The sequence below is a fragment of the Micromonospora sp. NPDC047548 genome (genome assembly GCF_040642975.1).
Classification (GTDB): Bacteria; Actinomycetota; Actinomycetes; order Mycobacteriales; family Micromonosporaceae; genus Micromonospora.
This window is the reverse complement of sequence record NZ_JBEYTI010000002.1, coordinates 1-114074: the sequence shown is the minus strand read 5'-3', so window position 1 is coordinate 114074 and position 114074 is coordinate 1. Positions and strand designations below refer to the sequence as shown.

Annotated in this window: 107 protein-coding genes and 4 pseudogenes (1 of these 111 running past the window's edge); 93 read left to right on the top strand and 18 right to left on the bottom strand. The window is 73.3% G+C overall.

Annotated elements, in window-relative coordinates; translation table 11 throughout:
* The 8 genes and pseudogenes from ruvA to ABZ807_RS02325 form a co-directional block, all read left to right on the top strand.
* On the top strand, window positions 1-575 hold the 3' portion of the coding sequence (gene ruvA / locus ABZ807_RS02360; protein ID WP_357151685.1) for a Holliday junction branch migration protein RuvA. The gene continues 28 nt to the left of window position 1, outside the view; only the last 575 of its 603 coding nucleotides appear in the window; its start codon lies off the left edge, out of view; its stop codon occupies window positions 573-575.
* A 49-nt stretch (window positions 576-624) separates the two neighbouring features.
* Window positions 625-927, top strand: a pseudogene (locus ABZ807_RS02355) (Holliday junction branch migration DNA helicase RuvB); the annotation flags it as partial.
* Window positions 904-2697, top strand: coding sequence for a Holliday junction branch migration DNA helicase RuvB (gene ruvB / locus ABZ807_RS02350; protein ID WP_357152215.1), 1794 nt, complete (start codon window positions 904-906; stop codon window positions 2695-2697). The pseudogene ABZ807_RS02355 and the gene ruvB, both read left to right, overlap by 24 nt.
* 121 nt (window positions 2698-2818) lie before the next feature.
* A complete protein-coding gene (gene yajC / locus ABZ807_RS02345) occupies window positions 2819-3187 on the top strand; it encodes a preprotein translocase subunit YajC (protein ID WP_357151683.1) in 369 nt (122 codons plus the stop codon).
* A gap of 226 nt (window positions 3188-3413) precedes the next feature.
* Window positions 3414-5321, top strand: coding sequence for a protein translocase subunit SecD (secD, locus tag ABZ807_RS02340; RefSeq protein ID WP_357151681.1), 1908 nt, complete (start codon window positions 3414-3416; stop codon window positions 5319-5321).
* A 1-nt stretch (window position 5322) separates the two neighbouring features.
* Window positions 5323-6513 carry a protein translocase subunit SecF gene (secF, locus tag ABZ807_RS02335; RefSeq protein ID WP_357151678.1) on the top strand — a complete coding sequence of 397 codons (1191 nt, stop codon included), beginning with the start codon at window positions 5323-5325 and terminating at the stop codon, window positions 6511-6513.
* A gap of 109 nt (window positions 6514-6622) precedes the next feature.
* Window positions 6623-7189, top strand: a complete 567-nt coding sequence (locus ABZ807_RS02330) for an adenine phosphoribosyltransferase (protein ID WP_357151676.1) — start codon at window positions 6623-6625, stop codon at window positions 7187-7189.
* Between the two features lie 194 nt (window positions 7190-7383).
* Window positions 7384-9825 (top strand): bifunctional (p)ppGpp synthetase/guanosine-3',5'-bis(diphosphate) 3'-pyrophosphohydrolase, encoded by a 2442-nt coding sequence (locus tag ABZ807_RS02325; RefSeq protein ID WP_357152212.1) that lies wholly within the window; start codon window positions 7384-7386, stop codon window positions 9823-9825.
* Window positions 9826-9883: 58 nt separating this feature from the next.
* Here the strand turns inward: ABZ807_RS02325 and ABZ807_RS02320 are convergent, their stop codons facing one another.
* On the bottom strand, window positions 9884-10723 hold the full coding sequence (locus ABZ807_RS02320; RefSeq protein ID WP_357151674.1) for a peptidylprolyl isomerase: 840 nt from the start codon (window positions 10721-10723) through the stop codon (window positions 9884-9886).
* Between the two features lie 59 nt (window positions 10724-10782).
* Window positions 10783-11667, bottom strand: coding sequence for a peptidylprolyl isomerase (locus ABZ807_RS02315; protein WP_357151672.1), 885 nt, complete (start codon window positions 11665-11667; stop codon window positions 10783-10785).
* A gap of 260 nt (window positions 11668-11927) precedes the next feature.
* On the opposite strand from ABZ807_RS02315, the gene ABZ807_RS02310 reads away from it, so the two are divergent.
* The 5 genes and pseudogenes from ABZ807_RS02310 to ABZ807_RS02290 all read left to right on the top strand — a co-directional run bounded on the left by ABZ807_RS02310 (window position 11928) and on the right by ABZ807_RS02290 (window position 17064).
* Window positions 11928-12647 (top strand): MBL fold metallo-hydrolase, encoded by a 720-nt coding sequence (locus ABZ807_RS02310; RefSeq protein ID WP_357151670.1) that lies wholly within the window; start codon window positions 11928-11930, stop codon window positions 12645-12647.
* 50 nt (window positions 12648-12697) lie between these two features.
* Entirely contained in the window at window positions 12698-14026 is a 1329-nt protein-coding gene (hisS, locus tag ABZ807_RS02305; RefSeq protein ID WP_357151668.1) for a histidine--tRNA ligase, read from the top strand.
* A gap of 63 nt (window positions 14027-14089) precedes the next feature.
* Window positions 14090-15037, top strand: a complete 948-nt coding sequence (locus tag ABZ807_RS02300) for an acyl-ACP desaturase (protein WP_357151666.1) — start codon at window positions 14090-14092, stop codon at window positions 15035-15037.
* 220 nt (window positions 15038-15257) lie between these two features.
* Window positions 15258-15578, top strand: a pseudogene (locus tag ABZ807_RS02295) (helix-turn-helix domain-containing protein); the annotation flags it as partial.
* 427 nt (window positions 15579-16005) lie between these two features.
* A complete protein-coding gene (locus ABZ807_RS02290) occupies window positions 16006-17064 on the top strand; it encodes a S1 family peptidase (RefSeq protein WP_357151664.1) in 1059 nt (352 codons plus the stop codon).
* A gap of 142 nt (window positions 17065-17206) precedes the next feature.
* Here the strand turns inward: ABZ807_RS02290 and ABZ807_RS02285 are convergent, their stop codons facing one another.
* Window positions 17207-17812 carry a DUF998 domain-containing protein gene (locus ABZ807_RS02285; protein WP_357151662.1) on the bottom strand — a complete coding sequence of 202 codons (606 nt, stop codon included), beginning with the start codon at window positions 17810-17812 and terminating at the stop codon, window positions 17207-17209.
* 138 nt (window positions 17813-17950) lie between these two features.
* On the opposite strand from ABZ807_RS02285, the gene aspS reads away from it, so the two are divergent.
* The 6 genes from aspS to ABZ807_RS02255 all read left to right on the top strand — a co-directional run bounded on the left by aspS (window position 17951) and on the right by ABZ807_RS02255 (window position 24741).
* Window positions 17951-19756: an aspartate--tRNA ligase gene (gene aspS, locus ABZ807_RS02280; RefSeq protein ID WP_357151660.1), complete on the top strand. Its 1806-nt coding sequence runs from the start codon at window positions 17951-17953 to the stop codon at window positions 19754-19756.
* 131 nt (window positions 19757-19887) lie between these two features.
* Window positions 19888-20466 carry an IS607 family transposase gene (locus ABZ807_RS02275; protein WP_357151658.1) on the top strand — a complete coding sequence of 193 codons (579 nt, stop codon included), beginning with the start codon at window positions 19888-19890 and terminating at the stop codon, window positions 20464-20466.
* On the top strand, window positions 20463-21842 hold the full coding sequence (tnpB, locus tag ABZ807_RS02270) for an IS607 family element RNA-guided endonuclease TnpB (RefSeq protein ID WP_357151656.1): 1380 nt from the start codon (window positions 20463-20465) through the stop codon (window positions 21840-21842). The genes ABZ807_RS02275 and tnpB (ABZ807_RS02270) overlap by 4 nt, the downstream gene beginning before the upstream one ends.
* Window positions 21843-21858: 16 nt before the next feature.
* Window positions 21859-22671: a sugar nucleotide-binding protein gene (locus ABZ807_RS02265; RefSeq protein ID WP_357152209.1), complete on the top strand. Its 813-nt coding sequence runs from the start codon at window positions 21859-21861 to the stop codon at window positions 22669-22671.
* An 88-nt stretch (window positions 22672-22759) separates the two neighbouring features.
* Complete coding sequence (locus ABZ807_RS02260) at window positions 22760-23359, top strand: helix-turn-helix domain-containing protein (RefSeq protein ID WP_357151654.1); 600 nt, start codon at window positions 22760-22762, stop codon at window positions 23357-23359.
* A complete protein-coding gene (locus ABZ807_RS02255) occupies window positions 23356-24741 on the top strand; it encodes an MFS transporter (RefSeq protein WP_357151652.1) in 1386 nt (461 codons plus the stop codon). Before ABZ807_RS02260 ends, ABZ807_RS02255 begins: the two co-directional genes overlap by 4 nt.
* Before the next feature lie 17 nt (window positions 24742-24758).
* On the opposite strand, the gene ABZ807_RS02250 is transcribed toward ABZ807_RS02255, so the two are convergent.
* Window positions 24759-25499 carry a GNAT family N-acetyltransferase gene (locus ABZ807_RS02250; RefSeq protein WP_357151650.1) on the bottom strand — a complete coding sequence of 247 codons (741 nt, stop codon included), beginning with the start codon at window positions 25497-25499 and terminating at the stop codon, window positions 24759-24761.
* 26 nt (window positions 25500-25525) lie between these two features.
* Here ABZ807_RS02250 and ABZ807_RS02245 point away from each other — a divergent pair, with 26 nt between their 5' ends.
* The 11 genes from ABZ807_RS02245 to ABZ807_RS02195 all read left to right on the top strand — a co-directional run bounded on the left by ABZ807_RS02245 (window position 25526) and on the right by ABZ807_RS02195 (window position 37093).
* Window positions 25526-26113, top strand: coding sequence for a GNAT family protein (locus ABZ807_RS02245; RefSeq protein WP_357151648.1), 588 nt, complete (start codon window positions 25526-25528; stop codon window positions 26111-26113).
* A 62-nt stretch (window positions 26114-26175) separates the two neighbouring features.
* Entirely contained in the window at window positions 26176-26379 is a 204-nt protein-coding gene (locus ABZ807_RS02240) for a hypothetical protein (RefSeq protein WP_357151646.1), read from the top strand.
* Between the two features lie 75 nt (window positions 26380-26454).
* On the top strand, window positions 26455-27957 hold the full coding sequence (locus tag ABZ807_RS02235; protein WP_357151644.1) for a replication-associated recombination protein A: 1503 nt from the start codon (window positions 26455-26457) through the stop codon (window positions 27955-27957).
* Between the two features lie 2024 nt (window positions 27958-29981).
* Window positions 29982-30605: a hypothetical protein gene (locus tag ABZ807_RS02230; protein WP_357152207.1), complete on the top strand. Its 624-nt coding sequence runs from the start codon at window positions 29982-29984 to the stop codon at window positions 30603-30605.
* Between the two features lie 148 nt (window positions 30606-30753).
* Window positions 30754-31215: a DUF948 domain-containing protein gene (locus tag ABZ807_RS02225; protein ID WP_357151642.1), complete on the top strand. Its 462-nt coding sequence runs from the start codon at window positions 30754-30756 to the stop codon at window positions 31213-31215.
* 32 nt (window positions 31216-31247) lie between these two features.
* On the top strand, window positions 31248-31553 hold the full coding sequence (locus ABZ807_RS02220; RefSeq protein ID WP_357151641.1) for a hypothetical protein: 306 nt from the start codon (window positions 31248-31250) through the stop codon (window positions 31551-31553).
* Window positions 31550-34228, top strand: coding sequence for an alanine--tRNA ligase (alaS, locus tag ABZ807_RS02215; RefSeq protein ID WP_357151639.1), 2679 nt, complete (start codon window positions 31550-31552; stop codon window positions 34226-34228). Before ABZ807_RS02220 ends, alaS begins: the two co-directional genes overlap by 4 nt.
* Before the next feature lie 72 nt (window positions 34229-34300).
* Window positions 34301-34762 carry a Holliday junction resolvase RuvX gene (gene ruvX, locus ABZ807_RS02210; RefSeq protein ID WP_357151637.1) on the top strand — a complete coding sequence of 154 codons (462 nt, stop codon included), beginning with the start codon at window positions 34301-34303 and terminating at the stop codon, window positions 34760-34762.
* Entirely contained in the window at window positions 34759-35949 is a 1191-nt protein-coding gene (gene mltG / locus ABZ807_RS02205) for an endolytic transglycosylase MltG (protein WP_357151635.1), read from the top strand. The genes ruvX and mltG overlap by 4 nt, the downstream gene beginning before the upstream one ends.
* Before the next feature lie 50 nt (window positions 35950-35999).
* Window positions 36000-36836: a shikimate dehydrogenase gene (locus tag ABZ807_RS02200; protein WP_357151634.1), complete on the top strand. Its 837-nt coding sequence runs from the start codon at window positions 36000-36002 to the stop codon at window positions 36834-36836.
* Window positions 36837-36838: 2 nt separating this feature from the next.
* A complete protein-coding gene (locus ABZ807_RS02195; protein ID WP_357151632.1) occupies window positions 36839-37093 on the top strand; it encodes a hypothetical protein in 255 nt (84 codons plus the stop codon).
* 17 nt (window positions 37094-37110) lie between these two features.
* Here the strand turns inward: ABZ807_RS02195 and ABZ807_RS02190 are convergent, their stop codons facing one another.
* Window positions 37111-38451, bottom strand: coding sequence for an MFS transporter (locus ABZ807_RS02190; protein ID WP_357151630.1), 1341 nt, complete (start codon window positions 38449-38451; stop codon window positions 37111-37113).
* Complete coding sequence (locus ABZ807_RS02185) at window positions 38448-39056, bottom strand: helix-turn-helix domain-containing protein (RefSeq protein ID WP_357151628.1); 609 nt, start codon at window positions 39054-39056, stop codon at window positions 38448-38450. Before ABZ807_RS02185 ends, ABZ807_RS02190 begins: the two co-directional genes overlap by 4 nt.
* Before the next feature lie 204 nt (window positions 39057-39260).
* Here ABZ807_RS02185 and aroC point away from each other — a divergent pair, with 204 nt between their 5' ends.
* Together aroC and ABZ807_RS02175 are read left to right on the top strand one after the other, a co-directional pair.
* Window positions 39261-40439 carry a chorismate synthase gene (gene aroC / locus ABZ807_RS02180; protein ID WP_357151626.1) on the top strand — a complete coding sequence of 393 codons (1179 nt, stop codon included), beginning with the start codon at window positions 39261-39263 and terminating at the stop codon, window positions 40437-40439.
* A complete protein-coding gene (locus ABZ807_RS02175) occupies window positions 40436-40942 on the top strand; it encodes a shikimate kinase (RefSeq protein ID WP_357151624.1) in 507 nt (168 codons plus the stop codon). The genes aroC and ABZ807_RS02175 overlap by 4 nt, the downstream gene beginning before the upstream one ends.
* 12 nt (window positions 40943-40954) lie before the next feature.
* Here ABZ807_RS02175 and ABZ807_RS02170 read toward each other — a convergent pair whose 3' ends face one another.
* Entirely contained in the window at window positions 40955-41683 is a 729-nt protein-coding gene (locus ABZ807_RS02170) for an alpha/beta hydrolase (protein ID WP_357151622.1), read from the bottom strand.
* A gap of 82 nt (window positions 41684-41765) precedes the next feature.
* Between ABZ807_RS02170 and ABZ807_RS02165 the strand changes: the two genes are divergently transcribed.
* Window positions 41766-42746, top strand: coding sequence for a YafY family protein (locus ABZ807_RS02165; protein ID WP_357151620.1), 981 nt, complete (start codon window positions 41766-41768; stop codon window positions 42744-42746).
* A gap of 149 nt (window positions 42747-42895) precedes the next feature.
* On the opposite strand, the pseudogene ABZ807_RS02160 reads toward ABZ807_RS02165, so the two are convergent.
* Window positions 42896-42988 (bottom strand): annotated as a pseudogene (locus tag ABZ807_RS02160) (cytochrome c oxidase assembly protein); the annotation flags it as partial.
* Between ABZ807_RS02160 and ABZ807_RS02155 the strand changes: the two are divergent.
* From ABZ807_RS02155 to nusB, 5 genes are all read left to right on the top strand, one after another.
* Window positions 42957-43091, top strand: coding sequence for a hypothetical protein (locus tag ABZ807_RS02155; RefSeq protein ID WP_357151618.1), 135 nt, complete (start codon window positions 42957-42959; stop codon window positions 43089-43091). The pseudogene ABZ807_RS02160 and the gene ABZ807_RS02155 sit on opposite strands and share 32 nt — an antisense overlap.
* 73 nt (window positions 43092-43164) lie before the next feature.
* Window positions 43165-44241 carry a 3-dehydroquinate synthase gene (gene aroB, locus ABZ807_RS02150; protein WP_357151616.1) on the top strand — a complete coding sequence of 359 codons (1077 nt, stop codon included), beginning with the start codon at window positions 43165-43167 and terminating at the stop codon, window positions 44239-44241.
* Window positions 44242-44296: 55 nt separating this feature from the next.
* Window positions 44297-44737, top strand: a complete 441-nt coding sequence (aroQ, locus tag ABZ807_RS02145) for a type II 3-dehydroquinate dehydratase (RefSeq protein ID WP_357151615.1) — start codon at window positions 44297-44299, stop codon at window positions 44735-44737.
* Between the two features lie 507 nt (window positions 44738-45244).
* Entirely contained in the window at window positions 45245-45802 is a 558-nt protein-coding gene (gene efp / locus ABZ807_RS02140; protein ID WP_357151613.1) for an elongation factor P, read from the top strand.
* A 23-nt stretch (window positions 45803-45825) separates the two neighbouring features.
* On the top strand, window positions 45826-46236 hold the full coding sequence (gene nusB / locus ABZ807_RS02135) for a transcription antitermination factor NusB (RefSeq protein WP_357109116.1): 411 nt from the start codon (window positions 45826-45828) through the stop codon (window positions 46234-46236).
* 81 nt (window positions 46237-46317) lie between these two features.
* On the opposite strand, the gene ABZ807_RS02130 is transcribed toward nusB, so the two are convergent.
* The gene (locus tag ABZ807_RS02130; RefSeq protein WP_013285505.1) at window positions 46318-46806 is read right to left on the bottom strand and encodes a helix-turn-helix domain-containing protein; all 489 of its coding nucleotides are present in this window, start codon (window positions 46804-46806) and stop codon (window positions 46318-46320) included.
* 286 nt (window positions 46807-47092) lie between these two features.
* Between ABZ807_RS02130 and pyrR the strand changes: the two genes are divergently transcribed.
* The 20 genes and pseudogenes from pyrR (at window position 47093) to ABZ807_RS02030 (ending at window position 70239) form a co-directional block, all read left to right on the top strand.
* Window positions 47093-47677 carry a bifunctional pyr operon transcriptional regulator/uracil phosphoribosyltransferase PyrR gene (gene pyrR, locus ABZ807_RS02125; RefSeq protein WP_357151611.1) on the top strand — a complete coding sequence of 195 codons (585 nt, stop codon included), beginning with the start codon at window positions 47093-47095 and terminating at the stop codon, window positions 47675-47677.
* A complete protein-coding gene (locus ABZ807_RS02120) occupies window positions 47674-48663 on the top strand; it encodes an aspartate carbamoyltransferase catalytic subunit (protein ID WP_357151609.1) in 990 nt (329 codons plus the stop codon). Before pyrR ends, ABZ807_RS02120 begins: the two co-directional genes overlap by 4 nt.
* On the top strand, window positions 48660-49937 hold the full coding sequence (locus ABZ807_RS02115; RefSeq protein ID WP_357151607.1) for a dihydroorotase: 1278 nt from the start codon (window positions 48660-48662) through the stop codon (window positions 49935-49937). The genes ABZ807_RS02120 and ABZ807_RS02115 overlap by 4 nt, the downstream gene beginning before the upstream one ends.
* Before the next feature lie 61 nt (window positions 49938-49998).
* Window positions 49999-51141, top strand: coding sequence for a glutamine-hydrolyzing carbamoyl-phosphate synthase small subunit (gene carA / locus ABZ807_RS02110; protein WP_357152204.1), 1143 nt, complete (start codon window positions 49999-50001; stop codon window positions 51139-51141).
* Window positions 51134-54481 (top strand): carbamoyl-phosphate synthase large subunit, encoded by a 3348-nt coding sequence (carB, locus tag ABZ807_RS02105; RefSeq protein ID WP_357151605.1) that lies wholly within the window; start codon window positions 51134-51136, stop codon window positions 54479-54481. Before carA ends, carB begins: the two co-directional genes overlap by 8 nt.
* 100 nt (window positions 54482-54581) lie before the next feature.
* On the top strand, window positions 54582-55619 hold the full coding sequence (locus ABZ807_RS02100; protein ID WP_357151603.1) for a quinone-dependent dihydroorotate dehydrogenase: 1038 nt from the start codon (window positions 54582-54584) through the stop codon (window positions 55617-55619).
* A gap of 69 nt (window positions 55620-55688) precedes the next feature.
* A pseudogene (locus tag ABZ807_RS02095) lies at window positions 55689-56266 on the top strand (IS607 family transposase).
* The gene (gene tnpB / locus ABZ807_RS02090; protein ID WP_357151601.1) at window positions 56263-57642 is read left to right on the top strand and encodes an IS607 family element RNA-guided endonuclease TnpB; all 1380 of its coding nucleotides are present in this window, start codon (window positions 56263-56265) and stop codon (window positions 57640-57642) included. Before ABZ807_RS02095 ends, tnpB (ABZ807_RS02090) begins: the two are co-directional and overlap by 4 nt.
* A 25-nt stretch (window positions 57643-57667) precedes the next feature.
* Window positions 57668-58942 (top strand): adenosylmethionine--8-amino-7-oxononanoate transaminase, encoded by a 1275-nt coding sequence (locus ABZ807_RS02085; protein WP_357151599.1) that lies wholly within the window; start codon window positions 57668-57670, stop codon window positions 58940-58942.
* A 68-nt stretch (window positions 58943-59010) separates the two neighbouring features.
* The gene (pyrF, locus tag ABZ807_RS02080; RefSeq protein ID WP_357151597.1) at window positions 59011-59844 is read left to right on the top strand and encodes an orotidine-5'-phosphate decarboxylase; all 834 of its coding nucleotides are present in this window, start codon (window positions 59011-59013) and stop codon (window positions 59842-59844) included.
* A gap of 170 nt (window positions 59845-60014) precedes the next feature.
* Window positions 60015-60332: an integration host factor, actinobacterial type gene (mihF, locus tag ABZ807_RS02075; RefSeq protein WP_357151595.1), complete on the top strand. Its 318-nt coding sequence runs from the start codon at window positions 60015-60017 to the stop codon at window positions 60330-60332.
* Between the two features lie 25 nt (window positions 60333-60357).
* Entirely contained in the window at window positions 60358-60891 is a 534-nt protein-coding gene (locus tag ABZ807_RS02070) for a guanylate kinase (protein WP_357151593.1), read from the top strand.
* A gap of 47 nt (window positions 60892-60938) precedes the next feature.
* Window positions 60939-61202, top strand: coding sequence for a DNA-directed RNA polymerase subunit omega (rpoZ, locus tag ABZ807_RS02065; RefSeq protein WP_007075826.1), 264 nt, complete (start codon window positions 60939-60941; stop codon window positions 61200-61202).
* A 15-nt stretch (window positions 61203-61217) separates the two neighbouring features.
* On the top strand, window positions 61218-62426 hold the full coding sequence (gene coaBC, locus ABZ807_RS02060; protein WP_357151591.1) for a bifunctional phosphopantothenoylcysteine decarboxylase/phosphopantothenate--cysteine ligase CoaBC: 1209 nt from the start codon (window positions 61218-61220) through the stop codon (window positions 62424-62426).
* 98 nt (window positions 62427-62524) lie between these two features.
* On the top strand, window positions 62525-63715 hold the full coding sequence (gene metK, locus ABZ807_RS02055) for a methionine adenosyltransferase (protein WP_357151589.1): 1191 nt from the start codon (window positions 62525-62527) through the stop codon (window positions 63713-63715).
* Between the two features lie 65 nt (window positions 63716-63780).
* Window positions 63781-65841, top strand: coding sequence for a primosomal protein N' (locus ABZ807_RS02050; RefSeq protein WP_357151587.1), 2061 nt, complete (start codon window positions 63781-63783; stop codon window positions 65839-65841).
* Window positions 65842-66055: 214 nt separating this feature from the next.
* The gene (locus tag ABZ807_RS02045) at window positions 66056-67039 is read left to right on the top strand and encodes an AAA family ATPase (RefSeq protein ID WP_357151585.1); all 984 of its coding nucleotides are present in this window, start codon (window positions 66056-66058) and stop codon (window positions 67037-67039) included.
* A gap of 164 nt (window positions 67040-67203) precedes the next feature.
* Entirely contained in the window at window positions 67204-67764 is a 561-nt protein-coding gene (def, locus tag ABZ807_RS02040) for a peptide deformylase (RefSeq protein WP_357151583.1), read from the top strand.
* Window positions 67765-67768: 4 nt separating this feature from the next.
* Window positions 67769-68695, top strand: a complete 927-nt coding sequence (gene fmt, locus ABZ807_RS02035) for a methionyl-tRNA formyltransferase (RefSeq protein ID WP_357151581.1) — start codon at window positions 67769-67771, stop codon at window positions 68693-68695.
* Window positions 68692-70239 (top strand): transcription antitermination factor NusB, encoded by a 1548-nt coding sequence (locus ABZ807_RS02030; protein WP_357151579.1) that lies wholly within the window; start codon window positions 68692-68694, stop codon window positions 70237-70239. The genes fmt and ABZ807_RS02030 overlap by 4 nt, the downstream gene beginning before the upstream one ends.
* A gap of 28 nt (window positions 70240-70267) precedes the next feature.
* Here the strand turns inward: ABZ807_RS02030 and ABZ807_RS02025 are convergent, their stop codons facing one another.
* Complete coding sequence (locus tag ABZ807_RS02025) at window positions 70268-71158, bottom strand: septum formation family protein (RefSeq protein ID WP_357152201.1); 891 nt, start codon at window positions 71156-71158, stop codon at window positions 70268-70270.
* Between the two features lie 376 nt (window positions 71159-71534).
* Here ABZ807_RS02025 and rpe point away from each other — a divergent pair, with 376 nt between their 5' ends.
* The 7 genes from rpe (at window position 71535) to ribH (ending at window position 77732) form a co-directional block, all read left to right on the top strand.
* On the top strand, window positions 71535-72215 hold the full coding sequence (gene rpe / locus ABZ807_RS02020) for a ribulose-phosphate 3-epimerase (protein ID WP_357151577.1): 681 nt from the start codon (window positions 71535-71537) through the stop codon (window positions 72213-72215).
* A 1-nt stretch (window position 72216) separates the two neighbouring features.
* Window positions 72217-73176, top strand: a complete 960-nt coding sequence (locus ABZ807_RS02015) for a response regulator (protein WP_357151575.1) — start codon at window positions 72217-72219, stop codon at window positions 73174-73176.
* Window positions 73177-73559: 383 nt separating this feature from the next.
* Complete coding sequence (ribD, locus tag ABZ807_RS02010; protein ID WP_357151573.1) at window positions 73560-74621, top strand: bifunctional diaminohydroxyphosphoribosylaminopyrimidine deaminase/5-amino-6-(5-phosphoribosylamino)uracil reductase RibD; 1062 nt, start codon at window positions 73560-73562, stop codon at window positions 74619-74621.
* Window position 74622: 1 nt separating this feature from the next.
* The gene (locus ABZ807_RS02005) at window positions 74623-75234 is read left to right on the top strand and encodes a riboflavin synthase (RefSeq protein WP_357151572.1); all 612 of its coding nucleotides are present in this window, start codon (window positions 74623-74625) and stop codon (window positions 75232-75234) included.
* On the top strand, window positions 75234-75926 hold the full coding sequence (gene pnuC, locus ABZ807_RS02000; protein WP_357151570.1) for a nicotinamide riboside transporter PnuC: 693 nt from the start codon (window positions 75234-75236) through the stop codon (window positions 75924-75926). The genes ABZ807_RS02005 and pnuC overlap by 1 nt, the downstream gene beginning before the upstream one ends.
* A gap of 37 nt (window positions 75927-75963) precedes the next feature.
* Complete coding sequence (locus tag ABZ807_RS01995) at window positions 75964-77229, top strand: bifunctional 3,4-dihydroxy-2-butanone-4-phosphate synthase/GTP cyclohydrolase II (RefSeq protein ID WP_357151568.1); 1266 nt, start codon at window positions 75964-75966, stop codon at window positions 77227-77229.
* 2 nt (window positions 77230-77231) lie between these two features.
* On the top strand, window positions 77232-77732 hold the full coding sequence (gene ribH, locus ABZ807_RS01990; RefSeq protein ID WP_357151566.1) for a 6,7-dimethyl-8-ribityllumazine synthase: 501 nt from the start codon (window positions 77232-77234) through the stop codon (window positions 77730-77732).
* Window positions 77733-77920: 188 nt separating this feature from the next.
* Here ribH and ABZ807_RS01985 read toward each other — a convergent pair whose 3' ends face one another.
* Entirely contained in the window at window positions 77921-79450 is a 1530-nt protein-coding gene (locus tag ABZ807_RS01985; RefSeq protein ID WP_357151564.1) for an MFS transporter, read from the bottom strand.
* Between the two features lie 181 nt (window positions 79451-79631).
* On the opposite strand from ABZ807_RS01985, the gene ABZ807_RS01980 reads away from it, so the two are divergent.
* The 10 genes from ABZ807_RS01980 (at window position 79632) to pheT (ending at window position 88786) form a co-directional block, all read left to right on the top strand.
* Window positions 79632-79895: a phosphoribosyl-ATP diphosphatase gene (locus tag ABZ807_RS01980; RefSeq protein WP_088973679.1), complete on the top strand. Its 264-nt coding sequence runs from the start codon at window positions 79632-79634 to the stop codon at window positions 79893-79895.
* 44 nt (window positions 79896-79939) lie between these two features.
* Window positions 79940-80785, top strand: coding sequence for an ATP phosphoribosyltransferase (gene hisG / locus ABZ807_RS01975; RefSeq protein WP_357151562.1), 846 nt, complete (start codon window positions 79940-79942; stop codon window positions 80783-80785).
* Window positions 80782-81843, top strand: a complete 1062-nt coding sequence (locus ABZ807_RS01970) for a DMT family transporter (protein ID WP_357151560.1) — start codon at window positions 80782-80784, stop codon at window positions 81841-81843. Before hisG ends, ABZ807_RS01970 begins: the two co-directional genes overlap by 4 nt.
* A 95-nt stretch (window positions 81844-81938) precedes the next feature.
* Window positions 81939-82412 carry a PH domain-containing protein gene (locus tag ABZ807_RS01965; protein ID WP_357151558.1) on the top strand — a complete coding sequence of 158 codons (474 nt, stop codon included), beginning with the start codon at window positions 81939-81941 and terminating at the stop codon, window positions 82410-82412.
* A gap of 346 nt (window positions 82413-82758) precedes the next feature.
* A complete protein-coding gene (gene infC, locus ABZ807_RS01960) occupies window positions 82759-83409 on the top strand; it encodes a translation initiation factor IF-3 (protein ID WP_357151556.1) in 651 nt (216 codons plus the stop codon).
* 19 nt (window positions 83410-83428) lie between these two features.
* Window positions 83429-83623 (top strand): 50S ribosomal protein L35, encoded by a 195-nt coding sequence (gene rpmI / locus ABZ807_RS01955; protein ID WP_026267805.1) that lies wholly within the window; start codon window positions 83429-83431, stop codon window positions 83621-83623.
* Between the two features lie 32 nt (window positions 83624-83655).
* On the top strand, window positions 83656-84048 hold the full coding sequence (gene rplT, locus ABZ807_RS01950) for a 50S ribosomal protein L20 (RefSeq protein WP_030335718.1): 393 nt from the start codon (window positions 83656-83658) through the stop codon (window positions 84046-84048).
* 29 nt (window positions 84049-84077) lie between these two features.
* Window positions 84078-84917, top strand: coding sequence for an RNA methyltransferase (locus tag ABZ807_RS01945; RefSeq protein ID WP_357151554.1), 840 nt, complete (start codon window positions 84078-84080; stop codon window positions 84915-84917).
* A gap of 213 nt (window positions 84918-85130) precedes the next feature.
* Window positions 85131-86198 carry a phenylalanine--tRNA ligase subunit alpha gene (gene pheS / locus ABZ807_RS01940; RefSeq protein ID WP_357151552.1) on the top strand — a complete coding sequence of 356 codons (1068 nt, stop codon included), beginning with the start codon at window positions 85131-85133 and terminating at the stop codon, window positions 86196-86198.
* Between the two features lie 41 nt (window positions 86199-86239).
* A complete protein-coding gene (gene pheT, locus ABZ807_RS01935; protein WP_357151550.1) occupies window positions 86240-88786 on the top strand; it encodes a phenylalanine--tRNA ligase subunit beta in 2547 nt (848 codons plus the stop codon).
* Window positions 88787-88884: 98 nt separating this feature from the next.
* On the opposite strand, the gene ABZ807_RS01930 is transcribed toward pheT, so the two are convergent.
* A complete protein-coding gene (locus ABZ807_RS01930) occupies window positions 88885-89760 on the bottom strand; it encodes an NAD(P)-binding domain-containing protein (RefSeq protein WP_357151548.1) in 876 nt (291 codons plus the stop codon).
* Window positions 89761-89875: 115 nt separating this feature from the next.
* Between ABZ807_RS01930 and ABZ807_RS01925 the strand changes: the two genes are divergently transcribed.
* From ABZ807_RS01925 to ABZ807_RS01910, 4 genes are all read left to right on the top strand, one after another.
* Entirely contained in the window at window positions 89876-90316 is a 441-nt protein-coding gene (locus tag ABZ807_RS01925) for a helix-turn-helix domain-containing protein (protein WP_357151546.1), read from the top strand.
* A 170-nt stretch (window positions 90317-90486) separates the two neighbouring features.
* Complete coding sequence (locus ABZ807_RS01920; protein WP_357151544.1) at window positions 90487-91698, top strand: nucleotide sugar dehydrogenase; 1212 nt, start codon at window positions 90487-90489, stop codon at window positions 91696-91698.
* Window positions 91695-92483: a glycosyltransferase family 2 protein gene (locus tag ABZ807_RS01915; protein ID WP_357151542.1), complete on the top strand. Its 789-nt coding sequence runs from the start codon at window positions 91695-91697 to the stop codon at window positions 92481-92483. The genes ABZ807_RS01920 and ABZ807_RS01915 overlap by 4 nt, the downstream gene beginning before the upstream one ends.
* An 8-nt stretch (window positions 92484-92491) precedes the next feature.
* Window positions 92492-93517 (top strand): NAD-dependent epimerase/dehydratase family protein, encoded by a 1026-nt coding sequence (locus tag ABZ807_RS01910; protein ID WP_357151540.1) that lies wholly within the window; start codon window positions 92492-92494, stop codon window positions 93515-93517.
* A 32-nt stretch (window positions 93518-93549) separates the two neighbouring features.
* Here ABZ807_RS01910 and tnpB (ABZ807_RS01905) read toward each other — a convergent pair whose 3' ends face one another.
* Together tnpB (ABZ807_RS01905) and ABZ807_RS01900 are read right to left on the bottom strand one after the other, a co-directional pair.
* Window positions 93550-94959, bottom strand: coding sequence for an IS607 family element RNA-guided endonuclease TnpB (gene tnpB, locus ABZ807_RS01905; protein WP_357151538.1), 1410 nt, complete (start codon window positions 94957-94959; stop codon window positions 93550-93552).
* Window positions 94956-95531, bottom strand: coding sequence for an IS607 family transposase (locus ABZ807_RS01900; RefSeq protein ID WP_357151536.1), 576 nt, complete (start codon window positions 95529-95531; stop codon window positions 94956-94958). Before ABZ807_RS01900 ends, tnpB (ABZ807_RS01905) begins: the two co-directional genes overlap by 4 nt.
* A gap of 196 nt (window positions 95532-95727) precedes the next feature.
* Between ABZ807_RS01900 and argC the strand changes: the two genes are divergently transcribed.
* Genes argC through argH form a run of 8 tightly spaced genes read left to right on the top strand, consistent with a single transcriptional unit; the run spans window position 95728 to window position 104114 of the window.
* Window positions 95728-96729 (top strand): N-acetyl-gamma-glutamyl-phosphate reductase, encoded by a 1002-nt coding sequence (argC, locus tag ABZ807_RS01895; RefSeq protein ID WP_357151534.1) that lies wholly within the window; start codon window positions 95728-95730, stop codon window positions 96727-96729.
* Complete coding sequence (argJ, locus tag ABZ807_RS01890; RefSeq protein WP_357151532.1) at window positions 96726-97898, top strand: bifunctional glutamate N-acetyltransferase/amino-acid acetyltransferase ArgJ; 1173 nt, start codon at window positions 96726-96728, stop codon at window positions 97896-97898. Before argC ends, argJ begins: the two co-directional genes overlap by 4 nt.
* Window positions 97895-98782: an acetylglutamate kinase gene (argB, locus tag ABZ807_RS01885; RefSeq protein ID WP_357151530.1), complete on the top strand. Its 888-nt coding sequence runs from the start codon at window positions 97895-97897 to the stop codon at window positions 98780-98782. Before argJ ends, argB begins: the two co-directional genes overlap by 4 nt.
* Window positions 98779-99999 (top strand): acetylornithine transaminase, encoded by a 1221-nt coding sequence (locus ABZ807_RS01880; protein ID WP_357151528.1) that lies wholly within the window; start codon window positions 98779-98781, stop codon window positions 99997-99999. Before argB ends, ABZ807_RS01880 begins: the two co-directional genes overlap by 4 nt.
* The gene (argF, locus tag ABZ807_RS01875) at window positions 99996-100922 is read left to right on the top strand and encodes an ornithine carbamoyltransferase (RefSeq protein WP_357151526.1); all 927 of its coding nucleotides are present in this window, start codon (window positions 99996-99998) and stop codon (window positions 100920-100922) included. Before ABZ807_RS01880 ends, argF begins: the two co-directional genes overlap by 4 nt.
* The gene (locus ABZ807_RS01870; RefSeq protein ID WP_357151524.1) at window positions 100919-101434 is read left to right on the top strand and encodes an arginine repressor; all 516 of its coding nucleotides are present in this window, start codon (window positions 100919-100921) and stop codon (window positions 101432-101434) included. Before argF ends, ABZ807_RS01870 begins: the two co-directional genes overlap by 4 nt.
* Window positions 101431-102636: an argininosuccinate synthase gene (locus ABZ807_RS01865; RefSeq protein WP_357151522.1), complete on the top strand. Its 1206-nt coding sequence runs from the start codon at window positions 101431-101433 to the stop codon at window positions 102634-102636. The genes ABZ807_RS01870 and ABZ807_RS01865 overlap by 4 nt, the downstream gene beginning before the upstream one ends.
* A 14-nt stretch (window positions 102637-102650) precedes the next feature.
* Window positions 102651-104114, top strand: coding sequence for an argininosuccinate lyase (gene argH / locus ABZ807_RS01860; protein WP_357152198.1), 1464 nt, complete (start codon window positions 102651-102653; stop codon window positions 104112-104114).
* A gap of 38 nt (window positions 104115-104152) precedes the next feature.
* Here argH and ABZ807_RS01855 read toward each other — a convergent pair whose 3' ends face one another.
* From ABZ807_RS01855 to ABZ807_RS01845, 3 genes are all read right to left on the bottom strand, one after another.
* On the bottom strand, window positions 104153-104506 hold the full coding sequence (locus ABZ807_RS01855) for an MmcQ/YjbR family DNA-binding protein (RefSeq protein ID WP_357151520.1): 354 nt from the start codon (window positions 104504-104506) through the stop codon (window positions 104153-104155).
* A gap of 111 nt (window positions 104507-104617) precedes the next feature.
* Complete coding sequence (locus ABZ807_RS01850; RefSeq protein WP_357151518.1) at window positions 104618-105034, bottom strand: DNA-binding protein; 417 nt, start codon at window positions 105032-105034, stop codon at window positions 104618-104620.
* 31 nt (window positions 105035-105065) lie between these two features.
* Window positions 105066-107585 carry an AMP-binding protein gene (locus tag ABZ807_RS01845; protein WP_357151516.1) on the bottom strand — a complete coding sequence of 840 codons (2520 nt, stop codon included), beginning with the start codon at window positions 107583-107585 and terminating at the stop codon, window positions 105066-105068.
* A 74-nt stretch (window positions 107586-107659) separates the two neighbouring features.
* Between ABZ807_RS01845 and ABZ807_RS01840 the strand changes: the two genes are divergently transcribed.
* From ABZ807_RS01840 to ABZ807_RS01820, 5 genes are all read left to right on the top strand, one after another.
* Window positions 107660-108283, top strand: coding sequence for a DNA-3-methyladenine glycosylase (locus ABZ807_RS01840; protein WP_357151514.1), 624 nt, complete (start codon window positions 107660-107662; stop codon window positions 108281-108283).
* A gap of 83 nt (window positions 108284-108366) precedes the next feature.
* Complete coding sequence (locus tag ABZ807_RS01835) at window positions 108367-109443, top strand: exo-alpha-sialidase (RefSeq protein WP_357151512.1); 1077 nt, start codon at window positions 108367-108369, stop codon at window positions 109441-109443.
* Between the two features lie 2 nt (window positions 109444-109445).
* Window positions 109446-109721: a ubiquitin-like small modifier protein 1 gene (locus tag ABZ807_RS01830; RefSeq protein ID WP_357151510.1), complete on the top strand. Its 276-nt coding sequence runs from the start codon at window positions 109446-109448 to the stop codon at window positions 109719-109721.
* 184 nt (window positions 109722-109905) lie between these two features.
* A complete protein-coding gene (locus ABZ807_RS01825; RefSeq protein WP_357152195.1) occupies window positions 109906-111012 on the top strand; it encodes an LLM class flavin-dependent oxidoreductase in 1107 nt (368 codons plus the stop codon).
* On the top strand, window positions 111009-111632 hold the full coding sequence (locus tag ABZ807_RS01820) for an FMN reductase (protein ID WP_357151508.1): 624 nt from the start codon (window positions 111009-111011) through the stop codon (window positions 111630-111632). Before ABZ807_RS01825 ends, ABZ807_RS01820 begins: the two co-directional genes overlap by 4 nt.
* A 3-nt stretch (window positions 111633-111635) precedes the next feature.
* On the opposite strand, the gene ABZ807_RS01815 is transcribed toward ABZ807_RS01820, so the two are convergent.
* Window positions 111636-112517, bottom strand: coding sequence for a universal stress protein (locus ABZ807_RS01815; protein WP_357151506.1), 882 nt, complete (start codon window positions 112515-112517; stop codon window positions 111636-111638).
* A 97-nt stretch (window positions 112518-112614) separates the two neighbouring features.
* Here ABZ807_RS01815 and ABZ807_RS01810 point away from each other — a divergent pair, with 97 nt between their 5' ends.
* The gene (locus tag ABZ807_RS01810) at window positions 112615-113727 is read left to right on the top strand and encodes an RNA-guided endonuclease TnpB family protein (RefSeq protein ID WP_357151504.1); all 1113 of its coding nucleotides are present in this window, start codon (window positions 112615-112617) and stop codon (window positions 113725-113727) included.
* The last annotated feature ends 347 nt before the right edge of the window (window positions 113728-114074 follow it).

Below are 114074 nucleotides of genomic sequence, written 5' to 3'. Positions count from 1 at the left end.
CCGCGACCGGTCCGGACCACGCGGTGGTGGAGGTGGGCGGCGTCGGCCTCGCGGTGCAGTGCGCCCCGGCCACCCTCGCCGACCTGCGGGTCGGCCAGCCGGCCCGGCTCGCCACCAGCCTGATCGTCCGGGAGGACTCGCTCACCCTCTACGGCTTCGCCGACGACGACGCCAAGCAGCTGTTCGAACTGCTCCAGACAGCCAGCGGGGTGGGCCCCCGGCTGGCCCAGGCGGTGCTCGCCGTGCACAGCCCGGACGCGGTCCGCAAGGCCATCGCCAACGCCGACACCGCCGCCCTGACCCGGGTGCCGGGCATCGGCAAGAAGGGCGCGGAACGCCTGGTCCTGGAGCTGCGCGACCGGGTCGGCCCGGTACCGGTCGGCGCCGATGGCGCGGCCGGGGTCACCGGCGGGGCGTGGCCCGAGCAGGTCCGCCAGGCGCTGGTCGGGCTGGGCTGGACGGCCGGCCAGGCCGACCAGGCGGTGGCTGCGGTCGCGGAGACCGTCGACGGCGAGACGCCGCCCGTACCGGTGCTGCTGAAGCAGGCGATCCGACTGCTGGGCCGGACCCGGTGACCGCGCGGAGCGGGTCGGTCCGGCCGGCCCCGCGGGCGGCGGTGGCGCGGTGACCGGCGACGGACTGGTCTCGGCGTACGTCAACGATGCCGAGCTGGACGCGGAGGCCAGTGTCCGGCCGAAGCGGCTCGCGGAGTTCATCGCCCAGCACCGGGTCCGCGACCAGCTCGACCTGCTGCTGCAGGGCGCGATGCGGCGCGGCTCCCCGCCGGACCACATCCTCCTGTCCGGGCCGCCTGGCCTCGGGAAGCCGGTCTCGGTCGACGCCCTGGTGCTGCTTGAGGACGGCTCGCGGCGGCGGCTGGGCGACATAGCCGTGAGGGACCGCGTGATCACCCGCACGGGTGACGGCGCGACGGTGACCGCGGTCCACGAGCAGGGCGAACTGGATTCGGTCCGGATCCGGACGGCCAGCGGGCGGGAAGTCGTCGCCGCGCCGGACCACCCGTTCTGGACCCCGGAGGGGTGGGTCAAGGCCGGGGACCTGACGGAGCGGGACTACGTCGCAAACGTGCTGTGTCCAGATCTCGTCGCCGACGGCACGGAGGACGTCGACGAGTTCAAGCTCGCCGGGTATCTCGTCGGGGACGGATGCACGACCAACCAGGTGACCTTCACGGGTGGCGACGAGGACGTGCTCGCCGACTTCCGGTCGACGTGTGACCGGCTTGGTTACACCCACACCACGAGGCCGAACAGCGCCCGCAGTTCGCTCATCAGGATCTCCGGACTCCGACCGTGGCTGTCCGAGCACGGGCTCCTCGACAAGAACGCCTGGCAGAAGCGCGTGCCGGAGTTCGTCTACCGCGGTGACGGTTGGCAGGTGGCGGCGTTCCTGGGCGCCTACTTCGCCTGCGACGGCACGGTCAGCAGGCGCGGACGTGACCGCTACGACCTGGTTGTCGAGTACTACAGCGTCTCGCGGGGCCTCCTCGCGGACGTGCAACACCTTCTGCTGCGGCTGGGCATCCAGTCGAGGCTGAAGCTGAAGCGGGGCCGCTATCAGGGCAGGCCGCACGAGTCGTGGCGACTCAGCATCACCAGCCAGGACGACGTGGCCAGGTTCGTGCAGCGGGTGACGGTGATCGGTGAGCGGGGGATGCGGCTCGCCGGGTGGGCGCCACGCCGCGACCGGTTCGAGGAGCGGCTCGCGGCCGACCGGGTGGTTTCGGTCGAGGCGGCCGGCCTGCGAGAGTGCCGGTGTCTGACCGTCGACGGCGATCACACATTCACGGTGAACGACCTCGTCGTGCACAACACGACGCTCGCCAATATCGTGGCCGCCGAGCTGGGTGCCGGCCTCCGGGTGACCAGCGGTCCGGTGATCGAGCGCTCCGGCGACCTGGCGGCCATCCTGACCAGCCTCGCCGAGGGCGACGTGCTCTTCATCGACGAGATCCACCGGATCGCCAAGCCGGCCGAGGAGTTGCTCTACAGCGCGATGGAGGACTTCCGGGTCGACGTGGTGGTCGGCAAGGGGCCCGGGGCGACCGCGATCCCGCTGGACGTCGAGCCGTTCACCCTGGTCGGCGCGACCACCCGGTCCGGTCTGCTGACCGGGCCGATGCGGGACCGGTTCGGCTTCGTCGCGCACCTGGACTTCTACGCCCCGGCCGACCTGGAGGCGCTGCTGCACCGCTCGGCGCGGATCCTGGGCGTGCCGATCACCGACGACGGGGCCATCGAGATCGCCGGTCGTTCCCGGGGCACCCCCCGGATCGCCAACCGGTTGCTGCGCCGGGTCCGGGACTTCGCCGAGGTCCGGGCCGACGGCGTGGTCACCCTGGAGACGGCCCGGGCCGCCCTGACCGTGTACGACGTGGACGCGCTCGGCCTGGACCGGCTGGACCGGGCGGTGCTGACCGCGCTGGTGGACTCGTTCCGGGGCGGCCCGGTCGGGCTCTCCACCCTCGCGGTGGCAGTGGGGGAGCAGCCCGACACCGTCGAGGAGGTCTGCGAGCCGTTCCTGGTCCGGGCCGGTCTGCTCGCCCGCACGCCCCGGGGGCGGGTGGCCACGGAGGCCGCCTGGCGTCATCTGGGCCGTACGCCACCAAATGGTACATTTGGCGCTGACGCCCCTTCCGTGCCCGATCTGTTCTCCGCTGCACCGGATCAGCCGTGATGTGAACGTGATCTGTACCGCATTCGGCGTTCCCAGCTGTAGCGACTAGACTCGCCGCGGTCTGTACAGGACGTGAGAATCCGCCTCCACTCCGGCGCCCCTCGTGCCGAGCCGGGGGCCAATGGGAAGGTCACACACCGTGTATTACGCAGCAGCGGGCGGCGGGGGAGTCGGCGGTCTCACGCCGATCCTCATGATCGCCCTGCTCTTCGGCGTCATGTACTTCATGATGATCCGCCCGCAGCAGAAGCGGCGGCGCGAGGCCGAGTCCATGCAGTCCGCGCTGGCCCCGGGTGACGAGGTCGTCACCATCGGTGGGCTCTACGGCACCGTCACCGGTGTGGACGACGACACCGTGCTGCTGGAGGTCGCCCCCGGCGTCCAGACCCGCTACGCCCGGCCGGCGATCGCCCGGGTGGTCAACCAGGCTGAGCGCGCCGAGTCGACCGAGCCGGCCACCGAGGACGTGGCGGACGCCGTCAAGGAGTGAACCCCCGCCCGCCCTCCTCCCAGGGCGGCGGGCGGAACGCGACAACTGAACAGGTGGGCCGACGTCCGACGCCGGCACGCGCCCCGACCGACGCCCCGAGTGGGCGGCGGTACGCCGTGCCGACCGGCGGGCGCCGGTCCCGGAGAGCATGTCGGCCCGGATCCCCGGCCCGACATTCGCCGCCGCCGCGTCGGTGGCGCGACCGTTACAGGGAGACAGGACAGCCGTGGCACCACCTCAGGGACAGATGCGCCCCGGGCGGCAGCTCGCCGTACTCGGGCTCATCTTCGTCGTCCTCTATTCTTTGGTGTTCTTCTCGGGCGGTGCCAGCGGCGGCTGGAAGGACCGGCTGGAGCCCCGGCTCGGCCTGGACCTGATCGGCGGCACCCGGCTGACGCTGGAGGCCACCAACAGCGTCGACGGCAAGCCCCCGACCTCGGCGAACCTGGAAGAGGCGCGCCAGATCATCGAGAGCCGGGTCAACGCCTACGGCGTGGCCGAGGCCGAGGTGGTCACCGAGGGCAACCGGAACATCGTCGTCTCCCTGCCCGGTGAGAACCGCGACCTGACCGACGTCGGCAGCGCCGCCGAGCTGCGCTTCCGCAAGGTACTCAAGGGCGCGGACGGCAGCGGCGCGGTCACCGCCCCGGCGGCCACCCCGACCCCCGCTCCCTCTGGCAGCGCGTCGCCGGCGCCCTCCGGCAGCGCTTCGCCGGCGCCGTCGGGCAGCGCCGCGCCCAAGGCGACCTCCTCGCCGAGCGCCGGCGGTCAGGGCGGCGGCGCCCCCGCGCCGAGCGCCAGCGCCACTCCCTCCGCCCCGGCCTCGCCGAGCGCCTCGCCGAGCGCCAGCGCCGCCCCGGTGTCGCAGAGCATCCAGGAGCAGCGCGCGGCCGTCGAGAAGAAGGTGGGACCGGACTCCTGGGCCGCCGCGAGCGGCCTGCAGGCCCCGGCCGACCTCACCGCCGACCCCTCCCTGGCGGAGAAGCTCAAGCCGTTCGGCGCGCTCTCCCCGCAGGAGATCGCGGTGCTCACGCCGCAGATGCAGTTCAACGTCCCGACCATCACCTGCGCCCAGCTGGACAAGCGTCCGGCCGCGTCGATCAAGGACGAGAAGCAGCAGGCGGTCGCCTGTGAGGACGGCGCGGCGAAGTACCTGCTCGACATGGCGAAGGTGGTCGGCACCGACGTCGACGACGCCAAAGCCGAGCTCGACCAAACCAGCGCGTGGGTGGTCAGCCTGAACTTCACCGGCAAGGGCCAGGAGAAGTGGACGAACCTGACCCGCGAGGCGTTCACCAACGAGGGCGGCGCCTGCGACCAGACCGCGCTCGGCCAGGACGGCAAGTGCCGGGTGGCGGTCGTGCTGGACAACAAGATCGTCTCCTCGCCGCAGATCCAGGCCGTGCTGACCGGCGACTCCCAGATCACCGGCAACTTCACCAGCACGGACGCGAACGCGCTGGCCGGTCAGCTGCGCTACGGCGCGCTGCCGGTGACCTTTGTGCCGCAGGAGTCGCAGAACGTCACCGCAACCCTGGGCGACAGCCACCTGCGGGCCGGCCTGCTCGCCGCCGGCATCGGCCTGCTGCTGGTCATCGTCTACTCGTTCTTCTACTACCGCCTGCTCGGCTCGGTCATCTTCCTGAGCCTGGTGCTGTCGGCGCTGCTGGTCTTCGGCGCGCTGGTGGTGCTCGGCCGGTCGATCGGCTTCACCCTCACCCTCGCCGGCATCGCCGGCATGATCGTCTCGCTCGGTGTGGCGGCGGACTCCTTCGTCATCTACTTCGAGCGGCTCAAGGACGAGATCCGGGAGGGGCGCAGCCCGCGCAGCGCGGTGCCGCGCGCCTGGATCCGGGCCCGCCGGACGATCATCTCGGCGAACGCGATCACGCTGATGTCCGCCGTGGTGCTCTACGTCGTCTCGGTCGGCACGGTGAAGGGCTTCGCCTTCGCCCTCGGCCTGGCGACCGTGCTCGACCTGATCGTGGTCTTCCTCTTCCGGCACCCGATCATGACGATGTTCGCCCGTACCCAGGCGTTCCTGTCCCCGCGGGTCAGCGGTCTCGGCCGGGCCCTACCGGCCCGGTCGGCCGAGCAGGACACGCCCCGCAACCCGCGCGTCAAGGAGGCCTGAGATGGCTAAGAGTGGTCTCGCGAGCCGGCTCTACCGCGGTGAGGCCGGGCTCGACATCGTCGGCCGGCGCAAGCTGTGGTTCGGCGTGGCCGGCGCGCTGGTGCTGATCGCGGTGCTCAGCTTCGCGGTGCGCGGCTTCAGCCTCGGCATCGAGTTCGCCGGTGGCAACTCGTTCCAGGTCCCGGCAAGCGTCGGCACGCTGGATCGGGCCGAGGAGCAGGTCAACACGGCGCTGGCCGCGGAGGGCGGCGGCGCCAAGGTGGCGACCGCGCAGAAGGTCGGCGGCCCCGGCGGCGAGTACTACGAGATGCGGACGTCGCAGCTCAGCGTTGAGCAGGTCGCCGCGGTGAAGACCGAGATGGCACGTGGGTTCGGCATCAACGTCGACCAGATCAGCGGCAGCCAGGTCAGCGAGGCGTGGGGCAGCCAGGTGACCTCCCGGGCGCTGCTCGGCCTGATCATCTTCGTCGCGGTGGTGGCGATCTACCTGATCCTGCGCTTCGAGTGGCGGATGGCCGCCGCGGCGATCAGCTCGCTGTTCATGAACCTGATCCTCACCGCCGGCATCTACTCGATGGTCGGCTTCGAGGTCACCCCGTCGACCATCATCGGCTTCCTCACGATCCTGGGCTTCGCGCTCTACGACGTGGTGGTGGTCTTCGACAAGGTGCAGGAGAACACCCGCGGGATCACCGCAAACAGCAACCAGACGTACGGCGAGGCGGCCAACCTGGCGCTCAACCAGAGCCTGATGCGGTCGCTGAACACCTCGGTGGTCGCCCTGCTCCCGGTCGGCGGCCTGCTCTTCATCGGTGCCGGCCTGCTCGGCGCGGGCACCCTGAAGGACCTCGGCCTGGTGCTCTTCGTCGGCATGGCGATGGCGTTCCTGACCTCGATCCTGTTGGCCACCCCGCTGCTGGTGCTGCTGAAGAACTACGACCCGCGGATCCAGGCGCACACCAAGCGGGTGCTGGCCCGGCGGGGTGCGATCGCCCGGGGCGAACTCGCCCCGAAGGGCGCGTCCCGCGCGGCCGAGGGTGGCGACGAGCCGATCGATGCCGAGGCGACGGCCCTGGCGGGCGCGGCGCCGAAGGTGGGCGCCCGCCCGGCCGGCAAGCGCGCGACCGGTGCCCGGGGCGGCCGCCCCAGCGGTAGCGGGGGCAACCGGCCCGGTGGCGCCAAGCGGCGCTGACCACTGCGGGGACACCCACTGCGGGGATACCCGGTAGGAATCATCCCGACGGCGTCCTTCATGCTGTGCGAGCGGCATGGAGGACGCCGTCGTCGTTGGAGGGAGCACCGTGACGGAAACCCACAGCACCGGGGTACGGGGGGACAGCGGCCCGGAGGTCGCCCGGCTGGTGGCCAGTCGGGTGCTGGACGTACCGGACTTCCCCAAGCCCGGCGTCATGTTCAAGGACCTGATGCCGCTCTTCGCCGACGGTGACGTGTTCCGCGAGGTGATCGACGGGATCGTCGAGTACCACGGGCGTGACTCGTTCGACATCGTGGTCGGCGTCGAGGCCCGCGGCTTCGTGATCGCCGCCGCCATCGCGTACGCCACGGGGATCGGCGTGGTGCCGGTGCGCAAGGCCGGCAAGCTGCCCCGCGCTGCGTACTCGGCCTCCTACGCGCTGGAGTACGGCGAGGCGACGCTGGAGGTGCACCAGGACGCCTTCACCGCCGGCCACCGGGTGCTGGTGGTCGACGACGTGCTGGCCACCGGCGGCACCGCCGAGGCCACCCTCGACCTGGTCGAGCGAGCCGGCGGCACGGTTGCCGGGTTCACCGTCCTGCTGGAGCTGGGCTTCCTGGAGGGCCGCAAGAAGCTCGCCGGGCGCCCGGTCCATGCCCTGCTGACCGTTTGACCCTGGACGCCGTCGGACGGACCCGGTGCGGACCGTCCGGCGGAGCGGCACTGCACCCACCGTGCGGGTAGCATTGCCCTTTGCTGACCGGGCGGGTCCTCCGTCCGGCGGTGAAGGACCAGGCCGGCCGGCGCACGGTCGGTGTTTTCCGGCGAGCGGTGAGGAGGCCGGTGTCCCACGATGTCGCCCCTCCGGTGGAGGGCACGGTGCACCCGACAGGCGACGCTGACGGCTCGGTGACCGACCGGAAGGGCAACCCGCCGACCCGGGTGGCGGGCGTCGCCGACGGCGCCGTTACCGCGGCCGTCGACGCCGGCGCGACCGTGGCGCCGTTGCCGACCGACGGCGATTCCCCGCCGAGCGGAGGTTTCGCCCTCTCCAACGCGCCGACCGGCCGCCGGGTGCGGGCCCGGCTGGCCCGGTTCAACGCGCCCTGGCAGAGTTCGCAGGTCAGCGAGGTGCTGGAACCGCTGATCGCCACCCACCGGGAGAACCACCCCAAGGCCGACGCGCGGCTGCTCCAGCGCGCGTTCGACACCGCCGCCCGCTGGCACTCGGGTCAGTACCGCAAGTCCGGCGACCCGTACATCACCCACCCGCTGGCCGTGGCCACCATCCTGGCCAACCTCGGGATGGACACCACCACCCTGGTCGCGGCGCTGCTGCACGACACGATCGAGGACACGGAATACACCCTCGACCAGATGCGCGCGGACTTCGGCCCGGAGGTGACCCTCCTGGTCGACGGGGTGACCAAGCTCGATAAGGTCAAGCTCGGCGACGCGGCCAAGGCGGAGACCATCCGCAAGATGGTCGTGGCGATGGCCAAGGACCCGCGCGTCCTGGTGATCAAGCTGGCCGACCGGCTGCACAACATGCGCACCCTGACCTTCCTGCCCCGCCCCAAGCAGGAGCAGAAGGCCAAGGAGACGCTGGAGATCCTGGCCCCCCTCGCGCACCGCCTCGGTATGAACACGATCAAGTGGGAGCTGGAGGATCTCGCCTTCGGCACCCTGTTCCCGAAGCGGTACGAGGAGATCAACCGGCTGATCGGGGAGCACCAGCCGCAGCGGGAGGCGCTGCTGCGCCAGGTGACCCAGAAGGTGCAGACCGACCTCAAGGCCGCCAAGATCAAGGCGGAGACCACCGGCCGGCCGAAGCACCTCTACTCGATCTACCAGAAGATGATCGTGCGGGGTCGCGACTTCAACGACATCTACGACCTGGTGGGTGTGCGGATCCTGGTCGACACGGTGCGGGACTGCTACGCGGCGCTGGGGGTCATCCACGCCAACTGGCAGCCGGTGCCGGGCCGGTTCAAGGACTACATCGCGATGCCCAAGTTCAACATGTACCAGTCGTTGCATACGACGGTCATCGGGCCCACCGGCAAGCCGGTGGAGATGCAGATCCGCACGTACGCGATGCACCGCACCGCCGAGTTCGGCATCGCCGCGCACTGGAAGTACAAGGAGCACAAGGGCACCCAGATCGTCGGCCCGCCGGCGCACATCGACGAGATGACCTGGCTGCGCCAGCTGCTGGACTGGCAGCGGGAGGCGGCCGACCCGAGCGAGTTCCTCGACGCGCTGCGCTTCGACCTGTCCAGCCAGGAGGTGTACGTCTTCACCCCGAAGGGTGACGTCATCCCGCTGCCGACCGGCTCGACGCCGGTGGACTTCGCGTACGCGGTGCACACCGAGGTCGGGCACAAGTGCATCGGGGCGCGGGTCAACGGCAAGCTGGTGCCGCTGGAGTCGACGCTGTCCAACGGCGACGTGATCGAGATCTTCACCTCGAAGTCGGACACGGCCGGCCCCACCCAGGACTGGCTGGGCTTCGTCAAGAGCCCGCGCGCCCGCACCAAGATCCGCCAGTACTTCAACAAGGAGCGGCGCGAGGAGGCGATCGAGGCCGGCAAGGACGCGATCGTCAAGGCGATGCGCAAGCAGGGCATGCCGTTGCAGCGGATGCTCACCTCGGACGCGCTGATGGCGATCGCCCGGGACCTGCACCTGGCCGACGTGGCCTCGCTCTACGCGGCGGTGGGCGACAGTCAGGTCTCCGCCCAGTCGGTGGTGCAGAAGCTGATGGCCACCTACGGTGGCGAGGAGGGCGCGGCGGAGGACATCGCCGAGACCGCCGTCGCCACCCGGCCGCCGCGCAGCCGGCAGAGCAGCGCCGACCCCGGCGTCGTGGTCCGGGGCGTCAGCGACGTCTGGATCAAGCTGGCCCGCTGTTGTACCCCGGTGCCGCCGGACGCGGTCTTCGGCTTCGTCACCCGCTCCGGCGGGGTGAGCGTGCACCGCGACGACTGCGCCAACGCCGAGGACCTGCGGGCGCAGACCGAGCGGGTGGTCGAGGTCAGCTGGAAGCTCACCTCCGCCTCGACGTTCCTGGTGGCCATCCAGGTCGAGGCGCTGGATCGGCACAAGCTGCTCACCGACGTCACCCGGGTGCTCTCCGACGAGCGGGTCAACATCCTCTCCGCCACCGTCACCACCACCCGCGACCGGGTGGCGGTGAGCCGGTTCAGCTTCGAGATGGCCGACCCGAAGCACCTGGGCCACCTGCTGGCCGCGGTCCGCAAGGTCGACGGCGTCTTCGACGCGTACCGGGTCACCTCGGGGGCCTGAGGCACCACGGGAAGCGCCCGCCGGCTGCGGCCGGCGGGCGCTTCGTCGTACGGGTGGGTCAGCCCTGGATATCGCTCATCGCCAGCTTGGTGATGACGACCTCCTTCTTGGGGTGGCCACCCCCGGCCTGCTGGGCGAAGGCCTTGTCGTCGCCGGCCGCCGCGACCTGCTTGACCAGGTCCATGCCGCCGGTGACCGTGCCCAGCACGGTGTAGTTCGGGTCGAGCTGCGAGTCGCCGTAGACGATGAAGAACTGGCTGCCGGTGCTGCCCGGCTGGCCGGAGTTGGCCATCGCGATGACGCCGTCCGGGTACGGGGGGCGCTTGTCGGTCGGCAGGTTCTCCTCGGCCAGGTTGTAGGCCGGGCCGCCGGTGCCGTCGGTCTCCCGCCAGCCCTTGCCGGTGGCGCTCGGGTCGCCGCACTGGAGCACCTTGATGCCCTCGGTGACCAGGCGGTGGCACTTGCTGTTGTCGAAGAAGCCCTTGCTGGCCAGGTGGGTGAAGCTGCCCGCGGTGCAGGGCACCGCCGCGCGGTCGATCTTGGCGGTGATCGGGCCCAGGTTGGTGTCGATCGTCATCGTCTGGGTGCCGGTGTCCTTCTGCTGGGCCGGCGGCAGCCCGACGTCCTTGAGCTGCGGGGTCCGGCCCTCCTTCGGCGCCTCGGTGTACGCGCACTGCACGTAGCCCGGGGTGCCGCCCGCGGTGTTCTGCGTGGTGTCGTCGCCGCCGAGGGTCGTCGCCAGCCAGACGCTGCCGGCGACCACGAGCAGCAGGACCGCACCGGCCCCGACGATCGCCTGCGTCTGCCGGCGCTTGCGGGCCTTGGCCCCACGCTCGGCCATCTCCCGCTCGAGTCGGGCCCGCGCCGCCGCGCGCTGCCGCTCTCTCGTGGACGTCACGGTCGCTCCTTCTGGACTGTCTGGCGCGGTCGCTGCCGCATACGGGTGGTCTGTCCGGCTCAGCCGGCGCTGGGGCTGGCCGACGGGGCGCCGGAGGCCGGGCTCGTCGGGGCCGGGCCGGCCGTGGTCGGCTCGCCGACGGTGAGCTTCTGGAGCAGCACGTCCGTCTTCGGCTTGACCTTCGCCCCGGTCCCATTGTCCACGGTCGGCAGGGCACCGACCTTCTCGATCACATCGAGCCCGCCGGTGACCCGGCCGATCACCGGGTACGCCGGCTTGGCCGGGTTGAAGTCCTTGAAGAAGACGAGGAACTGGCTGCCGTTGGTGCCCGGCGGGTTGGCGATCATGGCGATCGTGCCCTTCGGGTACGCCGGCGGCTCGTCCGGGGCCGGGCTGGCCGACGGGTTCGCCTCGGGCACGGTGGGGACGTTCTCGTCGTAGAAGGAGTACGTCGGGCCGCCCAGGCCGGTGCCGCTGGGGTCGCCGCAGCGCAACGCCCCCTCGGTGGTGATCTCGTGGCACGTGGTGTTGTCGTAGAACGAGCGGGTCGCCAGGTGGGCGATGCTCGCCGCGGCGCACGGGGCGCCGGCGAGGTCCAGTTCGGCCGTGATCGGGCCGCCCTGGTTGGTGTTGATCGTCATCGGCCGGATGCCCGAGGTGGGCAGGCCGGTGGTGGCCGGGGTGCCGACGTCCTTGAGGTTGGTGTTGGCGCCGGCGTCCTGCGGCGTCCAGAGGCAGACGTCCTGGGCGGCCTTTCGCGCCGGGTCGCGGTCGAAGGCGCCCAGCCCCCACGCTGACCCGACCACGATGAGCACCAGCACGACCGCGGCGCCCACGCCGGCCTGGATCTGCCGGCGCCGCCGGGTGGCGGCGGCCCGCCGGGCCAACTGCCGGTCGAGCTTCTCCCGTGCCAGCTTGCGCTGCCGGTCCCTGCTGGAAGCCACCCGTGCTCCCCTTCCTCTGCCCTGGTTTCAACCGGCGGTCGGGCCGCTCGCGTCCTCGCAAGGAGCAGTGCGCCACGCCACACGCCCGCCAGAGTGTACGGGTAGCCGCTGTGAAAGTGGTGTACGAGGTCCGGGCTGGGTCTATCGGGGTGCGTCACTGTGCCGGGCGGGGTGGGCGGGACGGGTGGGTCAGGGATATCCGCTCGCCGCTGCGGCTAGGCTGCGGGAGGGATGACGAACCGACGGAAAGGGGAGCGGACGTGCTCGTGGCCGGCTTTCCCGCGGACGCCTTCGGCACCAACTGCTATGTGGTGGCGACCGCGCCGGGGGAGCAGTGCGTGGTGGTCGACCCCGGCATCGGGGTGCTCGACCGGCTCGACGCCGTGCTCGCCGAACACCGTCTGCACCCGGTCGCCGTGCTGCTCACCCATGGCCACCTCGACCACACCTTCTCGGTGGCGCCGGTCTGCGGCGCGCGCGGCATCCCGGCGTACGTCCACCCGGACGACCGGGAGCTGCTCGCCGACCCGTCCAAGGCGCTGTCGATGGACCTCACCCAGCTCTTCGGCGGCCGGCTGCCGTACGCCGAGCCGGACGACGTGGCCGAGCTGACCGACGGAGCGACGCTGGCCCTGGCCGGGTTGGAGATCACCGTCGACCACGCCCCCGGCCATACCGGCGGGTCGGTGCTGTTCCGGATGCCCGGCGCCGGCTCGCCCTGGGAGGCCGAGCAGATCTGCCTCTCCGGTGACGTGCTCTTCGCCGGCTCGATCGGCCGCACCGACCTGCCGGGCGGCAGCATGCCCCGGATGCTGACCAGCCTGCGGGAGAAGGTCCTTCCGCTGGCCGACGACACGGTCGTCCTGCCCGGCCACGGCCCCGCGACCACCGTCGGCCGCGAGCGCGCGACCAACCCGTACCTCCTCGAGGTGGCGGGTCCCGGCGGCGCGCGCCCGGCCGCGCCCACCCGCGGCCTGTAGCCGCATCCACGACCTCCCCGCGCGGTCGCGCGGGACGCAAGGAGCACGCCATGAGCAAGCCCACGCCCATCTCCGGCTTCCCGGAGTGGAACCCGTCGCAGCGGATGATCGAGCAGTTCGTCCTCGATCGAATTCGCAATACCTTCGAGCTGTACGGCTTCGCGCCGCTGGAGACCCGTTCGGTGGAGCCGCTGGATCAGCTGCTGCGCAAGGGGGAGACCTCGAAGGAGGTCTACGTGCTGCGTCGGTTGCAGGCCGACACCGACGGTCCCGCCGGCGACGACGCGCTCGGCCTGCACTTCGACCTGACCGTGCCGTTCGCCCGGTACGTGCTGGAAAACGCGGGCAAGCTGCAGTTCCCGTTCCGCCGCTACCAGATCCAGAAGGTGTGGCGGGGTGAGCGGCCGCAGGAGGGGCGCTACCGCGAGTTCCTCCAGGCCGACATCGACATCGTCGACCGGGACACCCTGCCCGCGCACTACGAGGCGGAGATGCCGCTGGTGATCGGCGACGCGTTGCGCTCGCTGCCGATTCCGCCGGTGCGCATCCAGGTCAACAACCGCAAGATCTGCGAGGGCTTCTACCGGGGGATCGGGCTGTCCGACCCGGAGGCGGCGCTGCGCGCGGTCGACAAGCTCGACAAGATCGGCCCGGCCGGGGTCGCCGAGCTGCTGGCCGAGACGGCCGGGGCGAGCGAGGCGCAGGCCAAGGCGTGCCTGGCGCTGGCCGAGATCTGCGCGCCGGACGCCTCCTTCGCCGACGCGGTGCGCGCCCTCGGGGTGAGCGACCCGCTGCTCGACGAGGGGATCGAGGAACTGGTCGCGGTGGTGGAGACCGCCGCGGCGCACTCGCCGGGGCTGTGCGTGGCCGACCTGCGCATCGCCCGCGGCCTGGACTACTACACCGGCACGGTGTACGAGACGCAGCTGGTGGGCTACGAGCGGTTCGGCTCGATCTGCTCCGGCGGCCGCTACGACAACCTGGCCAGCTCGGGGAACGTCAGCTTCCCCGGGGTGGGCATCTCGATCGGGGTGACCCGGCTGCTCGGGCTGCTCTTCGGCGCCGACGCGCTCTCGGTCTCCCGCAGCGTGCCGACCTGCGTGCTGGTCGCGGTGACCAGCGAGGACGCGCGTCCGGCGAGCAACCGGGTCGCCGAGGCGCTGCGCTCCCGGGGCGTGCCGACCGAGGTGTCGCCGAGCGCCGCGAAATTCGGCAAGCAGATCCGGTACGCCGAGCGGCGCGGCATCCCGTACGTCTGGTTCCCGGGCGCCGGCGGCGCGGCGGACGAGGTGAAGGACATCCGCTCCGGCGAGCAGGTGGTGGCGTCGGCGGGCGAGTGGACCCCGCCGCGGGAGGACCTGAAGCCGCTGGTCAGCTGACGCATTACTCGCGCGTACGGCCGCGGGGCCCTACGGTAGCGTAAGTTACGCCACCGTAGGGAGATGCGCATGACCACCACCCCGCTGAGCCAGACCGCCCTGCTCCTCGAACTCGAAGCCGTGGTGGAGAAGAACCTCGACCGGCACCTGTCGATCGCCAAGGAGTGGTTCCCGCACGAGTACGTCCCGTGGAGCGAGGGGCGCACCTTCGACGGGCCGCTCGGCGGAGAGGCCTGGACGGAGTCGGACTCGACCATCCCCGAGGTGGCCCGCACCGCGCTGATCGTCAACCTGCTGACCGAGGACAACCTGCCCTCGTACCACCACGAGATCGCGACGCTCTTCGGCCGGGACGGGGCGTGGGGCACCTGGGTGCACCGGTGGACGGCCGAGGAGGGGCGGCACGGCACCGCCATCCGCGACTACCTGACGGTGACCCGGGCGGTGGACCCGGTGGCGCTGGAGCGGGCCCGGATGACCCATATGTCGGCCGGTTACGAGAACGTGCACGGCGACGAGGTGCTGCACTCGCTGGCGTACGTGTCGTTCCAGGAGTTGGCGACCCGGATCTCGCACCGCAACACCGGTCGGGTGACCGGCGACCCGGCCTGCGAGGCGCTGCTGGCCCGGGTGGCCGCCGACGAGAACCTGCACATGGTCTTCTATCGCAACCTGCTCGGCGCGGCCTTCGAGCTGGCTCCCAGCCAGGCGATGCGGGCGGTCGCCGACGTGGTGGCCGACTTCCAGATGCCCGGCGTCGGCATCGAGGGCTTCGCCCGCAAGTCGGTGGCGATCGCCCTGGCCGGCATCTACGACCTGCGTCTGCACCGCGATGAGGTGGTGGTGCCGGTGCTGCGCCAGTGGGACGTCTTCGACGTCACCGGCCTGGACGCCGACGGCGAGGCCGCCCGCGACCAGATCGCCGCCCACCTCGACGACCTGGAGCGGGCGGCCTCCCGCTTCGAGGAGAAGCGCGCCGCCCGCGAGGCCCGCCTGACCGCCCGTTCCTGACCCCCACCCCACCCCCACCCCCCCCCGGGCTCCACCCGCCCCGCCGGCGTCGCCCGGCCCCGGGATGCCCGCTCTTTCCGCGAAAGAGTGGCCATGGCGCGTCGGATGGCAACGCTTTTTTTGAAAGTGCGCGCTGCTCGCGGGCGTGCCCCGAGGGCGGGGTGGGTCAGGCGGGGGTGTCGAGGGGGAAGAGCAGGCAGGTGGAGGTGGCGTGGGCGACGAGGCGGTCACCAACCGGCTCGCCACGCTGGTCGAGCAGGGCGTGCTGCGCCGGGTGCCGTACCAGGAGCCGGGCAGCCGGATGCGGCACGAGTACCGGCTGACGGAGAAGGGCCTCGACCTCTGGCCGGTGCTGGTGGCGGTGCTCGGCTGGGGGGACCGCTACCTGGCCGACCCGGACGGCTCCCCGCTCAGCGTCGGGCACCGCGACTGCGGGGCGCAGGTGCGGGTCGAGCTGCGCTGCGCCGAGGGGCACGAGGTGGCGGACCCGCGCGACGTGCTGCCCCGGCCGGGTCCGGGCGCCCGCCGCCGGGCCGACTGACCGTCGCCGCCGGACGCGCGGCCCGGGCAGTCCGGCCCGTCGCCCCGGGCGCGGTCCAGCCGGCGCGCGGACGGCCGTGCCGCCCGCGTACCGGGACCGGGGGTGCTACCAGTCGAAGCCGCGAGCAGGCCGAGGGCGGTGGCGCTGGCGAGGGCGGCCAGCGCGGGTCGGCGAGGGCCCTGGTGGCCTCCGGATCACGGGGGCCGGGCGTGCCGCGGTGGCCAGATCGCACAAGCCACTTTCTGTGTCCACAATGTTGCCTCTCGGTTACCTGCGGCGACGGGTGAATTCGGGCAAAGTCATGCCTTGCTTAGGATCTTAAATATGTGAATACTTCAGTCACTTGGCCGGTTCCCCCAGGTCGGCCGGGTTGCCCTCGGGTGCGTCGACGTGACGCGACCCGTCACCCCCTTCCGGAGGTTGTTACATGCGACCCACGAGGTCATCGCTCCGCCGCGTCGCCGCCGTCGCCATGGCTGGCACCCTGGTCACCGGCGCGCTGCTGGGCGCCCCCGCCCAGGCGGCACCCGCCTCGCCCGCTTCCCCCGACGCCGCGGCCAGCCTGGCCGAGCGCCTCGGCGACCGCGCCGCCGGCGCGTACGCCGACGCCAGCGGCACGATGGTCGTCGCCGTCACCGACGCCGCCGCCGCCCGTCAGGTCCGCGCCGCCGGCGCCACCCCGAAGCTCGTCACCCGGGGCGCCGCGACACTGAAGTCCGCCACCGCCGAGCTGGAGCGGTCCGCGAAGATCCCGGGCACCGCCTGGTGGACCGACCCCGCCACCAACCAGGTCGTGGTCTCCGTCGACAGCACCGTCACCGGCGCCAAGCTGGACAAGGTCAAGGCGGCCGCCGCCCGCACCGGCGGCGCGGTCCGGATCGAGGCCGAGGCCGGTGTGCTCAGCACCCGCATCTCCGGCGGCAACGCGATCTACGCCGGCGGCGGCGGGCGCTGCTCGCTCGGCTTCAACGTGCGCAGCAGCTCCGGCGTCTACTACTTCCTGACCGCCGGGCACTGCACCAACATTTCGTCGAGTTGGTACTCCAACTCCGCGCAGACCGCCTACCTCGGTGCGCGGGCCGGCACCAGCTTCCCGGGCAACGACTACGGCATCGTGAAGTACAGCAACCAGACCACGGCCCAGCCGGGCAACGTCTACCTCTACAACGGCAGCTACCAGGACATCACCGCCGCCGGCAACGCGTACGTCGGCCAGGCCGTCAAGCGCAGCGGCAGCACCACCGGCCTGCGCAGCGGCTCGGTGACCGCCCTCAACGCCACGGTCAACTACGCCGAGGGCAGCGTCTCCGGCCTGATCCGCACCACCGTCTGCGCCGAGCCGGGCGACAGCGGCGGCTCGCTCTTCGCCGGCAGCACCGCGCTGGGCCTCACCTCCGGCGGCAGCGGCAACTGCACCTCCGGCGGCACCACCTACTTCCAGCCGGTGACCGAGGCGCTCAGCGTCTACGGCGTCAGCGTCTACTGATCGACCCCTCGTGAGCGGGCCGCCGGGCGACCGGCGGCCCGCTCCGCGCGTACCGGGCTGGTGCTGGTGACTGTCTCCTACACCGTGCCGCCGGCACTGCAGGCCGCGTTCGTCGAGGCGATGCGGGCGGGGCGGGTGCGGGTCAACCACCTGCTTTCGGTCGACCCCGAGTGAGGGCCAGCACCACCAGCAGCGGGCAGAGCGCCTCCGCGCCGGCGGCCGCCCGCTCGGCCAGCCCGATCCGGGCACCGCCGGTGGTCAGCTCCACCGCGAACCAGCCGACCAGGGCCAGCAGCAGCGCCGCGGCGGCCGCACCCCGGCGGGCCGACAGGCCGGCGGCGCCGGCGGGCGCCCGGCGCCGGTGCGCGGCGAGGGCCGGCCAGAGCGCCAGCGCGCCGAACGCGACCGCGGCGCTGAGGCCGTGCGGGGTGGAGGATCCCCGCTGCGCCGGCAGCGGGAAGGCCGCCACGGCGAGGGTGGCGATCCCGCCGAGGGCGAGCAGGAGCCGGCCGGCGGGACGCAGCGGGCGCAGCCCGGCCGCGGTCAGGCAGTGGCACAGTCCCAGGCCGAGCAGGCCGACGGTCATGATCCACCGGTCCGCGGCGCCGCGCGCCGCGAGCGCGCTGATCGTGCCGCCGACCTGGTCGAAGCCGCCCGGCTGGCGGGCCGCCGCGAGGGTCCAGCCGCCGACCAGGAAGACCGGGGCGGCGGCCGAGGAGAGCAGGGCCCAGCCGGGTACGACGCGCACCCACCACACCGTACGCGGGCCGGACCGCGACCGCCGGTGCCGCCGGTGGTGGCAACCGCGCCCGGTGGCATCGGGTGACCGGGTCGCCTGACAGAATGCTGAGGGCAGAGGTGTACCGCAGATGAGGAGACGCAAGTCGTGATCCGTACCCATGACGCCGGCAGCCTGCGCGCGACGGACGCCGGCACCACGGTGACGCTCGCCGGGTGGGTGGCCCGCCGGCGCGACCACGGCGGTGTCATCTTCGTCGACCTGCGCGACGGCTCCGGCGTGGTCCAGGTGGTCTTCCGCGAGGAGGACGCGCACGCGCTGCGCAACGAGTTCTGCGTCCGGGTCACCGGCGAGGTGACCCGCCGCCCGGAGGGCAACGAGAACCCGGAGCTGCCCACCGGCGAGATCGAGGTGACCGCCGCCGAGCTGGAGGTGCTCTCCGAGGCGGCCCCGCTGCCGCTGCCGGTGGACGACCAGGTCGAGGCCGGCGACGACATCCGGCTCAAGTACCGCTACCTGGACCTGCGCCGCAGCGGCCCGGCGAACGCGATGCGGCTGCGCTCGCGCGCCAACCAGCTCGCCCGGGGCGTGCTGCACGAGCGGGACTTCCTGGAGATCGAGACCCCGACACTGACCCGGTCCACCCCCGAGGGCGCCCGCGACTTCCTGGTGCCGGTCCGGCTCCAGCCGGGCAGCTGGTACGCGCTGCCGCAGTCGCCGCAGCTGTTCAAGCAGCTGCTGATGGTCGGCGGCATGGAGCGGTATTACCAGATCGCCCGCTGCTACCGCGACGAGGACTTCCGCGCCGACCGGCAGCCGGAGTTCACCCAGCTCGACATCGAGATGTCCTTCGTCACCGAGGACGACGTGATCGACCTCGGCGAGGCGATCGTCTCGGCGCTCTGGTCCGACCTCGCCGGGCACGAGATCTCCCGGCCGATCCCGCGGATCACCTGGCACGACGCGATGGCCCGGTACGGCTCCGACAAGCCGGACCTGCGCTACGGCGTCGAGCTGACCGAGCTGACCGACTACCTGCGCGGCACCGAGTTCCGGGTCTTCGCCGGCGCGATCGACGCGGGCGGGTACGTCGGCGCGGTGGTCATGCCCGGCGGCGCGGCGCAGAGCCGCAAGGAGCTGGACGGCTGGCAGGACTGGGCCAAGGCGCGCGGCGCGCGTGGCCTGGCGTACGTGGTGCTCGACGCCGAGACCGGCGAGGCGCGCGGCCCGGTGGCGAAGAACCTCTCCGCCGCGCACCTGGGCGGGCTGGCCGACGCGGTCGGCGCCAAGCCCGGTGACGCCGTCTTCTTCGCCGCCAGCGCCAACACCCGCGAGGCGCAGGAGTTGCTCGGCGCGGCCCGGGTCGAGATCGCCAAGCGGGCCGGGCTGATCGACGAGAGCGCCTGGGCGTTCTGCTGGGTGGTCGACGCGCCCATGTTCGAGCAGACGGACGAGGGCGGCTGGACGGCCGTGCACCACCCGTTCACCTCGCCGAACGCCGAGTGGGTGGACCGCTTCGAGGAGGCGCCGGACCGGGCGCTGGCCTACGCCTACGACATCGTCTGCAACGGCAACGAGATCGGTGGCGGCTCGATCCGTATCCACCGGGGCGACGTGCAGAAGCGGGTCTTCGACCTGCTCGGCATCACCCCGGAGGAGGCGCAGGACAAGTTCGGCTTCCTGCTGGAGGCGTTCAAGTACGGCGCCCCGCCGCACGGCGGCATCGCCTTCGGCTGGGACCGGGTCTGCATGCTGCTCGCCGGCGCGGACTCCATCCGTGAGGTCATCGCCTTCCCGAAGACCCGGGGCGGCTTCGATCCGCTGACCGGCGCGCCGACGCCGATCACCGCCCAGCAGCGCGCCGAGGCCGGCATCGACGCCAAGCCCAAGGCCCCGACGGCCGCGCACGCCGGCACCGCCGGCCCGGCCGCCCCGGTGGCCGACCCGGTCTGAGGCGGGCACCCGTCACCGAGAGGTCTGCGCCATGATGGCGCAGACCTCTCGGTCGTTTTCGGAGAGACGGGGGTGACAGCTGTTTGCGCGTCGATCGCCAATAGTGCTCATAAGTCGGCTAGAGTGGCGGCGTGAACTTGAAGGAGTGGGCGGCGGCGACGGGCGTCTCGTATGCGACCGCGCGTCGGCGTTACGAGGCTGGGACGTTGCCCGTTCCTTCGTACCGGCTTGGTCGGCTCATCATGGTCGGTGAGCCGGTGACAGGCGTGATGGCAGGTTCCGGGCAGGTCGTGGTCTACGCCTGTGTCTTTTCGGCCGATCAGAGACCGGACCTGGATCGGCAGGTCGCCCGCGTCACCATGTGGGCTACCGGTCAGCGTCTGGCCGTGTCCCGGGTGGTGACCGAGGTCGGGTCGGTGTTCAACGGGCACCGTGAGAAGTTTCTTGCCCTGCTGCGCGATCCTGCCGTGTCGACGATCGTGGTTGAGCGCCGCGGCCGGTTCGAGCGTTTCGGCGCGGAGTGCGTCGAGGCCGTTCTCTCCGCGCAGGGCCGCCGGCTGCTGGTGGTCGACCCGGCCGAGGTGGACGACGACCTGGTGCGCGATGTCACCGAGGTCCTGACGTCGTTGTGTGCCCGCCTGTACGGCCGCCGCGCCGCTGCGAACCGCGTCCGCCGCGCTGTCGAGGCCGCCCTGGAGGGTCCGGCGTGAAGACGATCCAGGCGTACCGGTTCGCCTTGGACCTCACCCCGGGGCAGGAGCGTGACGTGCTCGGGCACGCCGGGGCGGCCCGGGTGGCGCACAACTGGGCCCTGGCGCGGGTCAAGGCGGTCATGGATCAGCGGGCCGCCGAGCGCACCTACGGCGTGCCGGGCGACGAGCTCACCGAGTCGATGTCGTGGACCCTGGCGTCGCTGCGCAAGGCGTGGAACGTTGCGAAAGTTGACGTGGCGCCGTGGTGGCGGGAGTGCTCGAAGGAGGCGTTCAACACCGGCCTTGACGCCCTCGCCCGCGCCCTGAAGAACTGGTCCGACTCCCGTTCGGGCAAGCGCGCCGGGCGGTTGGTCGGTTTCCCCCGGTTCAAGTCCCGCCGCCGCACCACCGCATCGGTGCGGTTCACCACCGGCACGATCCGGGTCGAGCCCGACCGCATGCACGTGGTGCTGCCCCGGCTGGGCCGGTTGAAGCTGCACGAGTCGGCCCGCAAGCTCGCCCGCCGCCTGGACAACGGCACTGCCCGGATCATGTCAGCGACCGTGCGCCGTGACGGTGGTCGCTGGCACGTCGCGTTCTGCGTCGAGGTCGAGCGGGCCGAACGCGCCCCGGCCCGGCCCGGCAGTGTGGTCGGCGTGGACGTCGGTATCAAGCACCTCGCGGTGCTGTCGACCGGTGAACTGGTGCCCAACCCGCGTCACCTTGCCGCCGCCCAGCAACGTATGCGGCACCTTGGCCGGGCGCTGACCCGCAAGCAGGGCCCGGACTGGCGCACCGGCTGCCGCGCGTCGAACCGGTGGCAGCGCGCCGCGAACCGGCTCGGCCGGGCACATGCCCGGGTGGCGAACCTGCGCCGCGATGGCCTGCACAAACTCACCACGCGGCTGACTCGCGAGCACGGCACGATCGTGGTCGAAGACCTCAACGTCACCGGGATGCTCGCCAACCGGCGTGTCGCGAAGCACATCGCTGACGCCGGATTCGCGGAGATCCGCCGCCATCTGACGTACAAGACCGGATGGAACGGCGGCCGTCTGCTGGTAGCCGACCGCTGGTATCCGTCCTCGAAGACCTGCTCGGGTTGTGGCGCGGCGAAAGCCAAGCTGTCCCTGTCCGAGCGTGAGTACCACTGCGAGGCGTGCGGTCTGGTCATGGACCGCGACCGCAACGCCGCCGCGAACCTGGCCGCCCTGGCGGCGCAGTTCGACACCGCCGGGAGTGGCCCGGTGGCAGCACGTGGAGCCGACCAGAAGACCCGCGTACGCGGGCAGGTGGCTGTGAAACGTGAACCCGGCACGGCACCCGCCGGTCAGACCGGGACCGTCCCACCGCAAGGCGGGACTGCTGATCATGTGCTCACTAGAGCGCACTGAAAGGTAACGGGACGTGATGACGCTGCTCGTGGTGGGGGCCGGCGGCTTCCTGGGCGGGGAGATCTGCCGGCGCGCGGTCGCGGCGGGCCGGCCGGTGGTGGGGACGTGGCACGCCAACCCGGTCACGCTGCCCGGCGTGGCGCTGCGGCGGCTCGACGTGACCGACCGGGAGGCGGTGCGCCGGCTGGTCGCGTCGGTGCGGCCGGACGCCGTGGTCGGCACCCCCTACCGGTACGACGACTGGGCGGTCACCGCCGACGGGGCGGCGCACGTGGCGTACGCGGCGGCCGAGGCGGGGGCGCGGCTGGTGCACCTGTCCAGCGACGCGCTGCACGCCGGGCGGGCGACGCCCTACCTCGACGACGACGCGCCCACCCCGATCCACCCGTACGGGGCGGCGAAGGCGGCGGCCGAGACCGCCGTACGGGTGATCGACCCGGCCGCCGTGCTGGTGCGGACCTCGCTGATCGTGGGGGAGGGGAGCAAGCAGATCCAGCTCTGCCGGGACGCGCTCGCCGGCCGGGCCACCCTGTTCACCGACGAGCTCCGCTGCCCGGTCGACGTCACCGACCTGGCCGACGCCGTCCTCGAACTGGTCGACGGCGATCACGCCGGCCCGCTCAACGTGGCCGGCCCGGACCCGGTCAGCCGGGCCGGGCTCGGGCTGCTGGTGGCCCGCCGGTTCGGGCTGGACCCGGCCGGCATGAAGACCACCACGAGTACGGCGGCCGGGCTGGTCCACCCCACCGACGTCCGGCTGGACTCCGCCCGCGCCGCTGGGCTGCTGCGTACCCGGCTGCGCGGCGTCACCGAACTTCTGGCCGCCTGACCCCGGCTCGACCGGGCTTTCCGCGCCGATGCACACTTTCCATGCACAACTCTTGTGCATGGAAAGTGTGCAGAGATATTGTGCATGCATGGAGACCGACGACAACGAGGCCCGGTCCGCGCCCCGCGCGGTGCGGATCGACCACCGGCAGGTCCGGGTGCTCGCCCACCCGCTGCGGATGCGCCTGCTCGGCGCGCTGCGCGTGCGGGGCCCGGCCACCGCCACCGCCCTCGCCGAGCTGCTCGGCACCAACACCGGTGCCACCAGTTATCACCTGCGGCAGCTCGCCGAGGTGGGGCTGGTGGTCGAGGACCCGGACCGGGGCAGCGGACGGCAGCGCTGGTGGCAGGCGGCGCACGACGTCACCAACTGGGAGCCCACCGACTTCGACGACGACCCCGACGCCCGGGCGGCGATCCAGTGGATCCAGGGCGACCAGGTGCGACTCCTCGTCGAGCATGCCGAGCGGTGGTTCGCCGTGGAGCACGAGTGGTCGCCGGCCTGGCGGGACGCCCTCGGCATGGGCGACATCTTCATGAGCATCCCGCCGGCCCGGCTCGAGGCCCTCAAGGCGGACGTGTGGCAGGTCCTGGAGCGGTACCGCGCCGAGTCGGACCCGCCCGAGCCCGGCGCCGAGCAGGTGCAGGTCTTCCTCGCCGCCTACCCCCTGCTGGAGGAGTACCGATGAGCGTGCTGTCCGTACGCCAAATCCGGTTTCGCTACCTCACCCTCTACGGCCTGCGCTGGCTGCCCAGCGGCCTGATGATCCCGGTCATGATTCTGCTGATGCAGGAGCGCGGCCTCTCGCTGCCGCAGATCGGCCTCGTGGCCACCGCGCAGGGGCTGGTCGTGCTGGTGCTGGAGCTGCCCACCGGCGGGCTCGCCGACGCGCTCGGCCGCCGGCCGCTGCTCGCCGTCGCCTGGACGGTCAACCTCGGCTCGCTGGCCCTCTTCGCGGTGGCCGACTCGTTCGCCCTGTTCTTCCTGGCCGGCGCGTTGCAGGGGGTCTACCGGGCGCTGGACAGCGGCCCGCTTGAGTCCTGGTACGTCGACGCGACCCTGGCCGCCGACCCGGCCGCCGAGTACGAGCGCGGCCTGGGGTATGCCGGCACCGTCATCGGTGTCTCCATCGCGGCCGGCGCGCTACTCAGCGGTGGCCTGATCGCGCTCGGACCGGTCGGCCCGGTCAGCGCGCTCACCGGGCCGGTGCTGGTCGCGCTCGTCCTCCAGGTGGTCGCCCTGGCCGCCCTGCTGGCGTTGCTGGCGGAGGTCCGGCCGGCCCGGGGCGCCGCCGCGCTGCGTACCTCGGTCGCCGAGGTGCCCCGGATGGTCGGCCAGGCGATCGGGCTGCTGCGCCGCTCCCGGGTGCTGCTCGCCCTGGTCGCGGTGGAGCTGTTCTGGGGCTTCGGGATGTTCACCTTCGAGTCGCTGCTGCCGGTCCGCCTCGCCGAGGTGGTCGGCGACGCCGACCGGGCCGCCGCGCTGCTCGGCCCGGCCAGCTCGGTGGCCTGGCTGGCGAACGCGGCCGGCGCGGCGGCCACCCCGTTGCTGCTGCGGTGGCTGGGGGCCGCGCCCAGCGCCGCGCTGCTGCGGATTCTCCAGGGCGTCACCGTGGTCGGGATGGGGGTGTTCGCCGGCCCGGTCGGGGTGCTCGTCGCCTACCTGGCCTGCTACACCGTGCACGGTGCCTCCAACCCGCTGCACATGGGCCTGCTGCACCGCCAGGTCGATGGGCCGTACCGGACCAGCGTCATCTCGCTGAACTCGATGATGGCCCAGCCCGCCGGGGCGCTCGGCGCGGTGGTGCTCGGGACGGTTGCCGGCGCGGCCGGCGTCAGCACCGCGATGCTGGTCGGTGCGGTGGTGCTGGCCATGGCCGCCCCGCTCTACCTGCCAGCCTGGCGTGCCGGCCGAGCCGCGACCGGGGCCGGGGGCGGGGCCGCGACCGGCGAGCGCGTCCCGTCGGTCGGTCCGGCCGCGCCGGTGGCCGCGCCGGCCACCTCGACCGCCGATCCGGTCGCGCCGCCGACCGGCCCGACCGCCGACCTGCCCGTCAGCGGGACGCGGTGACCGCCCCGGAGCGCGGCTCAGCCGAGGTGGACGGAGCTGCGGGCCGCGCTGCCGGTGTAGCCGAGCCGGCGGTACAACCGGAGCGCCCCGACGTTGTCGGTGTAGACGCCGAGCGCGACGTGGTCGTACCGGGCGGACAGGGCGCGGGTCATCCCGGCGGTCAGCGCCGCCCCGAGCCCCCGTCCGCGCCGGTCGGCCGCCACCGTGAGGCCGGCCAGGAAGCCGACGTCTCCCCGGGTGCGGTCCGCCCCGCACGCCACCAGGCGGTCGCCGTCGCGGATGCCGTACCAGTCGACGATCCGGGGGTCGCCGGGGCGGGAGGTGGTGGCCGGGAAGGACTCCTCGATCAGCTCCGCCAGCGCCGGGTGGTCGGCCTCGGTGAGGCGTACCACCCGCTCCTCCTCGGGCTGCGGGGGTGGGGGCTCGGTGGTCCAGAGGAAGTCCCAGTCGTCGAGCCGCGCCGCGGTCAGTCGGCCGGCCAGCTCCTCCCGCGTCGTCCGGGGCAGGTGCAGCCACTGGCCGGCGCGCAGTTCCCCGGCTGTCACCAGGCCGGCGAAGACGTCCACCGCCGGCCCGGGCGGGCCGAGCGCGCCGCCAGCCGGCCCCTGCTCCGGGGGGAGCAGCCAGCCCACGGTCCCGTCCCGCCGCCAGCCGCGCGGCTCGTGGCCGCGCCAGAGCGCGTGCCGGGCGTACGGGTGGTGTCCGGCAGCGGCCAGCAGAGCGTCCCGACCCGCCAGGACCTGGTCGGCAGTGATCATGTCGCCAGCCTACGAGAGGAACGGCCGTGACCGACCTCCGCTCCGTACGTCCGGTCCGCCTGGCCGGCCCCCGGTGCACCCTGCGCGAGTGGGCCGACGGCGACCTGGCCGCCCTGCACGCGCTGCTCACCGACGCCCGGGTCGCCGAGCGGACGCTGGACGAGACCCCGCCGTCGTTGGACGACCTCCGGGCGGCCGCGCCCGCCTGGCGTCGGGAGGCGGAGGAGGAACCGCGACGGCACTACCGGCTGGCCGTCGTCGTGGCCGACCGGCTGGTGGGGCTCGGCACGCTGGTCGTGGACAACCCTGTCCACCGCCGGGGCGAGATCGGCTACGTGATCCACCCCGACCACTGGGGTCAGGGCCTCGGGACCGAGGCCGCCGGCCTGCTGCTGCGCCTCGGGTTCGGGCGGGTGGGGCTGCACCGGGTCGAGGCCACGACCCGGCCCGACCACCCCGCTTCCTGGCGGGTGCTGGAGAAGGTCGGGATGCGGCGGGAGGGGATCAGCCGCGACCACCTCCTGGTCCGCGGTCGCTGGTGGGACTCCGTGCGGTACGCGATCCTGGCCACCGACCCGCCCGCCCGACCCGGCTCGCTCCATGCTGGAGATTGACGAACAGGCCGATTGGGTACATCCCGCGTCGACCTACTGGGACCCCCACCGGAGGAACGACGATGCTCGCCATTCTCGCCGCCATCGTGTTCGGCTTCGCGCTGCTGCTCGACTTCCTGAACACGAACCTCGGCGCCCCCGACCTCTTCAACGTGCACACCCTCATGCTGATCGGCTTGCTGTTGCTCTCCCTCTACCTGGCCGGGGTGGGCTCCGGCGCGCGCGGCGGTCGCTGGTACCGGGGCCGGCGTCCGGGGCGCGGCTGACCGGAACCGATCATCCCGGGCCGGGTCAGCCGCGCGATTCCAGCGTCGTCAGCCCGGCCCGGTACTGTTCTCGTGATGGAGTCCGACGCCCTCTTCACCCTCGGCGAGCCCGCCGGAGCGCCCAGCGCCCCCGCGGGTTCCGGCGGCGTCGACGGGTTCACCGCCGTCGGGGCGGACTCACCCCTGCCCGTACGGATGCGGCCGGCCAGCATCGACGAGCTCGTCGGGCAGGACCACCTGCTCGCGCCCGGTGCGCCGCTGCGCCAGCTGGTCGGCGGCGGGGCCCCGATGTCGGTCATCCTCTGGGGGCCGCCGGGCAGCGGCAAGACCACCATCGCCCACCTGGTGGCCCGGGCCACCGACCGCCGGTTCGTCGCCATGTCGGCGCTCTCCGCCGGGGTCAAGGACGTCCGGGCGGTCATTGACACCGCCCGCCGGCAGCGCCGCGCCGGCGGTCCGCAGACCGTGCTCTTCATCGACGAGGTGCACCGGTTCAGCAAGACCCAGCAGGACTCGCTGCTCGCCGCGGTGGAGGACCGCACGGTCACCCTGCTGGCGGCGACCACGGAGAACCCGTACTTCTCGGTCATCTCTCCGCTGCTGTCGCGCTGCGTGCTGCTCACGCTCCAGCCGCTGGACGACGCGGCCGTGCGCGGCCTGCTGCGCCGCGCGGTCACCGACCAGCGCGGCCTGGGTGGCGCGTTCACCCTTGACACCGAGGCCGAGGACCACCTGGTACGCCTCGCCGGCGGCGACGTGCGCAAGGCGCTGACCGCGCTGGAGGCCGCAGCGGCCTCGGCGGTGGCCACCGGCGCCGGCCGGATCGACCTCGCCACCACCGAGCAGGCGGTGGACGTGGCGGCCGTGCGCTACGACCGCGACGGTGACGCCCACTACGACGTGACCAGCGCCCTCATCAAGAGCATGCGCGGCTCGGACGTGGACGCGGCGCTGCACTGGCTGGCCCGGATGCTGGTCGCCGGCGAGGACGCCCGGTTCATCGCCCGCCGGTTGGTGATCTTCGCCAGCGAGGACGTCGGGATGGCCGACCCGGCCGCGCTGGGCGTGGCCACCGCCGCCGCCCACGCCGTCGAGTACGTCGGTCTGCCCGAGGCCCAGCTCAACCTGGCTCAGGCGGTGATCCACCTGGCCACGGCCCCGAAGTCGAACTCGGCCACCACCGCGATCGGCGCGGCGATCGCCGACGTGCGTGCCGGCCGGGGCGGCCCGGTGCCGCGCGGGCTGCGCGACGCCCACTACGCCGGCGCCCGGGGGCTCGGGCACGGCACGGGATACCGCTACCCGCACGACGACCAGCGCGGGGTGGTCACCCAGCAGTACGCTCCCGACGATCTCGTCGGGACCGACTACTACCGGCCCAGCGGGCACGGCGCGGAGCGGTCGGTGGCCGCCCGGCTGCCACTGCTGCGCCGGATCGTCCGCGGGCTGTCCGCCCCGGCGTCGCGCTCCGACGAACCGATGCCGGTGGCGGTGAACGGCCGCCACCCGTCGGGCACAGGGCGCGCCGGTGGGGCGGATGAAGACGGCGGGGCCGTCGTCGGGGAGGGTCAGCAGTGACATCGCGTGGTGGGGAGCGACCGCAGGACGGTCCCGACGAGCGGGGCGACTCCCGCGCCAAGGGACGCCGCTGGGGCCGGGGGCGGGCCGAGGAGCCGTCACCGGAGCCGGCCGGCGAGGAGTTCGGCTGGATCGACGACCTGCGTACCGCCAAGCAGCAGCGGGCCGAGCTCGGCCCGGACGGTGAGCCGGCCCGCCCGACGCCCCCCGATGGCCGCGGTCCGGCCGCGCCGCCCGCGGGTTCCCGTCCCGGGCCGGGCGCACCCCGCCCGGACGGCCCGCCGCCCGCCGCCGGGCCGCGCGCCGACGCGCCGCCACCCGGCCGTGCGGTCGGCCCGCCTGCCGACGCGCCCACCGCACCCGGCGGCGCCCGCCCCGGCCCCGGTGGGCCGCGTCCGGACGGCGGCCCGTCGCGTCCCGGCCCGGTCGTCGGTCCGGGCCCGGAGGGCCCGCGTCCGCCCCGCGCGGACGGGCCCCCGCCCGGACGCGCCGACGGTCCGCAGGCCACTCCACCGGTACGCGGCGGCTGGCCCGCCGCCCCCGAACAGCGTCCCCGCCCGGGCGAGGGAGCCTGGCCCGGCTCGGCGGCCGCGGTGCGGCCGGGCCAGCGGGGGCCCGACCGCACGCCGGAGCGAGCCCGCCCGGACGCCACCGACCCGGGCCGCCAGGGTGGGCCGGCTTTCGCGCCGGACCGGGCCTCCCCGAACCCGGTCAGCGGCGGCCCGCGCCCGGACCAGACGCCGGTGAGCGGTGGTGTCGGCCCCCACCAGACGCCGGTGAGCGGCGGACCCCGTCCGGACCCGGCGGCCCCCGAGGCGCGTGCCGCGCGGGGTCGCCGCGCGGCGGCGGACCCGACCGGCGGCGAGGACCCGGGTTCCGCCAAGCGGCGGGGCGGCCGGGGCGCGGCCACGGACCGGCCCACCGGCCGGCGCCGTGCCGCCGAGCCGGACCAGCCCGTGGTGCCGACGACCGGCAACGTCCCGCCCGCCGGCCCGACCGCCCCCGTCTCCGGCGCCGGAACGACCCCGCCCCTGCCGGGGGCGGGGCCCGCCGGGCGGGACGGGGACGGGCGACGCGGGCCGCGCGCCGGGTCCGGCGCCGACGAGCCCGGCACCGGACGCCGGGCGGCCCCGCCCGGCGGCACGCCGCGCGGCGACCGTCCGGAACGGCCGGCGGACTGGCTGCGCCAGGCGGGCCGCACCTCGCACACCGATGCGTTGCCGATCGTCGACCGCTCCACCTCGTCCGGCCGGCCCGCGGCCGTGCCCCCGGGTCCGCAGGCCACCGGCCGTCGTGGCGGCCCGGCCCCGGCCCGGGGCACGCAGCCCGACGGCCCGCACCCGACAGCGGGTGCCGCCCCCGTCCGGGGCCCGCGTGTCGACGGCCCGCAGCCGACCCGGGAGGCGCGCCCCGCCGGCCCGGAAGCCGGTCCCCGGGCGGCTGGCGCCGCCCCCACGCAGGGCGGACGCTCGGGCGCTCCCGGTGCGCCCTCCGGTGGTGCCGCCGCGGTGCCCGGCCCCCGTCCCGCCGTTCCCGAGCAGCAGCCCGAGTCGCGCCCCGGCGGTCCGGCCCCGGGCGGGCGTCCCGGTGACCCCGGTGTCCGCCCCGGTGGACCGGCCCGCGCGGCGGTGCGCCCGGACGGCCCCGCCCCGGGTGCCGCCCGACCGGCGGACGACGATCCGCGCCGGGGCGGTCCCGCGCCCGAGTCCGGGCCGCGTGCCGGCGCGCCGGGCCGACCGGCGGTCGCCCGCGCGGCCGCCCCGGCGGTCCGCCCCGACGAGCACCCCGATCGGGCCACCGGGCCGCAGCGGCAGCCCGGTCGGCCGGAGCCGGGCGCCACCGGGCCCGTCCCGCCGCGCCCGGACCAGCCGGTGGGCGTCGCCCGCGCGGCGGCGGTCGTACCGCCGGCCGGGCCGCGACCGGCGACGGAATCGGCCGACGGCCCGCGCCGGCCCGCCGGGGAGGAGCCCGCCGGGCCGACCGCCGGTGGGCTGGGTGGCGCCCGCTCCGAGCTGCGCCGGCAGATGCGTGAGCGGCGCCGGCTCCGGCTGGGCATCCTGGTGCTGGTCAGCGTGGTGCTGCTCGGCGCGATCCCGCTCTACTTCGGTATCCGTACGCTCAGCCACGACCCGGTCTTCAACACCCTCGACGCGCTCGACGTGCCCAGCTGGGCGGCGGCGCGGACGGTCGACAACGTCAGTGGCAGCCGCTGGTGCCTGCAGGACTGCCGGCTGCGGGAACGCACCGTGTCCTCGGAGCGCGCGCCGGAGGAGACCGCCAGGGCGTACGAGGCGGCGCTGCGCAAGGACGGCTGGGAGCCGTGGCAGGTCAGCCACTGCCCGGAGCAGAAGGAGAAGGGCCAGTACACCTGCTGGCGCCGCGACGAGCTCACCCTCGACCTGTGGGTGCGCGAACCGACCTGCGCGTCGCCGCAGGTCAGCGGGAAGCCGGCGGTCCCGCCGTCCACCGAGGCGTCGCCCGCAGCGGGGAGGTGTGCCGGATCGTTGGTGTCGGTGAAGGTCCGCAACGCGATCGACGACGAGCGGACCCGGCCACAGCCGAGCACTGATCCGTCGCTCACCGGTGAGGATCCCTTCCCGACGTTCACCGAGGATCCGCTCGGGGAACCGACACGCTCACCGTCCTGAGCCGGTTTCCCTCACGGACGGTAGGGTCTGGGGCTGGCGCGCCCGCCCGCTCCCGCTGACCCTTCATGGGGCGCGGAGTGACGGTGTGCCCCTGACGGTCGCGCGTTCCGGACGTCCCGTTCCGGAACTCTGCTCGAGGAGGACAGGCGTGGAGTATGGAGAGGTCGCGGCGCTGATCGCGGCGATCGCGTTCGCGATGCTGGTACTGATCCTGACGCTGCCCATCCTGCGGCTGCGGCACACCGTGGATGCCACGACCCGGATGATCAACGACCTCAACGACCGCACCGCGCCGCTGCTGGGCGACGTGAACACCACCGTGAAGAACGTCAACACCGCACTGGAGCAGGTGCAGACCTCGCTCGACGGGGTGAACCTCCAGCTCGCCAAGGTCGACACCATGACCACCCACGCGCAGAACGTCACCGCCAACGTGGCGAACCTGGCGACTGTCGTCTCCGCCGCCGCGGCCAACCCGCTGGTCAAGGTGGCCGCCTTCGGGTACGGCGTCCGCCGGGCCGCGTCCGCCCGCCGGCACGCCGAGACCGAGCGTGAGGTGCGCGACACCATCAAGCAGCAGCGCCGCGCCGCGCGGCGCGGCAACCGCTGAGCCGATCGGCGACGAGCGGGAGGGATGAGAGCATGAGGCGACTGTTCTGGCTGGGCATCGGCCTGGCCGTGGGCGTGGTGGTGGTCCACAAGGCGACCCGCACCGCGCAGGCGTACACCCCGGCCGGCATCGCGAGCGGGCTGTCCGAATCCGCTGGCGGCCTGGTCGAGTCGCTGCGTAGCTTCGTCGAGGACGTACGGGTCGGGATGGCCGAGCGCGAGCAGGAGATCCACGAGGCGTTCGCCCGGGGCGAGACGTTCGACGACCAGTTCGCCGAGCTGCGGGAGGACCCGCGCATCGGCGACCGAGAGATCTTTCCGGAGGAACACCAGCGATGAAGACGGCGGAGATCAAGCGGCGGTACCTCGCCCACTTCGAGGCGAACGGGCACACCGTGGTGCCGTCCGCTCCGCTGCCCGCCATCAGCGACCCGAACCTGCTGTTCGTCAACGCCGGCATGGTGCAGTTCGTCCCCTACTTCCTCGGGCAGCAGACCCCGCCGTACCAGCGGGCGGTCAGCGTGCAGAAGTGCATCCGCACCCCGGACATCGACGAGGTCGGCAAGACCAGCCGGCACGGCACGTTCTTCCAGATGAACGGCAACTTCTCCTTCGGTGACTACTTCAAGGACGGAGCGATCCCGCTCGCCTGGGAGCTGGTCACCAAACCGGTCGCCGAGGGCGGCTACGGGCTCGACCCGGAGCGGGTCTGGCCGACGGTCTACCTCGACGACGACGAGGCGTTCGAGATCTGGCGCTCGGTGGGCGTGCCGGCCGAGCGGATCGTCCGGCGCGGCAAGGCGGACAACTTCTGGTCGATGGGCATCCCCGGCCCGTGCGGCCCCTGCTCCGAGCTGTTCTACGACCGCGGCCCCTCCTACGGCCGCGAGGGCGGCCCGGAGGTCGACGAGGACCGCTACATGGAGTTCTGGAACCTGGTCTTCATGCAGTTCGAGCGGGGCCCGGGCACCGGCAAGGAGAACTTCCCGATCCTCGGCGACCTGCCGGCGAAGAACATCGACACCGGCATGGGCCTGGAGCGGATGGCCTCCATCCTGCAGGGCGTCGACAACCTCTACGAGATCGACGAGGTCCGGCCGATCCTGGACCGGGCGGCCGAGCTGACCGGCAAGCGGTACGGCGCGCACTCCGGGCACGTGGCCAGCGAGTCGCACCCGGACGACGTGCGCCTGCGGGTGGTCGCCGACCACGTGCGTACCGCGCTGATGCTGATCGGCGACGGGGTGACCCCGAGCAACGAGGGGCGCGGCTACGTGCTGCGCCGGATCATGCGCCGGGCGATCCGGTCGGTGCGGCTGCTGGGTTACCAGGACCGGGCGCTGCCCGAGCTGCTGCCGGTGGCCCGGGACTGCATGGCCCCGTCGTACCCGGAGTTGGCCGAGGAGTTCGACCGGATCTCCCAGTACGCGTACGCCGAGGAGGACGCCTTCCTCTCCACGCTGCGCGCCGGCACCACCATCCTGGACACCGCGATCGCCGAGACCAAGTCGGCCGGTAAGCCGGCGCTCTCCGGCGACAAGGCGTTCCAGCTGCACGACACCTACGGCTTCCCGATCGACCTCACCCTGGAGATCGCTGCCGAGCAGGGCCTGCAGGTGGACGCCGAGGGCTTCCGCCGGCTGATGGCCGACCAGCGCAACCGGGCCAAGGCCGACGCGCAGGCCCGCAAGACCGGGCACACCGACGTGTCGGCGTACCGGTCGGTGCTGGACGCGGGCGGGGCGGTCGAGTTCACCGGCTACACCGAGCTGAACCGGGAGTCCCGGGTCCGCGCGCTGCTCTCCGGCGGCGCCGAGGTGGGCGCGGCGGTCGAGGGCGACACCATCGAGCTGGTGCTCGACACCACCCCGTTCTACGCCGAGGGCGGTGGCCAGCAGCCCGACCAGGGCCTGATCACCGTCGGTGGCGGCCAGGTCGAGGTCTTCGACGTGCAGCAGCCGGTGCCGGGGTTGATCGTGCACCGGGCCAAGGTGCTGCGCGGCGAGGTGCGCGCCGGTGAGACCGGGTACGCGGAGATCGACGTGACCCGGCGGCGGGCGATCTCCCGCTCGCACACCGCGACCCACCTGGTGCACCAGACCATGCGCAACTTCCTCGGCGAGTCGGCGACCCAGGCGGGTTCGCTGAACGCGCCGGGCCGGCTGCGGTTCGACTTCAACACCCCGACCGGGGTGGCGCCGAGCGTGCTGCACGACGTGGAGCAGCAGGTCAACGAGGTGCTCCTGGCGGACCTGGAGGTGCACGCCTTCATCACCAGCCAGGAGCAGGCGCGCCGGATCGGCGCGATGGCGCTCTTCGGCGAGAAGTACGGCGAGCGGGTCCGGGTCGTCGAGGTCGGCGACTACGCCCGGGAGCTGTGCGGTGGCACCCACGTGGCCCGCTCGGCCCAGCTCGGCCTGGTCAAGATCCTCTCCGAGGCGTCGGTGGGGTCCGGCGTGCGCCGGATCGAGGCGCTGGTCGGCATGGACGCGTTCGGCTTCCTGGCCCGGGAGCACCTGCTGGTCTCCCGGCTGGCGGAGCTGTTCCGGGTGCCCGGCGACCAGGTCGCCGACCGGGTCGAGCAGACCGTGACGCAGCTGCGCGACGCCGAGAAGGAGTTGGAGAAGCTCCGGGCCCAGCTGGTGCTGGGCGGCGCGGCGGCGCTCGCCGGGCAGGCGAAGGACGTCCGCGGGGTGGCGTACGTCGGCACCGAGGCGCCGGAGGGCGCGGCCGGCAACGACGTGCGGACCCTCGCCCAGGAGATCCGCGGCAAGATCGACCCGACCCGGCCGGCGGTGGTCGCCGTGGCCGCCCGGTCGAACGGCAAGGCGTCCCTGGTGGTGGCCGTGAACGCGGCGGCCCGGGGTCGCGGGTTGGCCGCCAACGACCTGGTCAAGGCGGCCTTCTCCGGCCGGGGTGGGGGCAGCCCCGACGTCGCCCAGGGCGGCGGACTGCCGGCGGCGGAAGCGCCGAACCTGCTGCTCACTGTCGAGAAGGCGATCGCCGAGGCGTGATCGCGCACGATGGAGGCCAGGGCGGACCGACGCGGTCCGCCCTGGCCCGTCCCGTCCGGGGAGTGACCTGCCGTGGGTGAATTGACCCGAGGTGTCCGGCTCGGGGTGGACGTCGGACAGGTCCGGGTCGGGGTGGCCCGGTCGGACCCGCACGGCGTGCTGGCCACCCCGCTGGTCACCCTCGCCCGGGACCTGACGGCGGCGCCCGACGCGGTGCCGACGGACATGGCGCAGCTCGCGCAGTTGGTCGCCGAGCACGAAGCCGTGGAGGTCGTTCTGGGCCTTCCGGTCAATCTCGCCGGTAAGATCGGCCCGGCGGCGCGTCACGTGACGGCGTACGCGGACCGTCTGGCTGATGTGATAGCGCCGGTTCCGGTGACGCTCACCGACGAGAGGATGTCGACCGTCGTCGCGTCTCGTAGGCTGGCGGAGCGTGGCGTCCGGGGAAAGCGCCAACGCGCGGTGGTGGACCAGGCCGCCGCGGTCGAGATCCTGCAGAGCTGGCTGGAAGCGCAGCGGAGGCGGACGGAATGATCGACGATCTGGACCTCGGGTTCGACGAGCCGGAGAGGGGTGAGAAGGGCCGGCACCGACGCGGCCGACGCGACGGCAGGTCGGGCGGCCGGGGCAAGACCATCTTCGCCCTGTTGATGGCGCTGGTCCTGTTGGGTGGCATCGGTGGCGGCGCCTTCTACGGCTTCGACCGGATCCAGAACTACTTCGTCACCCCCGACTACGACGGCGCCGGCAGCGGCGAGGCGATGGTCGAGGTGAAGCAGGGCGCCCTGATCGCCGACATCGGCGACACCCTGGTGACCGCGGATGTGGTGAAGAGCACCAAGGCCTTCATCGAGGCGGCCGAGGCGAACGCGCTCAGCAAGAACATCCAGCCCGGCCTGTACAAGGTGCGCAAGCAGATGAGCGCGGAGAAGGCGCTCGCGATGCTGCTCGACCGGAAGAACAAGGTCACCAACCAGGTGACGATCCCGGAGGGGCGCACCTCCAAGAACATCTACAAGCTGCTCTCCGAGAAGACCAAGATCCCCGTCAAGGAGTTCGAGGCCGCCGCCAAGGACCCGGAGGCGCTCGGCGTGCCGGACTTCTGGTTCACCCGCAAGGACGACAAGAAGGTCGTCAAGTCGATCGAGGGCTTCCTCTACCCGGACACCTACGAGATCGCGCCGAACGCCACCGCCGAGAGCATCCTCAAAGACATGGTCGGCAACTTCCTCGCCGTCACCGGGGAGATGAAGTTCACCGACCGGGTCGAGGCCGAACGTAAGATCAGCCCGTACGAGGCGCTGATCGTGGGCTCGATGGCCCAGGCCGAGGCGGGCAACGCCGACGACCTCGGCAAGATCGCCCGGGTCGCCTACAACCGTGCCTACACCGGCAAGTTCCCGTGCAGCTGTCTCGAGTTCGACGTCTCGGTCAACTACTACTGGGAGTTGACCGGTAAGAAGACCAAGGCGTCGAAGGACATGACCACGGCGGAGATCCGCGACCCGAAGAATCCGTACAGCACCCACGCCCACCCGGGCCTCACGCCCACCCCGATCAACAACCCGGGCAAGCAGGCGTTGCAGGGGGCGATGGACCCGCCGGGGGGTGGCTGGCTCTTCTTCGTCGCCATCGACAAGCAGGGGCACTCGGCGTTCGCCACGACCAACGCCGAGCACGAGCGCAACATCGAGAAGGCGAAGCAGAACGGCGTGCTCTGAGTCGCTACGCTGCCCTGATCCGATCGTGATTCGGGGAGCGGGGGAGTGACGTGACGGTGCACAGGGCCGCGGTGCTCGGCAAACCGATCGCGCACTCCCTCTCCCCGGTGATCCACAACGCCGGCTACGCCGCCGCCGGGCTCGCCGGGTGGTCGTACACCCGGATCGAGTGTGCGGCCGCGGAGCTGCCGGCCCTGGTCGCGGGTCTCGGCCCGGAGTGGGCCGGGTTGTCGGTGACCATGCCGGGCAAGGAGACGGCGCTCGCGGTGGCCGACGAGGTGTCGCCGGTCGCGGCCGCCGTTGGCGCCGCCAACACGTTGGTTCGCCGTCCCGACGGCTCCTGGTACGCCGACAACACTGACATCACCGGCATGGTCGAGGTGCTGACCTCGGCCGGGGTGGCCCCCGGCGGCACGGTGACCGTGCTCGGCGCCGGCGGCACCGCGCGCGCGGCGCTGGCCGCGGCGGCCCGGCTCGGCGCGGCCTCGGTGACCGTGGTGGCCCGCCGGGCGGCGGCGGTCGACGAGCTGCGGCCGGTCGCCCGGGCGGTCGGGGTGGCCCTGGCCGGCGCCGGCTGGGCGGACGCCACCGCGCACGCCGGGGCCGACGTCGTCGTCTCGACCGTGCCGAAGGGCGTCGCCGACCCGCTGGCCGGCGAGCTCCGCTGGCGGCCGTCGACGGTCCTCTTCGACGCCCTCTACGACCCGTGGCCGACCCCGCTGGCCGCGTCGGCCCGGGCCGCCGGCTGCCGAGTGGTCTCCGGGCTGGACCTGCTGCTGGCCCAGGCGGTCGGCCAGTTCGAGCAGTTCACCGGCGTGCCCGCGCCGCGCGCCGCGATGGCCCGGGCGGTGGCCGCACACCGCGCCGGGCTTCCCTGGCTAGCCTGAGCGTGACCGGTGTCACTTGGCGGGACCAGTCGTTCTCGCTGGTGCCGTACGTGTTCATCATCGGCGCTGGTACGTGTTCATCATCGGCGCTGGCCCTCCAGCTGCTGGCGTCTCAGCTCGACGCGCGCGTCATCCCTCCGCAGTATCCGCGAGAGCGCAAGGACGGCACCCTGTCGATCCGGGACGTGCCGGAGAGCGTCGCCGAACAATGGGTGACGATGAATCCCGGAGTCCGGAGCGTCCCGCCGGTCTCGTAAGTGCCTCTACGTGGAACTCAGCAGGACGGGATGCCGCTGGCAACTGCCGATCCAGCGGGGTTGTCGTCGACCGCGTCACCAGCCGTATCCGCAGTGTCGTTCGGAGCCAGGGAGCGGATGCGGGGTATCGGTGAGGGCAGTAGCCAGAGCAGCGACAGGGCTCCGCCGACGGCGGCGATGAGGAGGGTCGCTCGCAGGCCGATGAGGGTAGCGAGTAGCCCGCCGACGACGGCGCCGACGGGGCGTACGCCGTAATTGATCGTGCTGAACGCGCCGGCCACGCGACTGCGCATGCCGTCGGGGATCACCGTGGCCTGGAGGGAGTTGAGGTTGACGTCGAACAGCATGACGCCAAAGCCTGAGAGGAACTCGACCGCAGCCAAGGCTCCGGCGCGGAGCCAGAGCGGGCCGTCCGCAATGGCGGCGATGGCGATCGGCGCCGGGAACAGCACCGCGCCCACGACGATACTGCGCCCCACACCGAACAGTCGCGAGACCTTCGGGGCGAACACCGCGCCAAGGAGGGCACCGGTGGCGCCGATCCCGAACGCGATGCCGATCACTCCTGCGGACAGTCCGAGGCTCCGGGTGGCGAACAGCACGATCAGCCCACTGCCTGCCACAAAGGTGAAGAAGTTGACGGTTGTCGCGCAGCCGAGGCTGGCCCGCAGTACTGGGTGACGGACGATGAATGTCAAGCCCTCCTTGGCACGCCGCAACAGCGAGGGCGCCGCTGCGGTGCCGGAGGCGGCCGGCGGTTCGTCGACCGAGACCCGGCTGATCAGGACCGCTGACGCCAGGAAGGTCAGGGCATCCACGACGATGACCACGGGTGCGGTCAGCGCCTGGACCAGTGCGCCACCGATGGCCGGGCCGGCGACATACGATGCGGACCGGCTGGCACTGAGCTTGCTGTTGGCGTCGACGTAGGACGCGCGCGGCACGAGGCGCACGAAGAATGGCGGATAGGCGGTATTGAACAGCACCCCGGCGGCGCCGGTCAGCAACGCCACGGCATACAACTGCCCCAGTGTCACCGCCCCTAGCAGGTAGGCCGCCGGGAGGCTGAGCAGCACTGCCGCCCGCACAAGGTCGGCGAGGATCATCAGACGGCGTTTGTGGGCTCGGTGGTCGACCCAGGCACCCAGGAAGATTGCGAGCAGGTTCGGGGTCCAGATGAGTGCGGTCAGCCACGCCACCTGGTTGGCGGTAGCGTTCAGGGCGCTGACGGCGATCAGGGGCAGGGCCAGTTCGGTGATCCGGTCGCCGAACTGCGAGACCGACTGACCGGCCCAGAAGCGGCGGAACCGTCGATCCCACCACAGCGATGTCGTAGCGGTCTGCTCCAGGCTGTTCACGGTGTCTGCCCGGTCTGCTCCCCGGCACTTTCCGGCAGGACGTAGCGCATCAGCCGGACGCCGCGGCCGTCGGTGGGCCGCTCAGCCGGGTCGCGAGTGACGTACGGCGCAAGAATGCGCTCGATCCCGTCCTCGATGGCGGCGAGTTCCTCAGCGGAAACGACGACGCGGGTGTTGGCCAGCCCGGCCAGCCTGCGCCACGCTGGATCGAGTTCGGATTCGACTTCGGCAGCCCATCGGCTCGGGAGGTCGGCATAGCGCCGGAACATCTGCTGCGACAGCACCCGCGCGGCTGACTGGCCCTCCTCATCAGCCGGGTCTTGCGGCGTCTCGAATCGGAAGCCGCGTGCTACTGCCTCCCACCGCCGTTGGCGGCGGTCCGGGCCGGGCTCACTGTCGCGGACCAGCCCAAAGCTGGCCAAGTGACGCAGATGCCAACTGGTCACCGACGGCGTCGCTCCCACGTCGGGCGCGAGTTGCGTGGCGGTCGCAGGCCCGTGCCGCTGAAGGTGGTCAAGGATCGCCAGCCGCACCGGATGCGCCAACGCCCGCATGGCTTGCGGATCAGTGATCTCGATATCGCCCAGGCGATTATTGGAGTCCATGACGTGAGAGTCTCCTCTCACGATTCGTGAGAGTCAACTCTCACACCTGTGGCGGCCTGTTGCCTGTTGCCAAGCCGCGCTCAGCGACAATGCCCGGGTGCGGCAAGGTGGTCTTGCGGGCTCCGGTCAACCGGTCGTGTCCGCAGGACGGGACGCGGCGGGCGGAGCGTCGGGTCCGCCACCGGGCGTGACAGACTGACCGCTGTGTTGCGCTGGTTGACTGCAGGTGAATCGCACGGTCCCGCCCTCGTCGCGTTGCTGGAGGGGGTGCCCGCCGGGGTGGCGGTGACCACCGGCGACATCGCCGACGAGCTGGCCCGGCGCCGGCTGGGCTACGGCCGGGGCGCCCGGATGTCGTTCGAGCGGGACGAGGTCGAGGTCATCGGCGGCCTGCGGCACGGCGTCACCCTGGGCAGCCCGGTGGCGATCCGGGTCGGCAACTCCGAGTGGCCCAAGTGGCAGACCGTGATGGCCGCCGACCCGGTCGACGCCGACGAGCTGGCCCGGCAGGCCCGCAACGCCCCGCTGACCCGCCCCCGGCCGGGCCACGCCGACCTGGCCGGCATGCAGAAGTACGGCCACACCGACGCCCGGCCGATCCTGGAGCGGGCCAGCGCGCGGGAGACCGCTGCCCGGGTCGCCGTCGGCACGGTGGCGAAGGCGCTGGTGAAGCAGGCCCTCGGCATCGAGATCGTCTCGCACGTGGTGGAGCTCGGCCCGGTCGCCGCCAAGCCGGGACTGCGGCCGCGGCCGGAGGACGCCGAGCGGATCGACGCCGACCCGCTGCGCTGCCTGGACCCCGAGGCCAGCGCCCGGATGGTCGCCGAGGTCGACGCCGCGAAGAAGGCCGCCGACACGCTGGGCGGCGTGGTCGAGGTGCTGGCGTACGGGGTGCCGCCGGGCCTGGGCAGCCACGTGCAGTGGGACCGTAAGCTCGATGCCCGGCTGGCCACCGCGCTGATGTCCATTCAGGCGATCAAGGGCGTGGAGATCGGCGACGGCTGGCAGCAGGCCCGCTCGCGTGGCTCCGAGGCGCACGACGAGATCATGCCGACCGCCACCGGCGTCCGTCGGGTCACCGACCGGGCCGGCGGCCTGGAGGGCGGCATCACCACCGGCGAGCCGCTGCGGGTGAAGGCCGCGATGAAGCCGATCTCCTCGCTGAACCGGGCCCTCGCGACGGTCGACGTGACCACCGGCGAGCCGGCCACCGCCATCAACCAGCGCTCCGACGTCTGCGCGGTGCCGGCCGCGGCGGTGGTCGCCGAGGCGATGGTGGCGCTGGTGCTGGCCGAGGCGGCCACCGAGAAGTTCGGCGGCGACTCGGTGGCGGAGATCCGCCGCAACGTCGCCGGCTACCTCGACGCGCTGGTGATCCGGTGACGAAGCCGGTCTGCGTGCTGGTCGGGGCGCCCGGCTCCGGCAAGACCACCCTCGGCAGGGAGTTGGCGGCGCTGCTCGGGGTCGAGTTCCGGGACACCGACGCCGACATCGAGCGGCTGGCCGGCAAGCCGATCCCGGAGATCTTCATCGACGAGGGGGAGGCGCGTTTCCGTACCCTCGAACGGGCGGCGGTGGCGGCGGCGCTGGCCTCGCACGGCGGGGTGCTCGCCCTCGGCGGCGGCGCGATCCTCGCCGAGGAGAACCGCGCCGCGCTGGTCGGGCACACCGTGGTGCACCTGTCGGTGGAGCTGCCCGACGCGGTGCGGCGGGTCGGGCTCGGCGCCGGCCGGCCGCTGCTCGCGATCAACCCCCGGGCCACCCTCAAACACCTGCTGGACCAGCGCCGCCCGCTCTACGCCGAGGTGGCGACCGCGACCGTGGTCACCGACGGGCGTACCCCGCCGGAGCTGGCCGCCGAGATCGTCGCCCTGCTCAAGCCCTGACCCGGCCGGCGGTCAGCCCCGGGCGATGGTGTCGAGCAGGTCGGCGAGGGCCTTCGGCTCGCTCAGCATCGGCCAGTGGCCGGTCGGCAGCCCGTGCAGCTCGGCGCCGGCGAGACCGGCGAAGAACGGGTGGCCCTCGGCGATCATCGCGGCGGCCACCTCCACCGGAAACGTGCACGCCACCAGCGCGGTCGGCACCGGCCGCCCACCGGTACGCCGTACCGGGTCGGTCGCCGCGCCCAGCGGGTGCCCGGTGGACCGGCGCCGCAGCAGCGCCAGCGCGGCGTCGTTGAGACCGGCCAGGTTCTGCGGGTCCTCGGCCGGCTCCCAGGCCGGTGGCGGCAGCAGGTGCCCGTCGCCGATCCGCGCGCGCAGCCGCTCCTGCTCCTCCGGCGGGTTGGTGTCGAACTGGGACACGCCGTCGGGCAGCGGCCCGCTCTCCACGTAGACCACCCGGGCGATCCGGTCCGGCATCCGGTCGGCCGCCTGGGTCACCGGCATCCCGCCGCCGGAGTGCCCGACCAGCACCACGTCGCGCAGTTCCTCCGCCTCGATGAGCGCGGTGAGGTCGGTGGTGTGCGTCTCCAGGCCCGCCTCCGGGCCGGCCAGGTGGGCCCGGTCGGCCACCCCGGTCAGCGTCACCGCGTACACGTCGTGGCCGCGCCCGCGCAGGTCGCGGGTCACCTCCTGCCACGCCCAGCCGCCCAGCCAGAACCCCGGCACCAGCACGAACGTCGCCATCTCGGATCTCCCTCATCTCGATGTCCATGGACACCGTAGGCTGGAATCCGGACAGTTCCCGCCCGGTATTGCGAGGTGGCCCGTGTCACATCCGGCCGGTCGGGTGCTCGCGATGCTCGAACTGCTCCAGAGCCACCACCGGCTCACCGGCGTCGAGCTGGCCGACCGGCTGCGCGTCGACGAGCGCACCGTGCGCCGGTACGCCGCCACCCTGGTCGACCTCGGCATCCCGGTCACCGCCGAGCGGGGCCGGTACGGCGGCTACCGGATGCGCCCCGGCTACAAGCTGCCGCCGCTGATGCTCACCGACGACGAGGCGGTGGCGGTGCTGCTCGGCCTGGTCGCGGCGGAACGGCTGGGGCTGGGCACCGAGGAGCCGGCCACCACCACCGCCCTGGCCAAGATCCGGCGGGTGCTGCCGGCTCCCCTCGCGGAGCGGCTCACCGCCGTCCAGGACCATCTCGGCTTCACGCTGCGCCGGGCCGACCCGACGCTGCGCCCGGCCACCGGCACGCTGCTCACCCTTGGCGCGGCGACTCGGCAGCGGCGGCGGGTGACGTTGGACTACCGCTCCTGGCGGGGTGACCCGTCGCGGCGGCAGCTCGACCCGTACGGGCTGGTCTTCCACGCCGGCCGCTGGTACGTCACCGGTTACGACCACCTCCGGGACGAGGTACGCACCTTCCGGCTGGACCGGATCGGCGCGGTCAGCACCGGCCCGGAGACGTTCGCCGTGCCGGACGACTTCGACCCGGTGGCCCAGGTGACCCGCTCGCTGGCCGGCGTGCCGTACGCGCACTCCGTCGAGGTGCTGCTGGAGACCGATCTGGTCGCCGCCCGCCGCCGCGTCCCGCCCAGCGTCGGCGACCTCACCGAGGTCGCCGACGGGGTGCTGCTCCGGACCCGTGCCGAGCACCTCGACGGGATGGCGCAGCTGCTCGCCGGGCTCGGCTGGCCGTTCACCGTGCTCCGCCCGGACGCGCTGCGCGACGCCGTCCGCGCCCACGCGACCCGGCTGGCCGGCTGGGCCGACCGGCCCGGCCCCGCCCCACCGTCCGGCTGACGAACCAGGCCGTCCACCGGTCCCGGCCGCCACCGGTCCTGCCGGCACCACCGGTCCCGGCCGGCGCGGGCCTCGCCGCGCCCCAGGTGGCGCAGCACCCGCAGCGCCGCCCGCCCGACGACGCGGCGCACCGTGCGCAGCGCGAGGGTGCCGGGCGCGCCGAGCACCAGCCCGAGCGGCGCCAGCATCCCGACCAGCAGGTGCCGCCACATGTGCCCGACCAGGTCGTGGCCGGGCAGCACCGCGGCCACCGCGAGCAGCGCCGCGCCCGCACCGAAGCTCGCGGTACGCCAGTGGCTTCAGCCGCCGGCCGCCGAGCCCGACGCCGAGGATGGTGGCGGGTAGCCGGATGTCGGCGCCGTCGATGGTCGTGGTGGCCATGGTCGCGGCGCTGCCGGCTGCACTAGGCTCCCCTGCGATGGACGAGGTGACCCGGATTCCGGTCGGCGGCGAGCGGCCGTACGACGTGTTCGTGGGACGAGACCTGCTCGATCCGCCGCCGCGGCTGCTGCCGGGCGCCGAGCGGGTCGCGCTGCTGTTCGCGCCGCCGCTCAAGGACCTGGCCGACACGCTGGCCGAACGGCTCCGCGCGGTCGGCGTGACCCCGCTGCCGATCGAGGTGCCCGACGCCGAGGCGGGCAAGCGGATCGAGGTGGCCGCCGACTGCTGGGAGCGGCTCGGCGCGGCCGGGTTCACCCGTACCGACGCGGTCGTCGGGGTGGGCGGGGGCGCGGTGACCGACCTGGCCGGCTTCGTCGCCGCCTGCTGGCTGCGCGGGGTGCGCTGGGTGCCGGTGGCGACCTCCCTGCTGGGCATGGTCGACGCGGCGGTCGGTGGCAAGACCGGCGTGAACACCGCCGCCGGCAAGAACCTGGTCGGCGCGTTCCACCCGCCGGCCGGCGTGCTCTGCGACCTGGCGACGCTGGACAGCCTGCCCCCGGCGGACCTGGCCGCCGGGATGGCCGAGGTGGTCAAGTGCGGCTTCATCGCCGACCCGGTGATCCTCGACCTGGTCGAGCGGGACCCGGCCGCCGCCGTCGACCCGACCGGCCCGGTGGCCCGCGAGCTGATCGAGCGGGCGATCCGGGTGAAGGCCGACGTGGTCTCCGGCGACCTGCGCGAGTCCGGGGTGCGCGAGGTGCTCAACTACGGCCACACCCTGGCGCACGCGATCGAGAAGGTGGAGGGCTACCGCTGGCGGCACGGGCACGCCGTCGCGGTGGGCACTGTCTACGCCGGCGCCCTGGCCCGGCTGGCCGGCCGGCTCGACGCCGCCACCGCCGAGCGGCACCGCACGGTCATGGCCGCGCTCGGCCTGCCCACCAGCTACCCGGCCGACGCCTGGCCCGACCTGCTGGCCGCGATGCGGGTGGACAAGAAGGCCCGGGGCAGCACCCTGCGCTTCGTGGTGCTCGACGCCCTGGCCCGGCCGGCGATCCTGGAGGGGCCGGACGACGAGCTGCTGCACGCCGCCTACCGGGAGATCAGCGGGTGAGCGTGCGACGTGACCGGGGTCCGCGAGCCCGGCAACCGCGAACGAGGGTGGCACCGTGAGGGTGTACGTGCTGAACGGGCCGAATCTGGGCCGGCTCGGCACCCGGCAGGTCGACGTGTACGGCGTGACCAGCTACGCCGACCTGGTGACGCTCTGTGTCGACACCGGCCGCGAGTTGGGGCTGGACGTGCTCGTCCGGCAGACCGACGCCGAGCACGAGCTGCTGGGCTGGCTGCACGAGGCGGCCGACGAGCAGGCGGCGGTGGTGCTCAACCCGGCTGCCTGGTCGCACTACTCGATCGCGGTCCGGGACGCCTGCGCGATGCTGCGCGGGCCGTTGGTGGAGGTGCACATCTCCAACATCCACGCCCGGGAGGAGTTCCGGCACCACTCCGTGGTCTCCGCCGTGGCGACCGGGGTGATCTGCGGCCTGGGCGTCGACGGCTACCGCCTCGCCCTGCGCCACCTGGCCACCCGCCTCGGCGCGACCGGCTGAGCGGTCCGGGCCGCAGGGCGCCCGAGCGGCCGTCCCCTGCAACCGGAGCCGTACGCCACCGTCGCGGTGCCGGGTCACCGCGTGACCGGCGGCACGATCGCCGTCGACGGCCGGGCACGCCGCGCCCGGCCTGCCGTCGTTGACGATCACCGTGAGTGGTCGGCGAGTCATTTCACGCTCGGTGAGGTGCGGCTCCCCGCCGCCGACCTCCCCTGACGCCTTTGCTCTGCTGCCCTCCCGGCAACACGGGACGTGAGCTGCTCTGATGGATCGTCGTGCGATCGACCGCTCCTTCGGGCGCGGACACGTTCGGTGACGGTTGCGTCCGGGGCAGCAGAGCAAAGGAGGGGGTGGGGGTGCCCGAGGGTGGCCCTGCCGGTGACGCACCGTGAGCAGAAGGGCGGGGTTGGTCGGGCCGAGAGGGGGCCGACCGGAGGCGGAGTCGCCGGTTGGACACAACTAGTAGACTTGCCAGGTCTGTCCGCCAATTGATGATCAAGGCAGGAAATGGCATCCACCAACGACCTCAAGAACGGCCTGGTACTCAACCTCGACGGGGAGCTGTGGGCCGTCGTCGAGTTCCAGCACGTCAAGCCCGGTAAGGGTGGGGCGTTCGTCCGCACGACGCTGAAGAACGTGCTGTCCGGCAAGGTCGTCGACAAGACCTTCAACGCGGGCACCAAGGTCGAGACCGCGACCGTCGACAAGCGCACCATGCAGTACCTGTACGCCGACGGCGAGGACTACGTCTTCATGGACCTGGAGACGTTCGACCAGATCACCGTCCCCGGCGGCACCGTCGGTGAGGCGGCGAACTACCTCCTCCCCGAGGCCGAGGCCACCGTCGCCACCCACGAGGGTCTTCCGCTCTACATCGAGCTGCCGACCTCGGTCGTGCTCGAGGTCACCTACACCGAGCCGGGTCTGCAGGGCGACCGGTCGACCGGCGGCAACAAGCCGGCCACCGTCGAGACCGGCGCGACCGTGCAGGTGCCGCTCTTCATCACCACCGGCGAGAAGATCAAGGTCGACACCCGCGACGGCCGTTACCTCGGCCGATCCTGATGGCCGAGGGCCCCAAACAGCAGATGCCGTCGCGCCGCAAGGCGCGGAAGCGGGCGCTGGACGTGCTCTACGAGGCCGACCTGCGTGACCGGCCCCCGGTCGAGGTGCTCGCCGGCTACGTCGAGCGGATCGAGAAGCCGCGGCCGGAGCACCTGGGCTATGCGGTCGGCCTGGTCGAGGGGGTCGCCTCCCACCTCGACCGGATCGACGAGGTGATCGCCAGCTACGCCGAGGGATGGACGCTGGACCGGATGCCGGTGGTCGACCGCAACCTCGCCCGGATCGCCGTCTACGAGCTGCTCTACGTCGACGAGATCGACGACGCGGTGGCGATCAGCGAGGCGGTGGAGCTGGCCCGGCAGATGTCGACCGACGACTCGCCGCGCTTCCTCAACGGCATCCTCGGCCGGATCGCCGAGTACGCCACCCGCTGACCCGACGGGGGTGTCAGCCGCACCCCGTAGGCAGCGAAGGGCCCGTGCCGGACGGCACGGGCCCTTCGCTGTGACGGCACCTCAGGACGCGAAGAACGCCCGCGGGTCGGCGACCAGCACCCCGTGCTCGGTGAGCCGCTCGATCAGACCCGACGGCGAGGCGTCATAGACGATCGCCAGGGCGCGCAGGTCGTCGGCGCGGATGGAGAGCACCCGGCCGTTGTAGTCGCCGCGCTGCTGCTGGATGGCGCGGGCGTACCGGGCGACGTAGGCGAGGTCCTCGGAGGCCTCGTCGTAGAGCCGCTCCAGGTCCAGGACGATCTTGCTGGTGGGCTCGTGGCGCACCCCGCTGCCGTCGGGCAGCAGCTCCGAGACGGGAACGCGGTAGAAGTCGGCCAGCTCCGCCAGGCGGGAGACGGTGACGGCCCGGTCGCCGCGCTCGTACGAGCCGACCACCACGGCCTTCCACCGCCCGTTCGACTTCTCCTCCACCCCCTGCAGGGACAAGCCCTGCTGCTGGCGGATGGAGCGCAGGCGGGCGCCCAGCGACTTGGCGTATTCAGAGGGCATTCGGACACTCCCAGTGCTGCTTTGGGGTTCTCCCAGCGATCGCTACGGAGCGTGACGGTACGGGGATTGCGACACATGGTCAAGTGGTCGTGACCTTACCGTTGGGGTGCGCGGGGGACTTGTCCCCATTTCGCCGCGCTGATCCGGGGATCAGTGGGTGCCGGCGGTCGGCCCGGTGACCGCTGGTAACGTGGCGTGAAGTCCCGGTCCGGGCCGCCCGCGATCCGACCGGAAATCCAGACGTCCTTTAACGACCCGTCCCGTGAGGCGGGGAAGGAGGTCCGCCGTGGCCTGCCCACCGGCTGCCCTGTCAGCGCAGGAGCGACAACCCTCGGTGAAGGTGATCCTCGCCAGCGCTGACGTCCAGCGCGTCGTCGACCGGATCGCCCACCAGATCCTGGAGAAGACCCAGGGCGCCGCCGACACCGTCCTGCTCGGCATTCCCACCCGGGGCGCCCCGCTCGCGCGCCGGCTCGCCGCCCGGATCAGCACCTTCGAGGACGTCGACGTCCCGGTCGGGGTGCTCGACATCACTCTCTACCGCGATGACCTGCGCCGGCACGCCACCCGCGCGATCGGCCCGACCCAGCTCCCGCCGAGCGGCATCGACGGGAAGCGGGTCATCCTCGTCGACGACGTGCTCTTCTCCGGCCGCACCGTCCGGGCCGCGCTCGACGCGCTCAACGACGTCGGCCGGCCGGCCTGCGTGCAGCTTGCCGTCCTGGTCGACCGCGGCCACCGCGAGCTGCCGATCCGCGCCGACTACGTGGGCAAGAACATCCCGACCGCGCTCACCGAGAGCGTCAAGGTCACCCTCGCCGAGACCGACGGCATCGACGAGGTCAGGCTCTTCGGGGGTACCACTTCATGATCCGGCACCTGCTCTCCGGGGCCGACCTGGACGCGGCCACCGCCACCCAGATCCTCGACACCGCCGCCGAGATGGCCACCGTCGCCGGCCGGGAGGTCAAGAAGCTGCCCGCGCTGCGCGGCCGGACCGTGGTGAACCTCTTCTACGAGGACTCCACCCGGACCCGGATCTCCTTCGAGGCGGCCGCCAAGCGGCTCAGCGCCGACGTGATCAACTTCTCCGCCAAGGGCTCCAGCGTGACCAAGGGCGAGAGCCTGAAGGACACCGCACTCACCCTCCAGGCGATGGGGGCCGACGCGGTGGTCGTCCGGCACCCCGCCTCCGGCGCGCCGCACCGGCTGGCGAACTGGGTGGACGGGTCGGTGGTCAACGCCGGCGACGGCACCCATGAGCACCCCACCCAGGCGCTGCTCGACGCGTACACGATGCGCTCCCGGCTGGGCCGGCTCGCCGGCCTGCACGTCGCGGTGGTCGGGGACGTGCTGCACTCCCGGGTGGCCCGCTCCAACGTGCTGCTGCTGTCCACCCTCGGTGCCAAGGTCACCCTGGTCGGCCCGCCCACGCTCATCCCGGTGGACTGGGCCGCCAGGGCGGGCGCCGCGACGCCGAACCTCTCGCTGGGCGACGCCCGCGTGGGCGGCCCGTCGGCCGCGCTCGCCCCGGGCACCGACGTCTCCTACGACCTCGACGCGGTGCTGCCGAACGTCGACGTGGTGATGATGCTGCGGGTGCAGCGGGAGCGGATGGGCGACTCCTACTTCCCCTCCGCCCGCGAGTACGCCCGCCGCTACGGCCTCGACGGCCCGCGTATGCGTCGCCTGCCCGAGCACGCGATCGTCATGCACCCCGGCCCGATGAACCGCGGCATGGAGATCACGCCCGAGGTCGCCGACTCGCCCCGCTCCACCATCGTCGAACAGGTCACCAACGGGGTCTCCGTGCGGATGGCCGTCCTCTACCTGCTGCTCGGAGGGAACAACCTGTGACCTCGTACCTCATCCGGAGCGTGAGCGTCGTCGGCGCCGCGCCGACCGACCTGCTGATCCGCGACGGCGTCGTCGCGGAGACCGGCGCCGGGCTGACCGCGCCGGACGCCACCGTCGTCGACGGCGCCGGGCTGGTCGCCCTGCCCGGCCTGGTCGACCTGCACACCCACCTGCGCGAGCCCGGCCGGGAGGACGCCGAGACCGTCGAGTCCGGCTCCCGCTCGGCGGCGCTCGGCGGCTACACCGCCGTCTGCGCGATGGCCAACACCTCCCCGGTCGCCGACACCGCGGGGGTGGTCGAGCAGGTCTGGCGGCTGGGCCGGGAGGCCGGGCTCGTCGACGTGCAGCCGATCGGCGCGGTCACCGTCGGGCTGGCCGGCGAGCGCCTGGCCGAGCTGGGCGCGATGGCCGACTCCGCCGCCCGGGTGCGGATCTTCTCCGACGACGGGTACTGCGTCGCCGACCCCAGGCTGATGCGCCGGGCCCTGGAGTACGTCAAGGCGTTCGACGGGGTCATCGCCCAGCACGCCGAGGAGCCCCGGCTCACCGAGGGCGCGCAGATGCACGAGGGTGAGGTCTCCACCCGGCTCGGGCTGACCGGCTGGCCGGCCGTCGCCGAGGAGGCGATCATCGCCCGGGACGTGCTGCTGGCCGAGCACGTCGGCAGCCGGCTGCACGTCTGCCACGTCTCCACCGCCGGCAGCGTCGAGGTGCTGCGCCAGGCCAGGGCGCGCGGGGTGCGGGTGACCGCCGAGGTGACCCCGCACCACCTGCTGCTCACCGACGAGCGGGCGGCCACCTACGACCCGGTCTACAAGGTCAACCCGCCGCTGCGTACCGCCACCGACGTCGCGGCGCTGCGCGCCGCGCTGGCCGAGGGCGTCATCGACGTCATCGCCACCGACCACGCCCCGCACGCCGTGGAGGACAAGGAGTGCGAGTGGGCGTACGCCCGGCCGGGCATGCTCGGCCTGGAGACGGCGCTGTCGATCGCCCTCGACGTGTTCGGGCCGGAGTGGGACCTGATCGCCGAGCGGATGTCGCGCACCCCGGCCCGGATCGCCGGGCTCGACTCCCACGGCCTCGACCCGGCGCCCGGCGTGCCGGCCAACCTCACCCTGGTCGACCCGGCCGCTCGCCGGGTGATCGAGCCCGCGGAGCTGGCCAGCCGCAGTCGCAACACCCCGTACGCCCGCATGACGCTGCCGGGTCGCATCGTGGCGACCTTCCTGCGTGGCGAGCCGACGGTCCTGGACGGAAAGGCTGTCAAGTGATCCGAGCGAGGAATGCAGCGGAGCGGAGTCCCGCAGTCCGGATCGGAGGGAACGCAGCATGGTGAAGCGCAGAAGCGCGATCCTCGTCCTGGAGGACGGGCGCACGTTCCACGGCGAGGCGTACGGCAGCGTCGGCGAGACCTTCGGCGAGGCGGTCTTCAACACCGGCATGACCGGCTACCAGGAGACCCTGACCGACCCGTCGTACCACCGGCAGGTGGTGGTGCAGACCGCGCCGCACATCGGCAACACCGGGGTGAACACCGAGGACGACGAGTCCGGCCGGATCTGGGTCGCCGGGTACGTCGTGCGTGACCCGGCCCGGATCGGCTCCAACTGGCGGGCCACCGGCGGGCTGGAGGACCGGCTCGCCGCCGAGGGCGTGGTCGGCATCGCCGGGGTGGACACCCGGGCGCTGACCCGGCACCTGCGCGAGCGCGGCGCGATGCGGGTCGGCATCTCCAGCGTCGAAGACGACCCGCGGGCCCTGCTGGCCCGGGTCCGCCAGTCGCCGCAGATGGTCGGCGCGGACCTCTCCGCCGAAGTGACCACCGCCGAGCCGTACGTCGTCGAGGCGGTCGGCCCGCACCGGTTCACCGTCGCCGCGCTGGACCTGGGCATCAAGCGCAACGTGCCCCGCCGGCTCGCCGCGCGCGGTGTCACCACCCATGTGCTGCCGGCCAACTCGACCATCGACGACCTGCTCGCCACCGGCGCGGACGCGGTCTTCCTCTCGCCCGGCCCGGGCGACCCGGCCACCGCCGACGGGCCGGTCGCGCTCGCCCGGGAGGTGCTGCGCCGCGAGGTGCCGCTGTTCGGCATCTGCTTCGGCAGCCAGATCCTCGGCCGGGCGCTGGGCTTCGGCACCTACAAGCTCGGCTACGGCCACCGGGGCATCAACCAGCCGGTGCTCGACCGGGCCACCGGCAAGGTCGAGGTGACCAGCCACAACCACGGCTTCGCGGTGCAGGTGCCGGGCGCGGGCCAGGGTGCGGTCGTCCCCGACCAGGTGATCGAGACCGAGTTCGGGGGCGTCCAGGTGTCGCACGTCTGCCTCAATGACAACGTGGTCGAGGGGCTGCGGGCCAGGGACGTGCCCGCCTTCACCGTCCAGTACCACCCGGAGGCGGCGGCCGGCCCGCACGACGCGGACTACCTCTTCGACCGCTTCGCCGAGCTCATCGAAGGCGGAAAGAATGCCTAAGCGGACCGATCTCAAGCACATCCTGGTGATCGGCTCCGGGCCGATCGTCATCGGGCAGGCCTGCGAGTTCGACTACTCCGGCACCCAGGCGTGCCGGGTGCTGCGCAGCGAGGGGATCCGGGTCAGCCTGGTCAACTCCAACCCGGCGACCATCATGACCGACCCGGAGTTCGCCGACGCCACGTACGTCGAGCCGATCACCCCGGAGTTCGTCGAGCTGGTCATCGCCAGGGAGCGCCCCGACGCCCTGCTGCCCACCCTCGGCGGGCAGACCGCGCTGAACACCGCGGTCGCCCTGCACTCCGCCGGCGTGCTGGACAAGTACGGCGTGGAGCTGATCGGCGCCAACATCGACGCGATCAACCGCGGCGAGGACCGGCAGCTGTTCAAGGACGTCGTCGCCAAGGCCGGCGCCCGGATCGGCGTCGAGGATCCGACCGGCCTGGTGCCGCGCTCCCGGGTCTGCCACTCGATGGCCGAGGTCGAGGCCACGGTCGCCGAGCTGGGCCTGCCGGTGGTGATCCGGCCGTCGTTCACCATGGGCGGGCTGGGCTCGGGCATGGCGCACACGAACGAGGACCTGCACCGCATCGCCGGGGCAGGCCTGGCCGCCAGCCCAACGCACGAGGTGCTCATTGAGGAGAGCGTGCTCGGCTGGAAGGAGTACGAGCTCGAACTGATGCGCGACCGCCACGACAACGTGGTGGTGGTCTGCTCGATCGAGAACGTCGACCCGATGGGCGTGCACACCGGCGACAGCGTCACCGTCGCCCCGGCCATGACGCTGACCGACCGGGAGTACCAGCGCCTGCGCGACCTGGGCATCGCGGTGCTGCGCGAGGTCGGGGTGGACACCGGCGGTTGCAACATCCAGTTCGCGGTCAACCCGGCCGACGGCCGGATCGTCGTGATCGAGATGAATCCGCGGGTGTCCCGCTCCTCGGCGCTGGCGTCGAAGGCGACCGGCTTCCCGATCGCGAAGATCGCCGCGAAGCTGGCCATCGGCTACACCCTGGACGAGATCCCCAACGACATCACCCTGAAGACGCCGGCGGCGTTCGAGCCGACGCTGGACTACGTGGTGGTGAAGATTCCCCGGTTCGCGTTCGAGAAGTTCCCCGGCGCCGACCCGGAGCTGACCACCACGATGAAGTCGGTCGGCGAGGCGATGAGCCTTGGGCGCAACTTCACCGAGGCGCTCAACAAGGCGATGCGCTCGTTGGAGACCAAGGGCGGCGGGTTCTGGACCCAACCGGACCCGGACGGGGCGACGCGGGAGAACACCCTCGCCGCGCTGCGGATGCCGCACGACGGCCGGCTCTACACCGTCGAGCGGGCACTGCGGCTGGGCGCCTCCATCGCCGAGGTCGCCGCCGCGTCCGGCGGGATGGACCCCTGGTTCCTGGACCAGGTCGCCGCCCTGGTCGAGCTGCGGGCGGAGATCGTGGCCGCCCCGGTGCTCGACGCGGACCTGCTGCGCCAGGCCAAGCGGGCCGGCCTGTCCGACCGGCAGCTGGCCGCACTGCGCCCGGAGTTGGCCGCCGAGGACGGCGTCCGTACCCTGCGGCACCGGCTCGGCGTCCGGCCGGTCTACAAGACGGTGGACACCTGCGCCGCCGAGTTCGAGGCGACCACCCCGTACCACTACTCCACCTATGACCAGGAGACCGAGGTCGCGCCCTCGGACCGGCCCAAGGTGCTCATCCTGGGCTCCGGGCCAAACCGGATCGGGCAGGGGATCGAGTTCGACTACTCCTGCGTGCACGCCGTCATGGCGCTGCGGGAGGTCGGCTACGAGACCGTGATGGTCAACTGCAACCCGGAGACGGTCTCCACCGACTACGACACCGCCGACCGGCTCTACTTCGAGCCGCTGACCTTCGAGGACGTGCTGGAGGTCTGGCACGCGGAGGACTCCTCCGGCCGGGCGGCCGGCGGGCCGGGCGTGGTCGGGGTGATCGTGCAGCTGGGCGGGCAGACCCCGTTGGGCCTGGCCCAGCGGCTCAAGGACGCCGGCGTGCCGGTGGTCGGCACCTCGCCCGAGTCGATCCACCTCGCCGAGGAGCGGGGCGCGTTCGGCGCGGTGCTGGCCCAGGCCGGGCTGCGCGCCCCGGCGCACGGCATGGCCACCTCGTACGACGAGGCGAAGGCGATCGCCGACGAGATCGGCTACCCGGTGCTGGTCCGGCCGTCGTACGTGCTCGGCGGGCGGGGCATGGAGATCGTCTACGACGACGCCACCCTGCGCGGCTACATCGGCCGGGCCACCGACATCTCCCCGGACCACCCGGTGCTGGTGGACCGCTTCCTCGACGACGCCATCGAGATCGACGTGGACGCGCTGGTCGACGCCGACGGCGAGGTCTACCTCGGTGGGGTGATGGAGCACATCGAGGAGGCCGGCATCCACTCCGGCGACTCGTCCTGCGCGTTGCCGCCGATCACCCTGGCCGGGTCGCACCTGGCCCAGGTGCGCCGCTACACCGAGGCGATCGCGCGCGGGGTGGGGGTCAAGGGCCTGCTCAACGTCCAGTACGCGCTCAAGGACGACATGCTCTACGTGCTGGAGGCCAACCCCCGGGCGTCCCGGACGGTCCCGTTCGTCTCCAAGGCCACGGCGGTGCCGCTGGCCAAGGCGGCGGCCCGGATCGCGCTCGGCGCCACCATCGCCGAGCTGCGCGCGGAGGGGCTGCTCCCGCCGACCGGGGACGGCGGCGCGATGCCGGCGGACGCCCCGATCGCGGTCAAGGAGGCGGTGCTGCCGTTCAAGCGGTTCCGCACCCCGTCGGGCAAGGGCATCGACTCGCTGCTCGGCCCGGAGATGAAGTCCACCGGCGAGGTGATGGGCATCGACACCAACTTCGGGCACGCCTTCGCCAAGAGCCAGTCGGCCGCGTACGGGTCGCTGCCGACCGGCGGAAGGATCTTCGTCTCGGTCGCCAACCGGGACAAGCGCGGCATGATCTTCCCGATCAAGCGCCTCGCCGACCTGGGCTTCGAGATCGTCGCCACCACCGGCACCGCCGAGGTGCTGCGCCGGCACGGCATCGCCTGCGAGCAGATCCGCAAGCACTACGAGTCCGGCGAGGGCGAGGACGCGGTGTCGATGATCCTCGGCGGCGACGTGGCGCTGGTGGTCAACACCCCGCAGGGCTCCGGTGCGAGCGCCCGCTCCGACGGCTACGAGATCCGCAGCGCGGCCGTCACGGCGGACATCCCCTGCATCACCACCGTCCCCGGCGCGGCGGCGGCGGTGATGGGCATCGAGGCGAGGATCCGCGGCGACATGCAGGTCCGCCCCCTCCAGGAACTCCACCGCGCCCTGCGAGCAGGCGAGTGACCCCCGACGCGGTTCCCGCGTCGATCATGAGGTTGTGGTCCGACGCCTCGGCGGGTCGTGGCAGCAACTCCGTGATCAACGAGCCGGGGGGAGCTGGGGCGTGATCTTCGAGCGGGTGGTGCGGCCTCAGCTGTTCCGGGTGGGGGGTGGGGACGCCGAGGCGGCGCACGAGTGGACGTTGCGGCGGTTGGCCGCCGTGTCGCGGCGGCCGGTGGCGCTGGCGGCGTTGCGGGCGCGGTACTTCCAACACGCGCCGCGCACGGTGTTCGGGGTCGAGTTTCCCAACCCGGTCGGGTTGGCGGCGGGGATGGACAAGAACGGCGTCGCGCTGCCGGCCTGGCCGGCGCTGGGCTTCGGCTTCGTCGAGGTCGGCACGGTCACCGCGCACGCCCAGCCCGGCAACCCCCGGCCCCGGCTGTTCCGGCTGCGCGACAGCGAGGCTGTGGTCAACCGGATGGGCTTCAACAATGCCGGCGCCGAGGCACTGGCGGCCCGGCTGGCGGCGCTGCCCCGCCCGATCGGGGCGCCGCTGGGCATCTCGCTCGGCAAGTCCAAGGTCACCCCGCTGGCCGACGCGGTCGAGGACTACCTCGCCGCGTACCGGGCGCTGCGGACGCACGGCGACTACTTCGCGGTCAACGTCTCCTCGCCGAACACCCCGGGCCTGCGCGCGTTGCAGGACCGGTCCCACCTCGACGCCCTGCTGGCGGCCCTGATGGGGGAGAAGCCGGTGCTGGTGAAGATCGCCCCGGACCTGACCGAGCCGGCCATCGCCGAGCTGCTGGAGGTGTGCCTGGCCCGCGGCGCGGCCGGCGTGATCGCCACCAACACCACCCTGGCCCGCGACGGCCTCGCCCTGACCGACCGGGGCCGCGGCGCGGAGATCGGCGGGCTCTCCGGCCGTCCGCTGGCCGCCCGGGCCCGGGAGGTGGTCGCCTTCGTGCACCGGGAGACCGGGGGCCGGCTGCCGGTGGTCGGCGTGGGCGGCATCCTCGACCCGGACGACGCCGCCCGGATGTTCGACGCCGGGGCCAGCCTGGTCCAGCTCTACACCGGCTTCATCTACCGGGGGCCCGCCCTGGTCCGGGCCGCGGCCCGCGCGTCGGCGGGCACCACCGCGCCGGTGCCGACCGGGTGACCCCTCCCGGCCGGGCAACCCTCGAGGGCAGTGAGCAAGTGGCGCCTGAGTATGCGGTAGGATGCATGGGTGAACTTAAAGGAGTGGGCGGCACGCGAGGGTGTGCACCACGTGACGGCGTACCGGTGGTTCCGGGAGGGTAAATTGCCCGTCCCGGCCCGCCGCGTCGGCAGGCTGATCCTGGTCGACCCGGCCGCGACCGTGCCCGCTCCGGAAGGCGTAGCCGTCGTCTACGCCCGCGTGTCGTCGGCCGATCAGCGCGCCGACCTGGATCGTCAGGTCGCCCGGGTTACCGCCTGGGCCACCGGGCAGAACCTGGTCGTGTCCCGCGTGGTGACCGAGGTCGGATCCGCGCTCAACGGCCGCCGTGAGAAGTTCCTCGGGCTGCTGCGCGACCCGGCCGTATCGACCATCGTGGTCGAGCACCGGGACCGGTTCGCCCGGTTCGGGGCTGAGTACGTCGAAGCGGCGCTGGCCGCGCAGGGCCGCCGGCTGCTCGTGGCCGACCCCGCCGAGGTCGACGACGACCTGTCGGCGACGTGACGGAGATCCTGACCAGTCTCTGCGTCCGGCTGTATGGCCGCAGTGCCGCAGCGAACCGGGCCAGCCGCGCGGTCGCTGCGGCCACCACCGTGGATGAGCCGTGATCGTCAATCAGGCGTACCGGTTCGCCCTCGATCCCAACGCCACTCAGGTGGCCGCGCTGGCGTCGCATGCCGGGGCCAGCCGCAAGGCGTTCAACTGGGCGCTCGGCCTGGTCAAGGCGCAGATGGACCAGCGGGCGGCGGAGAGGACGTACGGCCTGACTGGTGACCAGCTCACCCGGTCCGTGTCGTGGACGCTGCCGTCGCTGCGTAAGGCGTGGAACGAGTCCAAGGGTGATGTCGCGCCGTGGTGGGCGGAGAACTCGAAGGAGGCGTACGCCTCCGGCATCCGCAATCTGGTGCGCGGATTGGACGCCTGGCGGGACTCGAAGTCTGGCAGACGCAAAGGCCCGAAGGTCACGTTCCCCAGGTTCAAGAGCAAGCGGACCCAGGCGAAGTCGTGCACGTTCACGACCGGCGTCATCCGGATCGAGGCGGACCGCAAACATGTGACCCTGCCGCGCTTGGGCACGATCAAGCTGCACGAGTCGGCCCGCAAGTTGGCCCGGCGCCTGGACGCGGGATGTGCCCGGATTCTGTCCGCGACGGTGAAGCTGGACGGTGGCCGGTGGTTCGTGTCGTTCTCCTGCGAGGTCGACCGTCGGATCGGCACCCACGCCAAGCCGGGTGCCGTGGTCGGTGTCGACGTCGGTATCACACACCTCGCCGTGCTGTCCGTCGGCGAGATGATCGACAACCCGCGTCACCTCGCCGGGTCGGCGAAGCATCTGCGCAGGTTGTCGCGCCGGGTGTCCCGGCGGGTCGGGCCGGACCGGCGCACCAGGCAGGACGCGTCGAAACGCTGGCTGCGGGCGAACGCCGACCGGTCCCGGGCGTACGCGCGGGTGGCGAACCTGCGCCGTGACGCCCTGCACAAGCTCACCACTGGCCTGGCGGCCGAGTACGGCACGGTTGTGGTCGAAGACCTCAATGTGGCCGGGATGGTCCGCAACCGCAAGCTGGCCGAAGCCATCAGTGACTGCGGGTTCGCCACCATCCGCACCATGCTGGGCTACAAGACGACGTGGAACGGCGGCCGGCTCGTCATAGCCGACCGGTGGTTCCCGTCGAGCAAGACGTGTTCGGACTGCGGTGTAGTGAAAGCCAAACTGCCGCTGCGGGTCCGAACGTTCAAGTGTGATGCCTGCGCAGTGGTTCTGGACCGGGACCTGAACGCAGCCCGTAACCTCGCGCTGCTGGTTGAACGCGCGGCGGGTACCGGAGTGGCCGGAGACCCGGAGCCGCAAGGCTCGAACGGACGTGGAGCCGACTGTAAGACCCCGCTCGCGGGGCCGGTGGCTGTGAAACGTCCACCCCGACCGGGGACCGTCGGCCGGCAACGGCCAACTGCCGATCTGCTGCTGACTACAGCATCATGAACGGCAACGGTACGAAGGAGAGCGCGTGACGCCCGAGGAGATCCTGGCCGTCGACCGCAGCCATGTCTGGCACCCGTACGCGGCGCTGCCCCCGGCCCACCCGCCGTACGTGGTGCACAGCGCCGAGGGCGTCCGGCTGCGGCTGGCCGACGGCCGGGAGCTGGTCGACGGGATGTCGTCCTGGTGGGCGGCGATCCACGGCTACCGGCACCCGGTGCTCGACGCGGCGGTCACCGACCAGCTCGGCCGGATGAGCCACGTGATGTTCGGCGGGCTCACCCACGAGCCCGCCGTGCGGCTGGCGCGGACGCTGGTGGAGCTGGCCCCGGAGGGGCTGGAGCACGTCTTCCTGGCCGACTCCGGCTCGGTCAGCGTCGAGGTCGCCGTCAAGATGTGCCTGCAGTACCAGCGGGCCACCGGCCGCCCTGAGCGCCGCCGGCTGGGCACCTGGCGGGGCGGCTATCACGGCGACACGTTCCACCCGATGAGCGTCTGCGACCCGGAGGGTGGCATGCACCACCTCTGGGGTGACGTGCTGCCCCGGCAGGTCTTCGCCCCGGTCCCGCCCGGCGGTTTCGACGACCCGCCCGACCCGGCGTACGTGGCGGCGCTGACCGACGCGGTGGAGCGGCACGCCGACGAACTGGCCGCGGTGATCGTGGAGCCGGTGGTGCAGGGCGCGGGCGGGATGCGCTTCCACCACCCGGGGTACCTGCGCGTGCTGCGTGAGGTCACCCGGGCGCACGGGGTGCTGCTGGTCTTCGACGAGATCGCCACCGGCTTCGGCCGGACCGGCGCCATGTTCGCCGCCGAGCACGCCGGAGTGAGCCCCGACGTGCTCTGCGTCGGCAAGGCGCTCACCGGCGGGTACCTCACCCTGGCCGCCGCGCTCTGCACCCCGGAGGTCGCCCGGGGCATCTCCGCCGACGGGGTGCTGGCGCACGGCCCCACCTTCATGGGCAACCCGCTGGCCTGCGCGGTCGCGAACGCCTCCCTGGGGCTGCTGCGGGCCGGCGACTGGGCCGCCGAGGTCGCCAGGGTGGGCGCGGGGCTGCGGGCCGGTCTGGAGCCGTTGCGCGGCGCGCCCAGGGTGGCCGACGTGCGGGTGCTGGGTGCGATCGGCGTGGTGCAACTGGACCACGAGGTGGACATCGCCGCGGCGACCGCCGCCGCCGTGGCGCAGGGCGTCTGGCTGCGCCCGTTCCGCGACCTGGTCTACACCATGCCGCCGTACGTGACCGACGACGCCGACCTGGCCCGGATCGCGGCCGGGATCGCCGCGGCGGTGAAGGCCGGCTGAGCCCGGCGGGCAGGACGGACCCGGCGCGCGCCGGGTCCCGGAGCGCGAGCGTGAGGAGAGCAACGCCGATGGAGAGTTTCGGGACCCGGCTGCATCGGGCCGTGGCCGAGCGGGGGCCGCTCTGCGTGGGTATTGACCCGCACCCCGGGCTGCTGGCCCGCTGGGGGCTGCCGGACGACGTCGACGGGTTGGACCGGTTCTCGCGGACCGTCGTGGCGGCGATCGGTGATCAGGTCGCGGTGGTCAAGCCCCAGTCGGCCTTTTTCGAGCGGTTCGGTGCCCGAGGTGTCGGGATTCTTGAGTCAATTATCCGACAGTTACGAGAATGTGGCGCGCTCGTTCTGCTGGACGTCAAGCGTGGCGACATCGGCTCGACCGTCGCCGCGTACGCCTCGGCCTACCTCGATCCGTCCAGCCCGCTGCAGGTCGACGCGGTGACCGCGAGCCCCTACCTGGGGGTCGGATCGTTGGCCCCGATGTTCGAGCTGGCGGCGGCGCACGGTGGCGGGGTCTTCGTGCTGGCGCTCACCTCCAACCCCGAGGGGGCCGCGGTGCAGCGGGCCCGCACGGCCGACGGGCGCACCGTCGCGCAGACCGTCATCGACGAGATTTCCCAGCTCAACAGGGGTGCGGAGCCGCTGGGCAGCTTCGGGCTGGTGGTCGGCGCGACGATCGGCGACACCGGCCACGACCTGTCGACGGTGAACGGGCCGCTGCTCGCCCCGGGGCTCGGCGCGCAGGGCGCCACGGCGGCGGACCTGCGGACCGTGTTCGGGTCCAGCCTGCCGTCGGTGCTGCCGTCGTACTCCCGGGAGGTGCTGGGCGCCGGCCCGGACCCGGCCGCCCTGCGGGCCGCCGTGGACCGCGTGCTGGCCGACTGTCGGGGTGTTCTGGCTGACTGACGGCTCCGTCACTTTTCTTGATCTTCGCGCGCCCACGTTGCCGAAAGCGCCCGCGACGGCTAGTTTTCCCCGCGCTGGGAACCACGGACCCCTTTGGTTGCCAGCGACACCACGTTTCACTACAGCGGCGGTGCGTCCCGCCCGTCGCGATAGGGACCTGAGGAGAACTGGTGCCGCTCCCGTCACTGACCCCCGAGCAGCGCGCTGCCGCGCTGGAGAAGGCTGCGGAGATCCGCAAGGCCCGTGCTGAGCTGAAGGAGCAGCTCAAGCAGGGCAAGACAACCCTCACCTCCGTCCTCGAGCGGGCCGAGTCCGACGACGTCGTCGGCAAGCTGAAGGTTTCGGCCGTCCTGCAGGCGATGCCGGGCATCGGCAAGATCCGGGCCACCCAGATCATGGAGAAGCTCAAGATCGCCGACAGCCGTCGTCTGCGCGGGCTGGGCGAGCAGCAGCGCAAGGCGCTGCTTGGAGAGTTCGCCGCCAACTGAACGCCGCACCGTGTAGAAACAAGCGGTGAGCACGGATGACGAGGCGCGCCCGGCGGCTCGGCTCATTGTCCTGGCGGGGCCCTCGGGCGCCGCGCGGGAGAGTGTCGTCGAGCTGGTCCGGGCGCGTTCTCCGTCCGTGTGGGTGCCGGTGCCGGTGACCACCCGGCCCCGGCGCCCGGACGAGGTCGACGGCGTCGACCGGCATTTCGTCAACCCGACCGGCTTCGACCGGATGGTCGCCGCGGGCGAGCTGCTGGAGTGGTCGCGGACCGGCGGGCACCGGCGCGGCACGCCCCGCGAGCCGCTGCGGGCCCGGCTGGCGCAGGGGCGGCCGGTGCTGCTTCCGCTCGACCTGCCCGGCGCGCTCGCCGTCCGGGAGGCCCTGCCGGACGTCCGACTGGTCCTGCTGGCGCCCCCGGGGTACCGTCCGGACCCGACGGTCGTCGCGGCCGTCGGACACACCGTGGTCCACGACCTCACCGAGCGGGTCGTGGCCGAACTGGTAGGCTGGCTCGATTCTTCCTATCTGGCTCCCGCCCAGCCGCGACTGCGCGGTTGAGCGACCAGCCGCGCTCGCGCGGACACTTCAGACGCAGAGGGTATTTCGTGGGATCCATCGCCAACCCCGAGGGCATCACCAACCCGCCGATCGACGAGCTCCTCGAGAAGACCACCTCGAAGTACGCGCTGGTGATCTTCGCCGCCAAGCGTGCCCGCCAGGTCAACGCCTACTACAGCCAGCTCGGCGAGGGTCTGCTGGAGTACGTCGGCCCGCTCGTGGAGACCACCCCGCAGGAGAAGCCGCTCTCGATCGCGATGCGTGAGATCAACGCGGGCCTGCTCACCGCCGAGCCGACCGACCAGCCGTAACACCCGCGCCCGCCGATGCCCGCCGAGATCGTCCTCGGGGTCGGCGGCGGCATCGCCGCCTACAAGGCGTGTGAGCTGCTGCGGCTCCTCACCGAGTCGGGCCACCGGGTCCGGGTCGTGCCGACCGCGTCGGCGCTCCGTTTCGTCGGGGCGCCGACCTGGGCGGCCCTGTCCGGCCAGCCGGTCGCCGACGACGTCTGGTCCGACGTGCACGAGGTGCCGCACGTCCGGCTCGGCCAGCGGGCCGACCTGGTGGTGGTCGCGCCGGCCACGGCGGACCTGCTCGCCAAGGCGGCCCACGGCCTCGCCGACGACCTGCTCACCAACACCCTGCTCACCGCCCGCTGTCCGGTGGTGCTCGCCCCGGCGATGCACACCGAGATGTGGGAGCACCCGGCCACCGTCGCCAACGTCGCGACGCTGCGCTCGCGCGGCGTACGGGTGATCGAACCGGCCGTCGGCCGGCTCACCGGCGCCGACACCGGCAAGGGGCGGCTGCCCGACCCGGCGGAGATCTTCGCCGTCGCCCGCCGGGCCCTGGCCCGGGGCCTCGACGCCCCCGCCGACCTCGCCGGCCGGCACGTCGTGGTGACCGCCGGCGGCACCCGCGAGCCGCTGGACCCGGTCCGCTTCCTCGGCAACCGTTCCTCCGGCAAGCAGGGGTACGCCTTCGCCTGCGCGGCCGTCGCCCGGGGCGCCCGGGTCACCCTGATCGCGGCGAACGTCGCCCTGCCCGACCCGGCCGGGGTCGACCTGGTCCGGGTGGGTACCACCGAGGAGCTGCGCACGGCCACCCTGGCGGCCGCCGAGGACGCCGACGTGGTGGTGATGGCGGCCGCGCCCGCCGACTTCCGTCCGGCGACCTACGCCTCCGGGAAGATCAAGAAGTCGGAGGACGGCAGCGCGCCGACCATCGCGCTGGTCACCAACCCCGACATCGCCGCCGAGCTGGGGCGGCGCCGCCGGCCGGAGCAGCTGCTCGTGGTCTTCGCCGCGGAGACCGGCGACGCCGAGGCGAATGGCCGGGCGAAGCTCGCCCGCAAGCGGGCCGACCTCATCGTGATCAACGAGGTGGGCGTGGACAAGGTCTTCGGGGCCGAGACCAACGCGGCGACAGTGATCGGCGCGGACGGTACGGTGGCCACCCTCCCCGAGCAGTCCAAGGACGACCTGGCCGATCGCGTCTGGGACCTCGTGGTGACCCGACTGGCCGCGGTGGCCTGAACGCTGGTCACTTTCGCGTTGGCTGCGGCACCCTGGTAACGGGTGACTAAACTGCCGCGGAGTGACCTTTCAGAGAGACTCAAGTGCTTAGGAGTGCCGTGACACGTCTTTTCACGTCCGAATCGGTCACGGAGGGCCACCCGGACAAGATCGCCGACCAGATCAGCGACGGCATCCTGGACGCCCTGCTGGACAAGGACCCGCACAGCCGTGTCGCGGTGGAGACCCTGATCACCACCGGGCAGGTGCACGTCGCGGGCGAGGTGACGACCAAGGCGTACGCCGACATCCCGACCATCGTCCGGGAGACCATCCTCGGGATCGGGTACGACTCGTCGAAGAAGGGCTTCGACGGTGCCTCCTGCGGGGTCAACGTCTCGATCGGCGGGCAGTCCGCCGACATCGCCCAGGGCGTGGACAACGCCTTCGAGCTGCGTACCGGTGAGTCGGAGAGCGCGCTGGACGCGCAGGGCGCCGGCGACCAGGGCATGATGTTCGGCTTCGCCTGCTCGGAGACCCCGGAGCTGATGCCGCTGCCGATCGCCCTGGCGCACCGGCTGGCCCGCCGGCTGGCCGCCGTGCGCAAGGACGGCACCATCCCCTACCTGCGGCCCGACGGCAAGACCCAGGTCACCATCGAGTACGAGGGCCTGCGCCCGGTCCGGCTCAACACCGTGGTCGTCTCCAGCCAGCACGCCGCGGACATCTCGCTGGACTCGCTGCTCACCCCGGACGTGCGCGAGCATGTCATCGCCCCCGAGCTGGAGAGCCTCGGCCTGGACACCGAGGGCTACCGGCTGCTGGTCAACCCGACGGGCCGGTTCGAGATCGGTGGCCCGATGGGTGACGCCGGCCTGACCGGCCGCAAGATCATCGTCGACACCTACGGCGGGTACGCCCGCCACGGCGGCGGCGCCTTCTCCGGCAAGGACCCGTCGAAGGTGGACCGGTCGGCCGCGTACGCGATGCGCTGGGTGGCCAAGAACGTCGTGGCCGCCGGGCTGGCCGAGCGCTGCGAGGCGCAGGTCGCCTACGCGATCGGCAAGGCCCACCCGGTCAGCCTGTTCATCGAGACCTTCGGCACCGAGACCGTGCCGGTCGCCTCGATCGAGAAGGCCGTCACCGAGGTCTTCGACCTCCGCCCGGCCGCCATCATCCGGGACCTCAACCTGCTCCGCCCGATCTACCAGCAGACCGCCGCGTACGGCCACTTCGGCCGCGAGCTGCCGGACCTGACCTGGGAGAGCACCGACCGGGCCGCCGACCTCAAGTCGGTAGCGGGAGCCTGACCGGCACCAGGCGCAGCGACCGGCGACCCGCGCAGCGGTCGCCGGTCGCTCGTGTCTGCGTCGATGTGCCGCTGCCGCACCTCGACCGCCCCTTCGACTACCTGGTCCCCGCCGAGCTGGCCGCCGACGCCGTGCCCGGAGTGCGGGTGAAGGTGCGCTTCGCCGGGCAGCTGGTCGACGGCTGGCTGCTGGAGCGGGCCGACGACTCCGGGCACACCGGCCGGCTGGCGTACCTGGAGAAGGTGGTCTCCCCGGAACCGGTGCTGGCACCGGAGATCGCCCGGCTGGCCCGGGCCGTCGCCGACCGGTACGCCGGCAGCCTGGCCGACGTGCTCCGGCTCGCCGTCCCGCCCCGCCACGCCCGGGTCGAGAAGGACCTGTGCGCAGAGCCCGCGGCCGACACCCCCGCCGACACCGCCACGACACCGGATGCGGTCACCGCCGCCGCCTCGTCCGCCGGCACCCCCGCGCCGCCGACGGTGGACGTCGCCCCGGCACCGTCCGCCGGCGCGGCTGCTGACGCGCCCGGGCCGACCGGGGCCGCGCCCCGACGTGCGGCGCCCCGGCCGACCGTCGACCCGCGGGGCTGGCGGGACTACCCGGCCGGCCCGGCGTACCTGCGGGCGCTTGCCGACGGCCGCGCCCCCCGCGCCGTCTGGTCGGCGCTGGCCGGCGAGGACTGGGCCGCCCGGTACGCCGACGCCGTCGCCGCCACCGTCGCCGGCGGCCGGGGCGCCGTCATCGTGGTCGCCGACGCCGGGGACCTGGACCGGCTGGACGCCGCGCTGACCGACACGATGGGCCCGGGCCGGCACGTGTGCCTCTCCGCCGCGCTCGGCCCGGCCCGCCGCTACCGGGCCTTCCTCACCGCCCGGCGGGGCGGGGCGCCCGTGGTGATCGGCACCCGGGCGGCGATGTTCGCCCCGGTCGACCGGCTCGGTCTGGTCGCGGTCTGGGACGACGGCGACGACCTGCACGCCGAGCCCCGCGCCCCGTACCCGCACGCCCGGGACGTGCTGCTCACCCGAGCCCAGCTCGCCGGGGCCGCCGCGCTGGTCGGCGGGTACACCCGGACCGCGGAGGCGCAGCTGCTGGTGGAGACCGGCTGGGCGCGCGAGGTGGTCGCCGACCGGGTGACCCTGCGGGCGCGTACCCCGGCCATCGCGCCGACCGGCGACGACCCGCAGCTGGCCCGCGACCCCGGCGCGGCCACCGCCCGGCTGCCCAGCCTGGCCTGGACCACCGCCCGGGACACCCTGCGCGCGGACGCCCCGGTGCTGGTGCAGGTGCCGCGCCGGGGCTACCTGCCCTCGATCTCCTGCGCGGACTGCCGCACCCCGGCCCGCTGCCCGCACTGCGCCGGACCTCTGGCGCTGCCCTCCGCCGACGGGGCGCCCGCCTGCCGCTGGTGTGGCCGGGTCGCCGCCGCGTACGCCTGCCCCGAGTGCGGCGGGCGGCGGCTGCGCGCGGCGGTCACCGGCGCCCGGCGCACCGCCGAGGAGCTGGGCCGAGCCTTCCCCGGCGTGCCGGTACGCACCTCCGGGCGGGAGGACGTGCTGACCATCGTCCCCGGTGGTGCCGGCCTGGTGATCGCCACCCCCGGCGCGGAGCCGGTGGCCGAGGGCGGGTACGGCGCGGTGCTGCTGCTGGACTCCTGGGCCCTGCTCACCCGGGCCGACCTGCGCGCCGGCGAGGAGACGCTGCGCCGCTGGCTGACCGCCGCCGCGCTGGCCCGGCCGGCGTCGGCCGGCGGGCGGGTGGTGGTGGTCGCCGACGGCGCGCTGGCGCCGGTGCAGGCGCTGCTGCGCTGGGATCCGGCCTGGTTCGCCGCCCGGGAGCTGGCCGAGCGGCGGGAGCTGGGCTTCCCGCCGGCGATGAAGATGGCCAGCGTCACCGGTCCGGCGGCGGCGGTGGCCGACCTGCTCGCCGAGGCCCGGTTGCCCGACGGCGCGGAGGTGCTCGGCCCGGTCCCGGCCGACGACGAGCGGGAGCGGATGCTCGTGCGGGTGCCGCGCGCCCGGGCCGTCGCTCTCGCCGAGGCGCTGCACACGGCCGCCGGCGTGCGCAGCGCCCGCAAGGCCGCCGACCCGGTGCGCCTCCAGGTCGATCCGCTCAGCCTCTTCTGACCGCTGACCAGCGGTGATCCGCGGCACCGGCGCGGGCCGGCGGCCGGCCCGGCGCGGGTACGGTCGTACACCGCGTCCGGCAAACCGCTGGCGGAGAAGTGATAACATCGCCCGTCATGCCCGGGCGCACGGATGGCGCGACGATGACGGGAACGCGTCGATTCGACGCCATATCGATGATGTCAATCAGCCGGTGATCAGGGGTGGGCCAGTCGTGACCGTTCGTCAATCGATCGTCTTCAACGGGGACCTCGGCAGCGGCAAGAGCACCGTCTCCGTCGAGATCGCCAAGCGGCTCGGGCTGCGCCGGGTCAGCGTCGGCGACCTCTACCGCCAGATGGCGCAGGAGCGGCAGATGACCGCCCTCCAGCTCAACCTGCACGCCGAGCTGGACCAGGCCGTCGACGGCTACGTCGACCAGCTCCAGCGCGACATCGCCGCCTCCGGCGAGTCGCTGGTGATGGACTCCCGGCTGGCCTGGCACTTCTTCACCGACGCGCTCAAGGTGCACATGATCACCGAGCCGGGCGAGGCGGCCCGCCGGGTGCTGCTGCGCCCCTCCGGCCCGGCCGAGAGCTACACCTCGCTGGAGGAGGCCAAGGCCAGGCTGCTCGAACGCAGCGAGAGCGAGCGGAACCGGTTCATCGTCCGCTACGGCGTGGACAAGGCCCGGCTGCGCAACTACGACATGGTCTGCGACACCACCCGGGCCTCGGCGGCCGAGGTGATCGAGCACATCGTCGACGCGTACGAGGGCCGGCTCGGCGTCGAGGTGCTGCGCGACGCCCCGCCGCTGCTGCTGCTCGACCCGGCCCGGGTCTATCCGACCGAGGACATCACCACCCTGCGCGGGCTCTGGGACTCGGAGTTCGTCGGGGACGTGGCCGGGGCCGGCGACGAGGCCCTGGAGCCGCTGCGGATCGGCTACACCGGCGAGTACTTCTTCGTCGTCGACGGGCACCGCCGGCTCAGCGCCGCCCTGCAGAACGGGTTCAACCTGGTCCCGGCGCAGTTGGTCGCCGAGGCGGACGAGCCGGTGGTCGGCGGGATGAGCGCGGTCGACTTCTTCGCCGCCCAGGTCCGGCCGAGCATCGTCTACGACTGGGAGGCCGCCCACGGCATCCGGCTGCCGCTGCCCGAGCATGCCCTGCTCGGCGGCGACGCGGTGCTGGCGGGGGAGCCCGGCGCCAGCGCCTGACCCGCCCACCGGCGCTCTAGGGCGGAGAGAACGTCAAGAGACCCTGCCGGTGATCAGCGACACGGAGTCCGCTGCGCCGCATCACGGTACGCCGGCCGGGGCCGCCCCCGGCAGTCCGTAGACTGGTACGGCAGCCGTCCGTTCAGCCGAAGGAGCCACACCGCGTGACCGTCCAGCCCATCCGTCTGTTCGGTGACCCGGTGCTGCGCACGCCGGCCGATCCGGTCGTCGACTTCGACGCCGAGCTGCGTAGGCTCATCGCCGACCTCACCGACACGATGCGTGAGCAGAGCGGTGCCGGCCTGGCCGCGCCCCAGCTCGGGGTGGGCCTGCGGGTGTTCACCTTCGACGTGGACGACGTGCTCGGGCACCTGGTCAACCCGGTGCTGGAGTTCCCCGACTCCGAGGAACAGGACGGCCCGGAGGGCTGCCTGTCCATCCCCGGGCTCTACTTCGACACCCGGCGCCGCCAGAACGTCATCGCCAAGGGCTTCAACGGCTACGGCGACCCGATGCAGATCGTCGGCACCGGGCTGATGGCGCGCTGCGTGCAGCACGAGACCGACCACCTCGACGGGGTGCTCTTCGTCGACCGGCTGGACCCGGACGGGCGCAAGGAGGCCATGAAGGCCATCCGCCAGGCGGAGTGGTACGACCCGGCCACGCCGCCCACGGTCAAGCTCAATCCGCACGTCTCCGGCAGCCCCTTCGGCCTGGGGCGGTGACCCGGTGCGTCTGATCTTCGCCGGCACGCCGGCCGTCGCCGTTCCCGCCCTGGCCGCCGTCGCCGCCTCCGGGCACGAGCTGCTGGCCGTGGTCACCCGCCCCGACGCCCCGGCCGGTCGCGGTCGCGGGCTGGTCCGCTCCCCGGTCGGCGCCTGGGCCGACGAGCACGGGATCGAGGTGCTGACCCCGGCGAAGCCCCGCGAGCCCGAGTTCCTCGACCGGCTGCGCGAGCTGGCGCCGGACTGCGTGCCCGTGGTCGCGTACGGCGCGCTGGTGCCGCCGGTCGCCCTGGAGATCCCCCGGCACGGCTGGGTCAACCTGCACTTCTCGCTGCTGCCCGCCTGGCGCGGGGCGGCCCCCGTGCAGCACGCCGTGCTGCACGGCGACGAGCTGACCGGCGCGAGCGTCTTCCAGCTCGAACAGGGGCTGGACACCGGCCCGGTCTACGGCACCCTCACCGATGAGATCCGGCCGACCGACACCTCCGGCGACCTGCTGGAGCGCCTCGCGCACTCCGGCGCGGGCCTGCTGGTGGCTGTCCTCGACGCGATCGAGGCCGGGACGGCCCGGGCCGAGCCGCAGCCCGCCGACGGGGTCTCCCTGGCCCCGAAGCTGACCATGGAGGACGCCCGGGTGCGCTGGATCGATCCCGCTTTCGCCGTCGACCGGCGGATCCGGGCCTGCACGCCGGCCCCCGGGCCGTGGACGACCTTCCGCGGTGACCGGGTCAAGCTCGGCCCGGTGACCCCGGTCGGCGACGGCCCCGAGTTGAAGCCGGGAGAGCTGCTGGTGGAGAAGTCCCGGGTGCTGGCCGGCACCGCGACCGCGCCGGTGCAGCTCGGTGAGGTGCGCGCGGCGGGCAAGAAGGCCATGCCGGCGACCGACTGGGCGCGCGGCGTCCGGGTCGGCGCCGGGGAGGAGCTCGCATGACCGGCCCTTCGGACCGCGCCGACAGCCGCCCCCGACGCACCGACGCCCCGCGCGCCGACCGGTCCAACGCCCCGCGCGCCGACCGTTCCGGCGGCCGGGCCGCCGACCGGCCGGACCGCGGCGGCCAGTGGACCGCCCGCGCCGGCGCCGACCGGCGCGGTGGCCGCGGCGGTCGGCCTGCGGGCCCGGCCGTGGACCTGCCCCGGTACGCCGCCTACCAGGCCGTCGCGGCGGTGCACCGGGACGACGCGTACGCAAACCTGGTGCTCCCGTCGATCCTGCGCGAGGAGGGACTGGTCGGCCGGGACGCGGCCTTCGCCACCGAGCTGACCTACGGCACGCTGCGCCACACCGGCACCCTGGACGCGATCATCACCGACGCCGCCGGGCGGGACGTCGAGCGGATCGACCCGCCGGCCCGCGACGCCCTGCGGCTCGGGGCGTACCAGCTGCTGCACACCCGGGTGCCGGCGCACGCGGCGGTCTCCTCGACCGTCGACCTGGTCCGCTCGGTGGCGCCGGGTGCCACCGGCTTCGCCAACGCCGTGCTGCGGGAGATCGCCGGCCGGGACGCCGACGAGTGGGTGGCGAAGCTCGCGCCGCCGATGGAGACCGACCCGGTCGGCCACCTGGCGCTGGCGTACAGCCACCCGCAGTGGATCGTGCGGGCCTTCGCCGAGGCGCTCGGCGGCGACCTGGGGGAGACCGCCCGGCTGCTGATCGAGGACAACGAGCGGCCCCCGGTGCACCTGTGCGCCCGGCCCGGCCTGGCCGACCCGGTCGAGCTGGCCGACGAGGTGGGCGGCGCCCCTGGCGCCTTCTCCCCGTACGCGGTGTACCTCGCCGGCGGCGCGCCGGGTGACCTGCCGGCGCTGGCCGCCGGGCGGGCGCACGTGCAGGACGAGGGCTCGCAACTGGTGGCGAACGCGCTGGCCGTGGCGCCGCTGGACGGCCCGGACGGGCGCTGGCTGGACCTGTGCGCCGGTCCCGGCGGCAAGTCGGGCCTGCTCGGCGCGCTCGCCGCGCAGCGCGGCGCCCGGCTGACCGCCGTGGAGGTCTCCGAGCACCGGGCCCGGCTGGTCGAGCAGGCCACCCGGGGCCTGCCGGTGAACGTGCTGCACACCGACGGCCGCACGGTCGGCGCGGACCCGAAGCTGCCGGAGGGGCACTTCGACCGGGTGCTGGTGGACGCCCCCTGCACCGGCCTGGGCTCGCTGCGCCGCCGGCCGGAGTCCCGGTGGCGGCGCCAGCCCTCGGACCTCCCGCCGCTGACCCGGTTGCAGCGCGAACTGCTCACCGCGGCGCTGCGCGCGGCCCGTCCCGGCGGCCTGGTCGCCTACGTCACCTGCTCTCCGCACGTGGTGGAGACGCACGTGACGGTGACCGAGGCGGCCCGGCGCGCCGGGGTGCCGGCGGACTTCGTCGACGCCCGTACGCTGCTGCCGGCCGGCATGCCCGGGCTGGGCGACGGCCCGACGGTGCAGCTCTGGCCGCACCGGCACGGCACGGACGCGATGTTCCTGGCGGTGCTGCGCCGCGGCTGAGCGAGGCCGCGCGAACGGTGGGGCCGGCTCAGCGGACGGGCAGGCCCCTGGTGCCGACGCCCTTGAGCGAGCGGGTCAGGTCGCGGTCGCTGAGCCACAGGAAGCACTGCACCCCGCGGTTGCCGTCGCGCCACTCCCGCGCCAGCGGGTGGTAGAAGATCGAGCCGGCGCGGAATCGCAGGTTGCCGTCGTTCGGCACCCCGGTGTACTTCGCCAGCAGGCCCATGCATCCCTTGTGGACCCGCTCGGCGCTGCGGTTGAGCTGGGCGTAGCTGAGGTCGTTGGCCTGCCAGACGCCGACGAACTCGGCGTGGTGCCGGGCGGTGCAGGAGACCGGTGTCATCGCCTCGACGTCGCCGCCCTTCACCTTCGGGTTGAAGCAGCGCAGCCGCAGGTCGGTGTCCCGGCTCAGCGCGCCCTTCAGGCTGCCGGTGCGGGGGGTGGCCCGGGACTCGTCGACGCTCTCGACCTCCGTCAGGTCGCAGCGGAACCAGCGCGCCCCGCCCGTCCAGGCCGCCGGCGAGGGGAAGACGACGGCGAGGCCGAGCCGGCCGGAGCGCCAGTCGGCGCCCACCGCCCGCCGGATTTCCCGGTCACACTCGGCGTGGGCGGCGAGCAGCGCCCCGGCACCGCCGGCCGGGGGAGTGGAGCGTCCGGCGTGGGTGCCGGTGAGGGTACCCACGTGCATCGTCTCGGCCCGGTGCGACTGCGCGCAGTCGACCGGGTGGTAACCGCCGAGGTAGCCGACGTCCTGCACCGCGACGTGGCAGACGCCGGCGGCGGGGACGAAGCCCAGCGGGGCGGCCAGGGCCGGCCAGTCGTCGGCGATGTCCGCGTCCACCCCGGCGGGGGCGTCGCACCCGGCCAGCGCCAGGAGTGCCAGGCCGCCGACCGCGACCGCCGTCCACCACCGCCGCATCGCACCCGACCTCCCGCCGACCGTGACCGCGACGCCCGGGGCGCCACGGTGCGGCAGCATACGGCACCCGAATCAGCTGGCGGGGAGTCCCTTCGGGCCGGCGCCGCGCATCGAGCCGGTCAGCTTGGGGGTCGTCGCTCCACAGGAAACAGCGGATGCCCCGATCGCCCTCGTTCCGCGGGGCGTGCAGCACGTGTGACCATCTCTGATGGAGTGTTGCCGCGTTTCCGTCAGTCGGCCAGTCGTGGATGGCCGTCCGTCCGGTTTCGCGTTGCGTGGGGGGCCAGTCCTGCACCAGCGGTCACTCCTGGGTCACAGGGCGTTCCCGGTGGGCCGCGATGCCCGCGGCGGATGGGCGCATTCGTACACTGACCCGGTGACCGTACCGCCGCCGATCGTCGCGCCCAGCATCCTCGCCGCCGATTTCGCCCACCTCGCCGACGAGGTCCGTGCCGTGGAGAACGCCGCGGACTGGCTGCACGTCGACGTGATGGACAACCACTTCGTGCCCAACCTGACCATCGGCCTGCCCGTGGTGCAGAGCCTGCGCGCCGTGACCCAGATCCCGTTCGACGTGCACCTCATGATCACCGATCCGCGGCGCTGGGCCCCGGGCTACGCCGACGCCGGCGCCTACAACGTCACCTTCCACGCCGAGGCCTGCGACGATCCGGTGGCGCTGGCCAAGGACCTCCGCTCGGCGGGCGCGAAGGCCGGGCTGGCCATCGACCGCGACACCCCGATCGAGCCGTACCTTGAGCTGCTGCCCAGCTTCGACACCCTGCTGATCATGACGATCAAGGCCGGCTTCGGCGGGCAGCGGTTCATCCCGCAGCTGCTGGACAAGGTCCGCGCCGCCCGCCGGCACGTCGACACCGGCCACCTGGAGCTGCGCATCGAGGTCGACGGCGGGATCGCCGCCGACACCATCGAGCAGGCCGCGGCGGCCGGCGCGGACGCGTTCGTCGCCGGCACCGCCGTCTACGGGGCGGCCGACCCGGCCGAGGCGGTCCGCCACCTGCGGGGGCTCGCGGAGCGCGCGGTCCCCGGAGCCTGACGTGGACCCGGCCGGCGACCGACCCGACGTCATCCTGGTCGTCGACGACGACGAGGACATCGCCCGCTTCGTCGAGTTCAACCTGCGGTTGCACGGCTTCGAGGTGCTCCACGCCGGCGACGGTCAGGAGGCGCTCGAGATGGTCGAGCGGCACCGGCCCGACCTGGCCGTGGTCGACCTGATGATGCCCCGGATCGACGGCCTGGAGCTGACCCGCCGGCTGCGCGCCGACCCGATGACCTCGGCCCTGCCGGTGATCATGCTGACCGCCAAGGGGATGACCGTGGACAAGGTGCACGGCCTCAGCGCCGGCGCCGACGACTACCTGGTCAAGCCCTTCGACACCGCCGAGCTGGTGGCCCGGGTCAGCTCGACCCTGCGCCGCAACAAGGAGTTCCGGGAGGTCTCCCCGCTGACCGGGCTGCCGGGCAACAGCCGGATCCGCCGGGAGATCAGCGACCGGGTGCGCAGCGGCGTCGACTACGCCGTCGGCTACGTCGACATCGACCGGTTCAAGAGCGTCAACGACCGGTACGGCTTCGTCCGCGGCGACGAGTTCATCTCCGCGCTGGCCCGCAGCCTGCACCGGGCGGTGGTCTCGATCGGGCTGCCGCCGGCCTTCCTCGGTCACGTCGGCGGGGACGACTTCGTCATCGTCTGCACCCCGGAACAGGTCCGGCCGTTGACCTTCCGCGCGGTGGAGGACTTCGAGAAGGCCGCCGACAAGCTCTACGACCCGGCCGACGCCGAGCGCGGCTACGTCGAGCTGAAGGACCGCCGGGGCACCATCCGCAAGGCGCACCTGGTCACCCTCTCCATCGGGGTCTCGCTCTCCGACGCCAGGAAGCGCTTCACCGACCCGTTCGCCGCGATCGCGGTCGCCTCGGATATGAAAACGGTCGCCAAGAGCCAGCCCGGTTCGTACGTGGCGGTGGACCGGCGACGCGCCGACGGGGTGTGAGGTAGCACGCGAGGGGTGGCGTACGCCCCGGCGGAACGTGTAAGACTTCCCCTGTACCCACCACGCGCTGGCGGGGCTCGGTGAAATTCCGAACCGGCGGTGATCCACGGTCCGACCGTGGTAAGCCCGCGACCCGGACGGCTCAGGCCGCCCGGTGGACCTGGTGAGAATCCGGGGCCGACGGTTGGGAGCGGGGATCCTCCCGCACCCAGACAGTCCGGATGGGAGACAGCGCGCGGGACGGGGCGGGCCTGCGTGGGCTGCACTCCAGCCATCGCGTGGGCTCCCCGGGGGCGGCCATGCCGTTCCCGGATCCGCCGCCGCCTGCCCGCGGCTCCTCCCGTACCGCCCGCGCGCGGACCGGCGAGTGAGAGGGCAGAGGCATGGCCGGCGTCTCCGTCGACGAGGCGATGCGTCGCGCCGTCACCCTCGCGGCCCGTGGCCTCGGCACCACCAGCCCCAACCCGGTCGTCGGCTGCGTGCTGCTCGATCCGGACGGCGCGGTCGTCGGGGAGGGCTTCCACGCGTACGCGGGCGGACCGCACGCCGAGATCGTCGCGCTCGCCCAGGCCGGTGAGCGCGCCCGGGGCGGGACCGCGGTGGTGACCCTCGAACCCTGCGACCACACCGGCCGCACCGGTCCCTGCAGCCTGGCGCTGGTCCGGGCCGGCGTCGCCCAGGTGGTGATCGCCGTGCCCGACCCCAACCCGGTGGCCTCCGGTGGCGCCGCCACCCTGCGGGCCGCCGGCATCCAGGTCGAGGTCGGGGTACGCGCCGACGAGGCCGAGGCCGGCAACGTCGCCTGGCTGACCTCGATGCGCCGTGGCTGGCCGTACCTGATCTGGAAGTACGCCGCGACGCTCGACGGCCGGTCGGCGGCGGCCGACGGCACCAGCATGTGGATCACCTCCGAGGCGGCCCGGATCGACGTGCACGCGCTACGCGGCACGGTCGACGCGGTGCTCGCCGGGGTGGGCACCGTGCTCGCCGACGACCCCCGGCTGACCGCCCGGAACCTGCGCGACGGCACCCTGGCCATCCGGCAGCCGCTGCGCGTGGTGGTGGACAGTTCCGGGCGTACCCCGCAAGGGGCCCGGGTCCGCGACGGCGCCGCCCGGACGTGGATCGCCACCGCGGCGGAGGTCGGCGCCGGCCCGGACGGCCGGGTCGACCTGCCGGCGCTGCTGGCGGAGCTGCACCACCGCGGCGTGCGGGCCGCGCTGCTGGAGGGCGGCCCCCGGCTGGCCGGCGCGTTCCTCGCCGCCGGCCTGGTCGACAAGGTCGTCGGGTACGTCGCGCCGAAGCTGCTCGGCGCCGGCCCGACCGCGCTGCTCGACGCCGGCGTGACCACCATCGCCGACGCCATCGACCTGGAGATCACCGACGTTGCGCAGGTCGGTCCCGACCTGCGGATCACCGCGCTGCCCCGGAAGAGGGAGGCCTGACATGTTCACCGGCATCGTCGAGGAGCTGGGCGAGGTCGTCCGCGTCACCGACACCGGGGGTGACTCCGCGCTGGTCGCCGTCCGCGGCCCGCTGGTCACCTCCGACGCCCGGCACGGCGACTCCATCGCGGTCAACGGCGTCTGTCTGACCGTGGTGGACGTCTCAGACGGCGTCTTCACCGCGGACGTGATGGGGGAGACGCTGCGCCGCTCCGCGCTCGGCGCGCTGCGCGTGGGCGACCCGGTCAACCTGGAGCGGGCCGCCCTGCTGAACAGCCGGCTCGGCGGGCACATAGTGCAGGGCCACGTCGACGGGGTGGGCGAGATCCTCGCCCGGGAACCCGCCGAGCAGTGGGAGACGGTCCGCTTCCGGCTCCCCGCCGACCTGGCCCGGTACGTGGTGGAGAAGGGCTCGATCACCATCGACGGCGTCTCGCTGACCGTCGCCGCGGTCGGCGGCGACTGGTTCGCCGTCGGGCTGATCCCCACCACGCTCAAGCTGACCACGCTCGGCGCCAAGGGCGTCGGCGAGCCGGTCAACCTGGAGGTCGACGTGCTGGCCAAGTACGTCGAGCGCCTGCTCGGCGCGCGCGCCGGAGCAGGTGAGCACTGATGGGTCCACTCGGCTGGCTGCTCGACGCCCAGCTCCAGGTCGCCGGCTCGCCGGTGCTGGTCCGGGAGGTCGTCGGCAACGTCTTCGGCCTGGCCTCCGCGCTGCTCGGGCTGCGCCGGGTGGTCTGGGCCTGGCCGGTCGGCATGATCGGCAACGCGCTGCTGCTCACCGTCTTCCTCGGTGGCGTGTTCGCCACCCCGCAGGCGCACGACCTCTACGGCCAGGCCGGCCGGCAGGTCTTCTTCTTCGCGGTGAGCGTCTACGGCTGGTGGCGCTGGTCGCGCAACCGCCGCCAGGGCGACGAGCAGCCGGCGGTCAGCCCACGCTGGGCCACCGGCCGGGAGCGGCTCGGCCTGCTGCTGGCCGCCGCCGTCGGCACCGCCGCCGCGTACCCGGTGCTCGCCGCGCTCGGCTCCTGGGGCCCGCTGCCGGACGCCTGGATCCTGACCGGCAGCCTGCTCGCCACGTACGGCATGGCCCGCGGCTGGGTCGACTTCTGGCTGATCTGGATCGCCGTCGACCTGGTGGGGGTGCCGCTGCTGCTGCGCGGCGGCTTCTACCCGTCGGCGGCCATGTACCTGGCCTACGGCGCTTTCTGCGCCTGGGGTCTCGCCGCCTGGTGGCGTACCTCGCGGGCCGCCCGGTCGGCTGTCCAGCCGATCCCGTCCACCTACTCGGAGGCCGTGGCATGAGCGAGCGAATCATCAGGTTCAGTCCGGTGGTGCCGGCATGAGCGCCTTCGCCAGCATCGAGCAGGCGGTGGCCGACATCGCCGCCGGCCGGCCCGTCGTCGTGGTCGACGACGAGAACCGGGAGAACGAGGGCGATCTGATTTTCGCCGCCGAACTGGCCACGCCGGAGCTGGTGGCGTTCATGGTCCGCTGGACCTCCGGCTACATCTGCGTGCCGCTGACCGAGTCGGAGTGCGACCGGCTGGACCTGCCGCCGATGCACCACACCAACCAGGACCGGCGCGGCACCGCGTACACGGTGACGGTGGACGCTCGGGAGGGCGTCAGCACCGGCATCTCGGCCGCCGACCGCTCGCACACCATCCGGCTGCTCGCCGACCCGGGCACCGACCCGACCGACCTGTCCCGCCCCGGGCACGTGGTGCCGCTGCGGGCCCGCGAGGGCGGGGTGCTGCGCCGCCCCGGGCACACCGAGGCGGGCGTCGACCTGACCCGGCTGGCCGGGCTGCGCCCCGCCGGCGTGCTCTGCGAGCTGGTCAACGACGACGGCACCATGATGCGGGTGCCCGACCTGGAGAAGTTCTGCGCCGAGCACGCGCTCACCCTGATCACCATCGCCGACCTGGTGGCGTACCGGCGGCGGCACGAGAAGCAGGTGGAGCAGGTGGCCGACGCCCGGATGCCCACCCCGTACGGGGTGTTCCGGGCGCTGGGCTACCGCGCCGAGCACGATCCGGCCGAGCACGTCGCCATGGTCTACGGGGAAATCGGCGACGGGCAGGACGTGCTGGTGCGGGTGCACTCGGAGTGCCTGACCGGAGACGTCTTCGGCTCGCTGCGCTGCGACTGCGGCCCACAGTTGCAGGCGGCCCTGGCCCGGGTCGCCCGGGAGGGGCGGGGGGTGGTGCTCTACGTGCGCGGGCACGAGGGGCGCGGCATCGGGCTGCTGCACAAGCTCCAGGCGTACCAGCTGCAGGACCTGGGCCGGGACACCGTGGACGCCAACCTCGACCTGGGGCTGCCCGCCGACGCCCGCGACTACGGCACCGGCGCGCAGATCCTCTACGACCTCGGCGTGCGGTCCATGCGGCTGCTGACCAACAACCCGGCCAAGCGGGCCGGGCTGGAGGGGTACGGCCTGACCATCACCGGCCGTGAGGGGCTGCCGATCCGGCCGCACCCGGAGAACGTGCGGTACCTGCGGACCAAGCGGGACCGGATGGGGCACCTGCTGGACGAGCTGGACGAGGTGACCGAGGCCCCGATGGGCCGCCCGGTCCCCGGCGACGAGATCGGAGCGTAGACATGGCGGGATTCGGCGAGCCCGGGGTGACCACCGTGGACGCGGCGGGGCTGACCGTCGGCGTGGTGGCCGCGCGCTGGCACGGCGACCTCACCGATCACATGCTCGACCGGGCGGTGGCGGCGGCCGAGGCGTGCGGCGCCCGGTCGGTCGTCGCCCGGGTGGCCGGCTCCGTGGAGCTGCCGGTGGTGGCCCAGGCCCTGGCCCGCCGCTGCGACGTGGTGGTCGCCCTCGGCGTGGTGGTGCGGGGCGCGACCGCGCACTTCGACTACGTCTGCCGGTCGGTGACCGACGGGCTGACCCGGGTGGCCCTGGACGAAGGGAAGCCGGTGGCGCACGGGGTGCTCACCGTGGAGACCATCGAGCAGGCCCGGGACCGGGCCGGGCTGCCCGGCTCGGCCGAGGACAAGGGCTGGGCGGCGACCGTCGCCGCCCTCGACGCCGCGCTGGCCATCCGGGACGTGGCCGCGGCGAACGGCCACCGGGTCGGCTTCGGCGGCTGATCGCCCGACGGCGGCCGGCGGCCCGGTCCGTGCGCCGCGCCGGCCCGGTCCCGGCTTGATCGACTCGGTCCCGGTCCCCGGGGATTGATCGACTCGGTCCCGGTCCCCGGGATTGATCGACTCCGTTCCGCCGAGGTGGCGGTGTCCGTGGCATCGGGACACCGCCACCTCGGCGTTCTGAAGTGGATCTAGGGGGCGGTCGCCCCGGTGACGAGCGGCGCGGCGGGCCCGGCCGCCGCCGGTTCGCCGGCCGCGACCGGCTCGGGCGCGACCGGCTCGGGCGCGGCCGGCTCGGGCGCGGCCGGCTGCGGGCCGAGCGGGTCGGCGGAGGCGTCCGGGTGGGCGGCCGGGTCCGGTTCGGGCGCGGTGAGGTGGCGGCCGGTGACGAGGTAGCCGGCGGCGCCGGCCAGCACCGCAGCCGTCACCCCGTAGAGCACCCGGTAGTCGACCAGGCCGACCAGCAGCGCGCCCGCGCCGATGGCCACCGCCTGCGGGCCGCTGATCAGCGCGTCCAGCGCGGCCGACACCCGGCCGACCAGGTGCGCCGGGGTACGTCGCTGCACCAGCGTCATGGTGCCCACCAAGGCGACCGGCAGCCCCAGCCCGATCAGCACGCTGGCCAGCAGCGCCAGCGCCAGCGCCGGTCGGACCAGCGCGAGGGTGCCGGCGGCGATCGCGGTCACCCCGACTCCCACCGTGCCGAGTTCCCCGAGCCGCCGGACCAGCGCCGCCGAGGCCACCCCGCCGAGCAGCCCGCCGACGCCCTGCACGGAGACCAGCACGCCGAGGAAGGCGGTCGGGCGGCCGAGCCCGGCGTCAACGTACGCGAACCAGAGCGTCTCGCCGAAGCCGATCGCGACGGTGGCGACCGTGGCGGCGACCAGCACCCGGCGCAGCGCGGGCTCGCCGACCAGATGCCGGACACCCGCGCCGAGCCCACCCCGGCCGGCCGGCTCCGGGGCGTCGACGCCCGGCGCGGCGGTGGGTGCGGGGCCGGGCAGGCCGTCGGTGGGCGCGGGGGCCACCCGCAGCAGCAGCCCGGCGCCCGCCGCGGCCACGAACCCGAGCGCGCAGGCGGCGGAGAGCCGGGGCCCGCCGAGGACGACGTAGAGCCCGGCGCCGAGCAGCGGCCCGGCCAGCCGCAGCCCCTGCTTGACCGTCTGCAACGCCCCGTTGGCGTCCGGCAGCAGCGCCGCCGGCACCAGCTCCTGCACCAGCGCGGTGACCGTCGCCCCGAGCGCGATGTATGACAGGCCGTAGGCGGCGGCCACCGCGCACACGAGCCAGAGCCGGCGGGCGGCCGGGTCGTCGAGCCGGTCGAGGTGGCGGGCGAGGATGGCGCGCAGCTCCTCCTGGAGCTCGCCGAGCTCCTCGGCCGTGTACCAGCCGATGAACTGGTTGAAGAAGGCGGCGTCCCGCCAGGCCGGCGTCTCCTGGCGGCGGACGTTCATCCAGTCCCAGAGCGCCTGGTATTCCAGGTCGAGCAGGATCTGGGCGGCCGCGTCGCCGGCGCGGGCCAGCTCCGGGGTCTCCTCGCCGTTGCCCCAGCGGTGCCCGTCGGTGACCAGCCGCCAGGGGCGCCGTCGGCCGGTGCCGCCGCCGGCCTCGGCGACGAACCCGTACTTCGCGAGCTGACGCAGGTGCCAGGAGCAGTTCGCCGGGCTCTCGCCGACGTGCTCCGCGACCTCGGTGGCGGTCAGCGGGCCGTACAGGCCCACCGCCGATCGACTTCGTGGCACTGCCGGGCCTGCGGATGGCGTACCGGAGCTGTGGGCGGCCCGCCGGGCGGCCGGTGGTGGCGCGGCGTCCCGGCTCGGTGGACGGTGCCACCTGGGCGCTGTGACGGGACGGCGGGACCCGGCACGCCCCGCGAGGATCCGGGGCTGGAACAATCGCGGCGTGAAGACGTTCGAGGAGTTGTTCGCCGAGCTGCAGGCCAAGGCCGCCGCCGGCACTCCGGGCTCGGGCACGGTCGCCGCCCTGGAGAAGGGGGTGCACTTCGTCGGCAAGAAGGTCGTCGAGGAGGCGGCCGAGTCGTGGATGGCCGCCGAGCACGAGGGCCCGGAGCGTACCGCCGAGGAGATCTCCCAGCTGCTCTACCAGGTCCAGGTGCTGATGCTCGCCAGCGGTCTCGAGCTCAAGGACGTCTACCGACATCTGTGAGTGCGCCCCGTCGTTGATCTGATTCGATCGAAGGAGCACTCGTCATGCTGCGTGTCGCCGTACCGAACAAGGGCGCCCTGGCCGAGAAGGCCGCCCAGATGCTGCGTGAGGCGGGCTACCGCCAGCGCGCCGACCCGAAGGACCTGGTCTGCCGGGACGAGCCCAACGACATCGAGTTCCTCTACCTGCGTCCGAAGGACATCGCCACCTACGTCGGCTCGGGTGACCTCGACGTCGGGATCACCGGCCGCGATCTGCTGATCGACTCCGGCGCGCCGGCCGAGGAGGTGGTGGACCTGGCCTTCGGTCGGGCCACCTTCCGCTTCGCCGCCCGCCCCGAGGACGTCCACTCGGTGCAGGAGCTGGGCGGGCACCGGATCGCCACCGCGTACCCGGGGCTGGTCGAGCGGTACCTCGGCGACCTCGGGGTCAAGGCCGACGTGATCCGGCTGGACGGGGCGGTGGAGAACGCCATCCGGCTCGGTGTCGCCGACGTCGTCGCCGACGTGGTGGAGACCGGCGCCACGCTGCGCCAGGCCGGCCTGGTCGTCTTCGGCGACCCGTTGCTGCGGTCGTCGGCGGTGCTGGTCCGCCGCACCGGGGCCTCGACCCACCCGCAGGCCGAGCAGCTGCTGCGCCGCCTGCACGGGGTGCTGGTGGCCCGCCGTTACGTCATGCTCGCCTACGACGTGCCGGCCGGCCTGCTGGACCGGGCCAGCTCGCTGACCCCGGGCATCGAGTCGCCGACCGTGTCGCCGCTGCACCGGGAGGGCTGGGTCGCCGTGCAGGCGATGGTGCTCCGCGACGACGTGCACCGGATCATGGACGAGCTGTACGAGCTGGGCGCCCGCGCCATCCTGGTCACCAACATCCACGCCTGCCGGCTGTGAGGCCACTACCGCCGACGGCCGCGCTGCCGCTGGTCATGCTCGGCGGATTGGCGTCGGCCGCGCAGGGGGTGGCGAATGCCGAGCTGGGCGAGCGGGTGGGCAACCCGGTGCTCGGGGCGGTGGTCAACAATGCCGGTGGCACGCTGCTGGTCCTGGTCGGCCTGCTGGTGCTGCCCTCGATGCGGGCCGGGCTCGCCGCGCTGCGCCGGTCCCGGTTGCCCTGGTGGTGCTACCTGGGTGGGCTCGGCGGGGCGGCGATCATCGTGATCGGCACGTATGTCGTGCCGGTGCTCGGGGTGGCCGTCTTCACCATCGCCCAGGTCGCCGGGGGCAGTCTCGGCGGCCTGGCGGTGGACCGGGCCGGGCTCGCCCCGGTGGGCCGGCTCGCGCTCTCCCCGCCCCGGGTGGCCGGGGCCCTGCTCGGTACGGCGGCGGTGGGGCTCGCCCAGCTGGGTCAGCCCCTGGGCGAGCTGGCCGTCGGCCTGGTCCTGCTCGCCGTGGTGGGCGGGCTGGCGGTCGCCGCGCAGTCCGCGCTGAACGGCCGGGTGGCCGTGGCCGGCACCGCCGCGGCCAGCACCGCGGTCAACTTCGCCGTCAGCACGCCAGCCGTGCTCGCCGTCGCGGCGCTCGCCGGCGCGTTCACCGTGGTCCGTCCCGCCTGGCCGCACGCCTGGTACCTGTACACCGGCGGACTGCTCGGTGTGGGCATCGTGGCCAGCCTGCTGGTCGGCGTGCGGGCGCTGGGGGTGCTGCGGACCGGTCTGGCGTTGGTCGCCGGGCAGCTCGGCGGGGGACTGCTGCTGGACCTGCTGCTGCCCGGGGGGCCGGGGCTGCGCTGGCCGGTCCTCGCCGGCGCGGTGCTCACCCTGGTCGCGGCGGTGGTCGCCGGCCGGCAGGCGCGTCCGCCCGCCCGGACCGTCCCGGCGCCGCCGGCGTCCGCCGTCACCCGATCGGCCCCGAGGGCCCGGTCCGCCCCGGACGATCCCGCACCCCACCCGGCGGGACGGGAGCGGCGGGGCTCCGCGCCTGCCGACCGGCCGGGTCCGCTGGCCGGCTGACACCGCCACGCCGTCGACCGGGCGTGGATGCCGGCCGTCGACCGGGCCCGTGTGGCGGCGTAACGCCGGGCGGGGGCGGGTGGCAGACTGGTGGCGTGAGTGACAGTCAGCTGGTCCGCCTGAAGCCCCGCCGGGTCCGGGTCGTCTGCTGGGCCTCGGCGGCCACCCTCCTGGTGGTCTTCAGTCTGGTGGCGACCTCGCTCTCCGGTTCCACCGGCAACGGGTACGGCACCTTCCAGCGCGGCGACCAGCTCGCCATGGTCGGCCTGGGCGTCTTCGGCGCGCTGGCCCTCCTGCTCTTCACTCGTCCCCGGGTCGAGGCGGACGCCCGGGGCGTGCGGGTGCGCAACGTGATCGGCTCGTACGAGCTGCCCTGGGAGGTCGTCCGCGGGGTGCGCTTCGACCGGGGCGCCCCCTGGGCCAGCCTGGAGCTGCACGACGACGACCTGCTTCCGATGGTCGCCCTCCAGGCCGCCGACAAGGAGATCGCGGTGGAGGGCGTCCGCGCGTTGCGCCGGCTGCACCAGGCCCATCTGGCCGCGCTCTCCGCCGGCCCGACCAGTCGCTGAGCGTCCGTCACACCCGCGCTGACCTGCGAGCCCGGTTTGGGGATGCCTGGGGCGAGGGTGTAGTGTTGCCGAGTCGACCAGACTGCCCCCGCTTCGGCGTGCGGGCGGTCCCGAAGCGGAGCGCCTGCTCCCACCCGAGTCGCCCCTGACGGTGGCCGGGTCCGGTCACCGGTTCCGGGTACACCCCGGTCCCGGATGCGCGATCATGTGATCGTGCCGACCGGTCGAGCGGGCCCTGGCATGCGCCGGGGCCTTCTGCTTTCCGGGCGGCCCCCACCCGGGGGCCCGCGGGGTCGGACACGCAGGAGACTCGACTCGAGGAGGCCCCATCAGCGTCGAACCACGCGTGAACGAACAGATCCGGGCACGTGAGGTCCGACTGGTCGGCCCTGAGGGTGAGCAGGTGGGCATCGTCCCGCTGGAGCGCGCCCTGCAGCTGGCCGCGGACGTCGACCTGGACCTGGTCGAGGTTGCGCCGATGGCGCGCCCGCCGGTGTGCAAGCTCATGGACTTCGGCAAGTTCAAGTACGAGAGCGCACTGAAGGCGCGCGAAGCGCGGCGTAACCAGCAGCAGACCGTCATCAAGGAGATGAAGCTCCGGCCGAAGATCGACCCGCACGACTACGAGACCAAGAAGGGTCACGTGGTGCGGTTCCTCAAGGCGGGCGACAAGGTCAAGGTGACGATCATGTTCCGCGGTCGCGAGCAGAGCCGCCCGGAGCTGGGTTACCGGCTCCTGCGCCGGCTCGAGTCCGAGATCACGGACCTGGGATACGTCGAGGCCGCTCCGAAGCAGGACGGCCGAAACATGATCATGGTTCTCGCTCCGCACCGGGCCGTGAAGGCCTCCGCGGTCGCCGCCACGGCGTCCCGCGGCGGGCCCCGGGAACGGGCCGCGGAGGAGTCCGCCGCTCCGGCAGCCGGTGAGACCGCGGCGACCGGCGAGACCGCAGCAGCCGGCGAGACCGGCGCAGTCGCCGAGACCACCGGCGAGTAACAGGGGAGAAGACGTTCCAATGCCGAAGATGAAGAGCCACACGGGTATGGGCAAGCGGGTCAAGGTCACCGGCAAGGGCAAGATCGTTGCCCAGCAGGCCGGCCTCCGCCACAACCTGGAGAAGAAGCCCTCCACCCAGACCCGGCGGCTGACCGGCACGGTCGAGCTGGCCAAGGCCGACGTCAAGCGAATCAAGAAGCTGCTCGGCCGCTGACGCGCGCCAACTGAACCGAAGAAGGAGTTGAGATGGCACGCGTCAAGCGGGCTGTTAACGCCCAGAAGAAGCGTCGTACCCTGCTGGAGACCGCGAGCGGCTACCGCGGTCAGCGCTCCCGGCTGTACCGCAAGGCCAAGGAGCAGGTGCTGCACTCGATGCAGTACGCCTACCGGGACCGTCGTGACCGCAAGGGCGACTTCCGGCAGCTCTGGATCCAGCGGATCAACGCTGGCGCCCGGGCCAACGGCATGACCTACAACCGGCTGATCCAGGGCCTGCGCCTGGCCGGCATCGAGGTCGACCGCAAGATCCTGGCCGACCTGGCCGTCAACGACGCCGCGGCGTTCGCCGCGATCGTCGAGCTGGCCCGCGCCGCCGTGGCGGCCGAGGGCACCGGTGGCGCCGCGGCCCAGGCCGCCTGATCCACCCGCAGCAGATCGAGGCGTCTCCCATGCAGTCACCATCGCGCGGGAGGCGCCTCGACGCTGTCTCCGGCCCGTTCACCCCGCGTACCCCCAGGGTCGTCGCCGCCCGCCGGCTCCAGCGCCGCCGGGACCGCGAGGCCACCGGCCGGTTCCTGGCCGAGGGACCGCAGGCCGTCCGCGAGGCCCTGGCCCGCGCCGGGACGGTCACCGAACTCTTCGGTACGCCGCCCGCCCTCGACCGGTACGCCGACCTCGCCGCGACCGCCGCCCGCGCCGACGTCCCGGTCTCCGAGGTGACCGACGAGGCCCTGGCGGCGCTCGCCGAGACCGTCGCCCCGCAGGGGCTGGTCGCCGTCTGCCGGCACCTCGACGTCCCCCTGGACGCGGCCCTGTCCCGGGGCCCGCGCCTGGTCGCGGTGCTCGCCGAGATCCGCGACCCGGGCAACGCCGGCACCGTGCTGCGCACCGCCGACGCGGCCGGCGCGGGCGCGGTGGTCTTCGCCGGCGACGCGGTCGACCCGTACAACGGCAAGTGCGTGCGGGCCTCCGCCGGCAGCCTCTTCCACGTCGACGTGGTCCGCGCCCCCGACCCGCTCGATGTGGTCGCCGCGCTGCGGGCCGCCGGGCTCTCCGTGCTCGCCACGACCGGGTACGGCGACAGCGACCTCGACGACCTCGCCGACGCCGGCCGGCTCGCCAGGCCCACCGCCTGGCTCTTCGGCTCCGAGGCGCACGGCCTGCCCGAGGAGTTGACCGCCGCCGCCGACGCCCGGGTCCGGGTGCCGCTGCACGGCCGCGCCGAGAGCCTCAACCTGGCTGCGGCCGCCGCCGTGTGCCTGTACTCTTCAGCCAGAGCACTGCGCTGACCTCGTCACGCGCGCACAGAGCACAGGGGAGTCGTCCGCATGGTGAACGCGCCACGGCGTTCGTTTAGCCAGCCCGCCGGTGTCGGCGGGCGGCGGGCCTGACCCTTCCTCCCGCGTACCTCCCACCGGCGGGCTGCGGCACAGCCGCGCGTCCGTAGACTCGCCTAGCCGCCCGTGAGGGTCGGCGCCGCCGTGAGGGAGTGCCCGTACGCCATGAGCTACCGCAACGATCCGTACGACCCGAAGCAGGTCGCCCTGCTCGACCCGGCCGCACTGGCCGAGGCCGTCGCCGACGCCGAGAAGGCGTTCGCCTCCGCCGCCGACCCGGACGCGCTGACCGCGCTGCGCCCCGCGCACCTCGGCGACCGGGCCCCGGTCTCCCTCGCGCGCCGGGAGATCGGCGCCCTGCCGCCGGCCGCGAAGTCCGACGCGGGCAAGCGGGTCAACGAGGCCCGCCGGGCGATCGAGATCGCCTACGCCGCCCGCCAGGAAATCCTGGAGCGGGAGCAGGCCGCCCGGGTGCTGGTCGAGGAGCGGGTCGACGTGACCCTGCCGTACGACCGGCACGCCCGGGGCGCCCGCCATCCGCTGAGCACCCTGATGGAGCAGATCAGCGACCTGTTCGTCGGAATGGGCTACGAGGTGGCCGAGGGTCCCGAGGTCGAGCTGGAGTGGACCAACTTCGACGCGCTGAACATCCCCGCCGACCACCCGGCGCGCGGGCTGATGGACACCTTCCACATCGCACCCGAGGGGTCCGGCCTGGTGCTGCGTACCCACACCTCGCCGGTGCAGGCACGCACCATGCTCACCCGCAAGCCGCCGATCTATGTGGTCGTGCCCGGCCGGGTCTACCGCACCGACGAGTTGGACGCCACCCACGCGCCGGTCTTCCACCAGGTCGAGGGCCTGGTGGTGGACAAGGGCATCACCATGGCGCACCTGCGCGGCACCCTGGACCACTTCGCCCGGGCGATGTTCGGCGAGGGCGCGAAGACGCGGTGGCGCCCGCACTACTTCCCCTTCACCGAGCCGTCGGCCGAGTTTGACGTCTGGTTCCCCGAGCACCGGGACGGGCCGCGCTGGGTGGAGTGGGGCGGCTGCGGCATGGTCAACCCGCGGGTGCTGCGCGCCTGCGGCATCGACCCGGAGGTCTACTCCGGATTCGCGTTCGGCATGGGCATCGACCGTACCGTGATGTTCCGGCACGGGGTCAGCGACATGCGGGACATGGCCGAGGGCGACGTGCGGTTCACCCGCGCGTTCGGGGTCGGGGCGTAGGGCGATGCGGGTACGAGTCACGGGAACGGTGGTCTGAAGTCATGCGAGTTTCTGTCAGTTGGCTGCGGGAGTATGTCGACCTCCCCGCCGACCTGCCCACCGGCGACCTGGAGCAGGCCCTGATCGACCTCGGCATCGAGGTCGACTCCGTGGTGGACCTGCGGGAGACCGTCACCGGTGCGCTGGTGGTCGGCGAGGTGCTGGAGATCGAGGAGCTGACCGGCTTCAAGAAGCCGGTCCGGTTCTGCCGGGTCGACGTCGGCGCCGCCAACGGCACCGGCGCGCCGCAGGAGATCGTCTGCGGGGCGCGCAACTTCGCCCAGGGCGACCGGGTGGTGGTGATCCTCCCTGGCGGCGTGCTACCCGGAAACTTCGCCATCGGCGCGCGCAAGACCTACGGGCGCAACTCCGCCGGCATGATCTGCTCGGCGAAGGAGCTGGGCCTCGGCGACGACCACTCCGGCATCATCGTGCTGCCGCCCGACACCCCGGCCAAGCCGGGCGACGACGCGCGCCCCGCCGTGGGCCTCGACGACGTGGTGGTCGAGCTGGAGATCACCCCGGACCGGGGGTACGCGTTGAGCGTGCGCGGGCTCGCCCGCGAGCTGGCACACGCCCTCGGCGTGCCGTTCCGTGACCTGGGCCTGGCGCCCGCGCCCGGCGGCACGGCCGAGCCGGCCTACCCGGTCGAGGTGCGCGACCCGGTCGGCTGCGACCGGTTCGCCGCCCGACTGGTGCGCGGGATCGACCCGACCGCGCAGACGCCCGGGTGGATGCAGCAGCGGCTCACCGTGGCAGGCGTCCGCAGCATTTCGCTGCCGGTCGACATCACCAACTACGTCATGCTCGAACTCGGCCAGCCGATGCACGCCTTCGACGCCGACCGGATCACCGGCCCGCTGGTGGTCCGCCGCGCCGAGGCGGGGGAGAAACTGACCACCCTGGACGGGGTGGCCCGCACCCTCACCGCCGAGGACATGGTCATCTGCGACGAGACCGGACCGATCTCGCTCGCCGCGGTGATGGGCGGCGAGACCAGCGAGGTCATCGGCGGCACCACCGACGTGCTCTTCGAGGCCGCCCACTGGGACCCGGTGATGGTGGGGCGCACCGCCCGCCGGCACAAGCTGTTCAGCGAGGCGGCGAAGCGCTGGGAGCGGGGCGTCGACCCGGCCCTGCCGCTGGTCGCGCTGGAGCGCGCCGTCCGGCTGCTCACCGAGCACGGCGGCGGCACCGCCGGCGAGCAGATCCTGGACATCGACCACGTCCGGCCGATGCGGCCGATCACCCTCCCGGCCGACCTGCCGTCCCGGCGGGTCGGGGTGGCGTACCTCCCGGAGCGGGTCGTCGCCCTGCTGGAGCAGGTCGGCTGCACCGTCGTCCGGGGCGCCGACCGGCTGGGCGAGGACCCGGGCGAGGTCGGGGTCGCCGCTGGTCTCGGCGACGTGCTCACCGTGACCCCGCCGACCTGGCGGCCCGACCTCACCGACCCTGCCGACCTGGTCGAGGAGGTGGTCCGCCTCGACGGGTACGACCGGGTGCCGTCGGTGCTGCCCACCGCGCCCGCCGGGCGTGGCCTCACCTGGCAGCAGCGCCGCCGCCGTGCGGTGGCCCGCTCGCTGGCCGAGCGGGGCCACGTCGAGGTGCTGGCCCACCCGTTCACCGCGCCGGAGCTGGCCAACCAGCTCGGCCTGCCCGCCGACGACCCGCGCCGGGCGGCGGTCCGGCTGGCGAACCCGCTGTCGGAGGAGGAGCCGGTGCTGCGCACCACGCTGCTCGGCCCGCTGCTCGGCATCCTCAAGCGCAACCTCGGCCGGGGCCAGCGGGACCTCGCCCTCTACGAGATCGGGGTGGTCTTCCACCCGCGTCCGGGCGCGGGCACCCCGCCGGCGATGGGCGTGGACCGGCGTCCCACCGACGCCGAGTTCGCCGCCGCCGACGCGGTGGTGCCCCACCAACCGCGGCACGTCGCGGTCGTCCTTGCCGGCGACGTCGACCCCGCCGGCTGGTGGGGCCCGGGCCGGGCGGCCGGCTGGGCGGACGCGGTCGAGGCCGGTCGGGTGGTGCTCGCCGCCGCCGACATCCCGGCGGACCGGATCGAGGTGCGGGCCGCCGAGTACGCGCCCTGGCACCCGGGGCGGTGCGCCGCGCTGCTGGTCGACGGTGCCATCATCGGCCACGCCGGCGAGCTGCACCCGGCCGTCGTGGCGGCGCTGGAGCTGCCCCGGCGGACCAGCGCCATGGAGCTGGACCTGGACGCGCTGCCGGCCCCGCCGGTCGCGCCCGCGCCCAACGTCTCCTTCTTCCCGCCGGCGCTGATCGACGTGGCGCTGGTGCTGGACGAGTCGGTGCCCGCGGCCGAGGTGGAGCGGACTCTCGTCGAGGGCGCCGGCGAGCTGCTGGAGAGCGTCCGGCTCTTCGACGTGTACGCCTCGGAGCAGCTGGGCGCGGGACGCCGCTCGCTGGCGTACAAGCTCACCTTCCGGGCGTCGGACCGGACGCTGACCGTCGAGGAGGCGGTGGCCGCCCGGGACGCGGCGGTGGCCCTGGCGGCGGAGCGGTTCAGGGCGACTCTGCGCGGCGCCTGAGCGGCGCCTGAGCGGCGCCGACACGGTGGTCCGGTGGGCACTCTCACCGGACCACCGTCCCGGTCGTCAGCCGGCGACGACCTTGTGCGCTCCAGGAATCAGCCGGGGTGCTTGATGCTCTCGATGATCCGAGCGAAGCCCTCCTTCGCGTGGCCGGCATCGATCTGCCGTCGAATGAGGGTCTGGACCATGGCGACCGCCTCGGTGCTGACACCCTGCTCTGAGCTGGCGGTCAGGATGTAGCTGAGATCGGAGAACGTCAGGCTCTGCTGTCCGTCGACGGTGTAGTCGCCGCCGTCGATCACGGCGGCGAACCCCTCGAAGGCGCCGGTCATGGCGGTCAGCCAGGGTGCGGCCATCGCGGCGAACCGGGCGGCCGGCACGCCCGCCGCCGACACCATGGCGGCGCCGTGCATGAACCCGGCGAACATGACGTACATGCCGGCGAGCAGGGCGAGGTCGTACAGCGACGCCAGCCCGGCGTCCTCACCGAAGTAGATGCTCGCGCCCCACTCTTCGAGCAGGGTCCGATACCGCTCGAAGACGTCGGCCGACCCGCTGTAGAGGATCGACGACCCAGGCTGGCCGATCATCGCCGGCACGGCCATGATCCCGCCGTCCAGGTACGCCACGCCGGCATCGGCGGCCCAGGCGGCCAACTCACGTGACTGCTCCGGTGTGGTCGTCGTCAGGTTGACCAGGCTTCGGCCCGCGAGCTCACTGGCCACCGGGTCGAGCACTTCGTGGACCGACGACTGGTCCAGCAGGCAGATGATCACCAGCTCGCTCGCCCGGACCGCGTCGCCGGCCGTCTCGGCCTTGACTGCGCCCTGAGCGACCAGGGCGTCGGTCCGGCCGGCCGACCGGTTCCAGACCGTTGTCCCATGCCCGGCCTTGACCAGGGCCTCTGCCAGGGCACTACCCATCGCGCCCAGCCCGAGAACGCTCACCCGGACGCCATCGTTCGTCGCCATTTTCGGCTCCCCTCGTGATTCGTGTGCCAGGTGATCCTCTCCGCCGCCGGTAAGGTGAGCCAGTACCGACTAATTAGTCGGGTACTTACCTTCTAGTAAGTGCCGCGGAGGGCAGATGAGCACGCCAGCGCGACGGGGCCCGTACGTCTGCGGAATCGATGCCGCGATGGACGTCGTCAGCGGCAAGTGGAAGTCGCTGATCCTCTGGGACCTGGACCAGCACGGCACCCGCCGGTTCGCCGAACTGAGGCGCGGTCTGCCGGGCGTCAGCGAGAAGATGTTGATCCAACACCTGCGGGAGATGGAGGCCGATGGGCTCGTGCACCGTGAGGTCTACCGCGAGGTGCCGCCGAAGGTGGAGTACTCCCTGACCGAGCACGGCGTCTCCCTCAACGCCGCGCTGGCCCCGCTGGGAAGGTGGGGCACCGAACGCATCCGACGAATCGGTGCCGAGAAGGTCGTTCCGCCTAGCTGGACCGGCGGGCGACCGGCAGCCGACCGGGACGCCTCGGATCGGCCCGCCGTGACGCTGCGCGGCGCGGGCTCTCCTGGTTAGCGCCGCAACACCAACGGTCACCCATTGGCCGAACGGGCAGTGCCCACCGGGCGTTCGGTTACCCACGGGTCACATGGGAGCGGTTAACCTGCATGGATTCCGGCCCACCACCGGAACCACACCCCCCACCACCGGAACCACACCCCCGCCACCCCCACGGGAGCTGACACATGTCCGAGGATCCGGGCCCTGCGCCGCTCTCCGTCGACGTCTGCATCGTCGGAGGGTGCGGCCGGGTCGGCCTGCCGCTGGGCATCGCCTTCGCCTCCCGCGGCCTCTCCGTCGTGCTGTACGACATCAACGCCGACGCCGTCGCCACGGTGAACGCGGGCACCCTGCCCTTCGCCGAGCCGGGCGCGGCCGGGGCGCTGACCGAGGCGGTCGCCGCCGGCCGGCTGCGGGCCACCACCGACCCGGTCGCCGTGGGCGCCTCCGAGCACCTGGTGGTGGTCGTGGGCACCCCGGTCGACGAGCACCTCAACCCGGACCTGGGCGCGGTGCCCCGCGCGCTGGAGCGCTGCGCCGAGCACCTGCGCGACGGGCAACTGGTGGTGCTGCGCAGCACCGTCTACCCCGGAGTGACCGCGCTGACCGAGAAGCTGCTGGCCGGCAAGGGCGTCCGGGCCGACGTGGCGTTCTGTCCAGAGCGGATCGCCGAGGGCCGGGCGATGACCGAGCTGTTCACGCTGCCGCAGATCGTCGCCGCCCGGACGCCCGGCGCGCTGGCCCGGGCGGAGAAGCTGTTCCGGCACCTCACCGAGCAGATCGTCCCCCTCGAACCGGAGGAGGCGGAGCTGGCGAAGCTGTTCACCAACACCTGGCGGTACATCAAGTTCGCCACCGCCAACCAGTTCTGGATGATGGCCAACGACTTCGGGCTGGACTTCGCCCGGATCCGGCACGCGGTCGCCCACGACTACCCGCGCGCGGCGGACCTGCCGATGCCGGGCTTCGCCGCCGGCCCGTGCCTGTTCAAGGACACCATGCAGCTGGCCGCGTTCAACCGGAACAACTTCGTGCTCGGCCACTCGGCGATGCTGATCAACGAAGGGCTGCCGCTCTACCTGGTGTCCCGGCTGGAGGCCCGGTTCGACCTGTCCGAGCTGACCGTGGGCATCCTCGGGATGGCCTTCAAGGGCGGCTCGGACGACCCGCGGGAGAGTCTGGCGTACAAGCTGCGCAAGATCCTGGCGCTGAAGACCCGGGAGACCATCTGCACCGACCCGTACGTGGCCGACGAGCGCCTGGTCGACCTCGACGAGATGCTGCGCCGGGCCGACCTGCTGGTCATCGCCGCCCCGCACGAGCAGTACGCCCGGCTGGACACCGACAAGCCGGTGATCGACATGTGGGGCCTGACCGGGACGGGGGTGCGGGTGTGAGGCCCCACGTGTCGGTGATCGTGCCGGTGTACAACGAGGGCGAGGCCATCCTGCGCTGCCTCGAACGGATGCTGCGCGAGATGCTGCTCCCGGCCGAGGTGCTGATCGTGCACGACATGCCGGAGGACACCACCGTCCCGTACGTCGAGCAGATCGCCGGCACGGACCCGCGGGTGCGCGCGGTGCTCAACACGTACGGGCGCGGGCCGGCCAACGCCATCCGGTTCGGCATCGACGCCGCACTCGCCCCCGTCGCCGTGGTCACCATGGCCGACGGCTGCGACGACCCGCGCCAGATCGACGAGCTGGCCCGGCTGGTGGACCGGGGTGTGGTGGTCGCCGCCGCCTCCCGCTACATGCCCGGCGGGCAGCAGGTCGGCGGCCCCCGGCTGAAGCGGCTGATGTCCCGCTGGGCGGGGCGCAGCCTCTACACGCTGGCCCGGGTCGGTACCCGCGACGCCACCAACAGCTTCAAGGCGTACGACACGGCCTTCGTCCGTGAAGTCGGCATCTCCTCGCGCACCGGCTTCGAGATCGGGCTGGAGCTGACCGCGAAGGCCACCCGGCTGCGGCTGCCGGTCGCCGAGATCCCCACCATCTGGCTGGACCGGCCGCTGGGCGAGTCCCACTTCGACCTGGGGCGGTTCCTCCCCGGCTACCTCCGGTGGTACTTCTTCGCCTACGGTCGACGGCTGAGCCAGGAGAAGCTGGCCGCCCGCACGGCCCCGGCCGTGCCCGCCCCGCGCGGCGAGCCGGACAGCACCGAGTACGAGAAGACCGGATAGGAGCGCACGTGGCGAAGGTCCTGGTAACTGGTTCGGCCGGCTTCATCGGCGGTTACCTCGTCGAGGAGTTGCTGGGCCGGGGCCACGAGGTGGTCGGCATCGACAACTTCTCCAAGTACGGCCCGGTCACCCACAGCTACGACACGCACCCCCGGTTCCGCTTCGTCGAGGGCGACGCCCGCGACGTCGACCTGCTCACCGAGCTGCTGGACGGCTGCGACCACATGGTCGCCGGCGCGGCGATGATCGGCGGCATCTCCTACTTCCACGCCTACGCCTACGACCTGCTCGCCACCAACGAGCGGATCATGGCGGCCACCTGCGACGCGGCCATCCGCGCCCACCGTGACGGCAGCCTGGCGAAGGTCACCTACCTCTCCTCCTCGATGGTCTTCGAGTCCACCGAGCACTGGCCCAGCAGGGAGGGCGACGAGCGGCGCATCCCGCCGCCGCTGTCCTCGTACGGCTTCCAGAAGCTGGCCGTGGAGTACTACGCCCGGGCCGCCTGGGAGCAGTACCGGCTGCCGTACACGATCGTTCGGCCGTTCAACTGCGTCGGCGTGGGGGAGGGGCGGGCGCTCGGGCAGGCCGAGGTGCTCTCCGGCAACGTCAAGCTCGCCATGTCGCACGTCGTGCCGGACCTGGTGCAGAAGATCGTCAAGGGGCAGGACCCGCTGCACATCCTCGGCGAGGGCCACCAGGTGCGGCACTACACCTACGGCGGGGACCTGGCCCGGGGCATCGCCACGGCGGTGGAGCACCCGGCGGCCCGCAACGAGGACTTCAACCTCTCCACCGCCGAGTCGACGAGCGTGCTGGAGCTGGCGGAGCTGGTCTGGCGCAAGATCAAGGGTCCCGACGTGCCGTTCCGGTACGTCTCCGACGAGCCCTTCCGGTACGACGTGCAGAAGCGGGTGCCGGACACCACGAAGGCCCGCGAGGTCCTGGACTTCACCGCAACCACCTCGTTGGACGAGATGCTCGACGAGGTCGTCCCGTGGGTGACCCGGGCGGTCGACGAGGGCCGCCTCTAGTCGCGGCGTCCCCGTTCGTCCGTTACCTTTCACTAAGCGTTAGATAGCTCAGGATTGGCAGCCGCCCGTTGCCGGACGGCATTGGCCGCAGGCGGCCTTGACGCTTCGACACCCACTGCCCGGCCCGCGGGTGCGGGGCTTACGGGTCTTACGCAGGCTCCACGTCCTGTTTTAACGTCGCCCGGCAACTCCAGGTCGACGTGTCGCACGAGGGCGGCAAGGTTGCGTGCGGCATTGACGTCCCGGTCCAGGGACAGACCGCAGGTATCGCAGTGGAATGTGCGCTCGGACAGCGACAGTTTGGGTTTCACCTTCTGGCATCGCGAGCAGGTCTTCGAGCTGGGGTACCACCGGTCGGCGATGTGCAGGACGCTGCCGTACCAGCCGGACTTGTACTGCAACTGCCGCCGCAGGGTGGCCGGGGCGGCGTCGGACAACGCCCGGGCCAGCCTGCGGTTGCGTTTCAAGCCGGCCACGTGCAGGTCCTCCACCGCGATGGTGTCGTACTGCTGGGCCAGCCGGGTGGTGAGCTGGTGCCAGGCGTCGGCGCGGACCGCGGCGACGCCTGCGTGCAGCCGGGCAGCCTGCGTCTGGGCGCGCTGCCACCGGTTCGACGGGGTGCGTTTGCGGTGCGTGGCCGGGTCGTACGGCCCGATCCGGCGGCTGGCCCGGCGCTGGGCCTTGCCGAACCGCTTCAGGGCCGCCTTGAACGGGGCCGGGTTGTCGAGCATCTCGCCGGTGGACAGCACCGCGAGGTGCGTGATCCCGGCGTCGACCCCGATGACCCGGCCCAGCCGGGGGGCGTGCGCCGGGCGTTCGATGGTCCGCTTGACCGCGACCTGAAACGAGCAGAACCAGCGCCCAGCGGTCTCGGTGACGGTCGCGGACAGGATCTTCGCGGTGCCCGCATGGACCCGGCGGGCCAGCTTGCGGGTCGACTCGTGAGTCCGGATCCGGCCCAGCCGGGGCAGCACCACGTGCCGCCGGTCGGCGTCCACCCGGATCGCCCCGGTGGTGAACCGCACGGACCGGGCCGCGGCCTTGCCTTTGAACCGGGGCCAGCCCATCTTGCGGCCCTTACGCTTGCCGCTGCGTGACGCCGCCCAGTTGGCCAACGCCCGGGCCAGCGCGTCCAGGCCGGTGTTGAACGCCTCCTTGGAGCATTCCTGCCACCACGGCGCCACCCACGCCTTGATGTGGTTCCAGGTGCGCCGCAGATCCGGCAGCGACCAGCCCTGCCGCGGCGTCAGGTCCGCCTCGGCGACCCCGTAGGACGCCTCCGCCAGGCGCTGTGCCTTGACCGCGCTGAGCCGGCCGAGCATGTGGTTGAAGGCGAACCGGGCCGCCCCGGCGTGCCGACGCAGGCTCTGCTCGTCGGCCGGGTCCAGGGCGAACTTGTACGCCTGCACGGTCCACCCCGCGGGGGGCTCGTACCGCTTCACCCGGCATCACCCGAGGTGGCGGCGGCCACGGCTCGCTCGGCCCGGTTCCCCGCCCCCCGACGGCCATACAGCCGGGCGCACAGCGAGGTCAGGATCTCGGTCACGTCGCGGACCAGGTCGTCGTCCACCTCGGCCGGGTCGACCACGAGCAACCGACGGCCCTGGGCGGCCAACGCGGCCTCGACGTACTCGGCGCCGAAGCGCGCGAACCGGTCCCGGTGCTCCACCACGATCACGGTCACGGCCGGGTCGCGCAGCAACGCGAGGAACTCCTTACGGCGCCCGTTGAGCGCCGAACCGACCTCGGTCACGACCCGCGCCACCGCAAGGTTCTGCCCGGTGGCCCAAGCGGTGACCCGAGCCACCTGCCGGTCCAGGTCAGCGCGTTGGTCCGCCGAGGACACCCGGGCATACACCACCACGGTCTCGGCCGGGGCCGGATCGGCGGGCGGCTCCACCAGGATCAGACCACCGACCCGGCGAGCGGGCACCGGCAACTTGCCCTCCCGGAACCAGCGATACGCCGTTACCGGGTGAACCCCTTCCCGCTTCGCCCACTCTTTCAAGTTCACACCTGCACACTATCGCATACTGTTAAGTCAACTATTGGAACCCCGCCCGGCCCGGTTCGCCCTCCGCGACCCGGGTCGGGCGTTCTGCTACCGGGTGACCGGCATCACGTCTACATGCCCATGCAGTGGGACGTATGAACTTGCATGGGGGCGGCAAGCCCGCTAACCTTCTCTGCATAGTCATGCGGAGGTGAGTATGGGCATTCGAGTCGCGGTCGCCGGAGCGAGCGGATACGCCGGGGGCGAGCTGCTGCGCCTGGTCGCCGGGCACCCCGAGCTCGACCTGGTCACCGCCACCGCCCACCGCCAGGCCGGCCAGCCCGTCACCGCCGTACACCCGCAGCTCGCGGGGCTCGACCTGGTGCTCACGGCGACCGACCCGGCGACCCTGGCCGACGCGGACCTGGTCTTCCTGGCCCTGCCGCACGGCGAGTCGGCGGCGCTCGCGGCCGCGCTGCCGGAGACGGTCCGGGTGGTCGACCTCGGCGCCGACCACCGGCTGCACGACGCCGCCGCCTGGGCCCGCTACTACGGCGGCCCGCACGCCGGTGCCTGGACCTACGGCCTGCCCGAGCTGCCTGGCCAGCGGGCGGCGATCGCCGCCGCGACCCGGGTCGCCAGCACCGGCTGCTACGCCGTGGCCACCACCCTTGCCCTGGCCCCGCTGATCGCCGCCGGCGCGGTCCTCCCCAGCGACGTGGTGGTGGTCGCCGCCTCCGGCACCTCCGGCGCCGGCCGGGCCGCCAAGGCCCACCTGCTCGGCAGCGAGGTGATGGGCGACCTGTCGCCCTACAAGGTCGGCGCCCACCAGCACGTGCCGGAGATCAAGCAGGCCACCGGCGCGACCAGCCTCTCCTTCACCCCGGTGCTCGCGCCCATGCCGCGCGGCATCCTCGCCACCGTCACCGCCGTGCCGACCGGCGACGCCGACCCGCGCGACGTGCTGGCCCGGGCGTACGCGGACGCGCCGTTCGTGCACGTGCTGCCCGAGGGCGCCTGGCCGCACACCGCCGCCACGGCCGGCTCGAACTCCTGCCACCTCCAGGCCGGCGTTGACGTCGACTCCGGCCGGGTGATCGTGGTCAGCGCGATCGACAACCTCGGCAAGGGCGCCGCCGGTCAGGCCGTGCAGTGCGCCAACCTGATGATCGGCCTCCCCGAGACCACCGGCCTCTCAGCCTTCGGAGTCGCGCCATGACCGTCACCACGCCCCGGGGTTTCCGGGCCGCCGGCGTCGCCGCCGGGCTCAAGACCAGCGGCAACGCCGACGTCGCCCTCGTCGTCAACGACGGCCCCGACGCCGGGATCGCCGGCGTCTTCACCGCCAACCGGGTCAAGGCCGCGCCGGTGCTCTGGACCCAGCAGGTCGTCCGGGGCGGCGTGGTCCGCGCCGTGGTGCTCAACTCCGGCGGCGCCAACGCCTGCACCGGCCCGGCCGGCTTCCAGGACACCCACGCCACCGCCGAGCACACCGCCGTCGCGCTGACCTCGGTCAGCCCCCGGCTGATGCTCGGCGCCGGCGAGGTCGCGGTCTGCTCCACCGGCCTGATCGGCGAGCGCCTCCCCATGGACAAGCTCCTCCCGGGCGTCCGCGCCGCGATCCGCGGCCTCGGCCGCGACGGCGGCACCGCGGCCGCCGAGGCGATCATGACCACGGACACCCGCCCCAAGACCACGGTCACCCAGGGCAGCGGCTGGACCGTCGGCGGCATGGCCAAGGGCGCCGGGATGCTCGCCCCCGCCATGGCCACCATGCTCTGCGTGCTCACCACCGACGCGGTCGCGGGGCGGGAGGCGCTCGACGCCGCGCTGCGGGCCGCCACCCGGGTCACCTTCGACCGGATCGACTCCGACGGCTGCATGTCCACCAACGACACCGTGCTGCTGCTGGCCAGCGGCGCCTCCGGCATCGAGCCCACCGGCGCCGAGCTGACCGCCGCGGTCACCGCCGCCTGCCACGACCTGGCCCAGCAGCTCATCGCCGACGCCGAGGGCGCCACCAAGCAGATCGCCATCGACGTGGTCGGCGCCGCCGGCGAGGACGACGCGGTCGAGGTGGGCCGCTCGGTGGCCCGGAACAACCTGGTCAAGACCGCGCTGTTCGGCAACGACCCGAACTGGGGCCGGATCCTCGCCGCCGTCGGCACCACCGCCGCCGCCTTCGAGCCGGACGGCGTGGACGTCGCCGTCAACGGGATCTGGGTGTGCCGCTCCGGCGCCGCCGCCGAGGACCGCGCCAAGGTCGACCTGACCGGGCGGGACGTCAGCATCCGGATCGACCTGCACGCCGGCTCCTCGGCCGCGACGATCTGGACCAACGACCTGTCGCACGCGTACGTGCACGAGAACTCGGCGTACTCCTCATGAGCCTCACCGCCGATCTCACTCGGGCCCAGGCCAAGGCCGAGACGCTGATCGAGGCGCTGCCCTGGCTGGCCCGCTTCTCCGGTGCCACCGTCGTGGTCAAGTACGGCGGCAACGCCATGGTCGACCCGGCGCTGCAGCGTGCCTTCGCCGCCGACATGGTCTTCCTCCGGTACGCCGGCCTCAAGCCGGTCGTCGTGCACGGCGGCGGGCCGCAGATCTCCGCCATGCTGGGCCGGCTCGGCATCGCCAGCGAGTTCCGGGGCGGCCTGCGGGTCACCACCCCCGAGGCGATGGACGTGGTCCGGATGGTGCTGGTCGGTCAGGTCGGCCGGGAACTGGTCGGGCTGATCAACGCGCAGGGCCCGTTCGCCGTCGGCCTCTCCGGCGAGGACGCCGGGCTGTTCACCGCCGTCCGGCGGCCCGCGTACGTCGACGGGCAGCCGGTGGACGTCGGGCAGGTCGGCGACGTGGAGTCCGTCGACGTCTCGGCGGTGACCGACCTGATCGCGGCCGGCCGGATCCCGGTGATCTCGACCGTCGCGCCGGACGCCGACGGGGTGCTGCACAACCTCAACGCCGACACCGCCGCCGCCGCGCTCGCCGTCGCCCTCCAGGCGCGCAAGCTGGTCGTGCTCACCGACGTGGCCGGCCTCTACGCCGACTGGCCCGACACCAGCAGCCTGGTCAGCGAGATCACCGACGACGAGCTGGCGACGCTGCTGCCGTCCCTGGAGTCGGGGATGGTCCCGAAGATGGAGGCCTGCCTGCGGGCGGTGCGCGGGGGCGTGCCCGCCGCGCACGTCGTCGACGGCCGGGTCGCCCACTCCACGCTGCTGGAGGTCTTCACCTCGGAAGGATTCGGAACGATGGTGATCGGGTCATGAGCGCCCTGGTCGAACGCTGGCGCCAGGCCATGATGGACAACTACGGCACCCCGCCGCTGGCGCTCGTCGCCGGCTCCGGCGCCGTCGTGGTCGACGAGGCCGGCCGGGAGTACGTCGACCTGCTCGGCGGCATCGCCGTCAACGCCCTCGGCCACGCCCACCCCGCCGTGGTGGCCGCCGTCTCCCGGCAGGTCGCCACCCTCGGCCACGTCTCCAACCTGTTCGTCGCCGAACCCCCGGTGGCCCTCGCGGAGCTGCTGCTGGCCCTCGCCGGCCGGCCCGGCCGGGTGTACTTCGCCAACTCCGGCGCGGAGGCCAACGAGGCGGCGTTCAAGCTCTCCCGGCTCACCGGCCGCAGCCACGTGGTGGCCGCGCGGGGCGGTTTCCACGGCCGCACCATGGGCGCGCTCGCCCTCACCGGCCAGCCGGCCAAGGCCGACCCGTTCCGCCCGCTGCCCGGCGACGTCACCCACGTCCCGTACGGCGACACCGCCGCCCTCGACGCGGCCGTCACCGACGCGACCGCCATGGTGATCCTGGAGCCGGTCCAGGGCGAGAACGGCGTCGTCGTGCCGCCCGCCGGCTACCTGGCGCAGGCGCGGCGGATCACCGCCCGGCACGGCGCCCTGCTCGTCCTGGACGAGGTGCAGACCGGCGTCGGCCGCACCGGGCACTGGTTCGCCCACCAGGCCGAGGGGATCGAGCCGGACGTGGTGACCCTGGCCAAGGGGCTCGGCGGCGGGCTGCCGATCGGGGCCTGCCTCGCCTTCGGCCGGGCCGGTGAGCTGCTCGCCCCCGGCTCGCACGGCACCACCTTCGGCGGCAACCCGGTCAGCTGCGCCGCCGCCCTCGCGGTCGTCGCCACCATCGCCAGCGAGGGGCTGCTCGACCACGTCAAGCGGACCGGCGAGCGCCTGCGCCGGGGCGTCGAGGCGCTCGGCCACCCGCTGGTCGCCGACGTGCGGGGCGCAGGCCTGCTGCTCGGCGTGGTGCTCACCGCCCCGGTCTCCGGCCCGGTCACCGCCGCCCTGCGCGAGGCGGGCTTCCTGGTCAACCCGGTGCAGCCGGACGTGATCCGGCTCGCCCCGCCGCTGATCCTCACCGCCGACCAGGTCGACGCCTTCCTGGCCGCCCTGCCGGCCGCCCTCGACGCCGCAGCGCCGGCCGACCTCGCGCCGACCGCCGCCAGCCCGACCACGACGGAGACGAGCGCATGATCCGGCATTTCCTGCGGGACGACGACCTGACCCCCGCCGAGCAGTCGGCCGTGCTCGACCTGGCCGCGCGGATGAAGGCCGACCGGTTCGGGTGCACGCCGCTGGCCGGGCCGCGCTCGGTGGCGGTGCTCTTCGACAAGCAGAGCCTGCGCACCCGGATCTCCTTCGACGCCGGCATCGCCGAACTCGGCGGCCACCCCCTCGTGGTGGACACCCAGGTCACCCACTTCGGGCGGGGCGAGACCCTCGCCGACGCCGGCCGGGTGCTCTCCCGCTACGTCGCCGCGATCGTGCTGCGCACCCACGGCGACGACCGGATCGCCGAGGTCGCCTCGCACGCCACCGTGCCGGTGGTCAACGCGCTCACCGACGGCTACCACCCCTGCCAGCTCCTCGCCGACCTGCTCACCGTCCGTGAGCACTGCGGCGGCACGCGGGGCCGGACCCTGGCGTACGTCGGGGACGCCGCCAACAACCTGTCGCACTCGTACCTGCTGGCCGGGGCGACCGCCGGGATGCACGTCCGGGTGGCCGGGCCGGCCGGCTTCCAGCCCGACCCGGACGTGGTGAGCCGCGCCGAGAAGATCGCCGCCGGCACCGGCGGATCGGTCCGGGCGCTGGTCGACCCGATCGAGGCGGTACGCGGGGCCGACGTGGTCGCCACCGACACCTGGACCTCGATGGGCCAGGAGGACGACGGGCTGGACCGGACCACCCCGTTCCGGCCGTACCAGGTGAACGACGCGCTGCTCGCCCACGCCGGGCCGGGCGTGATCGTGCTGCACTGCCTGCCGGCGCACCGCGGCGAGGAGATCACCGACGAGGTGCTGGACGGGCCGCGGAGCGCGGTCTTCGACCAGGCGGAGAATCGCCTGCACGCCCAGAAGGCGCTGCTGACGTATCTCCTGGAGGCCTCCACATGACCGCCCCGCTGACCCGCGCCGCCCGGCACGCCCGCATCGTCGAGCTGATCCGCGACAAGGCCGTCCGGTCGCAGACCGAACTGGCCGACCTGCTCGCCGGCGACGGAATCCAGGTCACCCAGGCCACCCTGTCGCGGGACCTGAAGGAGCTCGGCGCGGTCACCGCCCGCGGCGGCGACGGGCGGGCCGTCTACGTGATCCCCGAGGACGGCCACCGGCCGCTGCGCGACGCCGAGGCGGCCCCCGCCCGGCTGGTCCGGCTGCTGCACGAGCTGCTCAACGGGGTCGACTCCAGCGGCAACATCGCCGTGCTGCGCACCCCGCCGGGCGCAGCCCACTACCTGGCCAGCGCGTTGGACCGTGCGGGCCTGCCCGAGGTCGTCGGCACCATCGCCGGCGACGACACCATCCTCGTCGTGGCCCGCGAGGCCGTCGGCGGGGCCGCGCTCGGCGACAAGCTCGCCGGGTGGGCCCGCCGGGAAGAAAACGTTGAAGGGAGCACCAAGCCATGACCGAGCGGGTCGTACTCGCCTACTCCGGAGGTCTCGACACCTCCGTCGCCATTCCCTACCTCGCCGAGCAGACCGGCGCCGAGATCATCGCGGTGGCCGTCGACGTCGGGCAGGGCGGCGAGGACCTCGACGCCATCCGGCAGCGGGCCCTGGACTGCGGCGCCGTCGAGTCCGAGGTGGTCGACGCGCGCGACGAGTTCGCCGCCGACTACTGCCTGCCGGCGATGCGGGCCAACGCCCTCTACATGGACCGCTACCCGCTGGTCTCCGCGCTGTCCCGGCCGCTGATCGTCAAGCACCTGGTGGCTGCGGCCCGCAAGCACGGCGGCACGATCGTCTCGCACGGCTGCACCGGCAAGGGCAACGACCAGGTCCGCTTCGAGGTCGGCCTGGGCGCTCTCGCCCCCGACCTGAAGATCATCGCCCCGGCCCGGGACTTCGCCTGGACCCGGGACAAGGCCATCGCCTTCGCCGAGGAAAAGGGCCTGCCGATCGACGTCTCGGCCAAGTCGCCGTACTCCATCGACCAGAACCTCTGGGGTCGCGCCGTGGAGACCGGCTTCCTGGAGGACATCTGGAACGCCCCGATCGAGGACCTCTACTCCTACACCTCGGACCCGGCCGAGCCGCGTGACGCCGACGAGGTCGTGATCACCTTCGACGCCGGCAACCCGGTCGCCATCGATGGCGAGACCGTCACCCCGTACCAGGCGATCCTGGAGCTGAACCGGCGCGCCGGCGCGCAGGGCGTGGGCCGGCTCGACATGGTCGAGGACCGCCTCGTCGGCATCAAGAGCCGCGAGGTGTACGAGGCCCCCGGCGCGATCGCGCTGATCACCGCCCACCAGGAGCTGGAGGCGGTCACCGTCGAGCGCGACCTGGCCCGGTTCAAGCGCGGCGTCGACCAGCGCTGGGGCGAGCTGGTCTACGACGGTCTCTGGTTCTCGCCGCTGAAGAACAGCCTGGACGCGTTCATCGACGATGCCCAGCGGCACGTCTGCGGCGAGGTGCGTCTCACCCTGCACGGCGGCCGGGTCACCGTCACCGGCCGGCGCTCCGAGGCCAGCCTCTACGACTTCGGCATGGCCACCTACGACACCGGCGACACCTTCGACCAGTCCCTCGCGAAGGGCTTCGTGCAGCTGTGGGGCCTGCCGAGCAAGATGGCCACCGCCCGGGATGCCCGGCTGGGTGGCTCCTGACCGTGGGGACCACAATGGGCGGGGTGGACGACAAGAGCCTGACCGAGAACAGCGCCGCCACCAACCGGACGAGCCTGTGGGGTGGCCGCTTCGCCGGCGGCCCCGCCGAGGCCCTCGCGCGGCTGTCGGTGAGCGTCCAGTTCGACTGGCGCCTCGCCCCGTACGACATCGCCGGCTCCCGGGCGCACGCCCGGGTGCTGGCCGGCGCGGGCCTGCTCGACCCGGACGAACTGGGCCGCATCCTGGCCGCGCTGGACGACCTGGAGGCGGCCTGCGCCTCCGGGCAGTTCCGCCCGACCATCGACGACGAGGACGTGCACACCGCCCTGGAGCGCGGCCTGCTGGAGCGGCTCGGCAGCCTCGGCGGCAAGCTGCGTGCCGGCCGGTCCCGCAACGACCAGGTCGCCACCGACCTGCGGCTCTACCTGCGTGACCACGCCCGGGGCGTGGCCGCCCGGCTGGTCGAGCTGGCCGAGGCGCTGGTCGAGCAGGCCGAGCGGCACGTGGAAACCGCGGCGCCGGGGATGACCCACCTCCAGCACGCCCAGCCGGTCACCTTCGGGCACTGGCTGCTCGCCCACGTGCAGCCGCTGCTGCGCGACCTGGAACGGCTGCGCGACTGGGACCACCGGGCCGCGATCAGCCCGCTCGGCGCGGGCGCGCTGGCCGGCTCCGGCCTGCCGCTGGACCCGGTGGCCGTCGCCAAGGAGCTGGGCTTCCGCACGTCCTTCGCCAACTCGATGGACGCCGTCGCCGACCGGGACTTCGTGGCCGAGTTCCTCTTCGTCACCGCGATGATCGGGGTGCACCTGTCCCGCCTCGGCGAGGAGGTGGTGCTCTGGACCTCGCACGAGTTCGGCTGGGTGGAGCTGGACGACGCCTTCGCCACCGGCTCGTCGATCATGCCGCAGAAGAAGAACGCGGACATCGCCGAGCTGGCCCGGGGCAAGTCCGGCCGCCTGGTGGGCGGGCTGATGAGCGTGCTCACCATGCTCAAGGGCCTGCCGATGACCTACGACCGGGACATGCAGGAGGACAAGGAGCCGGCCTTCGACGCGGTCGACACCCTGGAACTGCTGCTGCCGGCGGTCGCCGGGATGATCTCCACCATGACGGTACGCGTCGACCGGCTGGTCGCCGCCGCGCCGGTGGGCTTCTCCCTCGCGACCGAGGTGGCCGACTGGCTGGTCCGCAAGAACGTGCCGTTCCGCGACGCGCACGAGATCACCGGCAAGCTCGTCGCGCTCTGCGTGGCCCGGGACTGCGCCCTCGACGAGGTCTCCGACGACGACCTCACCACGGTCAGCGAGCATCTCGACCCGTCGGTGCGCGATGTGCTCTCGGTCCGGTCCGCGCTGGCCGCCCGGACCACCCCCGGCTCCACCGGACCCGGCCCGGTTGCTGACCAGCTTGCCGCCGCCGCCGACAAGCTGGCCGGCTGGCGGGAGTGGACCGCCGAGCGGGTCGTACCCCGCTGAGGTCGACGGGTCGGCGCGGCGCGGTGCCGCGCCGACCCTCAGACCGTCGGCCGCTCCCGTTTCGGCAGTTTCGCCACCACCGCGTCGTACGAGCCGTCGACCGCCTCGACCACTTCGTCGTCGGGGATGTCTCCGCCGATCCGCAGCGTGTTCCAGCCCGACCGCCCGATGTACGGCGACGCCTTCGCGTCGTCCGGGAACCGGTGGATCCACTCGTCGGCGACCTCCCGGGTCGGGCCGCACTTCACGCCCACCCGTGCCTCGCCGTCGGGGGAGCCGAGGAAGGCGAAGATCCGGCTTCCCACCTTCACCACCTCGTCGCCCTCCCACGGCCGGTCCAGCCAGGCGCCCGGCTTTCCGAGGCAGTACGCCAGCATCTCCTCGCGCGTCATTGCGTCCTCCCGGTGGCAGCGGTCACCGGCACAGTCTCCCCGACCGGTCCAGCCGACGGTGCCGCCGTGACCGGCGAGGCGGTCCGCAAGCCGGCCGCCGCCCGCCACGGCTCAGTCGGTGGCGGCGGTGCGGGCCGACAGCCGCTCGAAGCGCTGCTTGGCGGCCTGCGCGCTGCCCAGCCCCAGCCCGAAGGCGATCGCCTGCCAGGTCATGCCACGGCCGCGGGCGAGGGTCAGCAGTCCCGCCTCCAGCGTGTCGACCTCGGCGCGCAGGTGGGGGAGGAGGGTCAGCGCCGCGGTCAGGTCGGCCTCGTCAACCGGCTCCTCGCCGGGCTCCCGCTCCATCCCGCCGGCGGCCAGGGCGGTCACCAGCGCGACCGCCTCGTAGGGATCCGCCACGTACGGGTTGGTGTGGCGCCGCCGACGCGCCTCGGTGCCGGCGTGCCGCTGGGTGATCCGCTCCAGCGCGGCGTAGGTGCGGTGGGCGCGGGCGCGCGCCGCGTCGGGAGCGGTGAAGGACTCGGTCATGCTCCCAGCAGACCGCATCAACTTCCCGCTGTCAACGAAATCTTCTCAACAATTTGTTGAGAAGCGGTCCGGCCCGGTTCACCAGCGCCGCGTAGCCGACGCCCAGCGCCAGCGATGCCCCCAGCGCCAGCAGCGGCTGCTCGCGCAGGTGCGGGTAGACCTGCCAGTGGGTCAGGTAGATGGAGAGCGAGCTGCCGGCGAGCACGCCGGCGACCCGGTTCAGCGGGCGTACGCTCGGCACCGTCGGCAGCCAGGTGAGCAGCGCGAACCCGGCCACGATCAGCGCCTCCCGCTGCGGCTGGCCGAAGAAGCCCGGCACGGTGGCCGCGGCGGCGGCGGTGACCAGCAGCCGCTGCCGTACCCCGTCGGCGCGGGCCGCCGCCCAGCCGAGCGCGAAGAGCCAGAACGCCACGATCGCCGTCGGCAGGGCGTAGCGGGCGTTCAGGCCGAACACGTCGTAGCGGCTGAGCAGCCCGAGCCCGGCGAGGGCCAGCGGCAGGCCGAACGGGTGGCGGCGTTCCAGCCGGTCCATCCGGGGCACCGCCAACAGGACGGCCACCGCGACCAGGATGTAGACCAGCGCCTCGACGAACCAGAAGTGCCATTCGGTGCGCCCGTCGTCGGGGCCGACCAGGCTGTTGACCAGCAACAGGGTGCTCCACCGGTACTGGTCGGTGACCAGCAGCATCGCCGCGATCCAGGCCGTCGTGGGCAGCACGACCCGCGCTGCGGCGGCCCGGATCAGCCGTAGCCGGTCGGTCCGACCGGCGCCGGTGAGCTGGAACCGGGCGAAGTTGAAACCGGCCACCCCGAGCAGCAGGTGCGCCCCGCCGGTGACGGTGAACAGCGGGATGTGCGAGCCGACGACCAGCACGATCGCCACCGCCCGCAGCGCCACACTGGTCTCCAGCACCCGCCGGCGGCGCGGCCGCCCGCCGCGCGGCGCGGGCAGCGCCCCGATCGGCAGGGTGTGCCAGTTCGGCGGCAGCTGCCCGAGCATCCGCTCCAGGCGGACCGACATCTCGACGTACGACAGCGAGTCGCCGCCCAGGTCGACGAAGCTGTGCTCAGGGGTGACGTCGGCCCGGTCCAGCACCTCGGCGAAGAGCCGGCACAGGTCGCCGTCCGGGGCGGGGGCCGGCGGTGGGGGCGGGGCGGCGGTTCCGGCGGCCAGCTCGCCCAGTGCCGGGTAGTCCACCTTGCCCGTGGCCAGCCGGGGCAGCTGCGGCAGCGCCAGCACCCGAACCGCCCGGGGTGGCAGGCCGACCTCGCCGGCGACCAGCCGGCGGACCCGCCTCGGGTCCGCGTCGCCGGCCACCGCCACCAGCAGCTCGTCGTCTGCCCCGAGGCAGGCCGCGTCGACGTCGTGCGCGGCGAGCAGCGTCTCCACCCGCTGCGGGTCGACCCGCAGGCCGAGGATCTTGGCGAACCGGCTGCGCCGGCCCACCAGCTCGTAGAGGCCGTCCGGACCGCGACGGGCCAGATCGCCGGTGTGCAGCTCGGTCACGGTACGTCCCGACGCCAGGTCGGCCGGGCGCTCGGCGTAGCCGAGCATCACGTTCGGGCCGGCGTACACCAGCTCGCCGACCCCGTCCGGCTGGTCCGGCAGCGGGGCCAGCCGGAAGTCGCCGCCCGGTACCGGCACGCCGATCGCCTCCGGGCGGGTCGCCGCCAGGTCCGGCGGCAGGTACGCCATCCGGGCCGTCGCCTCGGTCTGCCCGTACATGACGAACAGGTCCCAGCCGCTGCGCCGGCCCAGCTCGGCGAAGCGGACCACTTTCTCCGGCGCCAGCCGGCCGCCGGCGGCGGTGACGTAGCGCAGGTGCGGCAGGTCCATCGCGGCGAAGCCGACCCGGTCCAGCAGGTCGAAGGTGTACGGCACCCCGGCGAGAGCGGTGGCCCGGGCCCGGCGGAACAGCTCCCAGAAGCAGCCGTCGGCGACCGAGCGGTCGGTGAGCACCAGCGCGGCGCCCCGGGCGAGGTGGCTGTTCACCACCGACAGGCCGTAGCAGTAGTGCAGCGGCAGGCTGGTCGCCGCCCGGTCGTTCTCCCGCACCCCCAGGTACTCGGCGATCGACTCGGCGTTGGCCTGCAGGTTGGTGTGCGAGAGTCGGACCAGCTTCGGCGAGCCGGTCGACCCCGACGTGCTCAGCAGCACTGCCAGGTCCGGGTGCAGCTCGTGCGCCGACCCGGCACGCCGCTCGCGCAGCGTCCACGCCCCGTCGACCGGCCCGACCACCACGTCCGGGTCGTACGCCGCGGTCAGCGCCTGCACCGCCGGGCCGTCGCCGGGCACCAGCAGGACGGGGTGCCCGCCGCGCAGGCCGGCCAGGTACCCCACCAGTGCGTCGACCGTGTTGGCCCCGGTGACGAGCACCAGCCGCCGCCGGGGGCCGAGCCGTCGCGCGGTCTCGGCGACCCGGGCGGCGAGTTCGGCGTACGACAGCACGCCGTCGGCGGTGACCACGGCGGGACAGTCACCGTGGTCGGCCAGGTCGCGGGCGAAGGGCACCGCGCGCACGGCCGGGAGCAGGTCGGGCGGGTGTGTCACGGCGCCACTCTAAGGTAAGGCATACCTAAGCGCGAACGCGGGTGGCGGCACGCCCGGCTGGGTACCGTCGGTGCATGACCTCATCCCACACGGACCTGGCGCCGCTGGCCGACCTGCTGGCCGGACCGGTGGTGCCCGCCGCGCGCGGGCTGCTCGGCTGCCGGCTCTCCGCCGGCGGCGTGACCGTCCGGCTCACCGAGGTCGAGGCGTACGCGGGGACGGCCGGCGACCCCGCCTCGCACGCGCACCGGGGGCGCACCCCGCGCAACGCGGTGATGTTCGGCCCGGCCGGGCACGCCTACGTGTACTTCACCTACGGGATGCACTGGTGCGTGAACGTGGTCACCGGCCCGGACGGGGAGGCCGCCGCGGTGCTGCTGCGCGCCGGCGAGGTGATCGACGGCCTTGAGGCGGCCCGCGCCCGCCGTCCCGCCGTACGCCGGGACGTCGACCTGGGCCGCGGCCCGGCGCGGCTCTGCGCGACCCTCGGTATCGACCGCTCGGCGTGCGGCCGGGACCTGCTCGGCGACGGCCCGGTCCGGCTGCGGCCGGCGGCGGTGCCGGTGCCGGAGGCCGCGATCTCCGCCGGCCCGAGGGTGGGGGTGACCGGGGCGCACGACGTGCCCTGGCGGTTCTGGCTCACCGGCGAGCCGACGGTGAGCAGCTACCGGCGACACGTTCCGCGCCGGCGGGGTTGAGCGCCCCGGCGTGGCCGGGCGATTCTGTCGGGGGCTGTGGCCATAATCACGCCACGCGCTCACCGACGAATCGGAGGACGGTCATGCCCACGCTGCTCGCGATCGGCACCGCCAAGGGGCTCTTCCTCGCCACGAGCCCGGCCGGGCGTGGCTGGGAGGTGAGCGGCCCGCACTTCCCGATGACCGGGGTCTACGCCGTCGCCGTCGACCCCCGCCCCGCCGCGCCCCGGCTGCTCGTCGGCATGACCAGCTCGCACTTCGGGCCGAGCGTCGCCACCAGCGACGACCTCGGCGCCTCCTGGACGGAGCCGGACCAGGCGCCGGTGGCGTTCCCGGCCGACACCGGTGCCAGCCTCGGCCGGGTCTGGCAGCTCGTGCCGGGCGGCGCGGACGCGCCGGACGTGGTCTGGGCGGGCACCGAGCCGTCGGCGCTGTTCCGCTCCGAGGACGGCGGGCGCAGCTTCACGCTGGTCCGCTCCCTCTGGGACCATCCGCACCGGGAGCAGTGGGGGGCCGGCTTCGGCGGCCAGGCGGCGCACACCGTGCTGCCGCACCCGCGCGACTCCAGCCGGATCCTGGTCGCCATGTCCACCGGCGGGGTCTACCGCTCGGAGGACGCCGGGGAGAGCTGGTCCCCGGGCAACACCGGCATCCGGGCGTACTTCATGCCCGACGAGTGGCCCGAGTTCGGCCAGTGCGTGCACAAGGTCGCCCGGGACGCGGGCAACCCGGAGCGGCTCTACGCGCAGAACCACCACGGCGTCTACCGCTCCGACGACGACGGCCGCACCTGGACGTCCATTGCCGCCGGCCTGCCCAGCGACTTCGGCTTCCCGATCGTGGCCCACCCGTCCCGTGCCGGCACGGTCTGGACGTTCCCGCTGGTCGCCGACTCGCAGCGGTACCCGGTCGACCACCGGTGCCGGGTGTTCCGCTCGGTCGACGCCGGCGACAAGTGGGAGCCGCTGTCGGTGGGGCTGCCGGACGAGCCGTTCCACCCCTCGGTGCTGCGCGACGCGATGTGCGCGGGCGGGGCGGGCGACGTCTACTTCGGCACCCGCTCCGGCGAGGTCTACGCCAGCCGCGACGACGGCGACTCCTGGTCGCTGGTGGCCGCCCACCTGCCGGACGTGCTCTGCGTCCGTGCGGCGGAGGTCTGAGGATGGTCACCGTGCTGGTGCCGGGTCCGCTGCGCGGCGAGGTTGGCGGAGCGAGCCGGCTGACCGTGGAGGCCGCCGGGTCGGTGGGTGCGGTCCTCGACGCGCTCGCCGCCTCCTGGCCCCGGCTGGCCCGCCGGATCCGCGACGAGCGGGGCGAGTTGCGCCGGTATGTCAACGTCTACGTCGACGGGGAGGACTGCCGGCACGCCGGGGGAGTAGCCGCGCCGGTCGCCGACGGCGCCGAGGTGCAGGTGCTGCCTTCGGTGGCCGGCGGCTGAGGCCTGCGCGGCAGCCGCCGCGCCCATGATCCGCCAGCTGCTGCACGGGCCGCCCGACTGCCGCACGGGTGACCGGGACCACCCCGCGACGCTTCCGCGACGGAATAGTTGACTCGTCAAATATGTTGTGAGCAGCGTTCGGGTGGCCACCGCGGCCCCGGTCTTCCCACGCGAGGAGCTGGTCATGCAGTTCGGAGTCTTCACCGTCGGCGACGTCACGGTCGACCCGACCAACGGCCGGGAGCCGACCGAGCATGAGCGGATCAAGGCGACGGTGGCCATCGCGCTCAAAGCAGAGGAGGTCGGCCTCGACGTCTTCGCCACCGGCGAGCACCACAACCCGCCGTTCGTGCCCTCGTCGCCCACCACCATGCTGGGCTACCTCGCCGCGCGTACGTCTCGGCTGCTGCTCTCCACCTCGACCACGCTGATCACCACCAACGACCCGGTCAAGATCGCCGAGGACTACGCGATGCTGCAGCACCTGGCCGACGGCCGGGTGGACCTGATGATGGGTCGCGGCAACACCGGGCCGGTCTACCCGTGGTTCGGCCAGGACATCCGCAACGGCATCCCCCTCGCGATCGAGAACTACGACCTGCTGCGCCGGCTGTGGCGCGAGGACGTGGTCGACTGGGAGGGTCGCTTCCGCACCCCACTGCAGTCGTTCACCTCGACGCCGCGCCCGCTCGACGGCGTGCCGCCGTTCGTCTGGCACGGCTCGATCCGCAGCCCGGAGATCGCCGAACAGGCCGCCTACTACGGCGACGGCTTCTTCGCCAACCACATCTTCTGGCCCAAGGAGCACACCCAGCGGATGGTCGGGCTCTACCGGCAGCGCTTCGCCCACTACGGGCACGGCAGCCCGGAGCAGGCCATCGTCGGCCTGGGCGGGCAGGTCTTCGTCCGGAAGAATTCGCAGGACGCGGTGCGGGAGTTCCGGCCGTACTTCGACAACGCCCCGGTCTACGGGCACGGGCCGTCGCTGGAGGAGTTCAGCCGCGAGACGCCGCTGACCGTGGGCAGCCCGCAGCAGGTCATCGACCGCACGCTGGGCTTCCGCGAGTACGTCGGCGACTACCAGCGGCAGTTGTTCCTGGTCGACCACGCGGGCCTGCCGCTGAAGACCGTGCTGGAGCAGCTCGACATCCTCGGCGAGGAGGTGATCCCGGTGCTGCGCAAGGAGTTCGACGCGCGGCGTCCCGCCCATGTGCCCGAGGCACCCACCCACGCCTCGCTGCTCGCCGCCCGGGACGTCGCCGACCTGGCCGGTGCGGAGGCCGCCCGATGACCCGGCGCACCCTGGCCGTGGTCTCGGCCGGCCTCGGCCAGCCCTCCTCGACCCGCCTGCTCGCCGACCAGCTCGCCGCGGCCGCCCGCGACGAGCTGGTCGGGCGCGGCGCCGAGGTCGAGCTGCGCACCGTCGAGCTGCGCGACCACGCGCACGACGTGGTGAACAACCTGCTCACCGGGTTCCCGTCGGAGTCGCTGCGCCAGGCCCTGGGCACGGTTGCCGGCGCGGACGGGATCGTGGCCGTCACCCCGATCTTCAACGCGTCGTACAACGGGCTGTTCAAGTCCTTCTTCGATGTGGTGGAGTCCGGGTCGCTGGTCGACCGGCCGGTGCTGATCGCCGCCACCGGCGGCACCGCGCGACACTCGCTCGCGCTGGAGCACGCCGTGCGCCCGATGTTCAGCTACCTGCGGGCGGTGGTGGTCCCCACCGCGGTCTTCGCCGCCCCGGAGGACTGGTCCGGCGGCACCGTCGACGGCGCGCTGCGCGGCCGGATCCAGCGCGCCGGCGCCGAGCTGGCCGGCCAGGTGGACCGGCGACCGCCGGCGACCGGCCCGGCCGACCCGTTCGCCCTCACCACCGACTTCGCCCAACTCCTCGGCGGCCGGGACAGCTGACCCTCAGTCCGCCCGCTCGTACGGGTGGGCGACCAGGACCGGGCAGTGTGCGTGCTGCACCACCGCCTGGCTCACCGAGCCGAGCAGCAGCCCGGCGAAGCCGCCCCGGCCCCGGGTGCCGACCGCCAGCACCGACGCCTCACCGCTCGCCTCGACCAGCCCCTGCGCCGGGCTGGCCGCCCGGACCTGGTGCTCGCGCACCACCAGATCCGGGTGGTCGGCCCGGACGGCGGCGGACGCCCCGGCGAGCAGCCGCACCGCCTCCGCCCGGTACGCGGCCTGGGACTCCTCGACCTCCTCCGGCACCGGCCGGTCCCCGTCCGGCGGGTCGACGTGCACCAGCACCAGCGGCACGTTGCGACGGGCCGCCTCGTCGGCGGCGTAGCCGGCGGCCAGCCGGGCGGACTTTGAGCCGTCCACCCCGACCACCACCGGCCCGTCCACCGGGATCGGCTGCTCCTCGGGGCGGACCACCAGCACCGGGCAGTGCGCGTGCGCGGCGACCTGGGCGCCGACCGAGCCGAGCAGCAGCCCCGCGAAGCCACCCAGGCCCCGGCTGCCCACGACCACCAGCTCGGCCCGGCGGGACTCCGCCACCAGCGTGGCGCCCGGGCCGCCGGCGACCTGGCGTACCTCGACGGTCAGTCCGGGCCAGCGGTCGGCGAGGTCCGCCGCGGTCCGCTCCAACATCTTCTCCGCATGCTCGGTGGGTGCCGGCACCCCCAGGTCGTACGGGTTGAGCGGCACGCCGTAGCCGAGCGGGTGCAGGTAGCCGTGCACCAGGTGCAGCGGCCGGCGGCGCAGAACGGCGGCCCGGGCCGCGTGCTCCGCGGCGACCAGGCTGGACGGCGATCCGTCGACGCCCACCACGACAGGTCGGTTCATCAGAACTGCGGCGTGGAAACCCGGCCGTTTAGGGCCGGGAGGAAACGCCGCTTCCTCCCTTCGATGATTGTCTTAGGTGAACGGTAAAATGTGAGGCGTGAGTGGCGTGGTGAAGCGGGCGTACAAGTACCGCTTCTATCCGTCTCCTGAGCAGGCTGAGTTGCTGGGCCGCACCTTCGGTTGTGTGCGGAAGGTGTACAACCTGGCGCTGGAGGCGCGTACCCGGGCGTGGGCGGTTGACCGGCAGCGCACCACGTACGTGCAGTCCTCGGCGTGGCTGAGCGAGTGGAAGCGCACAGAGGGGCTGGCTTTCCTCAGCGAGGTGTCGTCGGTGCCGTTGCAGCAGGCGCTGCGGCATTTGCAGGCCGGGTTCGCGGCGTTCTGGGACAGGCGGGCCCGGTACCCGAGGTTCAAGTCCAAGCGCAAGTCGCGGGCGTCGGCGGAGTTCACCCGCTCGGCGTTCCGCTGGCGTGACGGGCAGCTCACCCTGGCCAAGATGAACACCCCGCTGGACATCGTGTGGTCCCGGCCTCTGCCGGAGGGTGCGGAGCCGTCGACCGTCACCGTGTCCCGGGATGCCGCCGGCCGCTGGTTCGTGTCCCTGCTGGTCGAGGACCCGACGGTGAAGCCGCTGGCGCCCGTCGATGCCGAGGTCGGCGTGGACGCGGGCATCACCAGCCTGCTCATCCTCTCCACCGGGAAGAAGATCACCAACCCGCGTTTCGAGCGCGCCGACCGGCGCAAGCTCGCCAAGGCGCAGCGGGACCTGTCCCGCAAGGAGAAAGGCTCCAACAACCGGGCCAAAGCCCGGCTCAGAGTAGCCCGTATTCACGTCCGCATCGCCGACCGGCGACGGGACCACCTGCACAAGCTGACCACCCGACTCGTCCGCGAGAACCAAACGGTCGTGATCGAAGACCTCTGCGTGCGGAACATGCTCCGCAACCACCGCCTGGCCCGCGTCATCTCCGACGCGGCCTGGTCCGACCTGCGGCGCATGCTGGAGTACAAGGCCGCCTGGTACGGGCGTACAGTGATCCCCGTCGACCGGTGGTATCCGTCGTCCAAGACCTGCTCGGCGTGCGGGCGGATCAACACCACCCTCACCCTTAACGTCCGCACCTGGACGTGCCCCGGCTGCGGAACCGAGCACGACCGGGACATCAACGCCGCGCGCAACATCCTCGCCGCCGGGCTGGCGGAGAGGTAAAACGCCTGCGGAGCTGACGTAAGACCTCAAGGGAGACCTCCCAGCGGGCAGTTGGCGATGAAGTAGGAAGCCTCACGGGTAACCGTGGGAATCCCGGTCCTTTAGGGCCGGGAGGATGTCAACAGCACCCCCACGACCAGGTCATTGTCGACGTCCCCCGCCCCGCGCCGCCGGCATTCGGCGGGACGCGCCGTGCCGCTCGGCCATCCGTCGCGCCGTGCGGGCGGGACGGGCGCGCCGTCCTGCCAGCGGCGGGGCGTGTCACGCGGGCCGGCCGGGTGGCGACGTTCGCCCGCCGGCGGGGCGGACCCGGGGGCCCCGGGGGGGGCGCGGGCGGCGCGGGCCGC

What these genes read in the sequence shown, in the direction of transcription:
- yajC (WP_357151683.1), top strand. Translation starts at nt 2,819, where the DNA reads ATGGGAAGGTCACACACCGTGTATTACGCAGCAGCGGGCGGCGGGGGA.
- secF (WP_357151678.1), top strand. Translation starts at nt 5,323, where the DNA reads ATGGCTAAGAGTGGTCTCGCGAGCCGGCTCTACCGCGGTGAGGCCGGG.
- hisS (WP_357151668.1), top strand. Translation starts at nt 12,698, where the DNA reads ATGAGCAAGCCCACGCCCATCTCCGGCTTCCCGGAGTGGAACCCGTCG.
- ABZ807_RS02300 (WP_357151666.1), top strand. Translation starts at nt 14,090, where the DNA reads ATGCGCATGACCACCACCCCGCTGAGCCAGACCGCCCTGCTCCTCGAA.
- ABZ807_RS02290 (WP_357151664.1), top strand. Translation starts at nt 16,006, where the DNA reads ATGCGACCCACGAGGTCATCGCTCCGCCGCGTCGCCGCCGTCGCCATG.
- ABZ807_RS02265 (WP_357152209.1), top strand. Translation starts at nt 21,859, where the DNA reads ATGACGCTGCTCGTGGTGGGGGCCGGCGGCTTCCTGGGCGGGGAGATC.
- ABZ807_RS02260 (WP_357151654.1), top strand. Translation starts at nt 22,760, where the DNA reads ATGGAGACCGACGACAACGAGGCCCGGTCCGCGCCCCGCGCGGTGCGG.
- ABZ807_RS02255 (WP_357151652.1), top strand. Translation starts at nt 23,356, where the DNA reads ATGAGCGTGCTGTCCGTACGCCAAATCCGGTTTCGCTACCTCACCCTC.
- ABZ807_RS02250 (WP_357151650.1), bottom strand. Translation starts at nt 25,499, where the DNA reads ATGATCACTGCCGACCAGGTCCTGGCGGGTCGGGACGCTCTGCTGGCC.
- ABZ807_RS02240 (WP_357151646.1), top strand. Translation starts at nt 26,176, where the DNA reads ATGCTCGCCATTCTCGCCGCCATCGTGTTCGGCTTCGCGCTGCTGCTC.
- ABZ807_RS02235 (WP_357151644.1), top strand. Translation starts at nt 26,455, where the DNA reads ATGGAGTCCGACGCCCTCTTCACCCTCGGCGAGCCCGCCGGAGCGCCC.
- ABZ807_RS02230 (WP_357152207.1), top strand. Translation starts at nt 29,982, where the DNA reads ATGCGTGAGCGGCGCCGGCTCCGGCTGGGCATCCTGGTGCTGGTCAGC.
- ABZ807_RS02220 (WP_357151641.1), top strand. Translation starts at nt 31,248, where the DNA reads ATGAGGCGACTGTTCTGGCTGGGCATCGGCCTGGCCGTGGGCGTGGTG.
- alaS (WP_357151639.1), top strand. Translation starts at nt 31,550, where the DNA reads ATGAAGACGGCGGAGATCAAGCGGCGGTACCTCGCCCACTTCGAGGCG.
- mltG (WP_357151635.1), top strand. Translation starts at nt 34,759, where the DNA reads ATGATCGACGATCTGGACCTCGGGTTCGACGAGCCGGAGAGGGGTGAG.
- ABZ807_RS02185 (WP_357151628.1), bottom strand. Translation starts at nt 39,056, where the DNA reads ATGGACTCCAATAATCGCCTGGGCGATATCGAGATCACTGATCCGCAA.
- ABZ807_RS02170 (WP_357151622.1), bottom strand. Translation starts at nt 41,683, where the DNA reads ATGGCGACGTTCGTGCTGGTGCCGGGGTTCTGGCTGGGCGGCTGGGCG.
- ABZ807_RS02155 (WP_357151618.1), top strand. Translation starts at nt 42,957, where the DNA reads ATGTGCCCGACCAGGTCGTGGCCGGGCAGCACCGCGGCCACCGCGAGC.
- aroB (WP_357151616.1), top strand. Translation starts at nt 43,165, where the DNA reads ATGGACGAGGTGACCCGGATTCCGGTCGGCGGCGAGCGGCCGTACGAC.
- efp (WP_357151613.1), top strand. Translation starts at nt 45,245, where the DNA reads ATGGCATCCACCAACGACCTCAAGAACGGCCTGGTACTCAACCTCGAC.
- nusB (WP_357109116.1), top strand. Translation starts at nt 45,826, where the DNA reads ATGCCGTCGCGCCGCAAGGCGCGGAAGCGGGCGCTGGACGTGCTCTAC.
- ABZ807_RS02130 (WP_013285505.1), bottom strand. Translation starts at nt 46,806, where the DNA reads ATGCCCTCTGAATACGCCAAGTCGCTGGGCGCCCGCCTGCGCTCCATC.
- ABZ807_RS02120 (WP_357151609.1), top strand. Translation starts at nt 47,674, where the DNA reads ATGATCCGGCACCTGCTCTCCGGGGCCGACCTGGACGCGGCCACCGCC.
- carB (WP_357151605.1), top strand. Translation starts at nt 51,134, where the DNA reads ATGCCTAAGCGGACCGATCTCAAGCACATCCTGGTGATCGGCTCCGGG.
- pyrF (WP_357151597.1), top strand. Translation starts at nt 59,011, where the DNA reads ATGGAGAGTTTCGGGACCCGGCTGCATCGGGCCGTGGCCGAGCGGGGG.
- coaBC (WP_357151591.1), top strand. Translation starts at nt 61,218, where the DNA reads ATGCCCGCCGAGATCGTCCTCGGGGTCGGCGGCGGCATCGCCGCCTAC.
- ABZ807_RS02030 (WP_357151579.1), top strand. Translation starts at nt 68,692, where the DNA reads ATGACCGGCCCTTCGGACCGCGCCGACAGCCGCCCCCGACGCACCGAC.
- ABZ807_RS02025 (WP_357152201.1), bottom strand. Translation starts at nt 71,158, where the DNA reads ATGCGGCGGTGGTGGACGGCGGTCGCGGTCGGCGGCCTGGCACTCCTG.
- ribD (WP_357151573.1), top strand. Translation starts at nt 73,560, where the DNA reads ATGGCCGGCGTCTCCGTCGACGAGGCGATGCGTCGCGCCGTCACCCTC.
- ABZ807_RS02005 (WP_357151572.1), top strand. Translation starts at nt 74,623, where the DNA reads ATGTTCACCGGCATCGTCGAGGAGCTGGGCGAGGTCGTCCGCGTCACC.
- pnuC (WP_357151570.1), top strand. Translation starts at nt 75,234, where the DNA reads ATGGGTCCACTCGGCTGGCTGCTCGACGCCCAGCTCCAGGTCGCCGGC.
- ABZ807_RS01995 (WP_357151568.1), top strand. Translation starts at nt 75,964, where the DNA reads ATGAGCGCCTTCGCCAGCATCGAGCAGGCGGTGGCCGACATCGCCGCC.
- ribH (WP_357151566.1), top strand. Translation starts at nt 77,232, where the DNA reads ATGGCGGGATTCGGCGAGCCCGGGGTGACCACCGTGGACGCGGCGGGG.
- hisG (WP_357151562.1), top strand. Translation starts at nt 79,940, where the DNA reads ATGCTGCGTGTCGCCGTACCGAACAAGGGCGCCCTGGCCGAGAAGGCC.
- rpmI (WP_026267805.1), top strand. Translation starts at nt 83,429, where the DNA reads ATGCCGAAGATGAAGAGCCACACGGGTATGGGCAAGCGGGTCAAGGTC.
- rplT (WP_030335718.1), top strand. Translation starts at nt 83,656, where the DNA reads ATGGCACGCGTCAAGCGGGCTGTTAACGCCCAGAAGAAGCGTCGTACC.
- ABZ807_RS01945 (WP_357151554.1), top strand. Translation starts at nt 84,078, where the DNA reads ATGCAGTCACCATCGCGCGGGAGGCGCCTCGACGCTGTCTCCGGCCCG.
- pheS (WP_357151552.1), top strand. Translation starts at nt 85,131, where the DNA reads ATGAGCTACCGCAACGATCCGTACGACCCGAAGCAGGTCGCCCTGCTC.
- pheT (WP_357151550.1), top strand. Translation starts at nt 86,240, where the DNA reads ATGCGAGTTTCTGTCAGTTGGCTGCGGGAGTATGTCGACCTCCCCGCC.
- ABZ807_RS01930 (WP_357151548.1), bottom strand. Translation starts at nt 89,760, where the DNA reads ATGGCGACGAACGATGGCGTCCGGGTGAGCGTTCTCGGGCTGGGCGCG.
- ABZ807_RS01925 (WP_357151546.1), top strand. Translation starts at nt 89,876, where the DNA reads ATGAGCACGCCAGCGCGACGGGGCCCGTACGTCTGCGGAATCGATGCC.
- ABZ807_RS01920 (WP_357151544.1), top strand. Translation starts at nt 90,487, where the DNA reads ATGTCCGAGGATCCGGGCCCTGCGCCGCTCTCCGTCGACGTCTGCATC.
- argC (WP_357151534.1), top strand. Translation starts at nt 95,728, where the DNA reads ATGGGCATTCGAGTCGCGGTCGCCGGAGCGAGCGGATACGCCGGGGGC.
- argJ (WP_357151532.1), top strand. Translation starts at nt 96,726, where the DNA reads ATGACCGTCACCACGCCCCGGGGTTTCCGGGCCGCCGGCGTCGCCGCC.
- argB (WP_357151530.1), top strand. Translation starts at nt 97,895, where the DNA reads ATGAGCCTCACCGCCGATCTCACTCGGGCCCAGGCCAAGGCCGAGACG.
- ABZ807_RS01880 (WP_357151528.1), top strand. Translation starts at nt 98,779, where the DNA reads ATGAGCGCCCTGGTCGAACGCTGGCGCCAGGCCATGATGGACAACTAC.
- argF (WP_357151526.1), top strand. Translation starts at nt 99,996, where the DNA reads ATGATCCGGCATTTCCTGCGGGACGACGACCTGACCCCCGCCGAGCAG.
- ABZ807_RS01870 (WP_357151524.1), top strand. Translation starts at nt 100,919, where the DNA reads ATGACCGCCCCGCTGACCCGCGCCGCCCGGCACGCCCGCATCGTCGAG.
- ABZ807_RS01865 (WP_357151522.1), top strand. Translation starts at nt 101,431, where the DNA reads ATGACCGAGCGGGTCGTACTCGCCTACTCCGGAGGTCTCGACACCTCC.
- argH (WP_357152198.1), top strand. Translation starts at nt 102,651, where the DNA reads ATGGGCGGGGTGGACGACAAGAGCCTGACCGAGAACAGCGCCGCCACC.
- ABZ807_RS01855 (WP_357151520.1), bottom strand. Translation starts at nt 104,506, where the DNA reads ATGACGCGCGAGGAGATGCTGGCGTACTGCCTCGGAAAGCCGGGCGCC.
- ABZ807_RS01850 (WP_357151518.1), bottom strand. Translation starts at nt 105,034, where the DNA reads ATGACCGAGTCCTTCACCGCTCCCGACGCGGCGCGCGCCCGCGCCCAC.
- ABZ807_RS01840 (WP_357151514.1), top strand. Translation starts at nt 107,660, where the DNA reads ATGACCTCATCCCACACGGACCTGGCGCCGCTGGCCGACCTGCTGGCC.
- ABZ807_RS01835 (WP_357151512.1), top strand. Translation starts at nt 108,367, where the DNA reads ATGCCCACGCTGCTCGCGATCGGCACCGCCAAGGGGCTCTTCCTCGCC.
- ABZ807_RS01830 (WP_357151510.1), top strand. Translation starts at nt 109,446, where the DNA reads ATGGTCACCGTGCTGGTGCCGGGTCCGCTGCGCGGCGAGGTTGGCGGA.
- ABZ807_RS01825 (WP_357152195.1), top strand. Translation starts at nt 109,906, where the DNA reads ATGCAGTTCGGAGTCTTCACCGTCGGCGACGTCACGGTCGACCCGACC.
- ABZ807_RS01820 (WP_357151508.1), top strand. Translation starts at nt 111,009, where the DNA reads ATGACCCGGCGCACCCTGGCCGTGGTCTCGGCCGGCCTCGGCCAGCCC.
- ABZ807_RS01815 (WP_357151506.1), bottom strand. Translation starts at nt 112,517, where the DNA reads ATGAACCGACCTGTCGTGGTGGGCGTCGACGGATCGCCGTCCAGCCTG.